The organism is Myxococcales bacterium (genome assembly GCA_016720545.1).
Lineage (GTDB): Bacteria > Myxococcota_A > Polyangia > Polyangiales > Polyangiaceae > JAAFHV01.
This window is the reverse complement of record JADKKK010000003.1, coordinates 57,672-173,014: the sequence shown is the minus strand read 5'-3', so window position 1 is coordinate 173,014 and position 115,343 is coordinate 57,672. Positions and strand designations below refer to the sequence as shown.

Below are 115,343 nucleotides of genomic sequence, written 5' to 3'. Positions count from 1 at the left end.
GGGCGCCTCGCCCGCGCCGACCTCGACGGCGAGCACCCCCTCGCGCGCGAGCAGCGGGGGCGCGTCGCGCGCGATGCGGCGGTAGAAGTCGAGCCCGTCGGGGCCGCCGTCGAGCGCCACGCGGGGCTCGAAGTCGCGCACGTCGGGCATGAGCCGATCGCACTCCCCGGTGGCGATGTAGGGCGGGTTCGAGACGATGAGCTCGAAGCGCAGAGGGCTCCACGGCAGCCGCGCGCCCTCGAGGGCCTGGGTCAAATCTCCCTGGAGAAACGAGATGTTATACGCGCCGAGGCGCACCGCGTTCTCGCGGGCCACGGCGAGCGCGTCGGCCGAGACGTCGGTCGCGACCACGTCGGTGGTGGGGCGCTGCCGCGCGAGCGTGATGGCGACGCAGCCGGAGCCGGTGCACAGGTCGAGGACGCGCCCGCCGAGGGCGAAGTCGGGCGTGCGCGCGAGGGCCACGTCGACGAGGGTCTCGGTGTCGGGGCGCGGGACGAGCACGCGGCGATCGACCTTGAAGACGCGCCCGTAGAACTCGCGCTCGCCGCGGAGGTAGGCCATGGGCTCGTGGGCGCGTCGCCGCTTCACGAGCTCGCGGAGCCTCGCGAGCTCGGGGGGGGTGAGGGTGCGATCGCCGCGCACGATCACGTCGACCCGGGTGATGCCGAGGGCGAACGCGACGATGAGCTCGGCCTCGAGCCGTGGGCTCTCGAGGCCGCGCGCGCGGAAGTCGTCGGTCGCCCACTTCGCGAGCTCCGCCACGGACCACTCGCGCGGGGCGTCAGCCTGCAAGTCGCCTGCGCTCCTCGGCCACCGTCGCCTCGACCTCGGCGCGGATCTCGGCGAGGCGCTCCTCCGAGCCGGCCTCGAAGCGGAGCACGAGGATCGGGCCGGTGTTCGACGCGCGGACGAGGCCCCAGGTGGGGGCGCCGCCCTTGTCGAAGGTGATGCGGGCGCCGTCGATGTCGAGCACGTCGCGACCTTGGTCTTTGTACTTCTTGGTGACCGCCTTCACGATGTCGAACTTGAGCGCGTCGGGGCACTCGACGCGTATCTCGGGCGTGGTGAAGGTGCGCGGCACGTCGGAGAGCAGCTCGGCGATGCTGCGCCCGTCGGCTGCGAGGATCTCGAGCAGCCGCAGCGCCGCGTACGTCGCGTCGTCGTAGCCGAAATAGCGATCGGCGAAGAACAGGTGGCCGCTCATCTCGCCGGCGAGCGCGGCGTGCTCTTCCTTCATCTTGGTCTTGATGAGCGAGTGGCCGGTCTTCCACACGATGGGCCTGCCGCCGTGCTTCGCGATGTCGTCGTAGAGCGTCTGCGAGCACTTCACCTCGCCGATGACCGCCGCGCCCGGCGTCTTGGCGAGCAGGCCGCGCGAGAAGAGGATCATGAGCTTGTCGCCCCACACGATGTCGCCGTTGGCGTCGACCGCCCCGAGCCGATCGGCGTCGCCGTCGAACGCGAGGCCCACGCGCGCGCCCGTCGCCTTGACGCGCGCGATGAGCGCCTCGAGGTTCTTCGGCACCGTGGGGTCGGGGTGGTGGTTGGGGAAGGTGCCGTCCATGTCGCAGAACAGCGGATCGGGCTCGAGGCCGAGCTCGCGCATCACGCGGAGCGCGAGCGGCCCGCCGGCGCCGTTGCCGGCGTCGAGCACGAAGCGCGGCGCCGACGCGCCGAACGAGAACCCCTTCTTCATGACGTCGACGTACGCCGGCTGGACGTCGACCTCTTCCACCGAGCCCTTCGCGGCCGCCGCGTAGCCCTCTTCTTCGAGGACGCGCCGCAGGCTCTGGATGTCCTCGCCGAAGAACGAGGCCTTCCCCTTCATGATCTTGAAGCCGTTCTCGTCGCCGGCGTTGTGGCTGCCCGTGATCATCACGCCGCCGTCGGTGCCGAGGTGGTGCACGCCGAAGTACAACATCGGCGTGGGGCCGACCCCGAGGTCGACGACGCGCACCCCACCCTCCGTGAGGCCCCGGAGGAGCCCCGCGTGGAGGCGAGGGCTGGAGACTCGGCAGTCACGCGCCACGCACAGTCGCGGCGAGGAGGTGCCCGCGGCCGCCCCGAGCTGCGTGGCGAGGCCTCGCCCGAGGCCGTAGGCGAGCTCGTCGGTCAGGTCGCGGTCGGCGACGCCACGGATGTCGTATTCACGGAAGATGTGCGAAGGGACACGCATGCGCGCAGCATCGCACGGGGCAAAAGCCGCGGGAAGCGGCGCGCCGCGCGGCAGGCCCGAAAGCAGGCGGCGAGCTGTCGCTCTTGAGGTAAGGTCCGCGCTCGGTGGACGCCCTGCCCCCCTCCGCTCCTGCCGCGGCGCCGCCGCTGCCCCCCTACGTGTACGCGGCCGCCGACGTGCGCCCGCGCCAGTCGCGGGAGATCGAGCTCTGCGAGCGCGCGAGCGGCACCGACTGGGTCTACCTGTCGGGGCTCGTGGCGGGCCTCGTGGGCACGGTCGCGCTCGACACCGCCGTGTTGCGTCAGGCCGGCACCCAGCGCGTGTCCGAGGGCGAGTCGTACGACGCGTGGCGCGCGCGCGTGGAGGGCGATCTCTCGTACCCCGCGGTGCGCACGTTCGGCGCGGGGCTCGTCGGTCTCAGCACGGGCGCCCTCATCGGCGGCATGTACCTGTCGCTCCCCAAGTGCGATCGCTCCTTCGCGTACGGGCCGCCGCCGGAGGGCACGAGCCGGTCGGTGTGGCCCACCGCGCTCACGCTGGCGCTGGCGTCGGCGGCGCTCGGGCCCATCGTCGTCGCGGTGGAGACCGGCGCGCCCTACGGCCGCACGCTCGAGTGGGAGGTCTCGGAGCGCTCGGTCCACTTCATCGTCCCGGCCTTCACCGGCTTCGCGGGGGCGCTGCTCCCGTACCTGTTGCCACCGAAGACCTGGCGCGCGGCCCGAGAGATCGAGCGCATCCGCGCGGGGGCCACCGCACAAGGCGGGGCCTATGTAGGATACACGCTTCGCTTCTGAGGCCTCGCGCCGACGCGGGGGTGCCCCACAGGCGCGCGGTCGCCCCTCTTCCCTTTTTTTTTCCGGATCGAGGTTCACATCGGCCGCGGCGCAGGCCTCTCCCCGTCGACGCGCCATCCGGCCACCCGGCAGGATGTGTGCGAGGCCTTACTTCGAGCGCTGGAGTGACCGACCGATGAATCATTCTTCTCTCTGTTCGTGTGTAGGCGTGCTCGCGGTGGCGCTCGCCGCCGGGTGCTCGGGGACGAGCACGACGACCGACGGTGGTACCGCCGACGGGGGGTCCCCGTCGCCCACCGACGGCGCGGTGGTCCCGACCGACGGCGCGGTCCCGCCCGCCGACGCCACCCCGCCCGGCGATGGCGGAGGCGGCGGGGCCTGCGCCGCGCTGCGAGACAGCGGCCAGCCCTACGTGTGCTTCACGATCTCGGGGGGCGGCCTGACGACCACCTACGACGTGGCCTATCCGCGGGTGTCGCCGGCGGCGTTTCAGGTGTATTTCGGGCTCACGGCGCAGCGCTCCTTCTTCCGTATGAACGGGCTCCCCAAGGTGAACGGCGCCAGCGAGCGGGTCACGGTCGACTTCACCGTGGCCGGCACCGCGGCGGTCGCCGAGGCCTGGCGCACGGACATCGGCGGCGGCGGAAGCGGGCCCAGGATCATCTTCTTCGGGCCGGACATCGGCAGCGGCGACACGCTCGAGCGCCGCGAGTTCGGCCCAATCGACGGCAGCACCGACCTCGGGACCACGACCATCACCCGCTTTGGCGCGGTCGGCGAAATGGTCGAGGGGACCTTCACCGGGGTCGGCAACCTGGACCAGCGCCTGCCCGCTCCGCAGATCTTCCAGCGCGTGAACCTCTCGGGAAGCTTCCGCGTGCTCCGCGCCCCCGACGCCTGAGCGCGCCCGACGCCGACTACCGACCCGCGTCCGGCGCCGCCTCCTCGAACCGGTAGAGCACCGCGCCGCGCTGCCCTCCCACGTAGAGGACGTCGCCTAGGACGCCGAGCGGCGCGGCGCAGAACACGTCGTCCACGGCGAACGGGGTCTTCTTCTCGACGACGCGGGTGAGCACGCGGGCGGGGCCGTCCCCGTTGGGGCCAAGGGTGGCGAGGCCGCGCTCGCCGAGGACCACGAGCTGACCTCGGAAGCGCTTCACGTCGGTGGGGCGGCCGAGCTCCGCCGGCAGCGGAAGCTCGGTCCACGTGGCGCCGTCGGTCGTGCGCCGGAGCTGCACGTCGCCGTCGCGCGTGCCGGCGATCCAGTAGAGCGCGCCGCCGTCGGCGTACCAGCGCAGCGTGAACGCGGCGCCGAGCTCGGTGATCCGCGCGCCGCGGGCGTCGCCCTCTTCGAGCAGGTCGCGGCCCGCGGGCGGGCGGAGCACCACGTAGTCGTAGGGGCTCTTGCCGTCGTAGTCCTGGAGGCCCGCGTACACCGCGTCGCGGAAGCGCACGAGGTAGGTGAGCCGCCACACGCCCCCGGGGTAGGGAGACGGGAAGCCGAGCGCGTACGTGAAGCGATCGAGCTCGGGGCTCGCGACGTGGAGCGCGCCGGGAGACGGCCCGGCCCACGCGCGCGCGGTCGGGGGCACCGAGCCGGTCGACGCGTACAGGAGCCCGCGGAACTTGATGACGTCGAGCACGTGGTACGCGCGCGGGAGCACGGCCGCCCCGGCCCGCCCGTCGGCGCCGGGCGCGGGCCGAACGGGCAGCGCCTTGTGGGGCCCGCGAGCGGGCGCGAAGGCGCCGCGCGCGTCGGAGACGAACACGTACCCCTCGGTGCCGTGGTCGAGCGCGCCGAGGCCGCCGTACGGAGGGTCGGCGTCTGGCACGAAGAGCCGCCCGTCGATGGCGTGCACGCGGAGGAAGCCCTGACCGCCGCCGCCGCCCTTCGTGGGCTCGCCGAAGCGGTTCCAGTCGAACGCGAGCCGGAACGGCCTCGCCGCGTCGCTCGGATCGTAGGTCGTGATCGTGGCCCCGTCGCTGCCGAGGGGTTGGTTCGCGTGCGCGAGATAGAGCCGCCCGCCGAACGGGCGAAGGTCGCAGATCCGCTGCCACCCGAGCGGAGGCTTGCCCACCTGCACGAGGGCGCCTTCGCCGAGGGGACGCGCGGCTCGGTCTGTCGCGCCCGTTGCGTCCGTCGCGTCCGCCGCTTCGGTCGGATCGTCGTTGCCGTCGGGGTCTCGCTGAGCGCGTGCGGCGTCGGGCGGGCTCGCGTCTCGGGCGGTGGCCTCGTGCGGGGTGACCGCCGCGTCGTCGACCCTGGCGTCCGCAGGGGCGGCCGCGGGCGTGGCGCCGCGTGGCTCATCCCCGCGGCGTGGGGTCGGGCACGCGACGAGCGCGCCCGCGAGCGCGGTCACCGACGCGCACGCGAACCAGAGGCGATAGGCGTGCATAGAGAGACCGTCGCGCGGGGGCGGAGAACTGTGACAGCGCGCCCGCGCGCCGGCGCGAGCCGCGCGCTTCAGAACGCGACGCCCGGGCTGGAGACGGTCGCGCGACCTCGTAAGTGCTTGTGAAAAAAGAGAAATCTCCCGTGCGCTTCGAACGAGATGTCGGACGGCGCTCGGCCGAGCGGCGTGTCGAGGCCGAACGAGAGCTGCACCTCGACGTGGTCGATGAAGGTCGGGTTGCGGCTCAACGAGAAGCCCAAGCTGGCGAGCCGGCCCGTCGCGGTGTCGACCCAGGCCGAGCCCTTCAGCGCGTCTTCGGCGGGCTCTCGGGGCGTGAAGGCCACGCGCACGCGCGTCGGGTACACGGCGTGCCGTTCGGTGATCGCGAACGTGTAGCGGGGCTGCTCGCTCGGGAGGAAAGGCAGCTTGAGATCGCGTCGCTTGCCGCGCTTGGGCGACGCGCTCGCGGCGCGCTCGCGGGCCTCGGCGGTCTTGTCGGCGCCGTTCTCCAGGTAGCGCAGGATCTCCGAGCGCGGCGTGGCCGGCGCGGGCCTCGCGGTGACGCGGAGCCGGAGCTCCTTCGTCTCGGAGACCTTTCCGTCGCCGTCGAGTTGCTCGAGCTTCCCGTCGAGCGTGAAGGCGCCTCGGCGCTTCATTTGCTCGAAGGCCTCGGCGTGCACCGCGAGGCCGGCCATCAGCGCCGCGGGCACCGGCGCGCCGGGCGCGGCTGTCGCGACGATCGCGAGCTGCGGCGCGGTCGCGGCTTCGGGCGTCGCGGCGCGGGCGGTCGGGCCACCGAGCGCGGAGAACGCGAGCGCCGCCGCCGCCGCCAGGGGGACCGCGCGGAGCGGGAGGCGGCGTGGGGGCGTGGGGCTCACCTCGAGAGTGTTGCCTGGAGCGGGCGTCGGCGCAAACGGGCGCGGCGCAGCCCACATGACCACGGTCATGCTCCGCCCTGCGGGCGTGCGACAATGAGCTCATGCGCGCGCTCCACCGCCCCACGCCCGCGATCGCCCTCGTGGCCCTCGTGGCCCTCGCCTTTGCCTGCGGCACGGCCGACCCTCCGAGCACGTTCGACGCGGGCGACCAGGGCCAAGCCCGTACGTTCGGCGACGGCGGAGCGACCCCTCCGTTCCCGGACGGCGGGCGCCCCCCGGAGGGCTGCGGCAGCGTGGTGACCGGCGTCGTGCGCGACTTCCGGGCCGGCGGCGACTTCCAGTGCACGAACAGCGGCTACACCGACGCCTCGGGCAAGGAGTGCGGTCCGTGGGATCCGGACATCGTTGGGCGCCTCGGCTCGCGCCTCGGGCCGGGCCGAAAGCCGGTGTTCGCGGCGAAGTCGCGCACGCTGAGCACGACCAACCCGGCGCGCTTCCCCGAGTGGTTCGCGGACACGCCGGGCGTGAACCTCGGGCGCCCCTTCAAGGTGACGCTGGTCGCAGGCGCCTCGGGCACATCGTCGTTCGACACGCCGCTGTTCTTCCCCATCGACGGCGAGCTCCTCGCGTCCTCCGCGTCGGATCCCGACCGCGGCCCTTACAAGAGCGACGACGGCAGGGTCCGCAACTTCCACTTCACGTACGAGCTCCACACAACGTTCCGATACGACCGCGGCAACGTGTTCGCGTTCCGCGGCGACGACGACGTCTTCGTGTACGTGAACGATCGCCTCGCGGTGAACCTGGGCGGCATCCATGTGCCCATGTCGGGGAAGATCGCCCTCGACACCGGGCGCGTCGAGCTCACCGTGGAGCCGCAGTGGGCGAGCCTGGTGAACATGAAGGCGCGCAGCGATCTCGGCCTCGACCAGGCCATTCCCAACGGGGTCGCGGGCACCGTGGATTTGGGAGGCCTCGCGCCGGGCGGCGTGTACGCGCTCGACTTCTTCTTCGCCGAGCGCAACTGCTGCGGCTCGAACTTCCGAGTCGAGACCAACCTGGCGTTCGTGGACTGCGGCTCGGGCACGGTGAAGTAGGTCGGGGTCGGGACAGCGCCGCTCTCACCCCACGTCGCGCAGCGCCACGCGCGACCATGGCGCCGCCCCGAGCCCGCGCGCCGCCTCGTACAGCGCCGAGCCGGGCGCGGGTAAGTCGACGACCTCGAGGTGCCGCGCGCCGGCCAGGTGCGCGAGCTGCCCCGCGAGGCGCACGAGCGGCCCGAGCGCCTCGACCGCCGGGAGGCAGGTGTCGTGCGAGACGCGCGCCAAGATGGCCCGCACGCCGGGCAAAAAAGGCGGCTCCAGGTTCGCGAACGTGAGGGTGCCCGAGGCGCGCGCCACCCCGCGCGCGTCGCCCACAGCGAGGTCGGCGGGGTCGAGGCGCAGGCGCGGCTCCGCGCCCTCGAGGTGCCTCGCGATGGCGTCTACCCCGGCCGCGTCGAGCGCGCGCGGCGGGTCGAAGCGGCAGTCGCCGGCCGCGCGTCGGCGCTCGGCGAGGTTCGCCTCGAGGAACGTGAGCGCCAGCGCGTCGCGTGGACGCGCGAGCCTCGCGCGCGTCGTGTGGAAAGGCAGCGCTCGGGCCGCCTCGGCCGCCAGCCGCACAGCGTAGCTCGGCGTGCGGAAGCCAAGCTTCCTATAGAACGCCATGGCTGGGTTGTCCTCGAGCACCTCGGCCGCGAGCACGGCCGGCGCGCCCGCGGTGAGCTCGCCCGCGACGCCCGCGAGCCGCGCAAGGAGCGCGCGCGCCGCGCCCAGGTGCCGCGCGTCCTCGGAGACGACGAGCGACCGGACCTCGCAGGTCCATCGGACCGCGCGCGTGACGCCGTGGCGATCGAGCCAGCCCTCGACCTGCCCGACCGCCTCGCCCCGCACGCTCGCCACGAGGTGGACGTGCCGCCCCGAGACGGCGCTCGCCCCCCGGGACCGGGCCTCCTCCGACAAGCGCGCCGCGAGCTCGTCGTACACTCGCTCCTCGCGGCTGCCTGGGTAGCTGCCCCAGCCCTCGTGCACGTCCCACAAGAGCCGCCAGAGCTCCGCGAGGCGCCGGCCGTCGCTCGGGGAGGGGGCGCGGATCTCGACGCGCCCGTCGCGCTCGCTCAGCTCGGCCACGGCGTGATGTCTCGCTCGGAGGTCGCCGCGGGCACGTCGTCCGGAAGAATGTAATCTACATGCTCAAGGCAGAGGCCGTGGGCGGGCGCGGTCTGGCCGAGGTCGCGGCGGTCTTTGGTGATCAGGGCGCGCGCGAGACCTCCGCGCGCGAGGTGCGCCCGGCCCACGTCGACGAGCGAGCCGGCCACGATGCGCACCATGTTGTAGAGGAACGCGCTGCCCTCCACCACGAGCTGCACGAGGCGCGGATCGCCGGTGCGCACGAGCTCGACCCGCGTGAGCGTGCGCACGGTGTTCTCTCGCAGATCCCCCGCGCCGCGAAAGGCGGCGAAGTCGTGGGTGCCGAGCACGCTCCCGCACTCCGCCTCGAGGGCGTCGAGCCGCACCTCGTACCCCACGCGCCAGGCCCGATCGGCCCACGCGGGATCGCGCACTTTATCTAGTAATATCGAATATCTGTACCGCTTGGAGCGGCTCGCGAACCGCGGATTGAAGCCCGGCGGCATCGCCCGGACGCGGCGCACGGCGATGTCGTCCGGCAGCTCGCGGTTCAGCGTCTGGAGCCAGCCTCGCGGCGGGAGCGCGAGCTCTGCGTCGAAGGACACGATGTTGCCGTCGGCGTGCACCCCCGCGTCGGTGCGGCTCGCGAAGCGAAGTGACGACGCGGTCGGGTCGATGACTCGCAGCGCGCGGGACAGCTCGCCCTCGATCGTGGGCACGTCGCGCTGCGCGGCGAAGCCCGAGTAGCGGGTCCCGCGATAGGCGACCTCGAGCAGCACGCCCCGGGCGCGGGGCGAGGTCGGCGCGGAGGCGGCAAGGGGATCGGAGGGCTCGCGCGGAGCCGTCGTCACGCGCTCAGCCACCGCCGGCGTCTCCGGGGAGCGCGGGCGAAGAGTCGGGGAGCTGCGCGCTGCGGTTGGGGGGGCCCAGCTGCTCGCTCGTCAGCGGCGGCGCCGCCGCGCACACGCGCCCCGCGCACACGCTCGAGAGGCAGTCGTCGTCCCGCAGGCACTCGTCGCCCAAGGGCCGGCGCGTCTCGCCGCACGCGAGCGCCAGCACGGACGCCGCGGCCGCGAGCCAGGCCGCCGCCGCCAGGCGAGCCGCACGCCTGCACGACCCGCTCACCTCGTCTTCAGCTGGATGGGAACCGCGACGTCGACGCAGCCTCCCTTCGGGGCAGGGTAGCCGCCCGCGCGCATCGACGCGGCGATGCACTGCGCCACGCCCGCGTTGCCGGTCGAGTTGGACGCGACGGCAGCCGAGCACGCGAGGCCGTTGGTGCCGAGTCGCAGGGCGATCGTGACGCCGCCCTTCAGGGTCGCGTCTTGCGACAGCGCCTGATCGTAGCACTTGTGTGCGGCCTTGGCGCGGAAGGCCAGCATCGTGGCCATGTCGGGGTGCTGGGTGCCCGCGCACTTCTTCACCTCGCAGCCGTTCGAGAGGTAAATGTAGTTTATCTTCTTGCCGGCGTCGGGGCCCGCGTCCTCTTCGGCGGCGGGCAGCGGGATGTCGTCGTCGGTGTTCCTCGGCGGCGGAACGAACGCCACAGCGGCGTCGGGAGGAGGCGGAGGCGTGGGGGCCGTCTGGCACTTCTTCCAGCCGATGACGGCGCCAACCGCCACGAGCATGAGCACCGCGCCTGCGATGTACTTGCCGTTTCCAGAAGGGAGTCCCGCCGGCGGCGGCGTGGAAGGCGTGCTCATGGTCCTCTAAGTCCTCGGGGTCCTCGGGTCTCGAAACGGGGCGAAACGCCAGGAGTATACAGGCCAGGCCGTCGACGCATTCAAGTTTGAGCACTCACGGCGAACAGCGAGAGCGCGGTGTCACCGTAAATGCGCGTATCTTCGAGAGATAAGCCAGGTACTTCGCCGGCCGCGTCCGACGAGGCGTGCTCCAGCACCACCAGGGCGTCGGGGGCCAGCCGCGCCGCCAGGGCGGGCAGCAGGGCCTGGGTCTCGGCGAGCGCGGCGTAGGGAGGATCGAGAAAGACCAGGTCGAACGGCCCGGCGGCCGCCAGGCGCGGCGCGTCGAAGAGGGGGCGGTCGACGGCGACCCGGAGCACGGTCGTGCGGTCGGCGACCCCGAGCGAGCGAATGTTCTCGTCGAGGGCGCGCAGGGCGTCGCGGGCCTTCTCCACGAAGACACAGTGGGCGGCGCCGCGCGAGAGGGCCTCCAGGCCGAGCGCGCCCGTCCCCGCGTAGAGATCGAGGGCCCGCGGCGGGGTGCTCTCGAACACCCCCCGCGACGTGAGGATCGAGAACAGAGCCTCCCGCACCCGGTCTTGCGTGGGGCGCGTCGCCGTGGAACGGGGCGCGATCAGCCGTCGCGAGCGGAGGTCGCCTCCTGTGATGCGCATGGGCCGCCGTGCCTATCGGAGTTGGGAAGCGTTGAGAAGAGTCGACGGCGCCCGGAGCCCCACGGTATTCTTCCGCCGGCATGCGAACTCGAACCCCCCTCTCCGCGCTGGCGCTCTCGATCCTCGCTCTCTCGCTGGGCGCGCTCCCGAGCCGGGCGCTCGCGGCCACGCCGGCCGCTCCGGCTCCGGCCGCGGCTGCGCCGGCAGCGGGCGCTCCAGCCGCGGGCCAACAGACCATCGCGGTGCTCGGCATCGACCCGGACGACGCCCAAGACGAGGCCGACGCCTTGGCCGACGCCTTGAAGGAGCGCGCCCGCCAGGCGCCAGGCTGGGTGCTGCTCGAGAACAGCCCGTCGCTCGGGGCGCTCACGGTGTCCCTCAAGTGCTCGGCGAAGCCCGACCTGGCGTGCCAGCAGAGGATCGCCGAGGCGGTGAAGAGCGACCGGTACGTGTGGGGTGTCATGGCGAAGGCCGGCGGTGGCGGCCAAGTGAACGTCGAGCTCCACCTCTTTCGTCGCGGAATGAAGGACTTCGTCATCCGTGAGACCTACTCCGACAAGCTCAAGAACAAGGACGACGCGCGCCTGACGGGCCTCGCGCGTCGCCTCTTCGAGGAGCTCACCGGCACGTCCGCGGCTCGCGTCGTCGTACGCGCGGGCACGGGCGGCGGCGAGGTCATCATCGACGGCGCGCGTCGCGTGCCGGTGCAGAACGGCACGGCCACCATCGACGTCACGAGCGGCGCGCACACCGTCGAGATCGTGGTGCCCGGGGCCGCGCGGCGCACGAAGCAGCTCACCCTGCAGAGCGGGCAAGAAGAGGTGATCGAGGTCGACGTCGATCTCGTGAAGACCGAGCCCAGCAAGCCGTTCCCAACGCGCACGGTGGTCGGTGGTGGGCTCGTCGCCGTCGGTGTCACCTTCGCGGTCGTCAGCGTCGTGTCCGGTGTGAGCTGGCTCGGCCTCAAGGGGGAGGAGTCCGACCTCGCCGCGCAGCTCAAATTGGGCCGCGACAACGCCCTCAGCGCGAACGACTACCAGAGCGGCGATCCGTGCGATTTCTCGGGTTCGCCGCGCACGGTCCAGAAGAGCGGCAACGACACGAACTTCTACTGCGAGAAGGACAAGTCGGCGAGGTCGGCGAGCGCCATGTTCATCGGCTTCGGGGTCGGCGCGCTGGCCGCGGGCGGCATCGGGGCGTATCTGCTGCTCACGAAGCCCGCGAGCGCGGAGGGGGGGGCGCAGCCGTCGCTGCCGAAGGCGACGACCCTCCGCGACCGCGTGAAGATGCAGCCGCTGTTCGGGACCACCAACGGCCTCATGCTGAGCGGCTCGTTCTAGCTATAGCTATCTTCCCATCGGCTCGAGACCCCATCCCCCAGTTGCATCTTGGTGAACGCGGTCTCCCAGAACTCCGTCACGGGTGCCTCCTCGAGTGACGCGCGCCGCCGCGAGTCGCGTGGCGACGGCGCACGTCGTCGCTCAGCGCCGCGAGCGTCACCTCGCCGAGGCGCGAAAGGAGCAGCGACTCGGCGTCCTCGAACGACTTGCGCAGCGTCGCGTTGACCGCCTCCTCGACGATACAGCCGGGCGTCTCCCTGCGGTGCCCGATGGCGAGCAGCGAGGGGGAGCCGAGCGCCGTGTAGACGTCGCGCAGGGTGACCTTCGCGAGATCGCAGTCCAGGGTCCACCCGCCGCCATGTCCCTTCTCCGACTGGACGTAGCCTCGGTCACGGAGCCCGGCCATCACGCGACGGAGCACCACCGGATTCGTGTCCATCGCCCCAGCGAGGACCTCGGACGTCACGGTGCCGCCCTTCTGCGCCATGTGCAGCAGCACGTGGAGCACACCCGACAGTCGGCCGTCCCGCTTCATGCAACTTATGATGTTACGTGAAGGCTAAGCCGTCAAGTGGCCCGCGTGATGACGCGCCCATGTCGGAGGGCGGCAGCGCCGGTCAGTCGAGCTGCACGACGCCGTCGAAGTCTTCCGCGCGGAACGGCAGGTCGAGGCGCGGCGCGCGGGGGCGCTCGCTCCGGTAGACCCTCGGCGCCGCGCTGAAGCGGAGCGGGTAGGTGACGTGCTGGAACACGAGCCGCGTGGCGAGCAGCCCCGGATCGCGGATCGCCGCGAGCTCCGCCCGGACGCGGCGGTCCTTGCATAGGGCGAGCGCGTCGGACATGCCCACGAGGTCGAGGTCGGTGTCCGGGAGGACCTCCGGCTCGCCGCCGTCCGCCGCTCGGTGCGGGGTCGGGGCGTTGTGGTCGCGCCAGAGCGAGACCTCCGAGTCGCTCGCGAACGGATCGACGGCGACGCCGTTCAGCCACACGTTGTAGTGGACGTGCGGGATGCCGAACGGGAAGGTGAGCAGCCCGTCGAGGCCGCTGTAGCCCGAGTGCGCCACCACCTGTCCGCGCTCGACGAGGTCGCCCACCCGCACCTCGGCCCGCGCGAGGTGGTTGCTCGAGGTGAGCAGGTGGCCCCCGTGGTCGATGACGACCTTGAGCCCGCCGCGGTTGTACTCGTTGATGACGTGGGTGATCCGCCCCGGCGCCGCCGCGCAGACCGGCGTGCCCGGAGGGATCGCGAAGTCGGTGCCGTTGTGGCTGTCGTAGGTGTTCGTGCCGCCGCGGAAGTCGCGCACCTGGGTGACCAGCGTGGACCATCCCTCCTCCACCGGGGTGGGCGTGTGGTTGAAGAGGTTCATGAGGGGGATCCGGCGACCGTGAAGCGCCTTGCCCCGCCAGAGCGAGAACCCGAGCCGCGGCCGCAGCTGCTTCGTGCTGGCGAGGCCCCACTTGGCGGGCAGCACGTTGTCGTCGCCGCGGAACACGAGGAGGGTGTCGCGGAGGCTGCGAGGGATGTCGTCGAGCGCGAAGGCTTCGCGGAGGGTGAGCTTCATGGGAGGGGGTCTCGCTGGCTAATAGGTAAGACCTATTGATAGCCTCTCCGAGCGCTCGCGCAAGGACAAAAGTGCGTCGCCACGCAGTGGGCCGCGCGGAGCCGGATGCCAGGCGTGACCTCCGCGGATCGATGCCAGCGGGATCGATGCCAGCGGCAGTGGTGGTCAGCGCGTGTAATAGGCCGACACGAACGGAGGGGGCGCGAGCGGGCTCTTCCCGAGATCGGCCTTCAGCGCGGCGTCGTGCAGCGCCTTCGACCGCGGCCAGACGACGTCGACGGCGGAGAGGCGCGGACCGATGACGTGGACGAGGCCGCCGGTGCGGGGATCGCGGAGCGCGACGTGGATCTCGGTGAGGCCGCCGATCCCCGCGACGCTGGCGCGGCCCGAGACCGGATCGGCGTGGACGTGCACGGCGAGCACTCCGCCCGTGCGCAGCCCTACGGCCTCTTCCAGCCACTCGAGGCGCCCCGCGACGCCGGCGAGGCGGGCGGCGAGCTCCACCGTGGGAGGCTGTTCGTTCGTAGCGCGCGTCGCGGTCTGGTAGGCGGCGTCCACGAGGTCCTCGAGCTCGGTGAGCGCGAGCTCCCCGCGCGAGCCCTTCGGGAGCCCGTGCGCCGCGAGCCCGCGGGCGGCCTGGCGGAGCAGCGCGAGGAGGTGACCGAGCGCCTCGGGGTGAGGCTCGACGTACACCGGCGCGTCGCGGACCTCGAGCTTCGGGCGTGCGCGCGGGGCGGCGGCGGCGGCGGCAGGCGCGCGCGCGAAGGGCCGAGCGTCGTGGCGCTCGTGCGCCCAAGCGCACACCGCGACCTCCACCTTGCGGCGCCCGTAAGCTGAGGTGAAGCTCGCCGGGAGCGAGAGCTCGCCCCGCGAGGGCTCGAGGTAGGTTGAGAGCACGTCGAGCAGGCTCATGTGGAGCGTCGCGTGCCGCGCGGGCGCCAGCGGCGCGGGCCGGAGCCGCTCGGTGCGCTCGCGCGCGGTGTCCCACCCCTCGAACGCGTCGTCGCCGGACTCGCGTCGCACACGGCGCGCCTCGGCCGAGCCCAGCCACGCGACGACGTCGGTCGCGGTGGCGAACGCCCGGTGCCCGGAGAGGGAAGTCGAGCCCGCTTCACGAAGCGCGTGCCCGACGAAGGGGAACACGAGGCCCTGGAGGGCCTGCGAGTCGACGGGCCCGCTCGCCCCCAGAAAGCGCACACCCAGCGCCGCGCGGCCGACGCCGGCGGACGTAGGCCCTTGCGCGGTCTCGGGCACCCTCACCGCCGCGACGCCGTCGTAAACTCCCGGCTCGAAGCGCGTGAGCGCGGCGCGCCGCACGCGATCGACCCGCGCCACGTCGGCCAGCGACGCTGTGCGGTCCATCGGCTCCCCGGCGGCCTTCGCGACGTCGAGCAGCGCGACCGGAGAAGGGTCGTCCGCGGGCCCCAGCACGAACGACAACACGCGCTGGAGCTTCGCGTAGTCGTCGCTGCGCTCGCGCGACGACTCCCTCGCGAGCAGACCGCCGAGCAGCAGCGCCGCCCGCGTGTGAACACGTGCAGTTTGCACGTTGATGCGGCTCCCCTCGGTCTCACCCCGCGACGAGAGCAGGAACGGGGCTCGCGCCAGCCAGGTGGCCGCTTGCGCGAAGCGCAGCCGCGCGCGCGCGTCGCCCTCCGGCGAGGGGCGCAGGGCGTGCGAGGGAGCGAAGCTGGCGTAGTCGAGCTCGACCCCGAACATCGGGCTCTGGGAGCGCCCCGCCGAGGCCTCGATGAGCCGGAGCTCGGCCTCGACGAGCGGCGCGGCGTCTGCGGGCGGCGGCGTGCCCGCCGCGAGCGCCGAGGCGACGGCCACGAAGCCCCGCGCGAGGTGGACGCCCTCCACGGCGTCGCGGCGCACCGCGCGGTCTTCCACCGCGAGCGCCGCGGTGAGGCTCGCGAGCACCCTCACGAGGGCGGGCCCGAGCACCGTCGCCTCGAGGTCCGCCACGGCGCGATCGATCGCGGCCTGCGCGAGAAAGAGCAGCGCGTCGGCGGTGAGGAGCGCCGGCACCTTGTCCCTCTCGAGGCTCGCGTAGAGGTCGGCCAGCGTGGGGCCGTCCCCGGTGTCGTCGAGCAGCGCGGGCGGCTCCACGGCGACGAAGCCGTTCTTGTGAAACGCGATCCGCGCGGACTCGGGCAGGGCGGCCCAGCGCGCCTGCGCGCCGAGCGCGTGGGTGACCTGGGGCGCGACCAGCGGGAGGCTCGGGACGCGCGGCACGTCCACGCGGAGCGCCGGCTCGACGGGGTCCCAGTACGTCCACTCCGCGGGCGGCGGACCGGGGAGCGTCTTCGCCTGGACGACGATCGGCGGGCGCGGCACGGAGCCAGGCGCTGGCATCGAGGTCTCTTCTACGCATCCCGCCAGCGCGCCGAGCGCGACCAGCGCGACCGTCGTCGCGGTCGCGGCGGCCGCAGAGAGCCTATGGGGGCGTCCAGGATTCACCGGTACTCCGCGATTACGCTACCGTCCTTGGGACAACACTCCGAATTTGTTGCGAAGAACGTGAGCGCGAGAAAGAGGCACGTCCCGAAGAAGCGGCGGGCGCCGGGCAAGACCCCGAGCAGCCTCGCGTTCCCCTTGCTCCGCACCTTCCTGCTGGCCTCGGTGGCCGTCGTCTCCGCCGCGTACGGTGTCTATCGCTACTACACCGCGCCGCGCCCCTCGATGTGGGCGCCCCGCCCCGCGCCCACCGAGATCCCCATCGAGCTCGAGTAGCGGCCCCGCGGCTTCGCCCCCGGTTCATGCCGCGCGCCCTTCGGTCGTTTGGCATAGGCACGCCGCTCGCCTGCGGCTCGCTTGCGTGTTCATGGCGCCCCCCTCGCCTGCGGCGCGCTTGCGCGGGGCCGCCATCGACCTTCGTTCGCCCCGTTGGGGCTCACTTTCAGGTTCTTGTGCTACTGGCCCGCCGTGGCCAAAGAAGACACCCTCGTCATCCACGAGATTTATGCGAGCGTGCAGGGCGAATCGACCTTCGCGGGGTTGCGGTGCACCTTCGTGCGCACGACGGGCTGCAACCTGCGCTGCTCGTGGTGCGACACCCCGCAGGCGTTCTACGGCGGAACGCGGATGGCACGCGCCGACGTGCTCGCGCGAGCCCTCGCGCTGGACACGCCGCTGGTCGAGCTCACCGGCGGCGAGCCGCTCCTTCAGCCGGGCGCGGTGCCCTTGCTGGCCGAGCTGTGCGACGCGGGCAAGACGGTGCTCATCGAGACGAGCGGCGAGGCCGACGTGTCGCGCGTCGACCCGCGGGTGCACAAGATCATGGACGTGAAGGCGCCCGGCTCGGGCGAGGCGCATCGCAACCGCTGGTCGAACCTCGACCACATCACGCCGCGCGACGAGCTCAAGTTCGTGCTGAAGAGCCGCGAAGACTACGAGTTCATGCGCGCCGTCGTGGCGGAGCGCCGCCTCGCCGACCGAACGCCGAACCTGCTCGCGAGCACCGTGTTCGGCGCGCTCGCCACCCGCGACCTCGTGGCCTGGGTGCTCGAGGACCGGCTGCCGGTGCGCGTGCAGCTGCAGATGCACAAGTTCGTCTGGCCTCCGGACGCGCAAGGGGTCTGACCGCCGAACGCGTGCGCGCGCGGCAAGGTAAGGCTACTTGACTATGGCGAACGTCTGCTGGCTCACCGCCACGAGGGCGCCGTCGGGCGTGAAGAGATCGCGCTGCTCCGCGACGAAGCCCCCGAAGCGCCCGAGCTCGCGCGCCTGGTGAAAGAGAGGCGCGCCCGGATCGAGGTCGGCCGGCGATGTCATGAGCTGGAGCGAGAAAGACACCGTCGCGAGCGCGCGCGGTGCGCTCTGTCTCACGAGGAACGTGGGCCAGTACACGTCGGAGAGCGCGATCACCTCGGCCGCGCTCCGCTCGCGCGAGCGGGCGCCGCGCTCGCGCACGAAGCCCTCGCACCGGGGCTCGTCCCCCGAGAACGGGACAGGTCCGGTCACGCGGAGCTCGAAGTGCTGGAGGAAGCGAGGCGCCAAGGGTGGGCCGACCTGCGTGACGGGGACCTCGCTCCACGGGGGGCTCGCGCGCTTCTGCAGGTCGGCGCTGGCCTCGTCGCCGCGAGAGCGACCCAGCACCGCCGTGGCGACCGCGAGGGTCTCGCCCGCGTGGTGGAGCCAGGCCTGCCAGGTCGACGCGCCGGTGCCCCGGCGGACGGCCGCCACCCGCAGGAGCGACTCGCCGACCGGCACGGGCCCCGGGAGCTGCCCCGTCAGCGCGCGAAGCCTGCGCGTGGGATCGGGCTCGGACGCCTCGATCGCCTGGGCGAGGGCGCCCAGCACCAGGCCCCCGAACGCGCCCCGGCCCTGCTGCCAGCCGTCCTCGACCACGAGGCGGAAGCGGCGGGCGCCGTCGTCGCCGTCGCCGTCGCCGTCGTCGCGCTGGAGTGGGGTGAGCGTGAGCGCGCCGCGGAGGCCGCGGACCACGCCCTCGTGGCCGTAGATGCCCGGTGTGTCGTCTTCAGGTACCACGTTTGACGGGTCGGCGGCGGGGGTCTCGAGGCTCGTCACGGCGAGAGCACCGCGTCGAGCGCGCCGTGCACCTTCACGCCGCCCAGATCGCCGTAGAAGCGGGCGCGGAGCTTCTTGTCGGTGGCCTCGACGACCTCGAGCTTGCCCCCGGTGAGCAGGCCCTCGGCGCGCTCGTCGCCGACCACGAGCACGTCGACCTTCGCTGGCCCTCCGGACGCGAGGTCGAGCGTCCCTGGGGTGCGGTTCGGCAGCGCGATGACGACCCGGTTCGCGCTGTCGTCGAAGTAGGCGTAGTACGCGACCGAGGGGGGCGTCGGCGCGTCCACCTTCGACGCGTCGGCGTCGACGCTCTTGGCCACAGCCTTGTAGCCGAAGAACTTCCCGCCGTTCGCGTAGAGCACCAGGCCGCCCTCGAACGCGGGGAACGACGTAGGGCCCGGCGGCGGCACCGCGGCGTCCGGGCGGGCGGCGTCCGGCGCCCCCGCGTCGGCCGGCGAGGTGGCGTCCGGCTCGGGCCCGGAGGCGTCGACCGCGGGCGCGGCGTCCGCGGGGGTCGCTGGGGTCGCGGGCGCCGCGGTGGAGGAACAACCGACGAGGGCCGCGACCGCGCCGCCTAGAGCGAAGCGAGCGAGGGCGGCGAGGGCAGGGACCATGGCGAGGTGGGCTCCGGGGTGGGCGGGGCGCGAGACGACGGAAGACGCGCGAAACAGTCGTGTAAGGTGGGCTCGAACAGATCGACTACTAGAGGAGAGTTAGTCGAATATTTCGACGCCCTGCGCCTCGAGTTCGAGCTTCGCGAGCGGCCGCCCGAGCTGCTTCTGGGCCTCGGCCTTGCACCCCGCGGCGCCGCCGTGCTCGCCTCCGCAGGCCGCCTCGGCGGCGTTGCCCGCGAGCCGCCCGAGGACTCGGGCGCGCTTTCCCGACGCCGTGCGCGGCACGAAGAACGCGTGGCCCGCCATCTTCACGTGCGCCTCGCCGCGCTCGTCTTTGAGCTCCATCCAGCACCCGCGGTGCTCGCACACCGCCGACACGGTGCCTTCCATCACGAGGGACTTGTTGGCAAACTTCATGGGGGCCGCCGCGACCTGCGCGAGCGAGGCCTTCTCGCCGCCCTCGATCGGCGCGCCGAGCGCGACCTTGCCTCGCGGAGCCTGCGCCGCGCCCACGGTGGGCGCGACGGGCTTCGGGGCTTCACCCTTGGCGGGCGCAGCGGCGGGGGCCGCCGCGGGCTCGGGCTCGGCCCGCGCGAGCTCGGCGGGGGGCTGCGACTGGCACGCGAGCGTCGCGGCGCTCGCGAGCGCGGCGATCGCGGCGAGCGTCGAGGTGCGGAGAGCGCGGGACGTGAACATGGACCGCAGGGTACCTCACGTCGGGGCGTTCGCCCAACGCGGCAGGCGCAGCGGCCTCGGGCGACGGCTCCGGCGAGCTCGAGCGGCGGCCGCCGCCGAGGCGCGGCTGGCGCACGAACGGCGTGCGCGGCCCGATCGTTGCGCTATCGTGCCGCACAGCGTCGTTCTGGCGCGCCGGAGGTGGGCATGGCGAAGGAAGAGAAGTCGGGCTCGGCGTGGGCCGTCTCGGGAATGGTGGCGCTCCTGGCCGGTCGCAAGGTCGCGGGCCTCGGGATGTTCGCGCGTGGCCTCGCCGTGCTCGAGCAGGGCTGGCGTGACCGTCACCCGAACTTCGAGGGCGGAATCAGCGAGCGGTGGGAGGCGGCGACCGAGTTCTACGAGAGCACGCACCGCAACAAGACCAACCGTTGGCTCCACATGGCGGGCATCCCCTTCATCGTCGGCGGCGCGGTGGGCCTCTTCGCCTTCAAGCCGTATCGCCCCGCGTGGGGCGTGTCGGCGGGCAGCTTCGCGTTCGGCTGGGGCCTCAACATCCTAGGTCACGCCGCGTTCGAGAAGAACGCGCCCGCGTTCAAGGACGACCCCTTGAGCTTCCTCGCGGGGCCCGTGTGGGACCTCCGGCAGTTCCAAGGCCGCCGCGCGCGCGCCAACGCCGAGCCGGCGCACGCGAACGGCGCGTCGGCGAACGGCGCCTCCCACGCCCCCGTCAACTGAGCGGAGCGGGGCGACCCCCCAATAGGCAAGGATAGCCATGCTGAGACGAGTGAGGAGGCGCAGTTGGCTCGTGGGGCTCGCGGCGCTCGCCTGCGCGGCGTCCATGGAGCCTCGCGCGGTCGCGTGCGGGGCGTCGCCCGGGGGGCCGCTCGGCCACACGATGTGCGGGCTCGACGACGGTCCGCTCACGCGCCGCTTCCGCGGCGCCATGAGCTACTCGTACTCGGCGACGCGCCTCTCGTTCGGCGAGGGCCTGAAGTTCGACCTCGAGCGCCAGTCGACCCTCGTCACCCTTGATTACCGCCTCGACAAGAAGACCTCCCTCACCTTTGGTGCCGGTGGGCTGCTCGCCGGTAGCCTGGAGGGCGCGGAGCGGTCGACGTTCTCGGGCGGCCCCGCGGCGCTCGTGGGCTACTCCGTGGGCCTCGCCCGTGAGGGCCGCTGGGCGCCGTTCACCGTGCTCACGATCGCCGGCTCGTTCGTGCACGCTGGCACCCGGGCGATCGCGGCGACCTCCCCCTTCGCGCAGTCGGTGGGTTACACGGCGCTCGACGCGCGGGCCGGACTCCTCGTGGGGAAGACCGTGTTCGACACGGTCTCGGTGTATGCCGCAGGGAGGCTCTTTGGCGGCCCCGTGTTCTGGCGAACCGAGGGAGCGTCCAAGCTGGGGACCGACATCTACCACTACCAAGTCGGCGGGGGCCTCCTCGTGCGCCTCCCCGCGGGGCTCGAGCTGTTCTTCGAGGGCGTGCCCCTCGGCGAGCGCGGGGCGGTCGCCGGGCTCGGACTCACCCCCGACTGAACCCGGCGCGCCGCGCGCGCCGCGCACCGCGGTCTGCGATGGGTCGCTCGTCATCCCCCTCCCCATCCCCATTTCGCATTTCGCATTTCGCATTTCGCATTTCGCATTTCGCATTTCGCATTCACCCTTTCGTAGTTGCCAGTCCGAACACGCCACGCGCTCGCTACCGAAGTCCATGCTCCTAAACGTCTATTGCACTCGCCGCGATCTGCCGCGGCTCTCGTTTCCCCACACGCTCCGTAGCCAGCGCGACCGCACCGATCCAGAGCTCGCGGCGCACCTGCACGGCTTCATGGGGTTCGTCATGGGCGGGGGCTCGCGGCCCATGACCGCCACGCGCTACCACGTCCTCCGGCACATCGAGCGAGTCCGTCACCAGGTGGCGCTCGAGATCGAGGCCGACGACGTCGCCGAGTTCGAGACGTGGGCGAAGGAGGCGAACGCGCTCGTCTTCCTCCGCGATGGGAGCGTGCGCTCGCCCGAGGGGCGCGTGCTCGTGGAGCCCGAGACCGGCGAGTCGCAGCCCGGCGCCGACGTCCCGTATCCACCCGACAGCGTCGAGCGGAGAGCCGCGACCCAGGCTGCCCTCGCCGCGCGCGGGCTCAGCACGCCCGCTGGCCTGCCCCCGGTGGTCTCCGAGCTCGAGGTGGAGCTGCGCGAGGGACCCGAGGTCGCCGCGCGCTGCCTCGCCCTCTTCGCGTGCGCCCTCCGCGCCGAGGGGCTCTCGGGCCCGGAGCAGCTCACCCCCGACGACATCGCGTCGCGTCTGCCCGGCGCCGAGGCCGCGATGAGCCCGAAGGAGCGGGTGTTTTTTCGCGAGGAGGCCCCGTCGAAGCGCGACGTCGTGGACCACGTGTGGCGCTACGAGGCTCTCTGCACGCTCCTCTGGGCCATCGGCCACACGCCGGAGCTCGCGTTTCCGGCGGCGACGTGCGATGTCGCGGCGGTCGCGAAGCTCCTCGTGGGCGCGTCGCACGAGGCCTTCGTGCGCGACGCGCGCCGACGACTCACGACCGAGCTCCTCGACGCGCTCGATCTGCACCTGCGGCTGCACTACCTCGTGAACGAGGCGTCGGCCCACGAGGGGACCGCGCCGGGGCTGGTGGCGGGGGTCGTGCAAGAGCGCCATCACGCGCTGAACTGGCTCACCTGCTTCGAGGACGCCGACTGGGACGACGTGACCACGCCGACGTGACGGACACGGCCGTGCCGGGCTTGCCTTCGCCGCCTTGGGGGGTCACGCTGGTGGGATGAGTCGCCCCGAGGTACCCCCCGCCGATGGTCCCCGCCGCGCGTTTTGGGTGCGCTCCCGGGAGCTCGCGCTCCTCGCCCTGGGGGCGGTCCTCGGCACCTCGCTCCATTCGGCGTTCGCGCCGCCAGCCGTCGTGCCCGGTCCGGAGCGCGTCCTGGTGCGCACCGTCGTGGCGCCCTGCCAGCGCGCGCGGCCGCGTGAGGTGGGCAGTTCGCTGCAGGTCGAGTGGCACGGCACCTACTACCCCGCGACGGTGCTCCGCATGACCCACGAGGGGCGCGTGCGCATTCGCTACGACGGCTACGGCCCGGAGTGGGACGAGGACGTCACCGACGAGCGAATCCGCGATCGCGGTGAGTCCGACGATCGCTAGTTCCCTGTCGAACGACCGGCGGGCGGTGGATGTAGAGTGCACGAATGGCGTGCGCCTGCGCCGAGCTCCGCTGACTACCACCACTGCGAGACTTCATTCTCGCAGTGGTGGTCGTTGGCCGCGGGAGCGGACAAGCCGGAGGGGTGAATCGGCCAGCTTTGTGGCCGAGAGGGGGCGCCGCGCCCCCTACGGGACAGGGCTAGCACACCTGCCGTTCGCGCAGCGAACTGCGTAGCGAGAGGGAACCTCTCGCAGTAGTGCTAGTGCGCGCCGAAATGGGCGCTCAGCCGGCTCATCACGCTGGGCCAGGCGCGCGCGAAATACGGCCCCACCGCCGACCAGTCGCCCTCCTCGCCGAGCCCGAGGTGGCGGAGGCGCACGCGCGTGCCAGTCGCGAGCGGCGCGAGGGTGAGGACACACCACGCGCGCCGCGAGCGAGCGAAGGGGATCTCCGGCGGCGCGTTCCACGAGAAGGCGAGCAGCTCATCGGGCACGTATGCCAGGACCTGGCATCCCTCCGAGCCCTGCGCGCCTGCGGGAGCGTCGGCGAGGAAGATCCACTCGTAGGCCCCGCCGATGCGGAGGTCGACGCGCGACTCGATGCCCAGCCAGGCGCGCAGCCCCTCCGAGGTCGTCCAGGCGTCGAACACCTCGCGCGGAGTGGCCGCGACGTCCACGGAGGCGTCGACCACCACCGGGACCCGCGCCGAGGCGTCGAAGAGCGTCGTGTCGATCATCCATGAGCCTTGCCACTGATCGAGCCCGAGTCGCAAGCCTGGACGCGCCATGTCTGCAGCCTGGTGAGCTGCGGGCCGGCGGGCGAGGGCTGCTCGCAGCGATGTCAAGGCTACTCCGTGATGGGAGCCGTGGTGGCCACTCGGGGCTGAGCGGCGCGCTCGGATCACTTGGCGACGAACCTGTCGACCAACACGTGACGCACGGGCTTCGAGGGCTTCGTGCGGCGGCCGCGCCCGTCGACGGCGACGAGCCAGTAGTAAAGGGGCACTCCCGCGCGGAGGCCTGGCACGAGCTGTCCGGGCACGAGGCCCTCCGGCGTGAGGTTCAGCGCCGCCTGGCCGTCGGCGTGGGCGCCCACCCAGAGCTCGTACCGTGTCTTTCCGCGCGCGCGCTGAAAGTCGATGTGCGCGCGGGTCCCGTCGTAATCGTTTGTGGCCGGCCGCACGGCCGTGATCGCCGGCGCCGCCCCCTGGCCGTCCCTCTCCAGCTCCGCGATGGGGTTCGGCAGCGGTCCACTGCGGACGGGCGCTGGGGCCCGGAGGCGGCTGACGCGTACCGCCTCTTCGGTCGCATCCGAGGCCGAGTCGTACTCGGCGAAGAGTCGCCCGAGGCTCACCTCGTTGGAGGCGGCGGGTGCGATGTCGTTCACGTAAAGCACGTGGGTACGCTGCTCCACGACGACCGCCTCCACCGAGAGCGGGAGATCGACCACGCCGTCGCCCTCGTCGGAGCGCCACCACGTGGTGCCGTTCTTCCGGTAGGTGTCCCACCCGGTGTGCCCGGGGAGCTCGACCGTGAGATATCGAGTGCCGTCGAACGCAAACTGGCTCCACGAGTGGGGATCGTCGGCGTTGTAGGCGTCCTTCGCGCCGATGCTCTCCCACCGCTCGCCCTTCGCGTCGCGCAGCACGTAGATCACGCGGCCCCAGTCGCTCGAAGCGTTGACCCAGAGGCCGAGCTTCGAGGGCGCTCCCGGGAGGACGATAGGTCTCTTCGGTCGCAGGACGCCGTACCAAGGCATGAGCTCGTGGGGAGTCGCCGGTCGCTCGAGCTTGCTCGTGAGCATCGCGCCCCGCTGGGCGTCCTGGGTCCTGCGCGCGGTGAAGCGGCCGGGATAGTGCATGATCGCGACGTGATTGCCCTCGAGCGTGAAGTCGCGCTCGCCAGTGAATGCCCACGAGGCGTCGCCCAGGTCGGCCACGAGCCTCGCCCCCTCGGCTGGACGGGCGTCCGAGTGATCGGGCGGTCCGACGGCGATCGACGCGACGCTGAGGCTGGGGCTCGCGGTGGTCACGTAAGTGACCGAAGGGCCCGTGGCCACCGTCACGCGCCTGTCCTCGCTCCGCGCCCCGCGGGTGTTGTTCATCGAATCGGTGACCTCGACCGCGCCGTCGGCGCTCATCGTGAGCGTGGCGGGCCGGGTGCCGCGGAGCGTCCATAGCGCGTAGACCCAGCCGCGGGAGTCGGCGCGCGCGAAGCGGAGGGCGAAGGTGGAGGTCGAGCCGGTGCTCACCCAGCCGTCGAAATTGGCCTCGTTCAGCCGGTCGGTCATCGTGGCGAATGCGGCGTACGCAGGCTTCGGCGCGGCGTACGGGATCTTCGTCCGGATGCCGCAGCCGCCGTAGTGCTCGGCGCCGTAGGAGTCCGAAGAGTCGATGTCGTACCACCCCGAATAGAACCTCTTTACCCCATAGGCCATCGAGAGGAGCGACCAGCGATGGTAGATGTCCATCTGCTCGCGCCAGGACACCGCCCCTGGCTCGGTGGGCACGAAGATCCCCTCCACGAAGCGGAGGTCGGGCTCCGGAATGCCCGCCTTCGCGTATTCCCTCCGCACCCAATAGAGCCTGTGGAGCGACTGCTCGTGGAGTTGGCGCTCGGGAATGCGCTCGAACCCCGGGACATCGAGCCCCGAGCCGTCGACGACGTCCTTCGAGAGGCCCGCGCGCAGGAGCGGCCACACGAACCCTGGATCGCCCCACGGGACGAGCACCTTGGCGCCTTGTCTCCCCACCCGCGCCGTCGCCGCGGCGAGCTTGGCGGTCTGCACCAAGGTGGATATCTGCTCTCGCTCCTCGGCCGTGGGCGTGAGCGGCTTCTCTCCCCAGTACTCGGGCGGGTGGGCGATGGTCATGCGCGCGCCCAAGCTCGGCTCCGGGAAGAGCGTGACGTGGTCGGGGCGATGTCTTGGCGGGATGGCTGCGTCCCACTCGCGCCACTCCTTGAGGGCTGCCTTCCCTAGCGCCGGTCGCCGCGCGGCCGGCCAGGGCTGCGCCGCGACGATGAAGGCGTTCGTGCCGACTCGGTCCCAGTGCGCCTCGGCGATGCGCGCGCCCTCCGGGGATAGGCCTGGAGGGTAGCTCATCGCTGTGCGCGCGCCCGCCATGGTCATGAGTCGGACGGAGTGCTCCGGCTTCGGGCTGCCGTGTCCGCTGCCGTAGCTCCAATAGCCGAAGAGCGCGCCGCGCCCGGGCGTCCAGCGCGGGCTGCGAGTGTCTGGCGCGAGCTTCACGAGCGAGCGACTCTCCGTCCACGTCCGGCCCGCGATGGCCAGGGTCGCCTTGACGTCGTGATACCCGAAGCGCTTGACGGGCAGCTCGAGCGGGATCTCCACGGGCGAGCTCGCGCCCGCGGGATCTAGCGAGCCGGGCGGGAGCGACACCGCGCGCTCGTGGGTCGTCGACTCGGTGCCGTCGTAGCTCGTCGTCGTGACGGTGAGCTTGCCTATCTGTGTGGTCGCGGTGCGATTCGCGACTCGGGCGACGTACGAGGGCTCCTCGGGAGATTGCCATACATGGCCGAAGCGTGAAGGGCGCCAATCGAAGGTGACCGGTGTCTCCTCGAGCGTGGCCGCGTACACATGCACGCTGGAGGGCAGCCCCGCCTGGTGCGCGCCGTAGGCGATGGGATCGGGGTAGTTGCGGTAGAGCCGCGTCTCCTTGGTGAGCTCGAGCTCCACGACGTCGAGATCCCCGAACGACGAGAGGAGCCCGGGATCGAGGGGAATCGTGAGGTGGTGGAGCGCGATGGCGCGCCCGTCGCGGAGGCGCACGGGCAGCGCGTCGACGCCCGCCGTCGTGGTCGCCAGCGGCGCCCGGCCCACGAACGAGCGGGTGAAGCCCGCCCCAGGTCGGTAGAACGCGGCGGTCACGATTGGCACCGAGTCGTCGCCCCCGTCGCTGGCTGCGACGAGGTGGAGCGCCGAGAACGACCCGTTCGCGACCCGCAGCTGGATGCGCGTGGGATCGCGCTCGCTCGCCCCGACCCAGCGCGACATCGGGCCACCCGAGGCGCTCGAGTAGCCTTCGTAGTTGCCTTGTCGGAGCGTGCTCTTGCCGACGTCGATGTGGTCGTTTCCGTCGAGATCCGGCCCGGGGAACACGAACGGGACGCCTCCCACGCAGGCCTCCTCGCCGGGCGGTGGCAGAGCGCCTGGGGCCACGTCGACGCCAGCGAGCAGGCCTCGCGCGTTGACGTGGCCGCCGAGCCCGAGCGCCCGATACCCGCGCTGCCTGGCGCATCGCCCCGTCGACAGCGCGCGCGTCGTGATCCCGGCGAGCTCGGCGCCCGGCCCGAGGGTCACGTGGACCGTGCCTGTAGGATCGAGGCCCGCGTCGCGTTTCTGCGCCACCAACCTGTCGTCGAGCCACACGCTCACCGCGCCGCGTCGCAGCTCCGCCCGCACGGCGAGCCACTTGTCATCGAGCGCCGGCAGGCTCGCCATGTCGGCCTCGAGCGCAGAGCGGAACGCCTCGGGCCAGCCCGGCTCGAACGCCTCGACCGCGCGGAGGCGATAGTCGAGCGTCGTCGAGGGGGTGAAGGGCCAGTCGAGCTTCTCGAAGACCTTCGGGTCGAAGAGGGGCCCGTCGTTCTCCGTGACGCTGGCGCTGACGAGCGACGGCGAGCGGCTCGCCCCGAGCGTGAGCTGCAGGCCTGCGTACGGCGGCGCCGCGTCTTCGCCCTCGGCCGCGCGCCGCGCGAAGGCGAAGGAGGCGGTGGTGGTGCTCCCCGCCTTGGGGCGAAAGCGCACGAGCGCGCGGACCTCGCGTGCCTCGGCGCGCCACGCAGGGCTCTCGAGCGTGACGGGCTGGTCCTTCGCGGCTCGCAGCACGACGCCGAGGCGCGGGTCACGGGCGGTCTCCACCCGACTGCCGCCCGTCGGCGCGAGCGCGACCGGATCGAGCGGCACGGGCGCGTCGGCGAGCGTCCACCAGGGGCCCGCGGGGCGCGCCGACGAGGCCGCGGGCTCGGGCGCGCCTGGGGCCGGCGCTGGCTCGCGCGAGGGGGCACACGCGCTCCCCCACGCGATGACCGTGACGCACGAGAGGCGCGAGAGGCGCGCTCTCGTCGCGCGTCGCCGCAGACGTTCGCCCGATCCCATGATCGTTTAGAGGTACCACGCGGAGCGAGCGCCGCGCTGGTGGCCATTGGGTCTGGAGCAAAGGCGTGTAGAGTGCACTTATCCGCCGCCGTGGCTTCCGTGGGCCCCGTGGCCATAGCCGCCGCGGCTCCGCGAGAAGCCGCCGGGGAAGAACAGCGGGCGCCCGTAGGCCACTCCGAAGCCTCCGCGCGCGCGCCGGTAGAACGCGGGATCGTCTTGCAGCACGGGGCGGGGATCGATGTGCAGCGCGGTGGGGGCGAGCGTTCGCTCCCAGTCGAGCCCGCGCTGCAGCTCGGACAGCCAGGGGAGGTCCACGAAGTGGGTTTGGATGCCGCTCGCCTGCCAGTCGCGCAGCACGGGGTAGAGATCGTCCTCCTCGCCCTCGGTGTCGTCGAGGCTCTCCACGAGGTACACGACGCGGGTGATCCCCAGCCGGCGCAGCTCCTCCACGCTCGGCAGGTCGTGGGCCTGGAGCATGTAGCGGTTGTCGTAGTCGTCGCCGGGGTCGTCGTCGCGGTAGGCGAGACGCCACGAGTCGAGCAGGAAGATCGCGTGCGAGGTGGGCGAGGGACGCGCGCCCTGAGACGCGAGGGCGGCCTCGCGCGGGGGCCGGGGCGGTCCCATGAGCACGAGGGCGGCGAGGGTCTCGTCGGCCGGCACGAGGCCGGTCTCGGAGGGCCAGTTGTTGAACGTGAGCACCGGCGAGATGGCCTCCGTCGTGTACCGGGGCAGGGCCGCGCCGAAGGCGACCGAGGCCGCGCCGCGCATGTCGCACAGCCACAAGGTGCGCGCGGGGAGGCCTACCTCGCCGAGGCGCCGCGCGGCGCGGGTTGCCTCGTACACCACGTCGAGCTGGGCTACGTCGGGCAGCTCGGCGCGCCCTCCCATCGCGTCGAGCGAGGCGATGAGGGTGCTCTTCTCGTAGCGCGCCCACGGATCCCCCGCCGCGAGCTCCCACCGCGCGAGGACCTCGCGGGCCGACGGCACGGCCATCGCCTTTGGGAAGGGCGTCTCCTGGGTCGCGAACGCCACCGACACGGACGGCGTGAACGGACGCAGCGAGCAGGCCGTCGCCAGGGTCACGAGCGAGAGCAGGCTCAGGCTCTGCACGCCGCGACGGCGGCTCACGCGCGCACCCCGAAGTCTGCGACGCGAGGTGGCCCGCGGCGGAGGTCGCCCTCGCGATCGCGTCGGAGCGCCGGCGTATCGAGGACGACGGGCACGACGAGGGCGTCGTGGGAGGTGTGGCTCTCCTCGGTCAACCTCGCGAAATAACCTTGAAATTCGCCATCGAGTACGTACGCGCCGAGGGTGACGAGGCGCGGGCCCCACGGGGTGGAGACCGGGCGCTGCCGCAGGAACCGCTGGGCGATCCAGACGTCGCGCTCGCCGTCGTCGCCGGTCTGCTCCGAGGCCCGACGCACGCCGCCGACGAGGCGTGCCCACTCGTCGTCCGGCTCGAGCGCGCCCACGAAGACCTCGTCGCCCACGCGCCCGAGCGCGCGCTTCAGCACCCACTGCGATCGCTCCTCGAGGAGCGGCGCTTCGCGGGGGAGCGTCGTGTACGGCAGACGCTGCGCGACGGCGTCGGCGAGGCGCGCGCGGAGCTCGGCATCGCCGGGCCGTCCGCCACCGTCACGCTCGCCCTCGCGCCACGCCGGCTCGAGAGCGCACGCGCGCGCGAACGCGAGCTTCGACTGCTCGAACATCGCGGCGAACGACGAGAGCGTGGTGAGGTTCCCCGCGGCGATCGCCGCCGCGAGCGGCGCTGCGATCGGGAGCTCCGCGAGGTGCTCGCTCGGGTAGAAGCGGTAGAGGACGCTCACGGGTTCGCCGTCGACGGTGCACCGCGCGTCGTCGACCGCGAGCGCCGTTGGGCCAACTCGCCGCGCGCGACCCCCGGCCTGCGTGACCGCGCGCTCCACCAGCGCGCAGATGGCGAGGTCCTCGGCGTATGCGGTCGCGAACACGAGGGCGACGAGGCCCTTCGGCGAGCCCGGCCCGCCCGACGCCGCGACGAGGCGCGCCGCGAGGGCTCCGAGCACCGGCGTGATGTCCGCGCGCCCCTTGAAGCCAGCGAGCCGGAGAAGATCGGGCAGGCCGTGCGCCTCGTTGAGCCCGCCCGGGCAGTCGGCGTTGATCTCGCAGGCGCGGAAGCGGTCGTCCTCGCCGAGGAGCAGGTCGACCCGCACGAGCCGCCCGTGGTCGCCGGCTCGGTGCGACGCGCGGGCCAAGGCCCGGAGCTGCGCCGAGAAGCCGTAGAGGGCCGCCTCGTCGTCGCTCGTGAGCGCGAGGCGCGCGACCTCGCCGATCACCGCGCACGCGGCGAGCGCCGCGGCCTTCGCGTCCTCATGGGCGGCCTCGGTGAGCACGAGCGGGTGGAGGTCGACGCGACGCTGGCCCGCGACGTACTCGTCCCACACGAGGTGCGTGAGCCGGAGGCGGCGCGAGAGCCCGGGGAGCGCGAGCGGATCGGCGATCGGCAGCCGCGCGACGTGCGCGAGGGCGGTCGGTGCGAGCGCGGGCGGCGGCGCTGCGGGCGCGGAGGCCCCGTCCGGTACGCGCGAGCTCACTGGGTGCGCTCCGCAAGTCGTTGAAACAGCGCGGGATCTTCGGCCCCGAGGCCGTAGTACAGCACGCCCACCTCCGGCGGCAGCGAGGTCGCGAAGGCGCCCAGCGCGAGGCCCGTGGACTCCGCGTCGTCGTACCAGACCTCGTGCGTGGCGCCCGCCTCGGCGTAGCTGAACGTGAGCGCGCCCGTGGGGCCACGACGCGGAACGGCGCCGTGGGTCGAGGCGAGCCCTCGAGCCTCGAGCACGCTCACTCCGCGCGGGCCGCGAGGCCCGAAGTCGGTGCCATAAAGAGGCACGGCCACGGCGGTCTCGCGCTGCTCTCGCAGCGCGAGGCGCACGGCGTCGGTCGCCCAGCCGGGATCGAGCGTGGGGCCGGGCGTGGTGTCCGAGTAGTCGAGGGTCATCACCCGGAAGCGGTCGACGCTCGCCGCGAGCGCCGCGCGATCGAAGGCCTCGCCGTTGGGCAGATCGCTCGGCGTGGCGACCGACGGCGGGAGCAGGAGCCCGAGCGGCTTCTTCGCCTGGCGGGTCTTCGCCGACACGGCGGCGACGAGCCTCGTGAGATCGGCGCGGGCGTCGACCGGCGCGCTCATGAGATCGAGATCGACCGCGTCGACCTTCGGGAGGAGCGGCTCGAGCGAGGCGACCAACGCGTCGCGAAACGCGGGATCGCGGAGGAGACCGCGAGTGCGCTCGGCGTCGTAGCGCGCGCCGGTCTCGTCGGTGAACGCGACGCCCAGCGAGACCTGGTAGCCCAGGCTGCGGAGGCTCGCGACGGTGCGCTCGAGCGCCGCGCGCGCTCCTTTGTCGGCCGGGCCGAGGGCGCCGGTGTCGCGGGGCACCATGCAGAGCAAGAGCACCTCGCCCGCGATCGCGCGGGTCGACGGCCGCGCGAGCGTCGCCTCGTGCCACGGGTCGAGGCCGCACGCGTCGAGAAGGAGCGTGCCCTTTCGGCGCGGCAGCGGCGTGTCTGCGCCGAGCCCCACCGCGTCGAGCGGCACGGGCCCCTCGCCGTTGCAGCCGATCGCCGTGGACAGCGCCAGCAGGGCGAGCCCGAGCGCCGCCAAGCGCCGAGATCGGGGCGGCCGAGGGTGAGACGTGCGCGGGGACATGTGTGCGGTGTGCATGTTAATTTCCCCAGACCCAGGAGAGGTTCAGGCTCGCGCCGGCGAGCGGGCGCACCTCGTAAAGGCGTGGCGCGAGGCTGAGGCACACGCGCTGCTCGGGATCGAGCCTACGGCACCCCGACAGCTCGGCCCTGGCGCTGAAGGCGATGCCGACCACGTCGGCGTCCACGGCGTCGCGGCCCGCCGCGAGGGCGGCCTTTCCGCCGTAGACCACCGCGCCGACGCGGGCCGCGACCTCGAAGAAATAGCGCCGGCGTGTGAGCCGCAAGCCGAGCCCCGGCCCGAGCAGGTCGATCGCGAACATTCGCCAGGGCTGCACGGTCGCGAGCGTGCCGTCCACGGCGCTCCGCACCGGCGCGTGGTCGCCCACCGCGCCATAGAAGCCCAAGCCTGCCAGCGGGATCGTGAGCCGCGGTCGCACCACGTACGCGAAGTCGGCGTAGCCGCCCAGGCCGCGAAAGCCGCCCGCGGTGGGCAGCGTCCCGCTCACGAGCTCGCGCGACGAGAGGCTCGTGTCCTCGCTCAGCCGAAGGGTGGGGATGCGGCTCGTGGCGGCGAAGCCGAGCCCCAGGCGGAGCTCGTAGCCCGAACCGCGCGCCGGTGAGGCCGCCTCGGCCGCGCGAGGGACCACCGCCGACAAGGCGAGCGCTCCGAGGGCCGTGGCCACCGCGCCGAGGCGCCCTCGCACGCGGCGCGCGGGTGACCGTCGGCGCGGGGCTCGCGCGCCGGAGCGTGGGCCGCGGGACATGGGGGAAATTTGTAGGGCAGTCTCTCGTGAATGCAAGGGCCCGGCGCGCCGGCGCCGCGCGCAGCTCACGCGGGCTGGGCCCTGCCCTCGAAGGTGAAGCTCAGCACGCGTGGGCCGTCGCCGTAGTGGGAACGCAGGTCTTCCACGCGGTAGCCCGCGTCGCGTAGCGCACGGGGCAGATCGCGATCGAGCCGGCATCCTCCGCCACAACGGCTCCACGCGGGCGTGAGCCGACGCTGCCAGCGGCGCACGCCGGCGTCGGGGGAAATGCCATGCTCGACGAACAAGAGCTCACCGCCCGGCGCGAGCACGCGGCGCACTTCGGCGAGCACACGCGCCGGATCGAGCACGCTGCACAGCGTGTAGGTTGCAAGGACCGTGTCGAACGCGCCCTGGGCGAAGTCGAGGCGCTCGGCGTGCCCGAGGAAGAGCTCCACGGGCACCTTCGCCTCGCGCGCTCGGGGCGCGCACTTCGCGAGCAGCTCGGGCGACGGATCGACCCCGGTCACGCTCTCCGCGCGCGCGGAGTCGTAGAACGCGAGGTTCAGCCCCGAGCCGACTCCGAGCTCGAGCACGCGCCCGCGGGCCTCGGGCACCCAGCGCTTGCGCTCCTCCAGGATCTCGCGGCTCTTGCAGGCTGACTCGACGAGGCGCGGGAGCACGTATTTGGACCAGAGGCTCACGTGGTCAGCGTAGCGCGGCCCCGCCGCCCTTGTCGTCGTCGCGCCGCGAGGAGCGAAGGAAGCTCGGGAGGGCGCGCCCGAGCGAGGTCCGCGCGTGGGTCCTCCGCGCCGCCTCGGTACGCCTGGGCGGTCCCGCTCTCGAGCTTGCACGCGCCGTCGGTCGGGTTGCCGCCCGCGCGCACGAGGTCGGCCCGAATCGTCCGCTATAATGCCTCAGTGCCACGAGGCTTGGTGTCCCGTTCCGGGCGGGTAGGTCGCACGCATGGCGCGCGTTGGCGCATGCGCGGCGCCCGAGCCTACCAGGGCCTGTGGAGCGTAAAGTATTGAAAGTAGAGTGGTTTTGGCTTCGGCATGCGCGGCGCGCGGTCCACGCCCGTGGCCACCTTCACGGCGAGGCGCGCGAGCTTGTCGTCCTCCACGAGCGGCTGCTCGGGCCGCTCCGAGGCGCGGCCGAGCGTCCGGATCGCGTCGTCGCCGACGTCGCGGAGGCGCGCGGCGGCCGTGGGCTCGCCGCGCGCTCGAAGGAGGCGGCCGAAGAAGCATCGCAGGTTGGCGGCGCGGAGGTCGCCGCAGGCGGCCGTGCCCTCAGGCGCGACGAGGTCGGCGCTCGGCGCCCACGTGGCGAGCGCACGGGCGAGCTCGGTGCCCTGGTCGGGCGTGACCCCCGGCTCGTCCTTGGTGCCCAGCGTCGCCGCGTGGAAGGCGGGCCACAGCTCGGGGCGCCCGGCGAGCAGGCGGGCCGCGTAGGTCTGGGCGGCCCCCGGCCCGAGCCGCGCCGCGAGGTACGGCACGACGCGCCGAGGCGCGAAGAATCCTGGCATGTACCGCCGCCCCACGTCGCGGGCGACCCGCTTCTCGTCGTCGAGCCACGCGAAGAAGCGGAGGCTCGCGGTGATGCGCGCGAGGAGCGCGTCCGCGCTCTCCCGATCGGCGATGTCCTCCGGGATCTCGAGATCGCCAAAGGCGCCGTAGGCGAGCGGGCCGCCGGCCGACCACGCGCGGTCGAGCCGCCTCACGTCGGCGTCGGTGTACGTGAGCGCCGCCCGGCACACCACGTAGCCTGGCGCGTTCCGGTGGCTCGACGAGAGCTCGACGCGGTGGGAGCGGGCGCCGTGCTGACCGCGCAGCGCCCGCACCGACCGGACGAGCGTCGCGCCGCTGGCCTTCGCGACGAAGCCATACGGGGTGAGGGCTCCGGCGAGCCTCTCGCGGAACGACGCGGTCACTTCGGCGGGTCGTCGCTGATCGATCATGGCGGCAGGGTACGCCACGCCTGGCGCCGCTGCGCCAGGGCGCCGCGCTCGAACCGCTCGTCGGCCGCCCGCGCCGGTCCACGCGTGACGGGCCCCTCGCTTCGCGGTACGCTCGCCGGCCTGCACACGCGAACGAGGGGAAGATGAAGAAACGCCTGACGATCAGCGCTGACGCCTGCACCGAGACTCTCGTGCTCCTCATCATCATGGCGTGGGCGGACGGAAAGCTCGAACCTCGCGAGCGCGAGGGGGTGAAGGCCGCGGCGGACGTGTTCAACCTCTCGAAGGAGCTCCGCGACCGGCTCGAGAGCCTCCTCGAGAACCCGCTCACGGTGGACGAGCTGCTCGTCGAGACCCTGTCCGAGCGCGATCGCGCGTTCGCGTTCGTGGCCGCGACCTGGGTGTCGGGGGTCGACGATGACGTGGACGCGAAGGAGAAGGAGCTGCTCGATCGCGTCGCCGCGCTCTTCGGGTTCTCAGCGGCTCGTAAGCAGGAGCTCACCGATCTCGCGCGCGATCTGGAGCTGCGCCGGGGCGACGACGTGAAGTGGGCCGACGAGATCGAGCGCCTCTTCCGGGCCATCCCGCCCCGCCTCGGCGGCGACGAGGCCGGCGTCGACGTCTCGGTCGACTGAACGCGCTTCCGCGCCGCCACCCGGCTGGGCGTCCCCAGCGTCGCCCCGGCTCGCCCACACGCCTCGAGCGGCGGGGAAGTTCGAGTTGCCTCCGCCGCGCGTTATGGTGGTGCCGCCTTGACCCCGCCCGCCCGCCCGCCCGCTCGCCCGCTCGATCGCGCCCGCGTTCGACGCCGCGTGCTCATCGGCGCGCTCGTGGCGCTGGCCTCGTGCGGAGTGGGGGCGCTCGTGGCGGCGGGGCCCGTCGTGCGGGCCAAGGTGGCCGCCGGCGCCGAGGCCGCGCACCTCGTGGTCGAGGTCGAGCGCGTCCGCGTCGGCTTCTTCGTCGTGCGGCTCGAGAACGTGCGGGTCACTCCCGAGGGCGAGCAGGGCGCCTCGGTGGCCATCCCGGAGGTGCGCGTCACGCTCTCGGCCGGGCTCACTCCGACCCGCATCGTGGCGAGCCGCCCCGTCGTGGCGCTCGAGGGCGAACCAGGCGACCTTCGGGCCTCGTGGCTGCGCTGGCGTGCGAAGCGGCCGCCCACGTCGGGCTCGTCGCGCACCCGTGACCGCGCGCTCGTCGTCGAGGACGCGACCCTCCACTGGCGCTCGACGGCGGGCGCGCTCGAGGTCTCGGGCGGGTACGTCAGCGTCGCGGACGGCGCGTTCGTGGCGCGGGCCGAGCTCGCCCGGGCGCAGCGCGATCGGATCGCCCTCGAGGTCCGGGGCGCGCACCTCGAGCTCGAGGGCGGGCGCACGTTCAGGTCGGCGCGCGCCGACTCGGTGCGGTTCGAGCTCGACCGACCGAGGAGCGCAGCCGCCCCGACCGCCGCCCCCGTCGCCCTCACGCCCCCCGCGCTCCCCGTCGCGCAAGGGGCAAAAAAAACAAACGATATCAAACAATTGGAGAGACACTCCGCCGAGCCGTTCTCGCCGCTCCCGCTCCCCGATCTCGCGGCCGCGCGCGCGCGCCTCTCGGTCGCGACGCTGGCCCTCGCCGAGCTCCTGCCCGACGGCGGCGACCTCCGGACCGCCGCGCTCGCCGTCGAGGTCCGCGGCGACAGCCCGGTCAGCGTAGGCCCTGGGCCCTTCGCGTTCGTCCGCCAGGGCCAGGCGCTGCACGTGTCGTTCAAGTCGGCCGCGGCCGCGACGAGCCCGCCCATGAGCCTCGAGCTGCACGCGCCCATCGGCGCCAGCGGAGAGACCTCGCTGACCGTCGACGGGGGCCCGCTGCCGCTGTCGCTCCTCGGCCTGCGCGAGGGCGCGCTCGGGTTCGTCGACGTGGGCCGCGCGACGGCGATGGCCAAGGGCCGCCTCGTGCTCGACGCGCCGGGCGCGAGCGTGACGTTCGACGGTGAGATTCAGCTCGCGAACGCGTCACTCAGCCAGCCGCGGCTCTCGCGGGAGACCCTCCGGGGGTTGAGCCTCGCGGTCGGCGGTCGCGGCCTGCTCACGAGCAGCTCGCTGCGGCTCGACGACGCCCGCGTAGTGGTCGGAGCGGCGCGCCTTGGACTCCGCGGCAGCATGGAGCAAGACGCCTCCCACCTCCAGGCCCACCTCGCCTTCGACCTGCCCAGCGTCGGCTGTCGGGAGCTCGCCGAGGGGGTCCCCTCGGGGCTCTTGCCCACCGTGCGCGACGTCCGCTTTGCCGGCACGTTGACCGCGAGCGGTCGGCTCGCGTTCGACACGAAGAACCTCGACGCCCTCGAGCTCGACTACGCGATCGACGACCGGTGCCGCGCGACCGAGGTCCCGAGGGCCCTCTCGCGCGAGCGCTTCAAGGGCGCCTTCTCGCACGCCATCGTCCACCCCGACGGCTCGCGCGGCGAGGCGACCACGGGTCCTGGCAGCGGCAACTGGACCGAGCTCGGTGGCATCAGCCCCTTCCTCGTCGCGGCCGTCACCACCACCGAGGACGGCAGCTTCTTCCGCCACCACGGCTTCAACCACGCCGCGATCAAGCAGAGCGTCGTGGCGAACGTGAAGGCGCGCCGCTTCGTCCGCGGCGCGAGCACCATCACCATGCAGCTCGCGAAGAACCTCTTCCTCGTGCGGGAGAAGACGCTCTCGCGAAAGCTCGAGGAGCTCGTGCTCGCCGACTACCTCGAGCAGGTCTTCCGAAAGGAGGAGCTCATGGAGCTTTACTTGAACGTGGTCGAGTTCGGGCCCGACATCTACGGCGTCACCCAGGCCGCCGCGCACTACTTCGGGCGCACTCCGCTGGAGCTCAACTTGTCGGAGTGCTTGTTCCTCGCGTCGGTGTTGCCTTCACCCGTCCGGTCCCACCGCCTGGCCGAGCACGGTGAGCTCCCCGAGCACTGGCAGCGGCACCTGCAGTTGCTCATGCGCATCGCCGAGCGCACCCACCGGATCACGCCCGCGGAGCTCGAGGTGGGTCTCCAGGAGCGTGTGGTCTTCCACAAGGCTGGGACGCCTCGCCCGCCCCCGCGCACCGGGCTGCGGCCCACCGGGGCTGGCGCCGACGATGGCGACACCGACTGGCGCCGACTCGACTGACCTGCGCGAAGACCGTTGACATACGCGTCGTTCAGACTACTATCGCGCCCGCTACTCGAGAGATTGCGCCCATAGCTCAGCTGGATAGAGCACTGGTCTACGGAACCAGTTGTCGGAAGTTCGAATCTTCCTGGGCGCGCAGCTGCTCCACACGCGGTGAAGAACGCGGCAACGCGCCCGCGCGCACGCCATGAGCGACGAGCCGATCCCGCCCCACGACCCCGCGCGGATCGACCTGCGCACGGACGACCTGCGCTGGATGGGCGTCGCGCTCGAGGAAGCCGACCGCGCCGCCGCCGAAGGCGAGGTGCCGGTGGGGTGCGTCCTCGTGAAGGGCGGCGTCGAGATCGCGCGCGCCCACAACCGGCGCGAGTCGTCGCAGGACCCCACGGCGCACGCGGAGGTGCTCGCCATCCGCGCCGCGGCGCGGGAGGTGGGCTCCTGGCGCCTGGAGGGGGTCACCGCGTACGTCACCCTCGAGCCGTGCGCCATGTGCGCGGGCGCGCTCGTGCTCGCGCGCGTGCCGCGGGTCGTCTGGGGGTGCCGCGATCCCAAAGGCGGGGCGGTCGCCACGCTGTTTGGCGTGGGCGTGGGGGACGCCCTGAACCACCGCTTCGAGTCGGTCGAGGGGGTCCTGGCCGCCGCCGCCGCCGACCGGCTCCGTCGCTTCTTCGGGGCGCTCCGGGCGCGCGGCAAGAAGTAGCCCGGAAGAACCGTGCCAACTTCGCAACTTTTGCGAGGTGGGAGCCAGGTCGGATCGCGATGTCGCCAGGTCCTGCGGCCGGGCCGAGCGCGATCCCAAAAACGTCGAAAAATGTGGCCTTCGCGCAATATGGCACGGCCCCTGCTAAGCAATCTGCGTCGCGCGTCCTTGCTTCCCTACTTTTCTCCTTTCTTCGCTGACTGCGCGCGCGACAGAGCTTAGCCCTTCGAATTGACTCGCATCTGCGATCGCGGCCTGGGGCGTCGGAAGTCGTGACAGGAGCGTCCTTTCTTTCTTTCTGAGCTGTCGCCCAAGCGGCACCGATGAACACCGAGCTTGGTACATGGCGCGCCCTCTTGGGTGCGCCATGTCGCTTTTTGTCGTGGGCGAACCCCGCCGCGCCTGCCTCGAACATCGCCCCGGCGACTGGTAGGATTGGCCCATGGTCGTCCCGCGGCGTCCGCTGCGCGTCTCTGTCGCACTCGTGGGGCTGACTGCCCTGCTCGCGCCCGCGCTCACGCAGGCCTCGGGCCCGGGTGGCGCGCGCCACGAGGCCGCCTCGCTGCGCCCGGCGTGGCTTGGCGTGGGCATGGACGACGCGGCCCGTTCGGGCGCACCTGCGTCGCGCGTCGTCGTCAGCCACGTGGTCCGTGGCTCCCCGGCCGAGGCTGCAGGGCTCCGCGAGGGCGATCGGCTGGTCCGGGTTGCGGGCGTCGAGGTCCGTGAAGCCACCCAGGTCATCCGCTTGGTCTCGGCCCGTGCCCCCGGGGACCTCCTGGCCCTCGAGGTGGAGCGCGCCGGGGCGCGGCGGGCGCTCCAGGCGACCCTCCGGGAGCACCCCGGTCCCGAGCGCGTCGTGCGCCTTGAACACGTGGGGAGCGCTGCACCCCCGTTCGACGGGGCGCTCCCCATCGGCCGCGCGCCGACGAGCCTCGCGGCGCTGCGCGGCCAGGTCGTGCTCCTCGACTTTTGGGCGACGTGGTGCGGTCCGTGTCGACGGGTCGCCCCGCAGCTGAGCGCGCTGCAGGCGCGGTTTGGCGCGCAGGGGCTCCGGGTCGTGGGCGTCACCACCGATCCGATCGAGCGCGCCGCCACGTTCATGGAGCTCGCCGGCACCAAGTACCCTTCGCTCGCGGATCCCGGCGGGCTCGTGTCGCGGGCCTACCACGTGTCGAGCCTGCCGACCCTGTTCGTCATCGATCGCCGCGGGGTCGTCCGCGACGTGTTCGTTGGCTTCGATCCGGCCCGCGACGCCGCGCTCGACACCTTGGTCCAGAGCCTGCTCGCGGAGCCCGACCTGCCCGCTCCTGCCTCGGCCCCGGGCGACGCCGGCGCCCCGGAGGCGGGCGCGCGCTGATGGCCGATCCACGTACGCTCGTGCGGCTCACGAGCGAGCTGCTCTGGTCGCTCCGGCGCGAGGGGTTCGCGATCGCACCGAGCCAGTCCCTCGACGTCGCGCGGGCCATGGTGCTGCTAGGTTTCGAGGATCGAGGACGCTTGGCCGACGCGGTCGCAGGCCTCGTCGACGTGCGATCCGCGCGCCGCGAGGCCTACGACGCCGCGTTCCACGCCTTCTTCGACGCCGACTCCCGCGTGGAGCTGGACGAGCGCCTGGCGCGCGCTGGCGTGACCGCGTCGGAGCGCGCGGCGGTTCGCGAGTATCTCGCGCTGCTCGTCGAAGCGGGGGCCGGGGACACCACGCTGGCGGCGCTCCTCGAGGGGCGCGGCGAGCTCACGAGGTTGCTCGCGGCGCGACCCACCGCGGCGCTCCTCGCCGGCGCAGACGCCCCGCTGCGCGCGGGGTTCGTGGCCCATCGCGTCCTCGAGCGCCTCGGCGCGACACGAGCGCACTCCGACCTCGACGCGCTCGCCCGAGACCTGCGGGGAGCCTTCGGCGAGGCGCGCGCCGCGGAGCTCATGCTCCTGCTGCGGGCGGAGCTCGCCCGTACGTTGGCCGAGGCGCGCCAGCACGTCCGGGCGCGGGCGCGCGAACGCGAACGCGAACGCGAACGCGAACGCGGGCGACCCGCGGGGCCGCTCGAGACCCCGTTCGACCAGCTCGCTCCCTCGGAGATCGCGGAGGTGCGCCTCGCGGTGCGCCGGCTGGTGGAGCGCCTGCGCGGCCGCGACGCGGTCCGGCGTCGCCGCGCGGCCCGGGGGAAGCCCGCGGCGGGCCCGACGATACGCAGGTCATTTCAAACACTTGGAATTCCGGTGGCGCCGGTCTTCCGCGCCCGAGTCCGGCGGCGACCCCGGCTCGTGGTCCTGTGCGACATCAGCGAGTCGGTGCGCCACGCGGCGCGGTTCCTCCTCGAGCTCACGTACCTCGCGCAGAGCCTCTTCGATGACACCCGCACGTTCGTGTTCGTCAGCGAGCTCGGCGAGACGACCCGGCTCTTCGCGGAGCGCCCGATCTCGGAGGCTCTCGCGGCCGCGTTTGGAGGCGCGGTCGTGCCCATCGCCTCGAACTCGAACTACGGCCGGGCCCTCCGCGCCTTCGCAGACGCCGAGCTCGAGGGGATCGACCGGCGCACCACCGTGATCGTGCTCGGCGACGGCCGCACGAACTATCTCGACGCGGGCGCCGACGCGCTCGCCCGCATCGCCGCGCGAGCCGGCGCGGTGCACTGGCTCTGCCCGGAGGCGCGCGCCGCTTGGGCCTCGGGTGACAGCGCCATGGAGACCTACGAGCGCCACTGCACGCGCGTGCTCGAGGTGCGCACGGCGCGCGACCTCGACCGCGCCGTGCGCGCCGCGCTCGGCTGAAGCGCTCGGCTGAAGGCGTGTGCGGAGCGAGGTGAGGCGAAGCGCGCGGCTGAAGAGGGCCGTGCCCCCGCTCAGTCGACCACGCCCGTGACGTAGCTCTCGTGCAACGTGATGCCCTTCTCAGGCAGGTTCATGCCCGAGATCGTGCACAGATAGTCTTTGAAATTGTACTTCACGATGGCGCCCGCGTAGGGCTCGCGGCCGAGCCGCGCGCGGTCGCCCTCGTCGGTCATGGGTGAGCCGAGCGACCCCCGCAGACCAGCGACCACCGAGTCGAGCTCGCGCGCCGCCGTGTCCTCCGGGAGGTGCCAGCGCCACGTCGAGAGGCCGAGGAGGGTCTTGTCGCCCACGCGAAACGACATCTCGAGCTCGTCGATGCGCGCCCGCGCGAACGTGGCGGGCAGCGCCTCGGCCGGGATGTCGACGCACGAGATCGTGGTGTCTTCGCGGGTCGCCTTGCAGGTCACCCCGCGGGCCTTCGCCCACGACTGAACGTCATTCAGCGTGGTTTTGTCGAGCTGGAACCCGAGCGCCATTCGCGCCGGAGCGGGCGTGTCTCCGCGGGTGAGGCGGATCGCTCGCTTCTGCGCGTCCTCCACGCCCTGAGGAGGCGCGTTGTTCGCAGGGCAGCCGCCCGCCTTCGCGAGCAGCGGCTTGCCGACGCTCGTGTGCAGCAGGCCAACGACCCCCGTGGCCGCCGCGATCGAAATCGCGACGCCGACGACGGCGCTCTTCACCTTGGAACGAGGCTGACGCTCGGGTTGGCTCATGGGACTACCTCAGCCGCCGCCGCCGGCGTCGGTCGGGGGCTTGAAGTCGCCCGAGGCCGCGGGGTCGACGACCGCGCCCTTCGTGGCGACGAGCGCGTCAGCCACGGCCTTGATGTCGGCCGGGGCGACCTTCGCCGCGGTCAGCACTCCGCCGGCGATCTCGATGAACTTGTCGAACGTGGCGCCCGGGATCCGGAGATCCGCGTGGACCGCCTTCATGTCGGAGCGGCACACGAAGCCGCCGGCGACCGTGAGCGGGTACTGCTCGGGCCCGCCCGCGATTTTCGCGAGCTGGTTGGAGAGGCACTCCTCGATCTGTGCAGGCGTGGGGCGCCCGGGCGTCGCGTTCAGCTGGAAGTAGAAGTAGGACCTGATGTTCGCGTCCTTGAGCTCCTCCACGACGATCGCCTTCACGGCCGTCTTGATGCCGTCGAGCTTGCCGAGGCGCTCGTACAGGGTGGTCGTGGGCGTGGAGCTCGTGGCCGTCGTCGTGGTCGTGGGCACAGTGCCCGCGTCGGCCTTCATCGGCGCGTCGTCGCTGCAGCCGGCGACGAGCGCCCCCGCCGAGACGAGCGACCCCAGGGCGATCGCGAGAATTCCGTTCTTCATGCGCATGCGCGTTCCTCCTAAAAAACAAAGCCAACCGGTGTCAGCGGAACACTACGCGCGTCGCGCGTCTTCGGATCCTGCCTGCTTCGGCGTTGCGGTCAACGCGTGGGCGGCGCGCCGCCACGCGCAGCTTTGCAGCAAGCACGCGGAAGCGTCATGAGCAATCCGTGCTAGCTAGGTTCCGTCCGTCGGGGCCGCGGTGAGGCGGACGAGCCCGCGGAGTCGTTGGCTGATCCACAGGTGGTTGTGGGCGTCGACGATGACCGCGCCCACGCCGTCGAGCTTCTCGACGAGCTCGAGCCCGCGCTCCGGGCCGAGGATGAACACCGCGTCGTCCATCTCGTCTGCGAGCAGCGCGGTCTTCGCCCACACCGTCACGGAGCGACACGCGGTCGCGGGGCGGCCGGTACGGGGATCGAGGATGTGGTGGTAGCGCCTGCCGTCGACGATGTAGGCGCGCTCGTAGTCGCCGGCCGTGCTGAAGGCGTGGTCGGTGAGCGGGATCAGCGCGAACGGCGCGGGGCCGCGCGGATCGCGGACGCCGGCCGACCACTCCGAGCCGTCGGGCTTCTTGCCGCGCGCGAAGAGGTCGCCTCCGGCCTGTACGAAGAAGCTCACGAGCCCCGCATCGTCGAGGACCTTCACGGCCCGATCGACCGCGTAGCCCTTCGCGATGCCCCCGAGGGAGACCTTCACGCCAGGCTTCGCGAAGGCGACCGTGCGCGCCCTCGCGTCGAGCCGAAGGTGGCGGTAGTCGACGACGGGCAGCAGCGCGCGGATCGCCGCCTCGTTCGGCGGGTGAGGGTCGAGGTCGTGGTCGAACTTCCACAGCCCGTGCAGGCCCTCGAAGGTGATGTCGAACGTGCCCGAGGAGAGCTCTCCCACGCGCACCGACTCGGCGACGAGGTCGAAGGTCTCCTGGCCCACGGCTACCGGAGCCGTGGCGGCGGACTGGTTCACGCGGAAGAGCTCGCTGTCTCTCCAGGTGGTCATCAGCCCCTCGACGCGCTGGATCTCGGCGAGCGCTGCGTCGAACGCGCGGTGCGCGCCCACGGCGTCGACCTTGGGGGTCGTGTACGCCACGAACGCGATGTGGGTGCCCATCGCCGCCCCCTCGCCCCACACGCGCTCGGCCGTGAACGGCGCGGCGGCGGCGCTCGGCGCCACCACGGGCGCGGGGGCTGGGGCCTCGGCTGCGGACGGCCCAGGAGCCGGCACGCACGCGAGGCTCGCGCCGCATGCGCCGCACGCGACGAGGAGAGCCACACGGAGCGCCGCGCATCGAGCCGCCACGGCTGGAGCCTACCCGACCGGCCCGGTTCTCCCAAGCCCGCGCGGCTTCGCGCTCGGCCGGCAGCGGGTGTTCGCGTGGCGACGGGCCTTGAGCCCAAGAGGGGTTCAGCTACCATGGAGGGTCGCATGCCCACACCTCCGCTCCGCATCGTCTCCCGCGCGTCGCGCGCCGGCCTCGTCCCGGTGGCCTTCGCCATCGCGCTCGCGGGCCTAGGCTGCTCTGCGGAGACCGACTCTGCCGTGGACGAGGAGCCCGCCACCGAAGAGGAGAACGCGGTGAAGGTGGACACGCGAACCCCGGAGGGCCGCGCGCAATACGACGCGAACGTCGCCTTCGCGAACGCCTATGTCGCGCGCTGCAAGCTGCCCGCGACCGGCAAGAAACGAGCGATCGTCACCGGCTTCGGCCGCTTCATGGGCATCGCCAACAACGCCACGGGGCGCATGGCGGCCGGGCTGCTGCCCGGCATGGAGTACCCCGAGACCTCCCAGCCGCCGCCTGGCGCGGTCGATCCCCCGGGGCCGCAGCTCTCGGTGGCGGCCGGCGCGGTCACGCTCCCGCGCTCCGGTGACGTCGAGCTCTGCGTGATGGTGCTGCCCGTGTATTGGGACCTCGCGGCGATCTTGCTCGCCAAAGAGATCGAGGCGTTCGGCCCTGACCTAGTGCTCATGAACGGCGTGGCGGGCGCGCGGCAAGACCTGTGGCTGGAGCTCGGGGCCGTCAACAAGGCCGCTGCGCTCGACGACGGGTCCGATCAGCTCCGGCCCGCGACCTCGGCGGGTGCGAGCTCCGCGCCCATCCTGGAGAGCGCGACGAGCGCCGATCAGGCTCGCGCGAATCTGTTGTCCTGGAGCGCCGTCGAGTCCGCAGCGCGCGCGGCGCGCGACGAGGCGGCGCAGCGCTCGGACGCGTCTGGCGCCTTCGGCGATGTGCTGCGCGGCGTGAAGCGCGCGGGTTTCCCCCGGGGCTCGAACACCTACCTCTGCAACAACATCACGTACATCACCGGCTACCTGATGGACTACCCCGGCCGCACGGTGCAGCTCCTCCGCTCGAACACGCGCGTCTCTGGCAAGCCGAGCTACGTCAAGACCCGCATCAGCCGCGACACCCGCAAGACTCCGCGCGTGTTCGCGCACTGGCCGTCGGAGCTCGCCACGCGGCACACCGGCGCCGGGCGCGACGTCATGCGCGCCCTCCTGGACGCGCAGCTCTCCACGAACGAGGCGCCCACCCGCGGCCGCAACACGGACGCCGCCCCGGATCTCGCGGGCGGAGGGACGTTCTAGAGCGCCGAACCGCTTGATGACCGAGGAGTTTCGCCAAGTTGCGAGCCGCGCGAGGCGGGCGAGTGAGGGGGACGACCATGTTGACCGACGATGAGGCCCGGGGCGGCCCGGGCGCGAGCCCCCGTGGAGGAAACTTCCAGAGGTGGTGCGACGTGCGATATGGTGCGTGCATGGGATACCCTCGTGCACGACGCGGAATGTGGGTCTTGGCGCTGGCGCTCTCACTGGCGGCCTGCAAGGAGATGTTCCCGACGCGCCCCGCCCCGACGGTGGACCGCTCGCTCGCGTGCGGAGCGGTGCGCCCCTCACCGCTTCCGCACCTGGAGGCGTGGGATTCGGCGTCGCGCGACCTCGTGGCGAAGCGTCGCGCCGCTGGCGCCGTCGTCGTGAGCTACCGCTCCATCGGGTGCAACGTGGAGCTCGAGGTGCTCCCGCAGTGCAGCGCGCCCGGCGAGTACACCTACGCCGCCCACGCGAGCCGCGACACGAAGCGCGCGGCCACGCCGAACGATCTGTTCCGCGAGTTCACCGTGGGCGCATCGAACCTCGCCGGTCACCTCCGCGGCGACGTCGCGCTGCGCTCCGACAGCACGACGGTCGGCATCGCCTCGCTCCCCATCCGCGATGTGGTCCGCACGAGCGAGCTGCGGGGCGACTGCCAACGCGCGACGCACGTCGTCAGCCAGATCTACCTCGGCGGCTACACGCTCGTGGAGGGCCACGCGGGCGATCTCGACGACATCACGAACCCCTACCTGCCCACGGGCAAGAGCACGCTCCCCAAGGGGGTGCGGCCGCTCGCGCAGGCGGGCGCGCCGGCCGCGTGCACCAGCGCGACCAATGAAGGCAAGGAGACCGCTGCGTGCGCCGTCCCCCTCCGCCTCGGGCTCCTGGCGATCGAGGGGCGCGCGGCGAGCGGCTGCCCCGACGGGACGACGCTGGAGGGCGAGTCGTGCGTCCCGCGGGCCGCGCTCACCGAGGCCGGATGCCCCCCGGGCACCAAGCTCACAGGGGCCGAGTGTACGGGTACGCTCGCCTCGGGCTGCCCCGCCGGCACGCGCTTCGTGGGCGGGTACTGCGTCACTCCGAACGCCGACGCCGGGGGGGTCTCCGAGACCACCGCCGACGCCGGGCCGCCCCCTCCGCCCGGCATGGTGCTCGTTCCGCAGGGCACGCTGAGCATGGGCTCGAGCGACGGCGAGCTCAACGAGAAGCCCGCGCACACCGTGCCGATGAAGGCCTTCTGGATGGACACGACCGAGGTGACCGTCGAGGCGTTCGCCGAGTGCGTACGTGCCGGCGCATGCTCGGGTTTCCCCATCGATCCGCTCTGCAACAGCGGGCGTCAGGCGGGCCGCCTGAAGCACCCCGTGAACTGCGTCACGGCGACCGAGGCGGAGGAATACTGCCGCTGGGCCCACAAGCGCCTCCCCACCGAGGAGGAGTGGGAATACGGCGCTCGCGGCGGCGACGCTCGCCGCTACCCCTGGGGCGACTCGGGCCCCGCCGGGCAGAGCTGCTGGAACGGGGAGGGCAACGACGTCGGGAAGGGCGCGCGCAAGTCCACCTGTCCCGTCGGGACGTTCCCCGCTGGGAAGAGCCCATTCGGCCTCCTCGACATGGCCGGTAACGTCATGGAGTGGACCTCTTCGGGCTATTCGGACGACTACGACCGCGAGCGGAGCGACGGCACTCGCGTCGTGCGCGGCGGGAGCTGGGAGCACAGCAACCCGAACAGCGTGCGCGCCGCCCTGCGCGTTCGGAGCGGTGTCGAGTCCCGCGTGAGGCACCTCGTCGGCTTCCGCTGCGCTCAGTCGCTGCCCTGACACTCACGAGCGCGCACGAGCGCGCTCGTGCCTCGCGTGAACCCGCGAGCGGCGGGGGTGTCACGCCTCGGCGAGCAGCTCCGCCGAGGTGAGCGTGTCGGCGGACTTGCCGTGCATGTACTGCGCGAGCCCCGCTTGCTCGTAGTGCGGGAGGATGCGCGGCGACAGGAGGCCAATCTCCCGCAGGTTGGGCACGATCCGCGAGAACATCATCCGACGAAAGTCGATCATGCCGGGGGAGGAGGAGACCACCTCCTTCCACTGCTCTCGCGTCATGCGCCCCTCGAACCACTCCTCGAACACCTCGAAGGCCATGAAGCGATTGCGCATCAGCAGGGACACCTCGAAGGCCCAGTCTTCGCGCTCACAGCGCTCGCGCTCGGTGATGTGGTGGTTGAAGTGCTCGCGGAGCGCGACCACCCCGTAGTGCACGTGGCGGGCCTCGTCCTGGATGACGTTCTTCAGCAGCTCCTTCAGCAGCGGCTCGCGGGTGCGCTTGTGGAGCACGCCGAACGCCCCGAGCGCGAGCCCCTCCACCATGATCTGCATTCCCAGGAACTTCATGTCCCAGCGGCTGTCGCGCATGAGCGCGTCGATGATCACGAACAGGTTGTCGTTGACCTGGTAGAGGCGATCGAGCTTCGTGTCGAGGTACCGGTGGAACACCTCCACGTGGCGGCCCTCGTCCATCACCTGAGTGGCGCCGTAGAGCTTGCCGTCGAAGAACTGCACGGACTCGGTGACCTGGGCCGCCGCGAACAGCGCACCTTGTTCACCGTGGAGGAACTGACTCAGCATCCACGCCGAGAGGCTGTGGAGGATCTTTCGCTTCTCGAGGGGGGTCGTGGTGATCCCGTAGCTAGCGATTCGATCGAGGTCGACGAAGTCCTCCGGAATGATAGGCAGCTCCGGGCTGAGCGGGTCGACGTCGGTGTGCCACGGGAGATCGTCGCCGTTCCACTGACCGAGCTTCGCGCGGTGGTAGAGCTCCGCCATCTCCTCGTTGTCGGCGGGGTAGCTCCAGTCGAAGTGGGCCTGGTGGCTCGCCGTCATTTTCGTGGGGGTGCCCTGCTTTCCACGCTGGAGGAGCAGTCCGCGGACCCCGGCCGGGCCGAGCGAGCGGGCCACCCGTGGATCTTTGATCTCCGAGAGCAGGTCGATCGCGTCGACGTACGCCTCGAGCTGGTTCTTCACCTTCGTGGGGAGGAGCTGCGAGATCCGGTAGAGGACGGTCATTTGGACTCTCCGAGAGTGGCAAAGATGGCGTGGGCTTTGCCCATGTGCCATCGCGTGATGAGCGTGTTCACGAGCGGCATCGCCCGCTCGACGAGGGTCGCGAGCGCCTTGGGCGGGAGGTGCGAGACGCGCTCGGCGAGTAGGCGCACCTCGGTGTGAAAGAGCCGCGTCACGATGTCTTCGTAGACGCTTAGATCTCGTGGGGTGAAGCCCAGATCCTTCGTGAGGCCGGCGGCTCGAAACTCGCCCCACAGGTCGATGAGCCAGGCGTCGCGCGCCGCGATCGTGCGTCCGCCCCGGGGCGCTTCCCGAGGACCACGTATCCGGCCTTCTCGAGGTCTTCGAGGTCCGCGGGCGCGAGGTTGCGGGCCTTTGCGAGGGCGTCGACGTCGACGAGCCCGTCGTCGGACACGAGGCCCGACGCGCTCGACAGGTGGGCCTTCACCTCGGCGAATAGGCGCTTCTGCGTGGGGCTGAAGGCCTCGTCGGTCTGGTCGAGCATGGCCTTGATGACCTTCAGCGGAAGGAAGCGCTCGTGCTGCAGCTTCCGCACGAGGGCTACGCGCTCGACGTGAGACTCGTCGTAGTAGGCCATGTTGCGGCCGGTCTTCGTGCCTTCGGGCACCAGGCCCTGCTGGATGTAGAAGTGGATGACCTGGCGGGGCACGCCGGTTCTCTGGACGAGGTGCTGCATCTTCAGGCGGCGCGGCGCGTCCTCCGTGGGCGCCTCCGCGCGGGGCGCTGCGGCCCTCGCGCTCGCGCGGCGCGGCTTCGCGGCCGCGATCGGCGCGTTCGGTCCAGTGGGGGGAGTCGCCTCCGTGGGCCGGCTCGACGTGCGACGGCGGGGCGTGCGCTCGGTCACCGCGGCCGCTCCAAGGTGCACGGGCCGAGGGCGCGGTCGGAGCACGCGAGGACCAGGCCCGCGCGTCGCTCGGCGGGCGTGAGCGCGAGCCCCTCACGAGTGGTCTCGCCGGAGACAAGGTGTAGTTTGCACGCACCGCAGCCGCCCATCGCGCACGAGTACGGCAGATCGAGGCCCGCCTCGAGGCCCGCCTCGAGCAGCGTCTTGCCCACCGCCTGCACGGCCCGCACGCTCTGGCCGTCGACCCGGAAGGTGAGCTCGACCGGGCCCTTCGGGGCGACGCCCGCGGAGGCGGGAGAGGTGAAGGCCTCCTCGCGGATCTGGTCGTCGGTCAGTCCCCGGCCCCGGAGCGCGGCGCGCGCGGCGCGCATCATGGGTTCTGGACCGCAGAGGAACGCGGCGGTGTCGTCGGCCGAGGCACCTCCCAGCGCGTCCGCGAGGCCGTCGAGCTCCCGGTCGAGCACATCGCGCGTGAGCATGCCGACCCCCTCGGTCCAGCGCTCCTCCGGCTCCGAGAGGACGTGACGCACGACCAGGCGCCCGGGGTGGGCGGCGACGAGGGCCAAGAGCTCGGCGCGGAACGGGATGTCCCGCTCGCGGCGGTTGCCGAAGACGATCGTGACGCGCTTCGCGGGCTCGCACGCCAACAGGTGCCGCGCGATCGAGAGGAGCGGAGTGATGCCGCTCCCGCCGCCGACCAGCAGCACGTGGGGAGGGAACGCGTAGGCGGCGGGGACGAAGCCGCCCGACGGCCCAAGCGCGGTGAGCGTATCGCCGGCCCGCGCGTGCGCCACGAGGTGGGTGCTCACGCGGCCCTCGGGCTGCCGTCGCACCGTGAGCCGCACGCGCCCGCCGAGCGCGCCTGGCTCGCTCGAGGCCGAATACGCGCGACGCAGGCGCTCACCGCCGACGGTCACGATGAGCGTGAAGAACTGCCCCGGGGTGAACTGCAGCGGCCCCGCCGGATCCGACAGGACGAGCGAGACCGTGTCCTCGGTCTCGCGAATGACCTCGTCCACCTGCAGGGGGCGCCCGAGCGACGGCGTGTGCGCCACCCGCGCGGCGCGGCGGGGCCGGCGCTGGACGAATGGCGATGGACCGCGGCCAAGCACCGATGAGACCACGGTCGTGACGTCGAGCCGAAGCTGCGAGAGGACCTGCGAGAGCATGACGTGAGCCTAGCGCACGAGTGAAGAGTGTCAAGTGACACCAGACACTTTACGCGCGCGCTGCACGGCGCCGGGCGAGCGTCGCCTCCGCCCTCGGAGCGCCGGGCCGAGCGCGTACGCGAGCGTGCGCGCTCGGCCGAGCCCGGTCTGGGAGCCGAGATCTCCCGGGCGCGCGCGCGTCGCGAGCGCGACGACGCGCGCGCGTCGCGACCACACGCAGCGCCGTGAAGCATCGAAATCCGAAATCCGGCGGCCGCTACCTGGCTACGCCGGGGGGCGACTCAGTTCGCGAACTCGACGGTCGGGATCGCGATGACCGGCGCCGAAGGATCGGCGGAGGGCGCCGCCGGCTCGGCGGAGGGAGCGGCCGCCGTCGCCGTGGCCGGCGGCGCGGGGGTCCCAGCGCGGCTCTTGCTAAGCGAGGTGCCGACCTTGAGCCCCGCGAACACCGCCACGCCGACGAGCACGACGAGGACGGCGCCTCCGACGAGCATGAAGTTCTTGTTCGGGGGCGGCGGCAGCGACGGCGCCATCGACGGCCGCGGCGGCGGTGCGGCCGACGGTCGGGGAGGCGCCTCCGACGGCGACGCGGCCACAGGCGGCAGCGGCGGAGGTCCACCCCGAGTGAGTGGGGCCGGCGGATCGCTCTCGCTCGTGTCTTCGACGGCCTCTGCGCCGTCGATCACGAGCTCGGGCGAGTCGGTCGGGCTCAACCCGCTCAAGCCGGCGCTTTCCGCGTCTGGGTTCTCCATCGGGCCCTCCATGTTGCCTCAACTGGCGCCTGGTCAACAGAGCCCGCGCGCCGTTTTTCTTCTTTTCTCTGCCGGCGCCCGTCCAACTCGCCGTCCGCAGCGGCGCGCGCGCCGGGCCGGTGGGCGAGCGTCGCGGTGGGCCTACTTCGTGCCCCGCGTGAGCAGCTTGTCGATGAGGCCCTTCGAGTACCCGGAGAGCTCGCGGAACACGACGCCCATGCCGTCCTTCTCGAGGCGCACGACCTCGCCTTCGCCTTCGACGGTCTCGATGTCGTCCATGATGACGGTGAAGTGCAGGTTGACCCGCGTGCCGATCGGCAACGGCTTCTGCGCGCGGATGAACACGCCCGTGCGCGAGATGTTGGTCACGTACTCCTGGATGAACGAGTCGAACGACTCGAACTCCTTGTTGATGGTGACGCGCTCGTCGACGCGCTTGTCGTCGGAGGCGTCGGTCTCTGCGGCGTCGGTCTGGGCGGCGTCGACGTCGTCGGGCGTTGGCTTGGTCACGTGTGCCTCACTTCCCCGCGATGTCGAACTGCTCGAGGTGGTACTCCTTGCGGGGGACCACGAGGATCTTGCGCATGTAACGGTTCTCGACCTCGGCGACGGCCTCCTTCTCGCTGCCGTTCAGCACGTCGGCCACCGCGGGGTGCGCGTTGACCACCACCGAGTAGCCGGGCAAGTCCGCGCGCTTCCTGCGGATTTCGCGGAGGATCTCGAACGCGATGGTCTCCTTGCTCATCAGCTGGCCGGTGCCGTCGCAGTAGAAACACGGCTCGTGGAGCATGCGCCCGAGCGACTCGCGCGTGCGCTTGCGGGTCATCTCGATGAGGCCAAGATCGCTGATGCGATTGAGCGTGGTCTTCGCCTTGTCTTTCTGGAGCAGGTCCTCGAGCGTGCGGCGGACCTTCTCGCGGTTCGACGAGCGCTCCATGTCGATGAGGTCGAGGATGATGAGCCCGCCGATGTTTCGGAAGCGGAGCTGGTAGGCGATCTCGTGGACGGCCTCGAGGTTGGTCTTGAGGACCGTCTCCTCCATGTCCTTGGAGCCCTTGCCCACGAACCGGCCGGTGTTCACGTCGATCGCGGTGAGGGCCTCTGCCTGGTCGATCACGAGGTGACCGCCGGAGGGCAGCGGCACCTTGCGGGAGAGCGCGCGGCCGATCTCGTCCTCGATGCCGTACGCGTCGAAGATGGGCTCCTCCTCGGAGTAGTAGACGACGTCCTTCACCCGGTCGGGGGCGAACATCTCCACGAACCGACAGAGGCGATCGTACTGGTTCTTGTCGTCGACGACGACCTGTGCGACCTCGTCGGTGAACAGATCGCGCGCGACCTTCAGCACGAGGTCGAGCTCGTTCATCAGGATCGCCGGCGCCTTGCCGACGGTCTCTTTCTTCTTGGCGATCTCGCCCCAGAGCCGCACGAGATAGCCCACGTCCTGCTTGAGCTGCTTCTTCGTGAGGCCCTCGGCCACGGTCCGCACGATGAGCCCGCCGCTCGGCGGCTTCATCCCGTCGATCGCCTCGCGCAGCCTCGCGCGCTCTTTCTCGGACCCAATGCGCTTCGAGATGCCCACGTGCTCGACCGTGGGGAGGTAGACGACATAGCGGCCTGGCAGCGAGATGTGGCTCGAGCAGCGCGCCCCCTTCGTGCTGATGGGGTCCTTCGTGACCTGAACGATGATCTCTTGGCCCTCGCGCACCACCTCGCGGATCGGCGTCGACTTGGAGATGCGGTTCGGAGCCGGCTGGGCCGAGGGGCCCGGCCTTCGGCCGTGCTTGCCGCGATCGCCGCGGTCGCTGGTACCGCCGCCACCGCCGCCGGAACGCCCACGGTCGCGGCCGCCGCCGCCGCCGCCATCCCCGCCTGGGCGGTCGCCGCTGCGCCCTCGCCCTCGGCGTCGCCCTCGGCCGCGGTCCGCGGTTCGCGCCGGGGCGGGCGCCCTCGGCACGGGCTCGCCGGGATCGCTGATGGTGAACCCCGGGAGATCCTCGGGGAATCCGTCGATGGGGGCGCTCGTGAGGGTCGGCCCCTCGGCCTCGTCCGCGGCGTCGTCTCCGTCGCCCCGGTCGAGGTCGTCGGCGACGTCGTCGGCGGGGTCGAGGTCGGCGTCGGAGCCCCGGTCGTCGCCGTCGTCGCCGTCGTCTCCGTCCGCCTGAAGCGGCTCGGGAGAGACCGCGGCCTCGTCGCTGTCCGGAGCCTCGTCGAGGTCGTCGTCGGCCTGCGCGGCGAGCGCGCCGACGTCCGCCGAGGAGTCGTCGGTGGCGCCCTCCAGCAGCGCCGCCTCGGAGCCGAGCTCGAGCTCCACGTTGGAGCTATGTGAGGCAGCGGCGCCGGGGGCCGCGGGGGCCCCTGCCTCCGCCGCGGCAGAGACCGCCGTGATCGGCGCCTCGTCGTCGTCCGCGCCGTCTTCGTCTTCCTCGACAGGCGGGACCTCGGCTTCGACGACGCGAGCCTCCCCACGCGCGTGCTTGCGGCCGCCCGCGAGGTAAGCGTCGAAGTCGTCGGGGCGGATGAGGTCTTCGACGTGCAGGAACGCCGCGCGCTCCTGACCAATGTCGATGAACGCCGCCTGGAGGCCAGGCAGGACGCGCGTGACCTTCCCGACGTAGACGTTGCCTACGGTGCTTGCGTCGGCTCCGCTGCGCTCGATGTGGAGCTCGGCGATGATGCCGTCTTCGATGAGCGCGGCGCGGGTCTCGCGCACGTCGCAGCTGACGACGAGGATGTTCTTGGCCATGGAATGCGTGCTCGTTTCTGTTCGAGCGCCGCGGCCAAGCGGCGAAGCTTCAGGGGGGACGGGGGTGGCGCGTGCCCTGCGCGTGCGCTGTCTTCTTGCGCAACGGCGTCGCCCGACGTGTGCGCATGGTCTGCGCGCAGCGGGTGTGCGGCTCGTCGGAGCCGCGGCGATCGGAGGGACAACGTGCTTCGGCCCATCTTCGGGAAGTCCGCAGCTTGGTGCGGCCGCTGTGGCCGCCCGGCGCTGTGGGATGCGAAAGGGTGGGTGGTGGAGAGGAGCCCGGTGGACCGGGCACGGAAACCTTCGATCCGCGCGAGAGCCGCAGCTCCGCTTGGACCTAGGTGGAGAGCCTAGTGGATGGGCGCACCCGTGGCCAGCGTGAAGGCGCGTGCGAGCAAATACGCACAGTCGCACAGTCGCACATTCGCACATTCGCACACATGTCTGCGCGCAGGCAGGCCGGACGCGACGCGAATCGCGCCCGGCGAGGTTTGCGGCCGCGGAGCGTCAGTTCGACGCGGTGACCCGGAACGTGGTGGTCCCGGCGCCCGAGTCGTACTTGCCCACGTAGACGGTGATGGCCCCGGCCGCCGGGATCGACACCCCGGTGAGGCTCGGGTTCGTCCCGGTGACGTCGTCTGAGAACTGCCCCGTGCACGCGATGCGGGCGGCCGGCGTCGGCGCCGGCGCCGCGCCGAGGTAGTAGGCCATCATGGTGTCGGTCGAGCCGGTCGTCTCGATGGTGACCGTGCGCGCCGCCGCGCCCGGGTTCTCCACGCGCACGTAGCGGTAGGGCCGCGCGGTGCTCGAGAGCGCCAGCGGGCAGGGCGCCGGATCGTCGCCGAAGAACGGCAGCTCGGGCTGGGTGAGCGTCTTGGCGGCGTCGAACGTGATGGCCTGAGTGACCCCGACGCCCATGGCGCCCACGGTCACCGTGTGATCGGGAGCGGGCGCCGGCCGGGGCGCGCAGGCCTCGGGCGTGCCCTTTACGCACATTGGTGAGCAGACCTGCCGGCGCACGTCGCCGGGGTTGGGGCACACGCCCTCGATGAAGGTCTCCTCGTTCGCCGTGCAGCCGCCGGGCACCTGGCCGGTGCACGCGCCCTCCACGTAGGCGCAGCTGAGGTCGCAGTCTCTGGTCTGCTTGCCGCAGACGCCGCAGTCGGCGAGCACGCGCTCGCGAGGCAAGCACGCATCCGCGGCGGTCTTCTCGCCCGTGCACGCGCCGTAGGCGTCGACCACCTTCGTGCCGCCGGCACCCGCGATGCAGAGCGCCTTCTGGTTGCCGCACTTGCCGCAGCGTCGATCGATGATGTCGTTGAGGTTCACGCCGGCGGGGCACGGATCGCCAGGCTTCGGGGCCAGCGGATCGACCGTCTCGCCCGGCCGCGGCGCGAGCGTGGCCGTGTCCGGGGCGGCGTCGACGGGCGGCGCGGTGTCGGGCGGCGCGGTGTCGGGCGGGGCGCTGTCTTTCGCCGGAGGAGCGGTGTCGGGCGTCGTGCTGCTGTCGACCGTCGGCTTGTTCGTGTCCGGCACAGACGAGTCGACGACGGTGGTGGCCGTCCCCGCGTCTTCGTCCTCGACCACCGTGGCGTCGCGCAGCCGCCTGCCGCGCCTACCACGACCGCGAGCAGCCCCAGCACCCCGAACCCCAAGCCAAGCTTCGTCTTCATTGCTACCTCGCGCGCGGCGCCCTTCGGCCGACGGACTAGTCTAGCCCAACTTCGTTGTCGCGCTCCCAAAACGACGAGACCCGTCCTCCCCCAACAGGCGCGGTTCGCGTTCGCCGCCGCGGCGCGTGGGTCAGTTCTTCGTGGTGACCCGCAGCGTGGTCGCAGCGTCGAGCCCGCTGTAGTACTGCTGCAAGCCCACCACGATGCTGCCGCCGGCCGGGACGTTGACGCCTGTGATGCAGGAGTCGGCCGTGGGGATGCCGGCCGCCACCGGGCAGCTGGAGTTCGCTCTGCCGACGCAGTTCATCCGCTGCGTGCTGATCGGGACGTCGGGGCCAGGGTACGCGGCCACGACCGTGTACTGCGGCTGGTCCCCCGAAATGTCGACCAAACGCGCGGTCGCGCCGGCGTTCGTCAGTCGAATGTATTTGTAGAACACCAGCGGGCCGGGCGCGGTCGGGCATACGCCCTGGTTGAGGCGCGCCGTGCGCTTCCCCGAGTCGAACGTGACGGCCTGGGTGACGGTGTCGTTCATCACAAGGCTGATGGGCACAATGTAATCGGGCGCCGGCGGCGTCTCGGGGCTGAGAGAGTCGGTCGTTACGTCGGCCTTCACGCGCGGAAGGGTGACGACGGACGGGGCCACCATCTGGACGAACACCACCGCGCTGCGCGGGGGATGACTGTGGTGATGGACTGGGGCGAATCGCTCACGGACCCAACGCACCAATTGCGGCTGATCGGGGCGTCTGGACCGGAGTACACCGCGACGACGGCGTCGGGCCTGGTGGTGCCCGCGGGCGTGCCGTTCGCGAGGGTGACGGTCGCCTCCATCAGCCCGGTGTTGTTTACACGCACGTAGTGGTAACTCGCGGAGCCGGTCACGGTGCTCGGGCAGGGGCCCGGGGTGAGCCTGCCGACCGTGTTGGCGTACGCGGTGTACTCGCCGGACACCGTCGTGCCTGGGGTCTGCGAGATGAAGAGATCGTTGAGAAATTGATCCGCGCACGCCTCAGTGGGGCCCTTGACGCAAGTAGGCGAGCAGACCTGACGGCGAGTTTGCCCAGGATTGGTGCAGGTGCCCTCCAGGTAGGTGATTCCATTCGGGGCGCAGCCGAAAGGGGCCTCGGCGCAGACGCTCTCGACGTACGCGCAGTTGAGATCGCAGTCTTTGTTCTTGGTGCCGCAGAAGCCGCAGCCCGACACGATGCGTTCGCGCGGGAGGCACGCGGCAGGATCGGTCTTCTCCCCCGTGCACGCGCCGTAGGTGTCGACCACCTTCGCGCCGCCCGGCCCCGCGATGCACCGGCCCTGCTGGATTCCGCACTTCCCGCAGCGGCGCTCGACGATTTCGTTGAGGTTCACGCCGCCGGGGCAAGGATCGCCGGGCTTCGGCGCGAACGGATCCACGGTTTCGCCCGGGCGAGCGCCGAGGCCACTGTCAACGCCGGCGTCGGCCGCGTCGGGGGCCGCGGCGTCGGGGCCGCTCGCGTCAGGGCCGCTCGTGTCGGGCTGTGGGGGTGGCGTGTCGGGCTGCAGCGGGTTGGTGTCGGGCACCGACGAGTCCGGGAGGGCGGCTGTACTTGCGTCTCCCTCCTCGACCACTGTGGTCGTGCCGCAGCCGGCGGCCGCGCCAAAGAGAAGGACAAACACCCCGAACCCCAAGCCAAATTTCGTCTTCATTGCTGTCTCGCGGGAGCTTAGTCCATCCCGCGGGCCTCGCCCGCCAGAACGAGCCGACCCCGCGCTCCTTGCGAAGCGCGGGCTCGATCGGTGTCGGAATGGGGGTCAGTTCTTGGTGGTGACCCGCAGGCGCGTGGGCGACGTGTAGCTCGCGCCGGTGAAGAAGTGCTGGACCAGCACCCAGATGTGGCCGGCCGCCGGGATGCTGACCCCGGTGAGGCAGGAGTCAGCCGTCGGGATGGCGGCGCCGCACGTGTCGTTCGCCGAGCCGACGCAGGCCGCGCGCTCTGCGGCGGTCGCGGGCGGGTTCGTACCGGTGTAGACGGCGAGGACCGAGTCGACCGGATCGTCACCCGACAGGTCGACCGTACGGGCGGTGGCGCCCGCGTTGGTCACCTGCACGTACTTGTAGACCACCATGCTGGAGCTGAGCGTGACGGGGCAAGCGCCGCTCGGGAGGCGCTCGGTGAGCTGGGCGGGATCGAACTGAACGAGCTGGGTCACCGTGTCGTTCAGGTTCGGCCCGATCGCCAGAGAGGTCGGCGGCGTCGCGCCGAGGTACTCGGTCGTGACGTCGGTCTTGAAGCGCGGATTGGAGGAAGAGGCCGACGACAGGCTCTGGTGGAAGATCACCGAGCCGCCCGCGGGGATGACGGTCGTGATGGACTCCGGCGAGTCGGTCACGGAGCCGACGCACGTGGTGCGGTCGCCGGGGGCGTTCGGCCCCGGGTACAGCGCGACGACCGTGTTGGGCTTGGTAGCGCCGGCCGGCGTGCCGTTCTCGATCGTGACGGTCGCAGGCATCGCGCCGTCGTTCTTCACGCGCACGTATTGGTAGCTCGTGAGCGTCGACGAGACCGTGCTCGGGCAGGCGCCCGTGTTGAGCTTGCCGATCTTCGTGGAGTACACCGCCGACTCGCCGGACACGGTCCGCCCCGGGGTCTGCGAGATCACGATTTCGTCGAGGGGCCGCGGAGCGCACGCCTCGGGAGTGCCCTTCACGCAGGCCGCGGAGCACACTTGCCGGCGCACGTGGGCGGGGTCGGCGCACACGCCCTCGATGTAGGTCACCTCGTTCGCGGTGCAGCCACCGGCCACCTGGCCGGTGCACGCGCCCTCGACGTAGGCGCAGCTGAGGTCGCAGTCTTTGGTCTGCGTGCCGCAGAAGCCACACTCGGAGACGATGCGCTCGCGCGGCAGGCACGCGCCGGCGCCGGTCTTCTCGCCGGTGCACGCGCCGTAGGTGTCGACGACCTTCGCGCCACCTGCGCCCGCGATGCACAGGGCCTTCTGGTTGCCGCACTTGCCGCAGCGCCGATCGATGACGTCGTTGAGGTTCACGCCCGCCGGGCACGGATCGCCGGGCTTCGGTGCGAGCGGATCGAAAGCCTCGCCGGGGCGCGGGCCGGGGCCGCTGTCGACGCCCGCCTCCGCCGCGTCGGGCACGGAGGTGTCAGGGACGCTCGTGTCGGGAGTGCCCGTGTCGGTGGTGCCCGTGTCCGGCTTCGGCGTGTTGGTGTCCGGCTTGGACGCGTCGGTGGTGGGGGTCACCGGGCCGGTGCCCGTGTCTTCCTCGTCCGGGACGGTCACTTCGCTGGCGCAACCCTGCATGCCGGCGATGAAGAGGCCGACGGCTGTGATGGCGAAAATGCTGGTGCGAATCCTCATTGTTACTCCTCGTTTACGTTAACGCGGCCCGAACGAGGTCGCCCACGCGAGGCCAAAGGCTCTTGAGTGTACCCGATTTTCGGGCGCCCGCACGGACCATCGCCCGCCACGGGCGGCGGAACGACCAAACGAAGCGGTGGGGACTGGGAGCCACCCGCGAGTCGCTCGACGCGCGGGTGGTTCGTGGTCGGTCGGCTCAGTTGGTGGTCGTGATCCGGAGGTTGTTCGTGGGGTAGCGGCCACCTTCAGTGTAGTGCCCCACGTAGACCACGATATTACCGTTGCCCGGGACCGTGACGCCGTTCAGGCAAGCGTTGTAGTCAATGTCGGTGCAGTCGTCGTTGTAGCTCCCGACGCACGCCGCGCGCGCGGTGCTGAGCGGCACGGTCGCCCCGTACACGGCGAGGTACGAGTCCTCGTCGGGGCCGGTGGTGATGAGGTTCACGGTGCGCGGGGTCGCGCCCGCGTTCGTGAGGCGAACGTAGCGGGCGCCGTACTCGTCGCCGAACTTGGTGACCGGGCAGGCGTTGGCGCCCGTGTACACCGGCGGGGTGCCGAACGCGCCCGGCGCGCCCGAGACGGGGAGGAACTTGGTCTCCGAGAAGGTGAGCGCCTGGTTGACGATGCCGCCGTTCGTGGCGCTGATGGCGACCGTGTGATCGACCGTCGTGGCGGGCTCGGCGCCGACGAAGTTGGTCTTCGCTTCGACGGGGAAGTTGCCGTTCGCCGCCGAGGTGAGCGCGCCCACGTAGACGAGCTGCGAGCCGTTCGCCGCGATCGTGAAGTGAAGCGATCGACGCCGATGTGGTCTAGGCAGGCGAGCCGCCCGGCCGCGTCGGGGAGAGTGGTGCCGGAGGGCGGCCCCTGCGCGGGCTTTGTTGAAGAGCGTGACGTTGACGGCATCCCGGTGTTGCGCACGAGCACGTAGCCTAGACGCGCGCTCGCGTGTTGCAGTACGTCGACGTGAGCGCGGAGCTTCGCCGCCGCGTCGACCGTGATGCGTCTGCGAGACCACGCCGCCGGCGGTCTGCGAGACCACGAGGGTGGCGTCGGCCCCGCGCGGAGCGCAGGCCTCGGGCGCGCCGGGCATGCACGTCGCCGAGCAGGTGGTCTTGCGGAACTCGTTCGGGTTCACGCAGGTGGCGAGGTACTTCACGCTGCCGGCCACGCAGCCGCCGGCGACCTCGCCCATGCAGGCCGTCTCCACGTAGGTGCAGCTCGTGTCACACGTACGGGTCTGGGTGCCGCACAGGCCACACGACTGCGCGTTCCGTGCTCCCGGCAGGCAGGCGCCGGGGGTGGTCTTCTCGCCCGTACACGGGCCGTAAGCGCCCACGACGCGGCCGGCCTCGCAGAGCGCGCGCTGGTTGCCGCAGAGCCCACAGCGACGGTCGATCGTGTCGTTCACGTTCACGCCGGCCGGGCAGGGATCGCCGGCCTTCGGCTTCGTGGGGTCGAAGGGCTCGCCGGGGACGACGCCGCTGTCGGCCGCGTCCACCATGGTGGCGTCCGCGGCGTCCGCGGCGTCGCCCGTGGAGGTGTCGGGGACCTGGGTGTCGGGGACGTTCACGTCCTTCGGGGGAGTGCTCGTGTCGGGCACCCTCGCGTCGACGGGCGGCTTCGCGGCGTCTTTCGGCGGCGCCGCGGAGTCGACGACGACCGGATCGGCCGCGTCTGGATCGTCGACCGCCACGGGCGTGTCGGAGCACGCCGCGAACCCGGCGAGCGAGCCCACCACCAGACCAAACCCAACCACCCCTCGTACGATGCGCATGCAGACCTCCAAAGGCGGGCTTCCGCCAACGGCGTGGTATAGCCGCGCCTCGCCCGCGTTCAAGGAAGAACGACCGGCGCCGCGCCGGTTTCGCGCGCGCGTTTCCGTCGCCACGCGTGGCCGGGGCGCGGCAAAAGCGCGGCAAAAAGAAAGCCCCCGCGCGACCTTTGGGTCGGCGGGGGCGTCTTCACGACGAGCTACGCGTGGGCGTGGCTCAGAAGTGACCGTGACCCTCGTGGCCGCCGCCGGCCGCCGGCTTCTCGTCCTTCGGGCGCTCGGCGATGAGGCACTCGGTGGTGAGCATGAGGCTCGCGACCGAGGCCGCGTTCTGCAGGGCGGTGCGGACGACCTTGACCGGGTCGATGACGCCCATGCCGAGGAGGTTGCCCCAGGTGTCGGTGGCGGCGTTGTAGCCGAAGTCGTCTTTGCCTTCCTTCACCTTGTTCACGACGATCGAGCCCTCGAGCCCGGCGTTCGCGGCGATCTGGCGGAGGGGCTCCTCGATGGCGCGGCGGAGGATCGTGACGCCGAACTTCTGCTCGTCGGTCACCACGAGGCCGTCGAGCGAGGACTGCGCGCGGATGAGCGCGACGCCGCCGCCGGGGACGATGCCCTCTTCGACGGCCGCGCGGGTCGCGTGGAGCGCGTCCTCGACGCGGGCCTTCTTCTCCTTCATCTCGGTCTCGGTGGCCGCGCCGACCTTGACCACCGCCACGCCGCCGACGAGCTTCGCGAGGCGCTCCTGGAGCTTCTCGCGGTCGTAGTCGGAGGTGGTGTTCTCGACCTGCGCGCGGATCTCCGCGATGCGGCCCTGGATCTTGTCCTTGTCGCCCGCGCCGTCGACGATGGTCGTGTTGTCCTTGTCGAGCGAGACGCGCTTGGCGCGGCCGAGATCGCTGATGGTGACGTTCTCGAGCTTGAGGCCGAGCTCCTCCGAGATGACCTGGCCGCCGGTGAGGGTGGCGATGTCCTTCAGCATCTCCTTGCGGCGATCGCCGAAGCCCGGGGCCTTGACGGCGGCGCAGTGCAGCGTGCCGCGGAGCTTGTTCACGACGAGCGTCGCGAGCGCCTCGCCCTCGATGTCCTCGGCGATGATGAGGAGGGGCTTCTGGCTGACGGGCGATCGCCTCGAGGACCGGGAGCAGGTCCTTCATGTTGGAGATCTTCTTCTCGCTGATGAGGATGAACGCGTCCTCGAGGACCGCCTCCATGCGCTCCGGGTCGGTGACGAAGTACGGCGAGAGGTAGCCGCGGTCGAACTGCATGCCCTCGACGACCTCGAGCGTGGTCTCGGCGGTCTTGGACTCCTCCACCGTGATGACGCCCTCCTTGCCGACCTTCTCCATCGCCTCGGCGAGCTTCTTGCCGATCTCGGCGTCGCCGTTCGCGCTGATGGTGCCGACCTGCTCGATCTCCTTCGGATCCTTCGTGAGCTTCGCCATGCTCTTCAGCGACGCGGTGAGGGTGGCCACCGCCGCGTCGATGCCGCGCTTGATCTCCATCGGGTTGTGCCCGGCGGCGACGAGCTTGGAGCCCTCGCGGTAGATCGCCTGGGCGAGCACGGTCGCGGTGGTCGTGCCGTCGCCGGCGACGTCGCTGGTCTTGGAGGCCACCTCGCGCACCATCTGCGCGCCCATGTTCTCGAAGCGGTTCTCGAGCTCGATCTCCTTGGCGACGGTGACGCCGTCCTTGGTGACCGTGGGGGAGCCGAAGCTCTTCTCGATGACGACGTTCCGGCCCTTGGGCCCGAGGGTCACCTTGACCGCGTCGGCGAGCGCGTTGACGCCGGCAAGAATGAGGTTACGCGCGGTCTCGGTGTAGACGATCTCTTTGGCTGACATGGTTCTTCACTCTCCAACTAACTAAAAAATCTCTGGGTTTCGCGCCCGTAGCGCAGCCCAACCCACGTCTCTCTACGAAGCGTCTCGAAGGACGTGGCGGGTCATCGCGCAGGAGCGCAGCGAATTCGGCGTCAGGCGGAGGTTCGTCGCGCGGAAGCGTACTCCCGTACGCTGAGCACGCGAACCTTCGCCTGGCGTCGAAGGCGCAAGCTACTGCGTGATGACCCCGAGGATGTCGTCCTCGCGGACGATGAGGCGCTCCTCGCCGTCGATCTTCACCTCGGTGCCCGAGTACTTGCCGAAGAGCACGCGATCGCCCACCTGGACGTCGAGCTTGCGCACGGTGCCGTCGTCGAGGACCTTGCCGCTGCCCACCGCCACGACCTCGCCCTCGATGGGCTTCTCTTTGGCCGAGTCGGGGATGATGATCCCGCCCTTGGTCTTCTCTTCTTCCTTGACGCGCTTGAGGAGGACTCGGTCCTGAAGGGGACGAATGGCCATGGTCTCTGTGACTCCTGCTGAACGGTGGAGCGCGGGAACGGAGGACAGGGGCCGCCCGCGCGGTGCATTGAGGCCGGTCCCGCGCCCCGTGAGGGAACGCGCCCGGCGCCGGAGGTGGATTGTTAGCACTCGTGCGAGCCGAGTGCTGACAGGGCGGGAAGGTAATCTCTCGCCCGCGGGCGTCAAGGGACGCCTTCGGCGAAGGGGCGCATTTCGGAAAAGCGCGAATATTGAGGCGTATTTGAGGCTTCGCCGCCCCTGAACGCGTGTCTACGGGTCGCTGGCAGACGCGCCACGCGAGCGCCAGCCGGGCGCCTGGGCACCGCGGGGCAACCGCCCGAGAACGTTGGCAGAAAGTGGCGTCGGCGCCCCCGCTCCGTACTCTGAAAGGAGGCCCGGCGGTCGCGGTGGCGACGAGATCGGGCGAGGAGGTGCCCATGACGATTCTCGCAACCGGTTCGCTGGATGGGTTCTTTCAAGCGGCGCTCGAGGACGTGATGAAGGTCCGCCGCGTCGACGCCTCCGTCGGGGCGCAGACGTACCTCGTCGGCGTCCTGTCGGAGTTCGCGCGGCCCGATGCGGCCCGCGAGGCGACCCTCGAGCGACCCCTCGCGTTCCTGCTCGACGAGGCCCTGCAGACCCCCGATCTCGCCCAGCGGTTCGACAAGCTCCGCGCCCTCGGAGACGGCGTCCTCTATTCCTCCGGGTTCTTCCTCGATCACTTCGAGCGGCGCGGCGTCGACCAGAGCTACCTCGTCGGCATCGGCGCGCGCGCCTACGGCTCGGCGGGCGGCCTGCTCGTGCGAGGGGGCGACCCCACCCCTCGCGGCTCGGACATCTTCGACGAGCTCGCGAGAAACTTTCGCGAGCTCGTGGGCGTCGTGGCCGAGGTCGCGAACCTCACGCTCGCGAAGAGCGTCGACGGCTCGAAGGCCCTGCTGAAGCTCTACGAGCGCTGGCTCAAGACCCGCAGCGAGACCCTCGCTGGCGCGCTCTCGGCGCACGGCTTCCTCACCCCGCGAGGCAAGCAGGCGCTTCAGTGAGCGCCGACCCTCGTCGGCTCGAGGGCAACGGCGCGGGCCTCGTCCGCGAGATCGCGCTGGCCGAGCGCGTGAAGCAGGGCCTTGGGCGACTCTACCGCCTCGGCGCGCTCCCTCACGTGGGCGAGTTCGCCACCGCCGCGGGGGCGGAGGAGCGCGAGGCGGTCTTCGTGCGCGGCGACGAGGACGACCTCGAGATTGAGCTGCGCGTGCCCCGCTTGCCGGGCGCCTCGGTCGATCTCGAGAGCGCGGCGCTCGATCCGCTCTGCCAAATCATCGAAGGCGTGAGCCACTTCGTGTACCTCGCGGCCCGCGTCGAGCGGCGCCGCGCGACGACCCAGCTCGAGCTCGAACTGCAGGCGGAGGTCGACAAGTACGTCGTGCTCGCGCACTCGCTGCCCTCGTATACGACGCGCGCCAGCGCCAGGCTCCGGGAGCGCCTGTTTCACGGCGTGACCTTCTGCCACGGGCCGGCGACCGTGGAGGGCGAGCGGTACCGCGTCGCCAACGACGCTGCGCACCGCTTCGCCGAGCGCCTCGAGCGCACCTACGCCGACGAGCGCTACGACCCCGGGGACCCTGGCGACCGGAACGCGTTCGGTGCCGGCGGCCGGCTCGTCGCGATGCGACGCGAGCTGCTCGCGTTCTTCGAGATGGGCCAAGAGGAGAAGCTCCGCGCGTCGCGGCCGTAGGCCTCGCCGCTCGCGCCTGAGCGCGTTTCGTGGTTCGTTCAGCGCACGGCGCGCTTCGCTCAGCGATAAGGCGCGTCGACGCGCCGCTCGCCACGGAGCTCGAGCGCCCACTGCGCGATGACCTCACCCGCGGCGAACAGCGGGCGCGGGTCCCCCGGGAAGGGGGCGTGCGCGCGCACGAGCCTCGCGCCGTCGACCGTGATGTCGTCGAGCACCCCGCGGAGCGACGTGAGCAGCGGGTGGGTCAGGCGCTCGTCACCGCGGCCTGCGACGTGGGGTGGCAGGGTGAGCTCGCCAAGGTCGACGTCGAGGCGGACGCGAGGCGTCGCGTCCAGCTGCCACTCGGTGGTCACGCTCAGCCGAAAGTGGCGCTCTTCGCCCGCGAGCGTGCGTACACCAACCGACACGCCCACGATGGCCGGGTTGCTCGGGACAAGCACGCCGCCGCGCTCGCGCGCCGCGCCCTCCCACGAGAACCTCGCCGCTTCCAGAACCGTCGGGAAGGGCATCGCCGCGATGGCCGCCGAGAGGCGCTTCGCCTTGTTGGCGACGAACGCGGCGACGCTCGCGATGCGCTCGGCGTCGTCCTCCACGATGAAGTGAAACGCCAGGTGGTGGTCGGACATGCGGAGGGACGAGGCGGCGCCGAGGTCCGAGAGCAGGTCGTGGAACGTCGCCTCGCCCAGCGGTTCGGTGGCATACCGCCCGCGCGGCGCGTCGCAACGAAGCAGGTAGCCCGTGCGCAGCTCCGGCGGCAGCAGCGGCGAGTCGCGGAAGCCCTCGAGGATGCCGAGCGCGCGCAGGCGCAGGTCCACTCCCAGCGCGGGGAAGGTGAGGATGGCCTCGACGCCGAGGTCGCCCCCGCGCGGCGCGTCCTCGATGGCGAAGGTCACCGGGCCCTCGACCCCGCTGGCGATGACGGGCGCTCGGCCCGGCGTGAGGCCGGTGCGAGCCGCGACGAACGCCGCGACGCGACGCAGCCGCTCGCCGCCGAGGACGACGGCGCTCTCCTCGCCTTCGAGCACCGAGCCGCTCGGGAGCACACGAACGGGGACGGAGAACTCGGGGTCGAAGCCCCAGGGGATGTCGGCTCGCACGTACACCGCGTAGCCGAGGTCGATGTACCCGGAGCTGAACGAGCTCGCCGCCTCCCCGGAGGGCGGGAAACGAAACGCGATCGGCTCGCCGGCCCGCACCTGGTCTGCACGGAGGACCACCTCGGTGACGTCTTGCCGGCGCAGATCACCGCGCGCCATGGTGATCCGCGAGACCTTGGCGAGCGTCAGCACGATCGCGTCGAATTTCGCCTCCATGCCAGCGCGGAGCGCGAGTTGGCCGTCGATGGGCTCGTCGACCGTCACCACCGACGGCAGCGTGAGCTCGAGGACCAGCGCGTCGTGAAAGGCACGCGGGGACCGGACCACGGTCGTCGCGCGCGCGCCACGCTCGGGCGGGCGATGCACGACGGGCCGTACCGTGGTGTGGGGGTCGAGCGCCCAGTCGACGTCCAGCCTCGCGCGGAGCTCGTGCTCGACCGCGCAGTCGTTCCCCGCGAACCCCGGCGGGAGCCACGCCGGCACGTCGAGCGCGAACGGGTAGCTGTGCCGGCCCGCCGGCATGCCGGTGGCCGGGAGGTCGACGCGCATGGGGAGGTTCAGCAGCTCGCGGCGGTGCACCGAGCGGTTCTTCCCGGAGCCGTAGCCAGCCCACGCCGCGGTGTGCAGGTTCATGAACAGGTGCTCGGCGCGGGGGATGGCCTCGGGCACGTGCAGCACGAGGGTGCCTTCGTTGCGCTCGCCCGCCACGAAGCCTCCGCCAGAGCTCAAGAAGAACTCGAAAGTGCACTTCGGGAACAGCGCCATGCTCCGAGGGTACACGCGCCGCCGCGCGGCCGAGCCCCGGCCCGGTTCGTTTTTCCAGTCGACGGCCAGCGCGGGCGAGCGACAGCGCTTACACTGGGGCTGTGGCCCCGTTCCGACCTCACCCGCCGCCGCCCCCACCCTTCATGAAATCCCGCGCTGAAGAGCACCTCGGCCACCTGGCCATCGGGTACTACGTGCTCGGCGGGCTGATGATCCCGGGCTCGCTCGTGTTCCTCGTTCACGTCGTGCTCGGCACGGTGATGCTGGCCGGCGGCATGGACGACGCCCACGGCTCGGGACCGCCCCAGGCCGTCGGCTTGGTGTTCGTGATCCTGGGGCTCTTCGGCGTCTTCGTGGGCGTCACGATGGGCGCGCTCATCATCTACGCCGGCCGGTGCCTCGCGAAGCAGCGGCGCCTGCTCTTCATCTACATCCTGGCCGGGCTCCTCTGCGCGAGCTTCCCCCTCGGCACGATCCTCGGCGTGCTCACGTTCGTCGTGCTCTCGAGGGAAGACGCGAAGGACCTGTTCCGCCGCAACGCCTGAGCGCGAGCGCAGCGGGAACGCGGGGGAGTCACTCGGGGCGCGACCGCGGCGCGGGCGGCCCGAACGTGCGCCCCTGGTCGGTCAGGTAGATCATCAGAAAGAGCGCGGCCTGGGTGAGGGTCACGTTCCACGCCTGCGCCATCGCGACGGGGTGGGCCACCGGCTCGAGCAGCTCGCGCGCCGCCCAACCCGGGTGCGCCGCCAGGTCCCACGAGTTGAGGCGCGCGAAGCGGCCGAGGTAGATGCCGTATCCGGAGAGCCCCGCCACCGTCACCACGAACACGCGCGCGAGGCCAAGGCCCCAGCGTGACGCGACCACGCCGGCGAGCCTGCGCAGGCTGGCCACCCCGAGGGTGAGGCCCGTCCACGCGAAGGCCATGAGCATCACCGCGTCGAACCAGAGCGGCGCCTCCTGGCGGAAGCGGATGTGGATGAGGTCGGTCACGATGTACGGAGCGTTGGGGAGGAAGAGCAGCCACGCGAGCGCCGCCGCCGCGACCAGCGCGGAGTGGGCGCGCGCCGCGACGAAGCGCTCGACGGCGAGCCCAAGGGCGAACGGGATCCACGCGAGGAACAGGTTCCAGGCGAGGAACTTGTAGGCGGTGCTGTGGGTGCACACCACGCGCGCGGCGAGCAGCGCGATCGCGAAGAGCGACATCAGCGCGAGGCGAGGCAGCGGGCTCTCCTTCGCCTCCTCGGCGGAGAGCGCGCCCAGCGAGGCGAGGTAGCGAGCGACGTGCGAGGCGAGCGTCCGCGGCTGGGGAGGGGTCATCGCTGGATCGTAGCTCGCGCCGCCTCGAGGGCGAACGCGGGCCTACGCGAGCGGTCGCCGATCGGGGTGGAGCGGTCGCGGCCTGCGTGGTTCGTGGCTGCGTGGAGCTCGCGACCGTCGAGGTGTCGTGCGAGGCGCCTCGTGCGAGGCGCCTCGGCCGAAGCGAGCCGACCGGCGGCTAGAGACCGAGGAGCTTGGCCACGTAGTAGCGCATGGTCTCGGTGGTGCCGCCGCCGATGCGGAGGAGCCGCTGATCGCGGAAGGCGCGCGCGATGGGGTACTCCTCGATGTAGCCGGCGCCGCCGTGGAACTGCATGCACTGGTCGATGATCTCGCTCGAGATCTCGCCGACGAAGATCTTCGCCATGCTGATGAGCTTCACGGTCTCCATGCTCACGTGGCCGCCCTTGACGTGCTTGTCGTCGTTGTAGGCCTCGGCCGCCTTGTACGAGAGCGCGCGGCCGGCCTCGAGCTTGGTGAGCAGGTCGACGAACTTGTGCTGCCAGTACTCGCGCTTGATGATCGGCTTGCCGAACGCCTTGCGATCGCGGCCGTACGCGATGGCCTGATCGATGGCGATTTGCATGCCGCCGCAGCAGCTCGTCGCGGCGATGAGGCGCTCCGTCTGGAAGTTCTGCATGAGGTACATGAACCCCATGTTCTCCTCGCCGAGCAGGTAGCGCTTCGGCACGCGCACGTCCTCGAGGGCGAGCTCCGCCGTGTCGCTCGCGTAGTTGCCGACCTTCTTCAGCTTGCGCGAGACCGAGTAGCCCTTCGTGCTGGTGGGCACGAGGAAGAAGCTGCACCCGTGCGTGCCCGCGTCTGGCGTGGTCTTCACGAGCAGCGTGATGAAGTCGGCGCGCGTGCCGTTCGTGATGTAGGTCTTCGCGCCGTTGATGATGTAGTCGTCGCCGTCGCGCTTGGCCCAGGTCTGGATGCCCGCCACGTCGCTGCCGGCGTTCGGCTCGCTGACCCCGAGCGCGGCGATCTTCTCGCCCCGCAGCGCGGGCCGCAAAAACTCGTCGATCTGGTCTTTCCGTGCCGAGGTCGGAGATGACCGGCGTGGCCATGTCGCCCTGCACGAGCAGGCCCATGGAGACGCCCGCCGAGTTGCCGTGCGGCAGCTCCTCGCCCTTCGCGACGCTAAACCAGTAGTCACCGCCGAGGCCGCCGTGCTCTTCCTTGTAGTGCGCGGAGAAGAGGCCGAGCTCGCCCGCGCGCTTGAAGACCTCGTTCGGGAAGCACTCGCTCTTTTCCCACTCGTCGGCGAAGGGCGCGAGCTCCTTCTGGGCGAACGTGCGGACGGTCTTACGAAACTGCTCGTGCTCTTCGCTGAACGGGGAGGGCATGGAAGGACTCCTTCCCGGCCAGAACATGGCGCCGGGCCACTCTTTCGTACACGAAAGTTTTCCTTTCGCAAGAGTTGCCGGCAGCGACCGTCTCAGCGCTTCTTCGGGGCAGCCTTCTTCGGCGCGGCCTTCTTCGGCGCGGCCTTCTTCGCGGCGGCCTTCTTCGGCGCGGCCTTCTTCGCGGCGGCCTTCTTCGGCGCGGCCTTCTTCGCGGCGGCCTTCTTCGGCGCGGCCTTCTTCGCGGCGGCCTTCTTCGGCGCGGCCTTCTTCGCCGCGGCCTTCTTCGGCGCGGCCTTCTTCGGCGCGGCCTTCTTCGGCGCGGCCTTCTTCGCGGCGGCCTTCTTCGCGGCGGCCTCCTTCGGCGCGGCCTTCTTCGGCGCGGCCTTCTTCGGCGCGGCCTTCTTCTTCGGGAGGAGCACCTCGCCCACATCGGACGTGGAGGCTGAGCCGTTCATCGACGGCCGGGAGACGCCCTCGCGCTGCGAGGCGCGCGACGCGAGCGTGTCGCGGACCTTCTCGTCGAACTCGTCGAACTCGAACGGCTTGTCGATGTACGCGTCGGCGCCGTAGAGCGGGCTCGTGAGCTGGTTCAGGTTCTCGCCGATGCCGGTGAGCATGACCACGCCCGTGTGCGCGAGCGCGATGTCCTCGCGGATCTTCCGGCACACCTCCCACCCGCTCATGCCGGGCATCATCACGTCGAGCACGACGAGATCGGGGAGGTGCTCGCGCGCCATCTTCCAGGCCTCGTCGCCGTCGCGCGCTTGGATGACCTCGAGCTGAGGCCCGCGCATGGTCGTGAGGTGGCGGGCGACCAGCTCCAGCATGGACGGCTCGTCATCGGCGACCAGCACGAGAGGGTTCGAGGTGGGCATGGCGCCATCTTCCTTTTTCCCGGCGGCCAAGGTCAAGGACGCAAGCGCCCCTCGGAAGATCTCGGCGACTCCGCCCGCCCGCGCCCGGTTTTTCTTCTGCGCGCTTTACTCGTCGCGGAACTTGGTGGGTACGCGCGCGGTCGACTCGACGAGCTGCCGCGAGGCGTTCACGTAGCGCACGATGGTCGGCATGTTGCCCTTCGTGAGCTTCACCTTGTTCTGCATCATCGCCTTGATGGGGTCGACCTCACGCTTGATGATGGTCTTCCACATCGCGTAGGGCGCGACGATCACGAACGGGGCGGCCTGCGCCTCGGTCGCGGGGATGAGGCGGATCCCGCGGCACTCGCCGCCGTGGACGTCGAGCCACAGCGCGGTGTCCTCGGGGAGGTTCAGCGCGGGGTCCGCCTTGACGACGAAGGCGACCACGCCGTGGGTCCAGTCCTTACCGTGGAGCCGATAGTCCGCGTTGGCGTTGATGGCGTCCTTGTACGCTTCGGCCCACTCCGTCGACGGAAAGTCAAACATGGCCGCGGGTATACCGGGGAAGCGAGGCGAAGGCGAGGCGAAGGCGAGGCGAAGGCGAGGAAACGGGGAGCGCGCGCGACGGGCCGTGACGCCACGGTGGACGGCCCGGAGAGCATCGGCCACCATACTTCCCCGGAGACGATGGCGAAGAGGGAGAAGGTCCACGCGAAGGGTGACGCTCGGCTCGACGGCGTGCTGGAGCTCGTCGCCTTCGCCGCGCGGCCCATGCCGCTCGCCACCCTCCTCGACGCCGGTCCGCGGCGCATCGCGGCCATCTTCAGCGCCGACGTGTGCTCCCTGTACATCCTCGAGGGCGAGGGCAACGAGCTCGTGATGCGGGGCAACGTGGGGTTCGACGGCCGCGCCGTGGGCACCGTGCGGCTCACCGTGGGCGAGGGCATCACGGGGCGCGCGGTCGAGTACATGCGCCCCGTCTCCACCGACGAGGCGCGTGTACATGCATCCTACAAGCATGTCGACGGGCTGGGAGAAGAGCGCTTCCCCGTGTTCCTCGCGGTCCCCGTGTGCGGGCGGCGCGGCCCTCTGGGGGCGCTCGTGCTGCAGCGAACGGCGGGCGCGTTCACCTCGGAGGACATCGCGCTGGTGGCGCTCATGGGAGGCCTCCTGGCGGCCGGCATCTCGCAGGCCGAGCTCCTCGATGCCCGCCGCGAGCGGAAGGAGCGGCGCGCGGGCGGGGGCACGCGGAAGGTGACCCTCCCTGGGCGTCCCTTCGTGCCTGGCCGCGCGCTCGGCGCCGTGGCGGCGCTCCGGCGTCCTTCTGCGCACCCCGTCGAGCGGACGGGCGAGCCCGAGGATCCGAAGCAAGAGCTCCGGCGCCTCCGCGGCGCGTTCGACGTCGCGGAGAAGGCCATCACCGCGCTCGCCGAGAAGGCGCGCCACCTGCGGCTCGGCGAGGGCGCGCGGTTTCTCGGCACCTACCTGGAGATCCTCGGCGACCAGCGCTTTCGCGAGCGGGCGCTCGAGCTCGTCGAGAGCGGCGGCGGGGTCGCGCACGCGCTGTCGCGCGTCGCTCGCGAGGTGACGCGCACCGCCGCGAGCGTCACCCGCGATCCGTTCCTCGAGGAGCGCGCGCGCGACGTCGAGGACCTGTGCGACGCCCTCAGCATGCTCGCGGTCACCGACAAGCGCGCGGAGCTGCCCTCCCGCGCCATCCTGGTGGGCGACGCGCTCACCGTGTTCGACCTGCTCGTGTCGGCGCGCGCACAACCCGAGGGGGTCGCGCTCTCGGAGCGGGCGTTCGGCCCGCGCACGAGCACGCTGCTGACGCTGCTCGACGTCCCGGCCATCGTGGGCGTCCAGGGGCTCTTTCGGTGGGCCTCCGACGGCGACATCGCGGTGCTCGACGCCGACCACGGGCTGCTCGTCATCAACCCCACGAAGGGCGAGATCGCGAGCGTGCGCGAGCTGCGGCGCGCCGACGTGGGCCGGCGCGCGGCGGAGTCCTCCCGCGACGTCGGCGGCGGGGAGACGTGAGCGCCGTGGCGGAAATTTTCGCCCCCGCGCGACTTCTGAAAAATACCCAAGTCGCCGCGCGGCCTCGTGTTTTGCTCGGGTGCACCTCGTGACCACCGACGACCAGGCCAAGTCCCCGACCCCCGGCTCCGGCGCTCCCGATCGAGCCGAGCTGCCCGAGCTGCTGGACGCGGACGACGAGCGACCGTCGATCACCGAGGTGAACGGCACGGTCGCGCGCTTCGACATGAGCTTCGCGCCCGACAAGCCGATGCGCGAGGTCTTCATCGCGCCGTTCAAGGCGCGGGCGCCGTCGCTCGTGTACCTCGCGTTCGCGCTGGTCGTCGCCGCCGTCGTCGTGACGGCCTACAACGGCAGCTCGAACACGAGGCTCTGGGTGTGGATCGTGGAGGGCGATCGCGGGCGCCCGATCGGCGCCCAGCCGCTCTCCATCCTCCTCACCGTGTCGGCACTAGGCACGGCGATTCGCTCGTGGATGCGCGGGGTGGTCGTCACCTCGGAGGGCATCCAGACCCGCGAGGTGCTTCTGCTCGGCCTGCCGCGCATCAAGTCGTGGGCGTGGGCTCAGGTCGACCGCCTCATCGTCGACGACCGTGGCGTGATGCTCGAGCTGTGGGACGGCCGGTACGAGCGCCTCCCCGAGGTGGCCGAGCCCGCGCGGCTCTCGTCGCTGCTCGAGCAGGTGGCGCTGGCCCGCGGCAAGCAGGTCACGCGACTGCGCTGAATCCGCGGTCACATGGCCTTCGATCGAACGACCTCCGACCTACGCTCGACCGAGACTCGCCCGCTACCTCTGTGCGTCGAACTCGGCGCGCACCGCCCGACGCAGCTCCGCGTCGACGAGCAGCTCGAGCGCCGTCTTGGCGAGCGCTCGCGCGCCGTCGAGCGCCGTCGCGAAGCCGCGCTCACTGCCGGCGCACTCCGCGAAGCGGTGCTCGTGGCACAGGCTCTCTCCGACGTCGCAGATCGCGAGGTACGGGTGGATGGCGGGCACGGCCTGCGACACGTCGCCCATGTCGGTGCTGCCCGCGCCCACTTGGTCCGTGACCTCGTCGGCCGTGCGCCCGCCGGAGGCGAGGTGATCGCCGAAGCGCCTCGCCAGCGTCAGGTTGTTCCGCATGGCGCTGTACCCCGTGCGCGAGGAGACCTCCACCTCGACCCCGCTCGCCATCGCCGCGCCACGCGCGCAGCGCTCGACGATCGCGCGCACGCGCTCGAGCTCGCGCCCGTCCTTCGCGCGGACGCCGAACTCGCACGCCGCGAGCTCGGGGGATGATGTTCACGGCCTGGCCGCCGTTGGTGATGAAGCCGTGCACGCGGACCCCGTCGCGAAAGTGCACACGCTGGCCGTCGACGAGGCGGAACGTGTCCATGCACGCGGTCAGCGCGCTGTTGCCGTCGTGCGGCGCGGCCGCGGCGTGCGCGGGCTTGCCGTGGAACGTGAACGTGACCCAGAGCGAAGCCAGCGCGGGGTGCGCGAGGATGTCGCGATCGAACGGGTGGAACATGATCGCGGCGTCGAGCCCCGCGAAGCACCCGGCCTCGAGCATCTTGATCTTGCCGCCGCCGCCCTCCTCGGCCGGAGTGCCGAGCAGCACCACCTCGCCCCCGGCGGCCTCGGCGCCCTTGGCCGCGGCGAGGAACGCGCCGACCGCGCCCGTGGCGATGAGGTTGTGCCCGCACGCGTGGCCGATGTGGGGCAGGGCGTCGTACTCCGCGAGGATGGCCACGCTCGGCCCGCCGGGCTTGCCCGCGCGCGCGGCGAACGAGGTGGGCATGCCCGCCATCCCACGCTCGACGGCGAAGCCACGCGCCGCGAGCAGCTCGCAGACCCACGCGGACGCCTTCACCTCTTCGAACCGCAGCTCGGGGTTCGCGTGGATGTCACGACACAGACGGCGCAACGCCTCGGCGTCGGCAGCGACGGCGTCGTCGACGACGAGGGCCAGAGACGCGACAGACGGTGAGAGAGTCGGGGCGACGGACCGTGCGGGCTCGGCGGGCGGCATCTCTCCACGCTACACGGCCGCGCGCGGGGCCGCGACCGCTCAGCGCCGCTTGCGCTCCAGGCCGGGGTACACGAACAGCAGGCCAAGCATGTAGAGTACACACAAGGCGATCGTCGCGCCCACGCTTCGCTGGATGGCCGCCTTGGTCGTGGGCGCGTTGGCCGCGAAGAGCGGGATGAGGAGCGTGACGACCAGCAGCGAGAAGAGGAGCAGCTTCTGCATCGTTCAGCCCTCGGCGTCGCCGAACGGGCGGCCGTCCCGGCGTGCGCTGGCGTACTGGCGCGCGACGATCGCGAGGTACTGCGGATCGCGCACGAAATAGCGGTGGAAGAGGCGGCGCGGCTCTTGCGCGAGGCGGAAGGCCCACTCGAGGCCGCGATCGGCCATCCACGCGGGCGCGCGCTTCACGGTGCCGGCGACGAAATCGAGGGAGGCGCCGATGCCGAGCAGCACGGCCGGCGCGACGGCTTCTGCGATCTCGTGGCAGAAGAGCTCCTGCTTCGGGGCGCCGAACGCCACGAGCACGATGTCGGGCGACGCGGCGCGGAGCTTCTCCACGATGGGCGCGCGGGTCGACGGGGGCTTCGACAGATCGACCATCGGCGCGTCGGTGCCCACGATGCGCAGCGTAGGGTGCCGCGCGCGGAGCTTCGCCGCGGCCAGCTCCGCCACCCCGGGGCCGGCGCCGAGCAAGTAGACGCGCTTGTCGCGCTCCGCGCAGGCCGCCACGAGCGGACCGACGAGGTCGGAGCCCGAGATCTTCGCCGGCAGACGGGTGGGCATCAAGCGGGAGGTCAACACCACCGGGAACCCGTCGGCGAGGCTCAGGCTCGCGGCCTGGTAGGCGGCCGCGAACGCGGGGTCCTCGTCGGCGATGACCACATGATCGACGTTGGGCGTGACCACGAAGCCCCCGGCGCCCGCGTCGGACAGGGCGAGGACGGCCGCCACCGCTTGCTCGAACGTGAGCACGTCGATGGGCACGCGACCGACGCGGACCCGCTTCGGCGTGTCGCTCATCGCTGCTGGAGCACGATGGAGCCGAGGAACTTCGAGCGCCCGGCCTCGTCGACCGTGCGCGAGGCGGCCACCACGGTCGTCTCCCCGATGAACACGCCGATGAGCGCCGCGTCGAGGCTCTGCACCATGGGCACGGTGGTGGCGTTCTCCGAGACCAAGTTGAGCACCACGAGGCAGCGCTTGCCCTTCTGCGTGAGCGCCTTCACCTGCTGGAGGGTGCCGTCCATGTCCACGAGGCCGATCTTGCGCGCGTCGAACACGGCCAGCTCCTGGCCGAGCTCCTTGCCGATGCGCGCGAGCCCCTGGGCGATCTCGAGCATCGCCTCGGGGTCACGGGCGCTCGACCCGACGAGCGCGAGCGACTGCCAATCGGACTGGTGGCACCGCAGCCAGAGACGCTGCCAAATGGGGTTTCCGAGCGTTGCCGCGGCGCCTTGTCCGCCCGAGACCGGGGTCGTCATACTCCGCGCACTCTAGCGGAAATCGTGGCCCAACGGGCAAGTTGCGGCACGAGACGCGGCACGAACCTTACGGCTTCCTGTAGTTCGACGAGAGGGTCGCGGAGCCGCCCGCGACCTGCTGCGCGAGAATTTGCGCCTCGATCGCCTCCGGCGTGTCCGACATCGCCACACCCGCGAGCGTCGCGTTGGAGATCGCGTGCACGGTGAAGACGTAGGTGTGGTCGCCGGACGGCGGGCAGGGGCCCAGGTAGCCCAGGGTGCCTGGCGAGAACGTGACGCCCGCCTGCTTCGACCCCGCCGGCGCGGGCGCGCCCGGGGTGTAGCCGACCGGGACCGACGCGCCGACCGACAGCGTGCTCGCGGGGATGTCGTACAGGGTCCAGTGGATGTTGGGGACCGTGAGGTCCTTCATGACGATGGCGTAGCTGAGGGTGCCCGCGGGACCCGCGGTCCACGTGAGCGCGGGCGACCGGTTGACCCCACTGCAGGTGTGCGCGGCGGGGAAGCGTCCGCCGTCGGTCAGCGTGGCGCTCGTGAGCGTCATCGGGGGGAGCGCCGCGTCCGGGACGGCGGTGTCGGGGACCGACGTGTCGGGGACGGCGGTGTCGGGGACCGACGTGTCGGGGAGCGCCGCGTCCGGGACGGCGGTGTCGGGGAGCGCCGCGTCCGGGACGGCGGTGTCGGGGACCGACGTGTCGGGGACCGACGTCTCCGGGTTCCCGGTGTCGGGCCGGGTCGCGTCGAGGGTGGTGCCGTCGGCGGTCGTGGCATCGGGCGAGCCCCCGTCCGCGGCTCCCGGGTCGGTCGAGCTGCACGCGCCTAGCCCGCCGAGCCCCTGCACCGTCAAGGCGGTCACCGCGACCAAGCCCATCCACCTGCGGGCGCGCGTGCCCGCCTTCAGCGCGTTTCGCATGGCTCAAGACCTCTTCCAGAGAACTGCTCGCTTTTCGGCGCGTCGGCAAGTCGAAAATCCTGCTACCCTTTGCCCTGCCTTGGTCCGCGCGCGTGCCCTCCCTCCGCTCCTCCTCCTCGCGTTCGTCACGAGCGCGTGCGTATGGAACATCTCCGACCGGGAGGAGCCCGGCCCCGACGGCGACGTCACGGGCGAGCGCGCCGACTGCTCCGCCGGCCCCAAGGAGCCGCTGAGCTCGCCCCAGGGCGCGGCGGGCCCCCGGCTGGTGGGTCGCTTCTCCCCCACCGGGCAGTTCGCGTGGTCCGGCTCGGAGATCACCGCCCGCTTCAAGGGCAGCGGTCTCGCGGTCACTCTCGAGCTCCTGCCCCCGCCCGACGCCGAGTACGACCCCGCAAAGGACGACCGCGTCTTCACCTCCTGGGTCGACGGAAAGGCCAGCCTCGTCGCCAGCAAGGCCGGCAAGAACCGGTACCAGCTCGCCAGCGGGCTCGACCCCAACGCCGTCCACGAGGTCGTCCTACACCGCGAGTTCGAGGCCGCGGGGGGCCTCTCGGTGTTCCACGGCTTCGAGCCCGCGCCCGGCGGCGAGCTGCTTCCGCCACGCGTGCGCACTCGCCGCATCGAGATCATCGGCGACTCCATCTCTTGCGGCTACGGCGTGCTCGGGGCCGACGGCGCGTGCCCCTTCACCTACGGAACGCAGCGCCACTCGCTCAGCTACGGTGCGCTCGCCGCGCGCACGCTGGACGCCGACCTCACCAGCGTGTGCGTGTCGGGCAAGGGCCTCACGCGCAACGAGAACGGGGACGACGGCGGGCAGCCCACCCGGGATCCGGCCTATCCCCCGGGCACCATCGCCAACGCGATCCCGCAGCTCTACGGCCGGCTTGACGCGACCAACCCCGCCAACCCCACCTACAGCGCCGTCTACGTCGCCCACCCCGACGTCCCGGGCATCCCGGATCCTGGGGGCATTTTCGTCGCTCCCCGACCCGACACGGCCCCTCAGGTGGTGGTCGTGAACCTCGGCACCAACGACTTCAACTTCGACGTCGCCGACGACGTCTTCGTCGCCAGCGGCATCGACCTGCTGAAGCGCGTCCGGTCGATCTACCCGGAAGCACACCTCTTTTTTGCCCTAAGCCCCATGTTGAGCGACTCTCTCGGCGCCGACATCCGCACACGCGCGGCCGCGGCGCTCCGAACCATCGTCGACTCCGCCGTGAAGCGCGGCGACAAGCGGGCCTACTACATGCAGTTCATCGAGCAGCGCCAGGCGCGGGACGGACTCGGGTGCTCGGGTCACCCTAGCCCCCGCACGCACGAGCTCGCGGCGAGCCAGCTCGTGCAGGCGATCCAATCGAAGCTTTGTTGGTGAGGCGGTGAGTAACCAGAGCTACCGCCCGGGGCCGCAGCGGCCGAGGACCGCCTCGCAGATCCAGTACGAGGCGATGCAGCGCCGCATCAGCCAGCGGTTCGGCGAGTTCGGTGAGCGCGACGCCGCCGCCGTGTCGCACGATCCGCTCGAGGACAACCACGTCCGGCCGATGCTCAAGGTGATGGCCGGCTTGCTCGCGGCGTCGGCCATCATGACCTACACGGTGGGCACGGCCTCGCGCATCGCGAACGGCTTCGTGGCGGTGATCGTCGCCGGCCTCGTGTACCACATGGTCACGCGGTTCCCGGTCCACGAGAGCGCGCGGTACTTCTTCGGCGTCTCGATCTTCCTCGAGGCCGCGACCGACATTCCGACCTATTGGCACCCGCCCCTCGCCTTCGCGGACATGGCGTACTACGCGTCGTTGAAGGACTTCGCGGGCGTGCCGGGGCTGTCGCTGCCCATCTTCTTCTTCGGCGCCATCGGGCTGCTGCACCGCGCGCGCAAGAACCTCCGCAAGCGCGAGGAGCTCACGCCGCCGCCGCGTCACGCCGTGCAGGCGATGACCTTCTTCCTCGTCGCGGTCCTCTCGGTCGAGGCCTGGGGGCTCGCTCGCGGCGGCAACCTACAGCCGTCGTTCTTCCAGATCCTGCACCTCGTGACGATGCCGCTCGTGGGCCTCACGTTCCTCTACGCGTTTCGCGGCCCGGAGGACCTGCCCGCCATCGGCTCGATCATCGTCACCGCGGCGGTCGCGCGCAGCGCGCTCTGCACCTTCACCTACTTCACCCTCGCGGCCAGGTTCCACAACGAGGAGGGGTTCTTCGTCACGACGCACGCCGACACAGTGCTCTTCACCGCGGCGATCTTCATCCTCATCGCCTACGCGATCGAGACCCGTGACCGCCGCACGGTGCTCCGCTGTATCGGGCTCACCGCGGCGATCTTCGCGGGCGTCGCGCTGAACAATCGCCGGCTCGCGTTCGTGTCGCTCGGCGCCGCCCCCGTGATGATGTACCTGTCGCTGAAGCCAAGCCCGACCAAGCGCAAGGTCACCCGCGCGGCCTTCGTCGTCGTGGGCCTCGTGCTCGTCTACCTCATCGTCGGTGGACAGATGGAGGGCGACTCGCCGCTCTGGAAGCCCGCGAAGCTCGCGATGAGCGTGCTCGACCAGAAAGACTCCTCGAGCGAGTCGCGCGACATCGAGAACTACAACCTGATCTACACCATGTCGCAGAGCCCCGCCGTCGGACAGGGCTTCGGGTGGGAGTACAAAGAGAAACTCCAACTGTACGATATTTCGGAACTATTTTCGCTCTATCGCTACATCGCCCATAACGGCGTGTTGTGGATCTGGTCGGTCGGTGGCGTGGTGGGCTTCACGGCCCTCTGGTTCATCTACCCGCTCACCATCACCCTCGGGATGCGCGCCTACCGCACCGCCCAGAACCCCGTCGAGCGCGCGGCGTCGCTCGCCGGGATCGGGGTCGTCGTGGCCGTCATCGCCCAAATCTGGGGTGATCAGGGCTGGAACAGCTACCTCACGCTCATCCTGTTCGCGGTCGCGTTCGCTTCTCTCGCCCGCCTGGAGGCCGCGGGCGAGGTCGCGTGACGAATAGACTTGCCAGGCGCCTTGAGCTACGGTCTCGGCCCGTGTGGTCCGGGGGGGACATCCTTCCACTAGCGGCGCCGTAGCGGGCTACGCTCCATGATTACCTGACGTGGGTTCCCCTCCATGGGCTTCGAACAGCGACGCATCGGCACGGTCATCGGGAAGTGGCGGGTGGACTCTCTCTTGGGGTCCGGCTCGATGGCGGCGGTCTACGCCGTCACCCACCGAAACGGCTCGCGCGCGGCGCTGAAGATCCTCCACGCCCAGCTCTGCAACGACGAGCTCGTGGTCGAGCGGTTCCTGAGCGAGGGGTACCTCGCCAACGTCGTCAAGCACCCCGGTATCGTTCGGGTATTTGACGACGGTATGACCGAGGAGGGGTGCCCGTTCCTCGCCATGGAGATGCTCGAGGGCGAGACCCTCGACGACTACTGCGAGGCGAAGGGGCCGAAGATCCCCCTCGGCACCGCGCTCGGCATCGCCGACTCGATCATGGACGTGCTCGCCGCCGTCCACGCGGGCAACGTCATCCACCGCGACCTGAAGCCCTCGAACGTGTTTCTCACGTCCGAGCTCCAGATCAAGCTCCTCGATTTCGGCGTCGCGAAGCTCTCCGACAAGAAGTCGGTCAGCAAGCTCAGCCTCGTGGGGATGGTGCTCGGCACGCCCTCGTTCATGGCACCCGAGCAGGCGCGCGGGGCACGCGACGAGGTGGACGCCCGCTCCGACATCTTCGCGCTCGGCGCCATCCTGTTCACCCTGCTCACGGGCGAGTACGTCCACCCGGTCGAGGGCGTGCAGCAGAAGCTGGTCGCGGCGGCGACCCAGCGCGCCCGCTCGATCGGCCTCGTGTTGCCCACGCTCCCCGGCCCCATCGCTGCGGTGATCGATCAGGCGCTCCAGTTTCGCAAAGACGACCGCTGGCAGACCGTGACGCAAATGCGGCGCGCGCTGAAGGAGGCCGGCGAGGGGCTCGTGGGTGAGACGCTGCGCCCTCCGCCTCCCTCGAGCGCGCGAATCAGCGTGCCTGGCGATGGCGCCAGCCTCGGTGACGACGAGGCGACCGAGGCGATGGCGCCGATCGCGTCTTACGACGACGCCGCCCCGACATCGATCTCGTTCGTCGGCGCGGGCTCCCAGAACCACGTGGACGCGGCCGCTCATCAGGCCATGGCGAACGCCATGAGCGCGAGCCTCGGCAGCCTCGGCGAGGGGGGCTCGGGCGGCACGGGCGGCACGGGCGGCTCGGCCGCCGGTCCGCTGCAGGGCGCGCAAGCGCAGGCGAACGCGGCCAGCGAAGACGACCAGGCGCCATCCGACTCCACCATGGTGGCCATGTCGAACCCTTACGGGCGAATGCCGCTCCCGCCTACGGCGAGCGGTCGACGATTGGCCGCGCCCCCTGTCACGGACAGCGGTCGGGTGGGGTTCTTCTACGACGAGCACAAGTCGAGCACCTCGCTCGAGGGGGCGCCGTCCTCCAGTCCTCAGCTCTTCGCCGACCCTCTGCTGGCCAACGGTGCGCCCAACGGCGGTCTGCCTGCGCTCGCGCCGGCACCGACGCGCTCGCTCGCGCCCCTGGTGCTCGCGGTTCTCGCCGCGCTGGCCCTCGCCGCCGCCGTGGGCGTCTATCTCAGGGCCAACCGGCGCGTGTCCACCCCTCCGGATCCCGCGCCCCTCACGGTGCCCGTGCCCGAGCCGTCGGCGCTCGCCCCGTCGAGCCCGCCACCGCCGTCGCTCGCCCCGTCGAGCCCGCCCCCCGTGTTGGTCGTTCCCGGCGCCGCTCCCTCTGCGAGCGGCTTCATCCCCACCGTCTCGCCGGACGCCCTGAAGCCTTCGCCGAAGCCGCCGCCGCTCGTGCCTGCTCCGGCCGTGAAGCCCACCGCCGCGCCGGTGAGCCCGCCCGCCGCTTCGCCCTCGGGGCCGACGCCGACGCCGACCCCTGCGCCAACGCCAACGCCCGCGCCAACGCCTGCGGGGGGCGCCGACTTCGAGCTCCTCCAGTGAGCTAGTCCCCTGGAAGCGTGATCCCTTCCAGAAGTCGCGCGGGTTCGGCCTTTCGCCACAAGGGAGCGAGGGGGTGTCCCGTTTTCGGCGGCGGTGGGAGGATACTCATGTTCGAGGGTCGGCGTTCTCGCGCGGTCACACCCGAAACCACTGTCCCCTGAGCCCAAAGCGCCGCCTCCACCGCGCGGAACGACGTCCGAGTTGAGGACGGGCCCGCCGCCGCCGAAAACGGGGCACCCCCTCGCTCCTCGGAATGACACCGAAGACCGGACTTCTGATACGAACCACGACTCCAGGGGACTAGCGCGCCGAACCGCTTGATGACCGAGGAAGTTCGCCGAGTCGCGAGCCGTGCGAGGCGCGACGACCCACGAGTGACCCCCAAGAGGGCGAACGAACGTCGATGGCGAGGCCGAGCGGAGGGCGTCGCGATGAAACTGCCTGGGAGAGTTGCAGGTCTCCGAGGGCGCTGTGATACCGTGGTGACGGAGGTTTCTTTCAGAGATGGCGAGAGCAGCAGACGGCACGCTATTTCAACGCGCGGACCAGCTCACTGCACCCGGCCGGGGCGGCGGTGGAGGGGGCCGCCGGGGCCGCCAAGACGACGAGGAGCCCGAGGGCTCGCTCTCCGACCGCGTCCGCGACGCGGCCAAGGCGGCCGGGCGCCGAAAGGGCCTCACCGCGTTCGTCGGCGTGATCTGCCTGGCGATGACGGTCGTCGCGTCGATCTTCGCCCCCAAGTCGTACGAGGTCGACGCGAAGGTGCTCGTCACGCGCGCGCGGCTGATCGGCGCCGCCAACGAATATGGCCCCACGCCCGAGGAGCAGAAGGCTCAAGCGCGTCAGTTCGAGGAGCAGGTCAAGGCGCGCGACAACATCCTCTCGCTCATCAAGCAGACCCAGCTCGTGGAGCGGTGGGACTCGATGCGCCAGCCGCACCGCCGGTTGATCGATCAGCTCACCCAGAAGCTCGGCAGCCAGCCGCCGACCGACGAGCAAAAGTTCGACACAATCATGAAGACCCTGGACGCCAAGCTCCGGGTCGTGGTCGACGACGCCACCGTGACCATCCTCATCGAGTGGTCCGATCCGGTCGCGGCGCGCGACATCGTGGCCGCGGCCATGAAGAATTTCCAGGACGCGCGGTATGGCGTGGAGATCGGCGGCATCAACGAACAGCTCAAGATCCTCGAGTCGAACGTCGCGCGTGCCCAAGGCGAGGTCGCGGCGGCCGCCACCGAGCTCGCGATTCGCCAGCGCGATCTGAACGGCAAGCCCGCGAGCGAGACCGTGCTGCGCTACGTGCAGCGCGCGGGGGGCGCTCCGGCTCCGGTCGGCGCCGATCCGGCGCTCGCCAAGAAGCTCGAGCAAATTCGCGGCGAGAAGGCCGCCATCCTCGAGCAGCGTCAGCAGCGCGTCGCGCAGCTGCAGACCCAGCTCCAAGAGCTGCAGCAGCAGTACGCCGACGGTCACCCCGCCGTCCGCGCGGTCAAAGACAACATCCGCGCTGCCCAGACCGACACGCCCGCGCTGGCAGCGCTGAAGCAGCAAGAGACCGACGTGCTCGCCCAGATCGAGGCCGCCAAGAAGGCCGCCCCGAAGGAGGAGCCGAAGGGCGCGATGGTCGCGACGCCGGTCGTGGTGCCCGTCGACGCCGGTGCGCCGGCTCGTCCGAAGTCGATCAGCGACGTGCAGGCCGAGTTCGATACCGCGCGCAACAAGTACGACCAGCTCACCACCAAGCTCGAGGGAGCCCGCATCGAGGCGCAGACCGCCGAGGCTGGCTTCAAGCGACGCTATTCGGTAACCCACCCCGCGGAGCTGCCGGCAGGCCCCAAACGCCCGTCGGGCCTCATCGCGGCCGTGATCGGGCTCATGCTGACCATCGTCGCGGGCCTGGCGACGGCGGCGATCGCCGACCGCTTCTCCGGCATCTTCTTCGAACCGCGTCACGTCCGCGACCGGCTGGGTATCCCCGTCTTCGGCACCATGAAGTGGTAGGCGGGGCGCGGGGCGGGGCCCTTCCCCGCGCCTGCGCCGCCTCCCCGGCCCCCCCCCCGCGGTCGACGCTGAACGGAGCCCACTCGCCCGCCGTTCATGGTATCGCTGGAGCAGTTCGAGCTCTCGCGCGGTCCCGTCCCGACAGCCCGCCAGTCCCGCGCGCCAGCGCGCCAGCGCCTGCACTCCCACGATGCTGCCCTTCGCGAACCTCCCGCCCCTCGACACCACGAGCCTCGTGGCCGCTCAGGTGCGCGTCGAGGGCCGCGGCCGCTTCACGGCAGAGACCACGAGCGCGGCCGTCACGCCGCAGACTCGCCCCGTCCTCGAGAGCGAGCTCGCCCCCCAGCTCCGGTATGACCTCCTCTGGCGGCACGGGTTCTCGCACTTCGTGGCGATCTACGCGCCGCGCTTCATCATCCCCGACACCACGAACATCGACACCCTGCGCTTCTCAGCGCCCACGCAGCAGGAGCGCGACGACTCGCAGGCCAACAACACGCCGCTGCCGCCTCAGTTCGGCGCGTTCCACAACTTCGCGCTCGGCCTCGAGATCGACCAGAAGCGCACGCACTGGGGCCTCTACGGCTTCGGCGGGTACGGGCCCATCTCCAACACGGCCCTCCTCGTGCAGAAGCCGTGGAGCGGCGAGGGCATGCCCGCCTCGCCCTACCCCATCATCCCCACGCTCGGCGCGGCGAGCTTCAACCTGCTCTTCCTCCAGGCGCAAGGCTTCGTAAACATTCGACTTACTCGGCGTGTCACCCTCACGCCCCAGGCGAGCTTTGGCGCGTTCGGCGGCGCCGAGAGCCTGTCGCGCCGCACGATCCCGCTCACGTACGGTCCTGCCTACCGGCTCACGCTCGACCTCAAGAGCACGCCGCTCGACACGTGGAAGACCTCGCTCGGCGGCGGCTACCAGCTCCCGGCGCTCTTCAACGACGACCGCGTCGGCTCGCCCACCGTGCTCTTCGAGGCTGAAGAGCGCCTCGTGCACCAGTGGCGCCCCCTCATCACGAGCGAGATCGCCGCCGGCGCCCGCACCGCGCAGAACCCCACCTTCGGCGCGCGCATGTACCCGACGGTGGAGGCCAACACCGTGTTCGGCTGGGACCACCGCGCGAGCGAGACGCGACTCGCGACCATCGCCAAGGTGGGCCCGTGGATCAACCTTCTGTCCGGCGACGTCGAGCAGAAGGTGGAGAGCATCGTCGCCATCAACCACCGCATCGACCGGACCACCCTGCGCGGTCAGGCGTCGGTGGGGGTCATCGCTGGCAACACCGACGTCATCTCGAAGTACGTGCTCGCGACCGCCCAGAGCTCGGTGGCCTACCAGTTCACGCGCATCTTTTCGGCCGACGTGGGCGTGCGCACGACCACCCAGCTGTTTAGCAACGCCCAGCGCAGGTTCGACACCCAGCAGCTCATGTTCTTCGGCGGTCTGACCGTCCACACCGATCCCTCGCTCCGCCTCTGAGCGCGGGCGAGATCTCGGAGCGAAACGTGCCCTCGGAAGCCGAAGACCCCGCCGCAGCGGCCAAGGACCCCGCCGCGCCGGCCGACGCCTCCGCGGACGGCGATCGCCCCTCCGAGGCGCACGCCCACCGCGACGTCGCGACCGCGATGCGCAACGCGCTGAAGCTCGGCTTGTCGCTCATGGCGACCTGGGCCGTCGCGCTCGGCGTTCGGTTCATCCTGCCCCGCTTCCTCGGTCCCGAGGGCTTCGGGCAGTACGCGTGGGCAGAGAGCACCGCGGCGCTCGCCTTCATCTTCGCGGGCCTCGGCCTCAACACGTACATCCAGCGCGAGGTGTCGGTCCGCCCCGCGCACGCCTCCGACTTTTTCGGGGGTGTGCTCGTCGCGCGCCTCCTCGTGATGCTCGCGCTCTTCGTTGGGCTCTACGGGTACGCGTCCCACGCCGACCGCGATCCCGAGCTGCACATCACCGTGTTGGTGTTCGGTCTCACCCAGGCGCTGGTCGTCACGAACGAGTCCCTCGCGGCGCTCCTGCAAGCGAGCACCCGCGTCGGTCGGCTCGCGGTCGCCAACGTGGCCGCGAAGCTCGTGTGGGGCGTGGGCGTCGTCGCGATGGTGCAGATCACGCACCGCTTCCCGCTGCTCGCGCTGCCCATGTTCCTGTCGGAGCTGCTCAAGGCTCTGGTGCTCTGGCCTTCGGTCCGGCGCGAGGTCGGGCTCCAGCTGCGCTTCGATCGGCAGGTGACACGCACCGTGCTCATCGCGTGCATCCCGTTCTTCGTGAACACCATCTCCTACACGATGGGCAACAAGCTCGACATCGCGCTCCTGAAGTCGCTCGCGACCGACGCGACGCGAGAGGCCGCCGAGGCCGCGCAGGCCGCGAAGGTGGAGGTGGGCCTCTACGGCGCCGCGCAGAACCTCGCCTCGCTCGCCATGCTGCTCGCGCCGCTCGAGGCCTGGGTCATCACGCCGCTGCTCACGCGGGCGCTCCGCCGCAGCGAGGCCGAGTTCTTCGCGATCCTCCGCCGCGCGGTCGAGGGCATCCTCGTCGTGGCGATCCCGGCGACCATGATGATAAGCCTCGGCGCGACGTTCTGGATCCGCATCACCACGGGGAGCAAGTTCCTCGCCGCCGCGCCCGCCCTCCAGCAGCTCGCGCCCTCGTTCGTCTTCACGTACGCGGCGGTGTTGTTCGCCACCGCGCTCATCATCATGAAGCGCTCGTGGAGCGTCACCCTCATCTCCATCTCGCGGCTGCTGCTCCAGCCGCTCCTCATGTGGCTCGTGATCCCCTGGGCACACCGCAAGCTCGGGCCCGGCGGGGCCGGGGTAGGCGACGCGTTCTGCTTCACGTTCCTCGAGCTCTACGTGTCGGTCGTGTTCCTCATCACGCTGGGGCGTCGCGCGCTCGACAAGCGGCTCGTGGCCGCGCTCGCCAAGTCGCTGCTCGCGTACGCCGCGTCGTGGACCGTCGACCACTTCGCCAAGCCGCTGGGGGACGCGCGCCTCGTGCTCGTCGGCCTGACCTACGCGGTCGTCGTGCTCGGGACGGGCGGCGTGCGCCTCGGGGACGTCAAGTCCGTCGTCCAGATGGTGCGCAACCGGCGCAACCTCGCCAGCGAAGGCACCGCTCAGGCCTAGCGCTCGTCGTGGCGCCGCGGCCGCGCGGGTCCTCGGCGGCGAAAATTGCGCTTCGGGCGCATTTTCGCCGCGTCTCCGGCGCGCTCGCGTTACATATGGACGGCTTGCACATCGTCGCGGGAAACAAGCTCGGTCCGTACGTATTCGAACGCCCGCTCGGTGTCGGCGCGTACGGCGTGGTGTGGCTGGCGCGCCGCGAGGACAACGCCTCGAAGGTCGCCATCAAGGTGCTGCACCCGCAGGCGGTGTCCCACGAGAGCGTGGAGCGCTTCCGGCGCGAGGCGCGCGCGCTGGAGCAGCTCTCGAGCCCGTACATCGCGAAGATGTACGAGTTCGTGGTTGGCCCCCCGTTCGGCTTCGCGCTCGTCATGGAGTACATCCAGGGCGAGCTGCTCGCGAGCGTGTTCAAGCGCACCAAGCTCGGCGTCGAAGACACCATCCACCTGGGCGCCGATCTCCTCCGGGGCGTGGTGGAGATGCACAGCCGCGGCATCATCCACCGCGACCTGAAGCCCGCCAACGTCATGCTCCGTCCCATCGAAGGCGGCTGGATCGCGGTGGTGCTCGACTTCAACCTGAGCCGCTTCAAAGGTGGCACCGACGAGAACGGTCGGCCCCAGGGCAACCTCACCGCCATGGGCTCGGCGATCGGCACGATCCCCTTCATGGCGCCGGAACAAATCGTCGACGCGCGCCGCGCCAACGAGTCCGCCGACGTCTACTCCGTGGGCGCCATCCTCTACAACGCGGTGGTCGGCGCCCCGGCGTTCGACATCAGCACGTTCCGCGTGAAGCTCTCCGAGGAGGCACCGGCGGTCGTCACCGGGCGCTCCGATCCGACCGCGCTCGCCTTCGCGGGGCTCGTGCAGCGCGCCATGCGACGCAGGCCCGCCGAGCGCTTCGCCAGCGCCCAGGAGATGCTCGTGGCGCTGGAGGCCATCCCGCTCCCGCCGGCGAGCCCACGCTGACCGACCGCCCGCGCGGGAGCATCCGGGCTAGCTGCACCATGCACGTTCTCTACCTCACGACCGAGCTCCCGTTCCCGCCCGTGAGCGGCGGGCAGGTCCGCACCGCCGCCGATCTGCGGCTGCTGCAGTCGCTCGAGGAGGTGCGCTCGATCGATCTCGTGTGCGTCGAGGAGGAGTCGTCTCCGCGCGGCGAGGAGGGGGCGCGCGCTCTCTCGGCGCTGCCGAAGGTCACGCTCCACGGCCCGGTGTTCCACCCGATCCACCTGAAGCGTTTCCCTCACTACTTCGCGCTGGTCGCCGCGCTCGAGCTCGTGCCGGGCTTCCCGTACTTGGCCGGCAAGTGGGCGAGCCCGCGCGTCGCCGCAGCCCTCGTCAAGGCCGTGCGCGCCCGCGCTCCCGACGTCGTCACCATCGATCACCTCGGCATGATGGTGTACGCGAGCCTCCTCGCCCGGCTCGCCCCGCGCGCCCGCCTCGTGCTCGGTCAGCACAACGTCGAGAGCGACTTTTTCGCCCAGTTCGCCGCGCGAAAGACCGGCGTCGTGCGCCTCGCCGCGGCGCTCGAGACCCGCCGCGCTCGGGGCTTCGAGCGCGCCGCCCTCCGCCGGGCCGACGCGGTCGTGGCCATCTCGGCGAGCGACGCCGCGGCGTTCCTCGAGCTCGCGGGCGTGACGGCCCATCTGGTCCCGCAGGTCGTCACCTTCGAGCGCACCCCGTGGAGCCCGCGCGCGGCGCGGCGCCTCGTCTACGTGGGCAACCTCTCCTGGCACCCCAACGTGGCTGGGCTCGACTGGTTCCTGAGCGAGGTGTGGCCGGTCCTCCGGCGCGACGTGCCCGACGTCACCCTCGACGTCGTCGGCTCTGGCCTCCCGCGCGACCCGTCGGGCACCGAGATCGTGCCCGAGCGCTGGCGTCTGCCCGGCATCACGGTGCACGGCTTCGCGAAGGAGCTCGCGCCGCACTACGCCACCGCGAGCGCGTTCATCGCGCCGATCCTCGGCGGCTCGGGCGTGCGCATCAAGCTCCTCGAGGGCTTCCGCGCCGGCCTGCCGCTCGTCACCACCTCCGCCGGGGCGCTGGGTCTGCCGCTCACCAGCGGTCGCGAGCTGCTCGTGGCCGACGACCCACGCGCGTACGCCGCGCACGTGGCCGACGTCCTCCGGAGCCCGGAGCTCCAAGCCCGCCTGCGCGAGGGCGCTTACGACTTCCTCGAGCGTGAGCACGGCCTCGCGCGCGCCCAGGCGGTCATGCGAGCGGTGCTCGGCCTCGCGCCGGCCCCCTGACGCCCGGATTCAGTTAAGTCCGACTTAACGATCGGCTACGCGGCTCTAGCGCCCGGGCGGCGCTTCGTCGCGCGGCGAGTGCTGCAGATCGTTTAGCATCGGCTCACCTTGGACAATCGTAAGAGTCGCCTCGGCGTCGCGCTCGCAGCCCTCGCCTTCTACGCGGTCTTCATCTACCGCACGAGCTTCGTCCTCGGGGGGACGCGCACCTTCGTCCTCTTCGAGGACGCGATGATTTCCATGCGCTACGCGAGGAACCTCGCGGAGGGCCACGGCCTCGTGTGGAACCCGGGCGAGGCGCACATCGAGGGCTTCACGAACCTGCTCTGGGTGCTCTGGATGAGCGTGGCGCACATGCTGCACCTCTCCGAGGCGAAGATCTCCCTCTTCATCATGCTCACCGGCGTGGGCATCTTGTTCGCCAACGCGTGGGTCGTGGCGAAGATCGCCCGGCGCCTCTCCGACGCCAAGTGGCTCCCGCTCGCGGTGCTCGCGGCGACGCTCTTCGACTATCCGCTCGTGTTCTGGACGCTGCGCGGCATGGAGGTGGGCGCCCTCACCCTCCTGGTCGACGTGCTGCTCTACCTCGTGCTCGAGAACGAGGTGAAGTTCACCCTGCGCCGGACGGTGCTCATGTCGGTCGTGACCGCGGCGGCGCTGCTGCTCCGCTCCGACTCGGTGGTCCCGATCGCGCTCATCGGCGTCTACGGGCTCTACACGGCCGAGAAGCGGGTGCTGTTCGCGGTCACCATGGCCGCCGGCGCGGGAGGCGCGGTGGGGGCGCAGACCGCGTTCCGCATCGCGTATTTCCACGATCGACTGCCCAACACCGCCTACCTCAAGCTCATCGGCATTCCGCTGTCGGCGCGCCTCAAGCGCGGCGTGTTCGTCGCCCTCGAGATGCTCGCGATGCACCTCGCGGTGCCGCTGGCGGTCATCGCCGCGCGCCTCGGCAAGCCCGAGAAGACCTTCTACCAAGACCCGCCCACGCGGCGGCGCGTCCTCCTCGGCGCGCTCTTCGCCGCGCAGATCGCCTACGCCACGTACGTCGGCGGCGACGCGTGGGAGTGGATGCTCTACGCGAACCGCTACACGTGCGTCGGAATGCCCGCGCTCATCCTCCTCGTGGCGCTGTGCATCGACGATCTGATCCGCGAAGGCGAGGCCGCGCGCGAGCTCGCCGCGCGCAAGTTCGCGGGCGCCCTCATGACCATGGGGCTCGTGCTCGTGCTGCTCAACGTGTACGGCAAGCTGCGCCCCGAGCAGGGCGTCGCCCGCACCATCTATTTCAGCAAGACGCCGTTCGCGTTCGGCGGCCTGTATTTCGGCCTCGGCGCCGCGTTCCTCTTCTTGAAGGACCTGCGCGAAGGCGTGCGCGACGGGCTCGACTGGCTCCGCTCGCGCTTCGCCTCGCGCGCGACGGTCACCTCCGCAGCGCTGGTCGCCATGGGGCTCGTGTGGTTCCCCTCGCACGCCGTCGCGCTCGGTCGGTGGGCCACGCAGAACGCTGCACAATACATCGATGAGGCCCGGTACACGCGGCTCGGCTTCCTGCTCCGCGCCACCACGCCCGACGACCACCGCATCGCGGTCGCGGCCGCCGGGGCCACACCCTACTTCTCCCGCAGGCCCACCGAGGACCTCCTCGGCAAGAACGACGCGCACATCGCGCACTTGCCCCCGAAGGGCGTCTTCTCGCCGGGCCACGACAAGTGGGACTACACGTGGAGCCTCGGCGAGCGAAAGACCCAGCTCATCGTCGAGCCGGTCGACCTCAACCCGGCCGACGAGAAGTACATCGACGAGCTCGGCTTCGAGAAGCTCCCGAACGAGATGCTCCTGCGACGCGGCGCGCCCGGCGTGAAGCCCGAGCTCGTGGGCGCCAAGGTGGACACGGCGGCCGAGCTCGAGGCGGTGCTGGACAAGGTGGGCTTCAAGGCCCCCGAGCCCGCCCGCGGCGTCGACCTCGGGGTGTGCTTCGCGCTGGCGCTCGTCGGGCTCGGGCTCTTCCTCGGCCTCTCTCGGGACGCCGACGATCTCTCCGCGCTCGACGAGGCCGCGCCCGCGCCCACGCCCGGGCCGGAAGCCACGAGCGGGCACGACCACATCCAAACCCTCGACGGCATGCGCGGCATCGCCGTGCTGCTCGTGCTCGCGTTCCATTTCTCGTGGGAGTTCCCCGAGGTGGGCGCGGTCGCGACGCACGTCAAGCGCGTGCTCTGGACCGGCTGGATAGGCGTCGACCTCTTCTTCGTGCTCTCGGGGTTCCTCATCACCCGCGGCCTCGTGGCGCCCAGCAACAAGCCGCTGCTCACGCGCATGAAGATGTTCTGGATGCGCCGCGTGCTCCGCATCTTCCCGCTGTATTACGCCTTCATCATCGTCGGCAGCGTCATCGGGCTCGCGCTCGGCCACTGGATCCCCGGCCCCGCGTACTGGCTCTACATGCAGAACTACGTGCTCGCGTTCGACCCCGAGGAGCTCCGCTGGACGGCGCACTTCTGGTCGCTCGCGATCGAGGAGCAGTTCTACTTCGTCTGGCCGGTGGTGGCGCTCGTCACGCCTCGAAGGCGCCTCGTGCCGCTCACCCTCGCGCTCATCGCCGCGTGCCTGGTCCTGCGCGCGGGCTTCACGCTGAAGGCCCACTTCTGGGAGCCTCTCACGGTCGTCAAGTTCGTTTACCGAGCGACGTTCACCCGGGCCGACGGGCTCCTGCTCGGGGCGCTGGTCGCCACGCTCCAGCGCGAGTCGTCCCACACGATCTCGCACCTCTGGCGGCGCCTGCGCTTCCCGCTCTTCGTGCTCACGGGGGTGGGCGTGGTCGGGCTCTATGTCGTCGCCAAGGGGCTCAACGGCTACGATCGCCGCGTGGTGGTCGCCGGGTATTTCCTCCTCGCGCTCTTCTTCGCCAGCGCCGTGTCCCTCTGCGCCGACGGCCAGATCGGCCCGCGCGTGCGCGCCTTCCTCACCTCCCGGGTGCTCGTGTCGTGCGGCAAGGTGAGCTACGGCATGTACATCTTCCACTGGCCGGTGCTCATCCTCGCCATCCCTACGCTCAAGCGCCTGCAGGTGGGCCTGTCGGAGCTCGGTCAGCTCGGCGTGAACACCGCGTTCCTCCTCGGCGCGATCGGCCTGGTCTGGGGCGCCTCTCAGCTCAGCTTCAAGTACTTCGAGTCACCGTTCCTCAAGCTGAAGGGGCGCTTCCTGGGGTAGGTCCCGCGCGTCGCTCGCCGCGGCGTATGAGTGCAGTATGCACGCTGCTTGCGGTTGAGTCGCCGCGCGACTTCGCGGCATGATGCGGCATGCAGGTGCTCCTCCTCGGCGCGGACTACTACGGCACGCTGGCGGCCGTGCGTTGCCTCGGGGCGCGAGGCGTGCGGGTGTTCGTCGCCGACGAGACCCGTGACGCGCGCGCGCTCTTCTCTCGGTACGCCGCCGAGCGGCTCCAGCACCCGCCGCTCGGCGAGGTGGACGCGCTGCTCGACTGGCTCGTCGCGTTTGGCCGCGCGCACCCCGGCACCGTCATCTACCCCACGAACGACCACCTCGCGTGGCTCCTCGCCGCGCACGAAGAGCGCATCCGCGACGTGTTCCTCACGATGCACCCCGGCGAGGGCACCACGCTCGACCTGCTCGACAAGGGGCGCCTCTCCGCGGTCTGCGCCGAGCTCGGCATCGACGTGCCGCTCACCCTCTACGCCGACACCGACGCCGAGCTGCTCGCGCTCGCCGAGCGCGCCACGTTCCCCCTGCTCATCAAGCCGCGCACGCAGATCTACCTGGAGAGCGGCATCAAAGGCTCGCTCGTGGAGCGGCTCTCCGAGCTGCCCGCCACACTGGCCCGCTACCACGATCTCGTGCGCTTCAACCCCGCGCTCACCTCGCGCCACCCGGACATCGCGCGGCCGATGCTCCAGGCCTACCACCCCGCCGCGGAGACCAGCATCTTCAGCGTGTCCGGCTACGCCGACGACGCCCACCTCGTGTCGCGCTCGGCCATGAAGGTGCTCCAGCGCCCCCGGAAGGTCGGCATCGGCCTCTGCTTCGAGGGGCGCGAGCCCGAGCCCGCCGTCACAGCGCAGCTGCGCGCGCTCTTCACGCGCGTCGGCTACCGCGGGGCGTTCGAGGCCGAGTTCATCGCCGACGGCGACCGCCGCCTCCTCATCGACGTCAACCCTCGATTTTACAGCCAAATGGCCTTCGACGTGGCCCGCGGTCTGCCGCTGCCCTACGTCGTCGCCCTTCGCGCCGCCGGCCAGGACGCCGACGCCGATCGCGTCCTCGAAGAGGCGACCCGTTGGCAGCCCGCCGGCAAGCACGTCTACTGCCACGAGCTCATGCTCGATCTCGTGCTCGGGCTCCAGGGGCTCAGCGGGCAGATGTCGCGCGACGAGGTCAAGCGCTGGCGCTCGTGGCTCCGCGACAACCGCGCGCGCGCCACCGACGCCGTGCGCGATCCCGACGACCGCAAGCCGGCGCTCGTCGACGCGGCCTCCTGGGTGCGCCACTTCGCCAAGCACCCGCGGAGCTTCCTCCGTTCGTACGTCCTGAACCGCTGATCCGAGGAGCCGCACTTGCTCGCACCCGCCGCACAAGCCCACCTCGGCCCTGGCCTCTGGGTCAGCGTGGTCGTCGCCAACTACAACCGCCCCGAGCTCGTCCGCCGGCTCCTCAGTGAGCTCGCCGCGCAGTCGCCAGCTGTGCCGCCGTCTCGGTTCGAGGCGATCGTGGTCGACGACGGCTCCGAGGTCGACGTGCGCGAGGTCGTGTTGGCCGACTACCCCTTCTCGCTCACCGTGCACCGTCAGGCGAACGCCGGCGCGGCGCGCGCGCGACAGGCGGGCGCCGAGCTCGCCCGCGGGAAGGTCGTGCTCTTCCTCGACGACGACATGCGCGTCGGCCCCGAGTTCCTCGAGGGGCACCTCGCGCTGCACGACGCGCCCGACACCGTGGTGCTCGGCCAGCTCCGCCCCGACACCGACATCGCGAAGATGCCGCTCTTCGAGAAGTTCTTCGCGCGCATGCTCTCCGACAAGGCCGACTCGCTCCTCGCGGGCCAGCCCCTCCGCGGTCACGGCGTGTACACGGGCAACGTCTCGATGGACCGCGAGCTGTTCCTCCGCGTGGGCGGCTTCGATCCGCAGTTTCGCGCGCTCGAGGACGAGGAGCTCGGAATTCGCCTCGAGAAGGCCGGCGCGAGGCTCTTGTTCTCCGACCGCGGCTCGAGCCTCCACGGCTCCGACAAGACCTCGCTCGAGAAGTGGCTCGCCAGGAGCTACAACGACGGCGCCTACGCGGTGCGCGTCGGCCGCAAGCACCGGGATCTTCCTTCGGCGAGCCCGTTCCGCCACTTCGAGCATATCTCTCCGATATCTTTGCCGTTTCTAGGTCTTGGCCTTGGCCTGCCGGCGGCCGCGGAGCCCCTCGCGAAGCTCGCCGTGCAGGTCGCGATCTCGGCCGACAAGCTCGGGCTGGAGCGGCTCGGCGTGGCCGGCGCCACCCTGGTCTATGGCATCCAGTTCTATCGCGGCGTGAGGCACGAGGCGGGCAGCCTCCCGGGCCTGTGGAGCGAGTATCGCGCGTTCCGCTCGGCGCTCCGCGACCTCGGCCCCGGCAGCGACCCTTCGACCGACCGCGGCGGCGCGCTCGCCGACTTCACGGCCGCGGTGCGCGAGGACCACGCCGTGATGCTCGCGTACCAAGGCAAGTACAGCCAAGGGGAGGGGGGCGGCAGCCTGCCCTCCGACGGCGTGAAGAAGATCGGCTTCCAGATCCTCGTGGCCTACCGCCTCATGCGACTCTTTCGCGCGCGCGGCGACAGGCTCGCCGCGCAGTTCACGAGCCGCCTGATGCGGCACCTGTACGCCTCCGACATCCACTGGGACGCGGAGCTCGCGCCGGGGGTGATGATCGTCCACGGCTTCGGCCTGGCCATCAGCCACTCGGCCAAGGTCGCGCGCGGCTGCATCCTCTTCCAGGGGGTCACGCTCGGCTTCGGCAACGACACCGAGGGGCGCGCCGGCGCGCCGACCCTTCAAGAGAACGTGCACGTCGGCGTGGGCGCGACGCTCTACGGGCCCATCACCGTGGGGGAGAGCAGCAAGATCATGGCGGGCTGCGTGCTCGGCGAGTCGGTCCCCGCGCGCTCCCTGGTCGAGGCGCCCCGTCCGGCGGTCAGCGCGCGCCGCGGTCGCGCCCCCGCCTGACGCGCCCTGTCGCCGCCTGATCTCCCGTGGCCCCGCGCGCGCCCGACCTCGGGTCGCGTTTCCGGCGCATCCGTTTTTGAAGAACCCGTGTATGCTGTTCGCGATGTCCACCCTGAGGATTGCGCTTGGGTTCTCTGCCGCGGTCGCGCTCGCGGCGTGTGGGTCCACCGGCCCGTTCGTCTGGGCCACCAGCTTGCCTCCGCAGCCCGCGGCCCGCGACACGGTCATCACGTCGGCCGACATCGTGAACGTCCGCGTGTTCCGCGAAGACACCTTCTCCACCCGGGAGCACGTTCGGCCCGACGGGAAGATCTCGGTGCCCGTCGTCGGCGAGGTGATGGTGCGCGGGCGCAAGCCCGACGAGGTCGCGAAGGAGATCGAGGGCCGCCTCAAGACCATGCTGAAGGAGCCGAGCGTGTCGCTCGTGCTCGAGCAGCCCGTTCAGATCCCCGTCTCGGTCACGGGCGAGGTCCGGCAGAGCGGCACCTTCCAGCTCGAGCCGGGCGCGAACGTCCTCCACGCCATCGCGTCGGCGGGCGGACTCAACGACTACGCGGACGGCGACAAAATCTTTCTCGTGCGCAAGACGCTCACCGACCGCGTCCGCTTTCGCTTCTCCGATCTCCGCTCTGGCGTGACCACCAACATCACGCTCATGCCTGGCGACCTCATCGTCGTCGAATGAGCGCGGCGCTCCCGGCGCGGCGTCGTCTGGCCTCCTCGCCGCGGTCGCGGTGGCGATCGCCGCGTGCGCGGCCAGCTCGCCGTCTCCGTCGGTTCCGGGCGAGGCGGGCACCTCTCCCGACGGATCCACACCCGTGCCAGGCCCCACCGGCTCGGTGCCGCCCGGACCCGTGGCCGGCTCGGCGGGCTGCGCCAAGCCGTCCGCCGCGCCGGGAGGCCAGGGACGCACGCTCACGGTCGGCGGCGGCTCCAGGAGCTACTCGCTGTTCGTGCCGGACGACTACGCGCCCACGAAGGCGTACTCCCTCGTCTTCGCGTTCCACGGCGACGGGGGCACGGGCGCCGCGCTACAGCGCTCCATGAAGCTCGACGCTGTCTCGGCGGGTGGTGCGCTCGTGGTCTATCCCGACGGCGTCGGCAAGACCTGGAACCTCGACACGGCGCCCGAGCAGAACCCCGACGTCGCGCTCTTCGACGGCCTCGTCGCCGAGCTCGAGGCGTCGTATTGCGTCGACACGAAGCGCGTGTTCGCGACCGGTTACAGCCGCGGCGGCTACTTCGCCAACCAGCTCGGCTGTTGGCGCGGCGCCGCGCTCCGCGCGATCGCGTCGAGCGGGTCCGGCGGGCCCTTCGGCAAGCAGTACGACGCCACGGGGCACCTCGTCTGCCCGCAGCGCGGAGTGCCCACGATCATCTTCCACGGCACGAACGACAGCCCCTCGGAGGGACAAAAGTCCCTCGACCACTGGGCCTGGGCGAACGAGTGCCCGGACAAAAACAAGCAGACCGACACGGCCCCGTCGCCGTGCAAGAGCGTCTCCGGCTGCGCCGCGAGCAAGCCGGTGGTCTGGTGCCTCATCCCGGGCATGGGCCACCAGATCTGGTCCGAGAGCGACGCCGCGACCTGGGCGTTCTTCGCGAAGCTCTGAGGCGCTGCGCGGTCACGCGGCCTCGGTCCGTTTCTCAACAAGCTCTCAGAGCACGCCGGGCGTGCGCATGGCGAGCGCGTAGATCGCCGGGCTGGAGACGCCGCGGCCCAGGGTGGACCCGACGAAGAGCGTCTTGCCCTGGGGATCGCCGAACGCGAGCGACGTGGGCTGCTGGTTGGCGGGCAGGGGGAGCACGCCCCACTTCTTGCCCGCCGACGAGAACGCCTCCACCCCCGCAGAGGTTGCGACATACACGTTTCCGGCCGTGTCGGTCGCGACGCCGTCGGGCGCCGGGCCCGTCGCCGCGAAGAGCGCGGGCGGTCCCGCGGCGGTGCCGTCGGCCGCGAGCGCGAAGCGAACGAGCTGCGCCTCGCCCGTGAGCGAAACGAAGAGAGACGCGCCGTCGGCCGAGAGCGCGATGCCGTTCGGGAACTTGCCCTTCGCGTACTCGGCGAGCAGCGTCACCGTCGGCGGAGTGCCCGCGACCCGGTACACCCCCTCCATCGCCTGGGCCCCGCCCTGGTAGCTCGGATCGGTGAAGTATACACCTTTCCCCGCGGCGACGACGCAGTCGTTTGGCGAGTTGAGCGCCACGCCGTTGGCCGTGGTCGCGAGCTCCGCGCGCGAGGTGCCGTCCACCTTGCGGCGCGCGACCGCGGAGGGCTTGGTCTCGGTGAGCACGAGCGAGCCCCCGTTTTCGGGGTCGAAGCACAGGCCGATGGCCGACCCCGACGGCCGGATGAAGGCGGGCGCGAGCCCCACCCGCGGCAGCCGCCACACGTGGCCGGAGCTGCCCTCGGCGAACGGATCGGTGAACATGAGCGCGCCGTCGGCCCACAGCAGGCCGTCCATGTAGCCGAGGCCCATCGCCTGGCCGTCGGCGACCGAGAGGTGCTCGCGCGGCGTGACACCCGCGAGCGGGTTGGGGTCCACCGCGCCGTCCGGCAGGGGGGCGCCGTCGCCCACGGGGGGCGTCGCGCCGTCCTTCGGGGCGCCGCTGTCGTCGACCGGGGCCACCGCGCCGTCGGGCAGAACGGTCGCCGCGTCCCCCTCCGTGGGCAGCGTCGCGCCTGGCCCGCCTGGGTCGGGCGTGCTGGAGCACGCGTACGCGGCCGTCGCCAGGCAAGACAAGAGGGGCAAATAGGCGCGGAGCTTCATCCCCTTAGAATTAGCAGGCCTTTCCGCGCTCGTCACCGGCGGGCGCGGCGCGCTCAGCTCAGTCTGCGCGTTCGGCGCGCTTCTTGTGCGGGCGCGCGGGGATGCCGCTCACCACCGTGTCGGGCTCGACGTCGCTCAGCACCACGGCGTTCGCGCCGATCACCGCGCGCGCGCCCACGCGCACGGGGCCGAGGATTCGCGCGCCGCACCCGACGATGACGTCGTCCTCGATGATCGGATAGCCGTTGTCTTTCGCGGTGCCCACCGTGTTGTTGCCCATGAACTTCACGCGGTCGCCGATGCGGGCGTCGCCGCCGATGACGATGCCGAGCGTGTGGGTGAAATTGACGCCCCGGCCGAGGGTCACGTCCTTGCCAATCTCGATGCCGAACAGCGCGGTCTGCACCATGCGGAGCGCGTGGTTCACCCCGGGCACCCGCCCGCGCGCCGCCTCGCGCACGCGGTTGAGCAGCAGCACCCGGTAGCTGTCCTGGCTGGCGGCGACGCTGAGGATCGCCTTCGGCCCCGGCGAGGCCTCGCCGCCGTTCGCGCGCGTGAGCTCCACGGCGTCGGTGAGGAGCCGAGAGAAGAGCCCGCCCTCGGGCTTGGGTGTCGCAGGTCCCGTCATTTTCAAACCCCCGAGCCTCGCACCACCACGCCCACGGTCTTGGCCAAAATGTAGATGTCGAGCCACGGCGACCAGTTGCGGACGTAGTGCACGTCGACCTGCACGCGCCAGGCGAACGAGGAGGCGTTCCGATCGCTCACCTGCCACATGCCGGTCATGCCCGGCGTGGCCCGCAGGATGAGCTTCTCGTTGCCGCCCATTTCAGGCAGCTCGCGCTCGATGTACGGGCGCGGGCCGACGAGGCTCATGTCGCCGCGGATCACGTTCCAGAGCTGCGGGAACTCGTCGAGGCTGAACTTGCGCAGGACGCGGCCGATGCGGGTCACCCGCGGATCTTTGCGCAGCTTGTGGAAGACCTCGTACTCCTTGCGAAGCTCCGGATCGGCCTCGAGCACCTGCTTGAGGCGGGCCTCGCCGTCGCCGTGCATCGTGCGGAACTTCGCCGCCATGAAGTGGCGGTTGTCGCGGCCGAGCCGCTTCTGCATGTAGAATACAGGCCCCTTCGAGTCGAGCTTGATGAGCAGCGCGATCAGCAAGAGGAAGGGGAAGATGAACACGCTGCCGACGAGCGTGAACGACACGTCGAGCACCCTCTTCGCGAGCCGCGGCGCGGGCAGGAGGAGCTGCTGCCGCACCTCGACCCCGAGGACGCTGCCGACGCTCTTGGCCGGCACGCCGAGCGTCGCGAACCCGAACAGATCGGGGATCAGGAGCAGGTGCGAGAACTGCCCGCCGACCCGCTCGACGATCGACAGCAGCGTGGACGAGGGCTGCCCGGGCATCGCGACGATCGCGTAGGGGATCTTGAGCTTCTTCGCGAGCAGCGGCGCGAGCGAGAGATCGCCTACGAGCGGCACTCCCTCGACCTCGGCGAACTTACCGCGCGGGAAGTTCGAGCTGCGCACGGGGAAGGCCGAGCTCGGCGTGGTGATGTCGATGGGCGCGTTGGGCGGGTGAGAGCTCAGGCCCTCGTCCTCGCGCGCCGCCTCGATCTCGCTGTTCGACTTGGGCTCGTCGCCGAAGAAGTCGTCCGCGAGGGCGGCCCGGGTGGACTCCGACAGGAAGGTCGCTGCCCGGACGTTGATCGAGTGGATGTCGACGTCCATGCCGTTGACCTGGCTGGCGAGCAGCGTGCCGTGCTTTGCGCGGTCGTCGTCGAGCAGCACGACGGGCTTCAGGCCGCTGCGGGGCTGGGCCTGGAGGGTGCGCACCACGAGGCGCCCGGTTTTGGCTGCACCCAGCACGATGACCGGGATCCCCCACCACGGGCGGCGCGAGAACTTGCCCCGCGCCACCGCGCGCACGAGCGGCACGAGGGCGATGGTCGAGGTCCACCACACGAGCTTCGACGTGAGGTGCCAGCGCGCGCTGAGGTTGCCGCTCACCGACAGGATGAACATGGCGGCGTGCACGATCGAGGTGCTGAGCACGACCTCCCGGAGCTCGTCGGGCGCGGACTTGGCGAGCGGCGAGTAGAGGTCGAGGAACGCGTACACGAGGATGCAGAGCAGCAGCGTGGGGCCGACCACGTACGCCTCGCTCACCAGCACGAAGCCGTCGGCGAGGTACCAGTCGACGAGCGTGCCGATCAGCGCCGTGAAAATGAGGGTGGTGGCGTCGACCGCGAGCAGCACGAACGAGGTCAGCGCCGGCCGTGACAGCACACCGAGGCCGGCCACCGCCGGGTTGGCGCGCGCGGCGCTGGAGAGGTCGGTGTACCCCTCTTTCGCGCGGACCCGGATCTGCTCGGTGACGGCGTCGGCGATGTGGTCTTCGGTGCACGCGCCGAGCCCGACGAGGATGCGCCCGAGCTGGCCTCCGCGCTCCTCTTGCTCGGTCAGCGCGCGCTCGATGTCGGCCTCGGTGACGGCGCCGGACGCGAGGAGGAGCTGTCCGAGGAAGGTGCCGTCTGCCCGGGAGGTGCGCTTGAAGAGCGAGCCTTCGACCTTGAACTCGCCGCCGGTCGGGATCTTGAGCTCGGTCATCGACGGCGGCAGCGCGCCCGTGAGCGTGTCGCTCATGCGCTCTTGCGAGAGCTGCAGCGCGAGCGGCTCGGGCAGGCGCTCGGCGAGCAGGCCCGCGGGGATCTCCACCTTGATGGAGGCCTCGTCGTCGTACTCGGGCTCGAGCACGAGCCCCTGCTCTCTGGCCTTCGTCTTCTCCGGCACCTGTAGAGTATCTCACAAGAAACCGTTGGCTACACGGCGCGAAGGCCTCGCGCGAGCTCGCGACGCGCTCGCGGCGCGCAGGTCGCGCGGTCGCGACGGTCGGGGCGTGTGAGAAAATAATGCAGTGTTTACATGGGCTTGCGTCGCCCTCGGCGCGCCGCGACCGCCGCGAGACCGAGCGCCGCCAGGCCGAAGACGGAGCCCGCGTCCGCGCCGCGGCCGACCACGTCACAGCCGCACGCGGACTTCTTGGGCGGCTCGGCGCTCGGCGCGCTCGGCGCGCTCGCCGGCTTCGGCGCCTCGAGCAGCCCGAGCTTCTGCGCCGCGAGCTTGGGGAGGCAGCGGTCCTTGATCGAGCAGGTCTGTGTGGACGGGCACGCGCCGCCCGGACCGCAGCGCTGGGTGGCGGCGAGGCGCTGCTCGCCTGCTGCGCCTGCGTCGGCCAGGGTCCCCACCTCGACGCAGAGCGGGACGGGGCGGCACACCTCGCCCGGGGTGCAGTTGGCGTCGTGGAGGCACACCGAGGGCTCGCACCACGCGAAGCTGCTCGAGGCCTTGCCCGTCGAGCCGGGCGGGCAGTCGGTCGGAGGCTCGACGCCCGCGGCGGCCACCGGCACGCGCCCGAGCAGGAGCGCGATCGAGAACAGAAACGCGAGCGCGCGGACGGCGGTGGTCTTCGAGGCTCTCACGCAGGCCACCATACGGTGTCCCCGCGCGCCGGCACAGCGGCGACGACGGGTCGCGCGCCGCAATTTTCCTCGCTCCTGTGGCGAGAATGAGGGCTACGCTCCCCCCCGTTCGCAGCGCCCGCGTCGGCGGGCTTCCCCGAGGAGAAGAGTCATGTGCGGAATCGTCGCGTACACGGGTTCGAAGGACAGCGCGCCCATCCTCGTGGAGGGACTTCGTCGGCTCGAGTACCGAGGCTACGACTCGGCCGGGCTCGCCGTGCAGACCCCGAAGGGGGTCGAGATTCGGCGCGCGGTCGGCAAGCTCGCGAACCTCGATACGGCGCTCCGTAACACGCCGCTCGTCGGCACGACGGGCGTGGGCCACACGCGCTGGGCGACCCACGGGCGGCCCAACGAGGCGAACGCGCACCCGCACGTGTCGGGCAAGATCGCGGTGGTTCACAACGGCATCATCGAGAACCACGTCGAGCTGCGGCGCGAGCTCGAGGGGCGCGGGGTGCGGTTCGCCAGCGACACCGACACCGAGATCGTCGCCCACCTCGTGAACGAGGGGCGCGCGGCGGGCGCCGAGAGCCTGACCGCCGCGGTGCGCGGCGCGCTCAAGCGGGTGCGAGGCGCCTACGCGATCGCCGTGGTCGCGGGCGACTGCCCGGGCGAGATCGTGGTGGCCAAGCAAGACTCACCGCTCGTCCTCGGCATCGGCCAAGACGAGAACTTCGCGGCGAGCGACATCCCCGCGCTGCTCGCTTACACGCGCGACGTCATCCTGCTCGACGACGGCGAGATGGCTCGCCTCACGAGCACCGGGATCGAAATCACCGTCATCGCCGACGGCGCGCCCGTCACCCGCAAGTCGAAGCGCATCGACTGGTCGCCCACCCAGGCGGAGAAGGGTGGCTACAAGCACTTCATGCTCAAGGAGATCCACGAGCAGCCCCGCGCGATCGAAGACACGCTCCGCGGCCGCATCGATCTCCAGGCGGCCGACGTCATCGCCGCCGAGATCGGCGTCACCGAGGAGCTCGCCAAGAAAATAGGTCGGGTCTATTTCGTCGCGTGCGGCACGAGCGCACACGCCGCCATGGCGGGGCGCTACTGGATCGAGCAGCTCGCCCGTGTGCCGGCCACGGTGGAGATCGGCAGCGAGGTCCGGTACCGCGAGCCGGTCTTCTTGCCGACCGACCTCGTCGTGGCGGTCAGCCAGAGCGGCGAGACCCTGGACACCATGGCGGCGGTGAAGGCCGCGAAGGCGCAGGGCGCGCACGTGCTCGCGGTCGCCAACGTCGTCGACAGCGCGATCCCGCGCGCCTCGGACGGCTCGCTGTACACCCACGCGGGCCCCGAGATCGGCGTCGCGTCCACCAAGTGCTTCACGACCCAGCTCGCGGCGCTGCTCATGCTCGCCGTCTACCTCGGGCGCCGGCGCGGCACCCTGCCCGAGGGCGAGGCGAGGCGGGTCTTGAACGCGCTCTGGCACGTGCCCGCGAAGATGCGCGAGGCGCTCACGGAGGCCGACCGCATCAAGGCGATCGCGAAGCACCACCTGCGCGCGCGCGACATGCTCTTCCTGGGGCGCGGCACGGGCTTCCCCATGGCGCTCGAGGGCGCGCTGAAGCTCAAAGAGATTTCCTACATCCACGCGGAGGGCTACGCCGCAGGCGAGATGAAGCACGGCCCCATCGCCCTCATCGACGAGGAGATGCCGGTCGTCGTGGTGTGCCCGCGCGACGTGCACTACGAGAAGACCATCTCGAACCTCCAGGAGGTGCGGGCGCGCGAGGGCCAGGTCATCGCGATCTGCACGAAGGGCGACGCCGACGTGGCGAAGCTCTGCCTCGACGGCGCGCCGCAGAGCCTGCGGGGCGGAGGGGCCGCGCGCGAGGCCGACGTCATCGAGGTGCCCGAGGCGGAGGGCGAGGTCCTGCCGCTGCTCACGGTGCTCCCGATGCAGCTGCTCGCCTACTACATGGCCGACCTCAAGGGGACCGACGTCGATCAGCCGCGAAACCTCGCGAAGACCGTCACAGTCGAGTGAGGTGACGGGTTGCAGCGGGTCAGCGGAGCGCGAGCGCGCTCATGTGGGGGGAGCCTCCCACCGAGCGCACCCCGCCCCGCGTAGCTCAGAAATGGGTCATCGCGCGCGGGCGTGAGATCGATCCACCGTTCCCGGCAGAGACGCGGTGCCCCACGTAGTGGGTCAGGGGCAGGTCGGGTACGACTTCAGCGCAGTGGCGCACAGCTCGACGTCGGTGCCGTAGGTCGACAGCTGCAGCTCGCAGGTCGTCTTCTCGGTCCCGTTCAGCGTGTTGCAGCAGTCTCCGAGCTTGGTGCACGCGGCCGGGTCGAGGTCGCAAAACCGGCTCTTGCTGTTCCCGCAATGCACGTCGTCGCGGCCGTCCACGATCTCGCCGCACGTCGACTTGGCCGGGTCGGGCAGCCTCTTGCAGCAGAAGTCGAGCACCCCGCAGTTCACACTCCCACCGCCGCCGCTGTCGTTGCCGCCGCCGCCGCTGTCGTTGCCGCCACCGCCGCTGTCACTGCCGCCATCGTCGTCGGAGCATGCAGGGGCCGTGCAGTTAGCCGCGGTCAGGCACGGCGCGAGCACTTCGAAAGCACACTTCACGCACTCTCCGCTCACCGCGCACTTCTCTCGGCATTTCGTGTCGTTGCAGGCGCACTTCTGGTCGCAGGCTTGGACGTCGGAGCAGGGGGCGCCCGCGAAAGTGCCAGTCTTGTAGCCTGGGCCGTAGCACTGGGCGTATTGCGCATCGCACTTGGCGACCATACACGCGGAGTGGGTGTCCGATTGGGCCTGACTGCAGGTGCCGCCTAGGCAAAACCTGAATTTGGCCTCACCCCCGCCGCCGCCCGCGTCCGATGCGGCCGGGGTGGTCGCGCTCGAACACGCGAGGAAGGGCGCTACAAAGAGGGCTGCGGCGAGCGCGATGTGCTTGAGCTTGGTCATTTTGCGCCAGCTTTACGCGGGTTCGCCGAGGTACGTAATCCTCACAGTTGAGGAGGGCACGGGGCCGTGGAGTCGCGCCCGCCATGCACTCCTTGCATCTCAGGGCTCGCTGTGGTGACTCGCCCGCGTGCCCCCACCCTCCATAGGTCCGTCGTCGCCGCTCGAGGTCCTCCGGGCGCGCTTCGGGTTCTCCGAGCTGCGCCCCGGGCAGGCCGCGGTGGTCGACGCGGTGCTGGGGCACGGCGCAGCGCTCGCGGTGTTCCCGACCGGCGCCGGCAAGTCGCTCTGTTACCAGCTCCCGGCGCTGCTGCTCGACGGCGTCACCCTCGTGGTCTCGCCGCTCATCGCGCTGATGAAAGACCAGATCGATTTCCTTCGCGGTCTGGGGATCCACGCTGGACGGCTCGACTCGTCGCTCTCCGCGAGCGAGGCCCGCGCCGTCGCCGACGACCTGAGAAGTGGCACGCTGAAGCTGCTCTACGTGGCGCCCGAGCGCTTCAACAACGAGCGCTTCCTCGAGACTCTCGCGCGCGCCAAGATCGCGCTGTTCGCCGTCGACGAGGCGCACTGCATCTCCGAGTGGGGACACAACTTTCGCCCGGACTACCTGAAGCTCGCGGGCTTCCGCGCGCGCCTCGGCAACCCGCGCGTGCTCGCCCTCACCGCCACCGCGACTCCGGAGGTCGTGAAGGACATCTGCCGCGCCTTCGCGATCCCCGACGAGGCGGCCATCGTCACAGGCTTCTACCGACCGAACCTGCGCCTCGTGACGACGCCGGTGAGCGCTGCGGAGCGAGATGGGCTGCTCCTCGAGCGGCTCGCGGGCGGGGCGCACGGGCCGACCATCGTCTACGTGACGTTGCAGCGCACGGCCGAGCGCCTGGCCGAGACGCTCACACGCGCCGGGAGCCCCGCCGCCGCCTACCACGCGGGCATGGATCCTGAGGCTCGCGCACGCGTGCAAGACGCCTGGATGGCCTCGGAACAGGGCATCGTGGTCGCCACGATCGCCTTCGGCATGGGCATCGACAAGGCCAACGTTCGCACGGTGATCCACTACAACCTGCCGAAGAGCCTCGAGAGCTACAGCCAGGAGATTGGGCGCGCCGGTCGCGACGGCGCGCCCTCGCTCGTGGAGCTCTTCGCGTGCCCCGACGACGTCGCCGGGCTGCAGAACTTCGCCTACGGCGACACGCCCACCGAAGGGAGCCTGCGCGGTCTGCTCACGCAGGTCCTTGGGATGGGAGCGGCGTTCGACGTGAGCTATCCCGAGCTGTCGGGCCAGCACGACCTGCGCGTGCTCGTGCTGCGCACCGCGCTCACGTACCTCGAGCTCGACGGGGTGCTCGCGCAGGGGACGCCATTCTACGCCGCCTACACCTTGCGGCCGGTGGTGCCACTGGACGAGATCCCCGGGCGCTTCGCCGCCGAGCGCCGCGAGCTCGTGACCCGGCTGCTCTCTCAGGCGACCAAGCGCCGAACGCTCTACTCGCTGGACCCGACCGCGGCCGCCGCCGCGATCGGCGAGCCTCGCGAGCGCGTGCTCACCGCGCTCACGTACTTCGAGGAGCAGGGGTGGCTCGCCCTCGAGCCGGCCGACGTGCGGCAGCCCTACCGCCGACTCCGCGAGCGCGAGGACGTGGACGCGCTCGTCGCGGACCTGGTCCGACGATTCGAACGGCGCGAGCGAAGCGAAATCGAGCGGATCGAGGCCGTGCTCCGCATCGTCACGCACGCGGGCTGCCAGACCAACGCGCTCGTAGGTCACTTCGGTCAGGTGCGCGCCGGGCCGTGTGGGCACTGCTCGGGCTGCTCGGGCACGCCGCGGACCCTCCCGGAGGAGCGGGCGCTGCCCCCGGTGCCGAGAGACCTCCGCGCGGGGCTCGGGGCGCTGCGCGCGAAGCACCCACGCGCGCTCGCCGAGCCGCGTCAGGTCGCGCGCTTTCTCTGCGGGCTCACGAGCCCGGCGCTCACCCGCGAGAAGCTCTCGCGGCACCCCTGGTTCGGGGTGCTCGCCGAGCGTCGGTTCGCGGACGTCCTGGCGTTCGTTGGCGCGCCAGCGATGGCGTGGGAGGCTGGTGCATGACCTGGGTGCCTACGGGCCTCCGTGTTCGGCGAACCTCTTCGGCGCGAGTCGGCGCGGTGGCGCTGTTCGCCGCCGGACTGCAGGGAGCGCTCGTGATCGCCGCGTGCGGGGCCGCCACCGAGCCCCCGGCCGGCCTCTCGACCGACGCCGCCGCGACGCTCGACGCGCGCGCCGGCGAGGGGGGCGACGCACGGCAGGACGCTCCACACGACGCACACGACGCGTACCTGGACGCGGGCCTGGACGCCGGTCACGTCATCGACGCGAGCGACGCGAGCGACGCGACGCTCGCCGACGCAGCAGACGCCGGGCCTCGACCCCAGGCACCGTGCCAGCGCCCGACGGCCGACCTGGGCGTGCGCTCGGACGCGTGTCTCGCGCGCCTCGCGCTCGCGGGGAGAGATCTGCCCTACTACCGCTCTCATGGGCTCGAGAGCACCGACGCCGCGGTCGAGAACCTCGTGCTCATCCAACACGGCAACTCGCGCAACGCGTGGGACTACTACGACACCGTCGCGGCGGCTGCGACCCTGCGCGATTCGGGACGCACCGCGGTGCTCGCGCCGCTCTTTCAGGCCTCCAACAGCACGTGTGGCTTCGACGCCAAAGCCCCGAACGATCTCTATTGGGGGTGCAGCGATTGGAAAGAAGGCGGCGTCTCGCGCAACGCCACGATCGACTCCTATGCCGCCCTCGACGCGCTGCTCGCGGCGGCGAAAGTGGCATTCCCACGTCTCCGCCGCGTGACCATCGCGGGCTACTCGGCGGGCGGGCAGACGATCCAGCGATACCTCGCGGGCAACACCGAGCACGACCGCACGCCGGGCATCACCACTCGCTACGTAGTCGCCAGTCCTGGCTCCTACATGTACCTCGACGGACGTCGCGTGCGTCCCGACGCGGTCTGCACCAGCGCGAGCAACTGCGCGCTGACGGCCGCGTCGTTCGTGCTGCCACCCTACGCAGGATCCGCGTGCCAGACCGACGAGCCCGCGGTCGAGCCGGGCGGGGACGCTTACGACGACTACCGCTACGGCCTCGCGAACCGCACGGGTTACCTGGCCGCGATCCCCGACGCGACCCTGCGCGCGAACACCGTCGCGCGGCCCGTGGTCTACGTGCTCAGCGAGGGCGACGCGGCGGCGGCCGGTGCCCGCCCGGTCGCCTACGGGGCGCTCGACAAGAGCTGCGCGGCGATGGCACAGGCGCCGCTCGGGGCCTCGTACCGCCTCCAGCGCGGGCTCGTCTATCACCAGTACGTGACGAGCCTGTTCGGGGCGGCGCATCGGCGCCGGATCGTGCCCGTCTGCGGGCACGAGGAGGGCTGCGTGCTCAACGATCCGGGGACGCGGGACGAGCTCTTCGGGCCCTGAGCGGTCCGAGGTGCTCGGGCTCGCGGGGCGCTACTTGCCGTGCCAGAGCTTCCCGCCGGTGGTGTACACGTCGCCCCACGGGGTCGCCCACGCGGCGATCATGCCGGAGGGCGTGGGAATGGACTCCGGCGCCCAGCCCGTGGCGCTCCTCCGCAGCACGATGCCCTTCGAGCCGACGACCCACATGCGGTTGAGGCCCGTGCCGTCGATTCCCCGCCAGTAGCCGTCCGTCGTCCCCGACTCGGTGTAGAGGTTCACCTCGCCGCCGACCCGCCCGCCGCTCGCGTTGAAGATGTTGATCTTCGAGCCCACCGACATGAGCGCGGTCGCGTCCGGCACCGCGAGGACCGCGTGCGCCGGCCAGCCCGCGAACGACTTGAGCTCGAAGCCGTCGTAGAAAAAGGCGCCTTGCCCGCCGGCGCTCGCGACCATCACGTCGTTGGCTTTGAAGCCCGAGAGGGCGTTCGTGTAGTGGTGGCCGGCCGGGAAGCCGTAGAGGTACCCGAGCCGGTTCACGGCCGTGGGGGTGGCGAGGTACACGCCGTCGGATCCTTGGTGCACGAGGAACCGGTTGTTGCCGAGCGCGAAGAGGCCGCCGCCCCACACGCCGCCGTTGTTCAGCTGCGCGACCGGCCGCCACACGCCGGTCGCGTCGCGTCGGCGGAGAAACATGGGACCCGTCGTGTGGTTGCCCACGAGGATCGTGACGTCCTCCCGGGTGAGCCCCGCGACCGCGAACGCCTGGGTGAAGTTGTCGAACGTGACCCCGATGTCGACCGGCGCCCACGTGCTGCCGTTGAAGAAGAACACGCCGTCGCCTACGGCCCAGATCGCGTCGGGCGCGGCCCCCCACACCGCGTAAATGGTGCCGGGCGTGGCCTTCGGCGACTCGGCGACCCAGTCGAGCTCTTGGCAGTAGCCGTCGGCGCAGCTCCCGTTCTTGCAACTGCGTGTAACTTTGGAGAAAAAGCACGACACGCCCGGTACGCAGGCCGGCTCGGGCACCCAGCTCTCGGAGTTGGGGCCGACGCACGTGGGCTTCGGCACCGCGCCGCCGTCGAACTGGGTGATCCACGCGTCGCTCTTGGCAGAGGCGTCGGGTTCGGCGTCCGGCTCGGCGTCGGGTGGAGGCGTCGCGCCGTCGGGCAGCGCCCCGTCGGGCAGCAGCTCGGTGCCGGTGCCTGTGCCCGTGGGCGCGGTGGGGGAGTCGGTCGCGCCGTCGGCGGCGCCCTCCTCGCCCGCCTTCAACGTGGAGCATGCCCCGAGCGCGGCCGCGGACAACGAGAAGGCGAGACCGAGCGCGAGGAGAGGTCTCGCGCCGCCCGAGGCGCGGGGTGAGCGGCGTGATGGCGGGGGGATGCGGGAGATACGGGAGGAGCTCACGGTCTCAGGATACGTTGTACGCGCGCTTGGCGCTCACCTTCCCAGTAGCTCCTGCGGACCACCTCGTGGGGCGCCAGCTCCGGCTTCACCGGCCGATGAGGAACGGGATGGTCTCGCCGCCCTCTTTCGTGCCGTCGGGCAGCACGAGCAGGTAGTCCGAGACCTCGCTGAGCTTGCCGGTCACGTCGGCCCCGGCCGCGAGGCCCTTGATGAGCTCGGGTCGGCTCGCGAGCGTGCCCTTGCAGACGCCGTCGGCGCTGCACTCCGTGGCCTTCATCCACATGACCTCGGCCTTGCCCGGCTGCCCCGGGAGCGGGAAGGGGACGCGCAGCGTGAGCGAGCCGCCGCCGCTCTTCTTCCACCGCGCCGCGACCTCGGGCGCCGCCTTGCGCGCGCGCGCCTCGGCCGCGAGCAGGTCGGGAGCGCTCGTGTTTCGGCGGGACACGCGCGTCTCCTCGGCGAAGAGCTGCGCGAGGAGCGCCCCGTGCGCGTCCTCGTCGCTGGCCTCGGCGCTCGCCTCGGGGTCGGCCGGCGGGCGCGGTGGGCGCACGGTCAGCACCTCGTTGTCGGGATCTCCGGCGCGGCGGCCCGCGGGCGAGAGCCGAACGGTCACGGCGCGGGACTTGTCGGGCGCGCGCGAGAGCTCCGCGGGCGACTTCTTCATCACCTGCGCGACGTCGGCCAGCGCGATCGTGACCGCGGGCCCGCGCTCGCCCTTCGCGAGCTTCGCGGCCACGGCGTCCAGCACGCTCGCGAGGCGCGGCCCGTCGGTCTCGGGGAAGCCGTGCATCTCGAGGTCGGGGCAGCCGTAGCGCGAGAGCCCCAAGGTGAGCAGCCGGTAGGGGCCCGCGACGTCGTCTTCGTCCTGCGGGTGGAGCTGCACGAGCAGCGACTCGGGCACGAAGAACGGCGCGCCGAGCGGCCCGCGCGGCACCCGCTCGGCGAACGCGCTCGCGGTGTCGATGCGGTGGGTCTCCTCGTCGTGGACGTAGCCGCGGAGCTCACGCGCGAACGCCGCGGTCAGCGCGAACGCGCCGCGGAGGGGCAGGTGGTCGGCGGTGTCCTCGCCCTGCACCTTCACCACCAGGAGCTCCTTCGTGTCGTACAGGGCGGCGCGCTCGCCCTCGGGCACCGTGCGCGCCACCGTGGAGAGCGTGTCCTTTGGCGGGAGGATCCAGTCGGCCGCGAGCGTGACCTCCAGCGTCGGGTGGCTGTCGGCGAGGAACTTGCGCACGCCGGCGCAGTCGGGCCCGCAGTCGGCGGCGGTGAGCGGCCACGCGCTCGCTGGCATCGCCGCGAGCTCGCCGAGGCGCTTCGACGTGGCCTTGGGCGCGATGATCGCGAGCTCGATGCTGACCTCGGCCTCGTGGGCGATGGGCTCGTTGTCCGAGTCGGGCTCGCGCGCCTCGGCGGCGCCGTCGGTGGCCCGGGCCGAGGTGTCGGCGTGGGCGGCGAGCGGGGCGGGCGCGGCCGCGTCGGGCACGGGCGCGGCCGGTGGCGACTCGCGCGACAGCGCCCACGCGACGCCGAGCGCCAACACCGCGCCGCCCGCGAGGACCACGCCCTTCTCTTTGAGGACGGACATCGGCCCGAGCGTAGCCGAGCGACGCGGTGGCACAGCGCGTTAAATTGAGCTATATCTCGGCCGCAAATGCGCGAAACTGCTCGCTCCGGCCTCTACGATCCGCGGGACGAGCACGACGCCTGCGGCCTCGGCTTCGTGGCCGATCTCGGGCGCGGCAAGAGCCACGACGTCGTGCAGCGCGCGCTGCTGGTGCTCGGGCGGCTCGCCCACCGCGGGGCGTCGGGCGCCGACCCCATGACCGGCGACGGCGCGGGCGTGCTGCTCGACGTGCCGCACGCGTACCTCGACCGGCTCCTCGGACGCGAGGGCAAGGAGCTCCCGCCGCCTGGGGACTACGGCGTCGCGCAGGTGTTCCTCTCCCGGGACGCGGACCGCCGTCGCTCGCAGATGCGCACGCTCGAGGCCGTCGCGCGGTACCACAGCCAGAAGGTCATCGGCTGGCGCGACGTGCCCATCGACGAGTCCAAGATTGGCCACGTGGGGCTCGCGACGATGCCGGTCATGCGCCAGTTCTTCGTCGCCCGCATGTGCGAGGCTTCCCGGTTCGAGCAGGTGCTCTTCCTCGTGCGCAAGCGCGCCGGATCGCTATGCTCGAAGGGCGGCTTCGGCGAAGACTTCTACGTCGCGAGCTTCTCGTCGCGGACCATCGTCTACAAGGGGCTCATGCTCCCCGAGCTGCTCGGCGAGTTCTACGAGGACCTCTCGGAGCCCGAGGTGCAGAGCCGCTTCGCGCTCGTGCACTCGCGCTTCAGCACCAACACGTTCCCCACGTGGGAGCGCGCGCACCCGTACCGGCGCATCGCCCACAACGGCGAGATCAACACCCTCCGCGGCAACCAGGGGTGGATGCGCTCGCGGTCCGCGCTGCTCGCCTCCGACGCGTTCGGCGAGCACCTCGGCGACTTCAAGCCCATCATCCGCGAGGGCGGCAGCGACTCGGCCTCGCTCGACAACCTGGTCGACTTCCTCGTGGCGAGCGGGCGCTCGATCCCCCACGTGATGATGATGCTCGTGCCCGAGGCGTACGGAAAAGACGCCCGCATGTCGCAGGAGAAGCGCGATTTCTACGAGTACCACGCGTCGCTGGTCGAGCCCTGGGACGGCCCCGCCGCCTTCGTGTTCACCGACGGCGTGCGCCTCGGGGCGATGCTCGACCGCAACGGCCTCCGCCCCGCGAAATACGTCATCACGCGGCAGGGGCTCGTGGTGCTCGCGAGCGAGCTCGGCGTCGCCGACATCCGCGCGCAAGACGTCGTCGAGAAGGGGCGCCTGCGGCCGGGGCAGATGTTCCTCGTCGACCTCCAAGCGCGGCGCGTCGTCCCCGACGAAGAGGTAAAGCGTGAGGTCTGCACGCTTCACCCGTACGGAGAGTGGCTGGCCGCGAACAAGCTCGACCTCCGCCGCCTCCCCGACGTGGAGCCGCCGCCGCCCCTCGAGCCCGCGCGGAGGGCCGAGCTCGAGCGCGTGTTCGGCTACACACGGGAGGACCTGCGTCTCTTGCTCGCGCCGATGGCGGAGCACGGGGAGGAGCCCATCGGCAGCATGGGCAACGACGCGGCGCTCGCGGTGCTGAGCGCCCGGGCCGTGTCGTTCTTCCGCTATTTCAAGCAGCAGTTCGCGCAGGTCACGAACCCGCCCATCGACCCCATCCGCGAGAACCTGGTGATGTCGCTCGCGACCACGCTGGGCGGTGAGGGCAACCTCCTCTCCCAGACGCCCAACCAGTGCCGACTGGTGGAGCTCTCTCACCCGCTGCTCACGCCGACCGAGCTGCGCAAGCTCGGTCGGAGCCCGTACACCGACTTCCGCGCGAAGAAGCTCGCGGCGGTCTTCTCCACCGACGGCGAGCCCGGCGCCGCCCTCGAGGAGGCGCTCTGGCGCCTCGAGGCCGACTCGGTGAAGGCGGTCGACGAGGGCTTCGCGCTGCTCGTGCTGAGCGACGTCACCTGCGACGCCACGATGGCGCCCGTGCCCGCGCTGCTCGCCACCGCGGCCGTGCACAACCACCTCGTGCGAGAGGGGCGCCGCGCGAAGGTGAGCCTCATCGTCGAGACCGGCGACGTGCGCGAGGTCGCCGACGTGGCGCTCCTCGTCGGCTTCGGGGCGGGCGCCGTGTGCCCGTACCTCGCCCTCGACCTCGTCGCCGAGCTCGCGTCGCGGGGCGAGGCGAGCGTGACCCCCGAGAAGGCCCAGGCGAACCTCTTCAAGGCCTTTGACAAAGGATTGGAGAAAATTCTCTCCAAGATGGGCATCAGCACCCTCGCCTCGTACCAAGGCGCGCAGATCTTCGAGGCCATCGGCGTCTCGGACGAGGTGTGCGAGCGCTGGCTCGGCGGCGTGAAGAGCCCCGTCTCGGGGGTGGGCCTCGACGAGATCGGCGAGGAGGTGCGCGCGCGCCACGCGGCCGCGCACGGGCCCGAGGCGGCCTCTGCCCGGGCGGCGCTCTCTGCCCTCGCGGGCGAACGCGACGACCTCGCGGCGCTCGACGTGGGCGGCGTGTACGCGTGGCGCGCCGCCGGCGAGAAGCACCTGTGGACCCCGCGCAGCGTCGCGAGTCTTCAGCGGGCGGTGCGCCTCGACGAGGCGGCGTCGTACGAGGAGTACGCGTCGCTCGTGAACTCGCCCGAGGCGCCCGTCACGCTGCGGCACCTGTGGGAGCTGCGACCCGACCGCGCGCCCGTGCCACTGGACGAAGTGGAGCCCGCGACCGAGCTCGTGAAGCGCTTCGCGACCGGCGCGATGTCGTTCGGGAGCATCTCGAAGGAGGCCCACGAGAACCTCGCCATCGCGATGAACCGCGTGGGCGGGAAGAGCAACACGGGCGAGGGCGGCGAGGACGAGGCCCGCTTCGCGCGCGATCCGAACGGCGATCTTCGCCGGAGCGCCATCAAGCAGGTGGCCTCGGGGCGCTTCGGCGTGACCAGCCACTACCTGGTGAACGCCGACGAGATCCAGATCAAGATGGCCCAGGGCGCGAAGCCGGGCGAAGGCGGGCAGCTCCCCGGCCACAAGGTGGACGCCGTGATCGCGCGGGTGCGGCACTCGACCCCGGGCGTCACGCTCATCTCGCCGCCGCCGCACCACGACATCTACTCCATCGAAGATCTGGCCCAGCTCATCTTCGATTTGAAGAACGTGAACCCGCGGGCGCGGATCAGCGTCAAGCTCGTGAGCGAGTCCGGGGTGGGCACCGTGGCGGCCGGCGTGGCCAAGGCGCACGCCGACGCGATCCTCATCGCGGGGCACGACGGCGGCACCGGCGCGAGCCCGCTCTCTTCACTCCAGCACGCGGGCACGCCTTGGGAGATCGGCCTGTCCGAGGCGCAGCAGGTCCTCGTGATGAACGGCCTCCGCTCGCGCGTGGTGCTCCAGGCCGACGGCCAGCTGAAGACCGGCCGCGACGTCGTGTTCGCCGCGCTGCTCGGCGCCGAGGAGTTCGGGTTCGCCACCGCGCCGCTCGTCGCCTCGGGCTGCGTGATGATGCGCAAGTGCCACCTCAACACGTGCCCGGTGGGGATCGCCACCCAAGACCCCACGCTCCGCGCGCGCTTCGTGGGCACGCCCGAGCACGTCGTTCGCTACTTCTTCTTCGTGGCGGAGGAGGTGCGCGGCCTCCTCGCGGGGCTCGGGTTTCGCTCCCTCCGCGAGGCCGTCGGGCAGCGACAGGCCATCGGCGTGCGCGCGGCGATCTCGAGCCGTAAGGCGCGCACCCTCGACTTCTCGCGGGTGCTCGCGCCCGCGGCGCCCGCGGTTAAAGGCGGCCTCCGGCACGAGACCGAGCAGGATCACGGCCTGTCGCGGGTCCTCGATCGCTACCTCCTCGACCGCTGCGAGCGGGCCCTCGCGCGCGGCGAGCCCGTGCGCGTCGAGGTGGGCGTGAAGAACTCCGACCGCACCGTCGGCGCCATGCTGGGCGGCGAGCTGTCGACGCGCCACGGCGCGAAGGGGCTGCCCACGGACACCGTGGTCGTCGCGTGCGAGGGCACGGCCGGGCAGAGCTTCGGCGCGTTCGCGCCGCGTGGCCTCACGCTCACCCTCTCGGGGGACGCGAACGACTACGTGGGCAAGGGCCTCTCGGGCGGCGTGATCGCCGTGTACCCGCACAAAAAGAGCACGTTCGTGGCCAGCGAGAACGTCGTGGTCGGCAACACGGTGCTCTACGGGGCGACGGCCGGCGAGGCCTACTTCGCGGGCCGCGCGGGCGAGCGCTTCTGCGTGCGCAACAGCGGCGCGGTCGCGGTGGTCGAGGGCGTGGGCGACCACGGGTGCGAGTACATGACCGGCGGCGTCGCGCTCGTGCTGGGCACCGTGGGGCGCAACTTCGGCGCGGGCATGAGCGGCGGCGTGGCCTACGTGCTCGACGAGGAAGGCTCTCTGCGAGATATGTGCAATCTGCAAATGATTGAGCTCGAGCCGCTCGACGACGACGACCGCGCGCGGGTCCTCGCCCTGCTCGAGGCGCACGTCGCGCGCACCGACAGCGTGAAGGGGCGCGCGCTGCTCCAGGGCATGCGCGACGCCGGGGCGCCCCTCGCCCCCTTCGTGAAGGTCGTGCCGACCGAGTACAAGCGGGTGCTCGAGGCGAAGCGCGCCGCGGCCGCCCGCGCGGAGGTGGCTCATGGCTGATCCCCGAGGCTTCCTCGACGTGCCCCGGCAGAAGCCGGCGCGGCGCGAGCCGACCGAGCGCGTGCACGACTTCCGCGAGATCGTCGTCGAGCCCGCGCCGGAGCAGCTCGCGAGGCAGGCCTCCCGCTGCATGGACTGCGGCGTCCCGTTCTGCCACGACGGCTGCCCGCTGGGGAACGTCGTGCCCGAGTGGAACGATCTCGTGCACCGCGGCAAGGTCGACGAGGCGGCGGCCTCGCTCCTCGCCACCAACAACTTCCCCGAGATCACCGGCCGCGTGTGCCCCGCGCCCTGCGAGGCGGCGTGTGTGCTGAACCTGCGCGGCGAGCCGGTCACCATCAAAGACGTCGAGCGCACCATCGCGAACGCCGCCCTCGCGGCGGGCCTCGCGCCCGTCGTCGCGCCCCGCCGCAGCGGCAAGCGCGTCGCGATCGTGGGCTCGGGGCCGGCCGGGCTCGCGTGCGCGCAACAGCTCGCGCGCGCCGGG

General features: G+C 71.4%; 94 protein-coding genes, 1 tRNA gene and 3 pseudogenes (2 of these 98 cut by a window edge). 41 read left to right on the top strand and 57 right to left on the bottom strand.

Features of this window, described 5'->3' with window-relative positions:
• Both prmC and IPQ09_07805 read right to left on the bottom strand, forming a co-directional pair.
• Positions 1-792, bottom strand: partial view of a peptide chain release factor N(5)-glutamine methyltransferase gene (gene prmC / locus IPQ09_07810; protein MBL0194116.1) — the 5' portion only. Its footprint begins 102 nt before the window's first position; 792 of the gene's 894 nt are visible here — the first part of the coding sequence; the start codon lies at positions 790-792; its stop codon lies off the left edge, out of view.
• Positions 782-2,176: a phosphomannomutase/phosphoglucomutase gene (locus IPQ09_07805; GenBank protein MBL0194115.1), complete on the bottom strand. Its 1,395-nt coding sequence runs from the start codon at positions 2,174-2,176 to the stop codon at positions 782-784. The genes prmC and IPQ09_07805 overlap by 11 nt, the downstream gene beginning before the upstream one ends.
• Before the next feature lie 104 nt (positions 2,177-2,280).
• On the opposite strand from IPQ09_07805, the gene IPQ09_07800 reads away from it, so the two are divergent.
• Together IPQ09_07800 and IPQ09_07795 are read left to right on the top strand one after the other, a co-directional pair.
• Positions 2,281-2,970, top strand: a complete 690-nt coding sequence (locus tag IPQ09_07800) for a hypothetical protein (protein MBL0194114.1) — start codon at positions 2,281-2,283, stop codon at positions 2,968-2,970.
• 175 nt (positions 2,971-3,145) lie between these two features.
• Positions 3,146-3,871, top strand: coding sequence for a hypothetical protein (locus tag IPQ09_07795; protein MBL0194113.1), 726 nt, complete (start codon positions 3,146-3,148; stop codon positions 3,869-3,871).
• Between the two features lie 16 nt (positions 3,872-3,887).
• Here IPQ09_07795 and IPQ09_07790 read toward each other — a convergent pair whose 3' ends face one another.
• A complete protein-coding gene (locus IPQ09_07790; GenBank protein MBL0194112.1) occupies positions 3,888-5,366 on the bottom strand; it encodes a hypothetical protein in 1,479 nt (492 codons plus the stop codon).
• 68 nt (positions 5,367-5,434) lie between these two features.
• A complete protein-coding gene (locus IPQ09_07785) occupies positions 5,435-6,310 on the bottom strand; it encodes a hypothetical protein (protein ID MBL0194111.1) in 876 nt (291 codons plus the stop codon).
• A 32-nt stretch (positions 6,311-6,342) separates the two neighbouring features.
• Here IPQ09_07785 and IPQ09_07780 point away from each other — a divergent pair, with 32 nt between their 5' ends.
• Positions 6,343-7,338, top strand: coding sequence for a fibro-slime domain-containing protein (locus IPQ09_07780; protein ID MBL0194110.1), 996 nt, complete (start codon positions 6,343-6,345; stop codon positions 7,336-7,338).
• A 24-nt stretch (positions 7,339-7,362) separates the two neighbouring features.
• On the opposite strand, the gene IPQ09_07775 is transcribed toward IPQ09_07780, so the two are convergent.
• The 5 genes from IPQ09_07775 to rsmD all read right to left on the bottom strand — a co-directional run bounded on the left by IPQ09_07775 (position 7,363) and on the right by rsmD (position 10,765).
• A complete protein-coding gene (locus IPQ09_07775) occupies positions 7,363-8,409 on the bottom strand; it encodes a GNAT family N-acetyltransferase (GenBank protein ID MBL0194109.1) in 1,047 nt (348 codons plus the stop codon).
• Positions 8,397-9,260 (bottom strand): tRNA pseudouridine(38-40) synthase TruA, encoded by an 864-nt coding sequence (gene truA / locus IPQ09_07770; GenBank protein MBL0194108.1) that lies wholly within the window; start codon positions 9,258-9,260, stop codon positions 8,397-8,399. The genes IPQ09_07775 and truA overlap by 13 nt, the downstream gene beginning before the upstream one ends.
• Before the next feature lie 4 nt (positions 9,261-9,264).
• Entirely contained in the window at positions 9,265-9,534 is a 270-nt protein-coding gene (locus IPQ09_07765) for a hypothetical protein (protein MBL0194107.1), read from the bottom strand.
• Entirely contained in the window at positions 9,531-10,112 is a 582-nt protein-coding gene (locus IPQ09_07760) for an AgmX/PglI C-terminal domain-containing protein (GenBank protein MBL0194106.1), read from the bottom strand. The genes IPQ09_07765 and IPQ09_07760 overlap by 4 nt, the downstream gene beginning before the upstream one ends.
• 80 nt (positions 10,113-10,192) lie before the next feature.
• On the bottom strand, positions 10,193-10,765 hold the full coding sequence (gene rsmD, locus IPQ09_07755; protein MBL0194105.1) for a 16S rRNA (guanine(966)-N(2))-methyltransferase RsmD: 573 nt from the start codon (positions 10,763-10,765) through the stop codon (positions 10,193-10,195).
• Positions 10,766-10,845: 80 nt separating this feature from the next.
• On the opposite strand from rsmD, the gene IPQ09_07750 reads away from it, so the two are divergent.
• Positions 10,846-12,105 (top strand): hypothetical protein, encoded by a 1,260-nt coding sequence (locus IPQ09_07750; protein ID MBL0194104.1) that lies wholly within the window; start codon positions 10,846-10,848, stop codon positions 12,103-12,105.
• Between the two features lie 76 nt (positions 12,106-12,181).
• On the opposite strand, the gene IPQ09_07745 is transcribed toward IPQ09_07750, so the two are convergent.
• From IPQ09_07745 to IPQ09_07735, 3 genes are all read right to left on the bottom strand, one after another.
• On the bottom strand, positions 12,182-12,640 hold the full coding sequence (locus IPQ09_07745; protein ID MBL0194103.1) for an Rrf2 family transcriptional regulator: 459 nt from the start codon (positions 12,638-12,640) through the stop codon (positions 12,182-12,184).
• Positions 12,641-12,722: 82 nt separating this feature from the next.
• Entirely contained in the window at positions 12,723-13,667 is a 945-nt protein-coding gene (locus IPQ09_07740; GenBank protein MBL0194102.1) for a M23 family metallopeptidase, read from the bottom strand.
• Positions 13,668-13,832: 165 nt separating this feature from the next.
• Positions 13,833-16,130 carry a DUF3160 domain-containing protein gene (locus IPQ09_07735; protein MBL0194101.1) on the bottom strand — a complete coding sequence of 766 codons (2,298 nt, stop codon included), beginning with the start codon at positions 16,128-16,130 and terminating at the stop codon, positions 13,833-13,835.
• A gap of 60 nt (positions 16,131-16,190) precedes the next feature.
• Here IPQ09_07735 and IPQ09_07730 point away from each other — a divergent pair, with 60 nt between their 5' ends.
• Entirely contained in the window at positions 16,191-16,403 is a 213-nt protein-coding gene (locus IPQ09_07730) for a hypothetical protein (protein MBL0194100.1), read from the top strand.
• A 192-nt stretch (positions 16,404-16,595) separates the two neighbouring features.
• Positions 16,596-17,252 carry a radical SAM protein gene (locus tag IPQ09_07725; GenBank protein MBL0194099.1) on the top strand — a complete coding sequence of 219 codons (657 nt, stop codon included), beginning with the start codon at positions 16,596-16,598 and terminating at the stop codon, positions 17,250-17,252.
• 33 nt (positions 17,253-17,285) lie between these two features.
• Here the strand turns inward: IPQ09_07725 and IPQ09_07720 are convergent, their stop codons facing one another.
• The 3 genes from IPQ09_07720 to IPQ09_07710 all read right to left on the bottom strand — a co-directional run bounded on the left by IPQ09_07720 (position 17,286) and on the right by IPQ09_07710 (position 19,510).
• Complete coding sequence (locus IPQ09_07720; protein MBL0194098.1) at positions 17,286-18,200, bottom strand: thioesterase family protein; 915 nt, start codon at positions 18,198-18,200, stop codon at positions 17,286-17,288.
• The gene (locus IPQ09_07715; protein ID MBL0194097.1) at positions 18,197-18,814 is read right to left on the bottom strand and encodes a hypothetical protein; all 618 of its coding nucleotides are present in this window, start codon (positions 18,812-18,814) and stop codon (positions 18,197-18,199) included. Before IPQ09_07715 ends, IPQ09_07720 begins: the two co-directional genes overlap by 4 nt.
• 99 nt (positions 18,815-18,913) lie before the next feature.
• Positions 18,914-19,510, bottom strand: coding sequence for a DUF4920 domain-containing protein (locus tag IPQ09_07710; protein ID MBL0194096.1), 597 nt, complete (start codon positions 19,508-19,510; stop codon positions 18,914-18,916).
• A gap of 186 nt (positions 19,511-19,696) precedes the next feature.
• On the opposite strand from IPQ09_07710, the gene IPQ09_07705 reads away from it, so the two are divergent.
• From IPQ09_07705 to IPQ09_07690, 4 genes are all read left to right on the top strand, one after another.
• The gene (locus tag IPQ09_07705; protein MBL0194095.1) at positions 19,697-20,224 is read left to right on the top strand and encodes a DUF962 domain-containing protein; all 528 of its coding nucleotides are present in this window, start codon (positions 19,697-19,699) and stop codon (positions 20,222-20,224) included.
• A gap of 49 nt (positions 20,225-20,273) precedes the next feature.
• Complete coding sequence (locus IPQ09_07700; GenBank protein MBL0194094.1) at positions 20,274-21,026, top strand: hypothetical protein; 753 nt, start codon at positions 20,274-20,276, stop codon at positions 21,024-21,026.
• A gap of 175 nt (positions 21,027-21,201) precedes the next feature.
• A complete protein-coding gene (locus IPQ09_07695) occupies positions 21,202-22,221 on the top strand; it encodes a DUF4272 domain-containing protein (GenBank protein ID MBL0194093.1) in 1,020 nt (339 codons plus the stop codon).
• Between the two features lie 55 nt (positions 22,222-22,276).
• On the top strand, positions 22,277-22,651 hold the full coding sequence (locus tag IPQ09_07690) for a hypothetical protein (protein ID MBL0194092.1): 375 nt from the start codon (positions 22,277-22,279) through the stop codon (positions 22,649-22,651).
• A 260-nt stretch (positions 22,652-22,911) separates the two neighbouring features.
• Here the strand turns inward: IPQ09_07690 and IPQ09_07685 are convergent, their stop codons facing one another.
• The 8 genes from IPQ09_07685 to IPQ09_07650 all read right to left on the bottom strand — a co-directional run bounded on the left by IPQ09_07685 (position 22,912) and on the right by IPQ09_07650 (position 34,154).
• Entirely contained in the window at positions 22,912-23,388 is a 477-nt protein-coding gene (locus IPQ09_07685) for an SRPBCC domain-containing protein (GenBank protein ID MBL0194091.1), read from the bottom strand.
• Positions 23,389-23,552: 164 nt separating this feature from the next.
• On the bottom strand, positions 23,553-27,770 hold the full coding sequence (locus IPQ09_07680) for a hypothetical protein (GenBank protein ID MBL0194090.1): 4,218 nt from the start codon (positions 27,768-27,770) through the stop codon (positions 23,553-23,555).
• A 78-nt stretch (positions 27,771-27,848) separates the two neighbouring features.
• Positions 27,849-28,898 (bottom strand): hypothetical protein, encoded by a 1,050-nt coding sequence (locus IPQ09_07675; GenBank protein MBL0194089.1) that lies wholly within the window; start codon positions 28,896-28,898, stop codon positions 27,849-27,851.
• Positions 28,895-30,343 carry a glutathionylspermidine synthase family protein gene (locus IPQ09_07670; GenBank protein ID MBL0194088.1) on the bottom strand — a complete coding sequence of 483 codons (1,449 nt, stop codon included), beginning with the start codon at positions 30,341-30,343 and terminating at the stop codon, positions 28,895-28,897. The genes IPQ09_07675 and IPQ09_07670 overlap by 4 nt, the downstream gene beginning before the upstream one ends.
• Positions 30,340-31,455, bottom strand: a complete 1,116-nt coding sequence (locus IPQ09_07665) for a hypothetical protein (protein MBL0194087.1) — start codon at positions 31,453-31,455, stop codon at positions 30,340-30,342. The genes IPQ09_07670 and IPQ09_07665 overlap by 4 nt, the downstream gene beginning before the upstream one ends.
• Before the next feature lie 16 nt (positions 31,456-31,471).
• The gene (locus IPQ09_07660) at positions 31,472-32,218 is read right to left on the bottom strand and encodes a hypothetical protein (protein ID MBL0194086.1); all 747 of its coding nucleotides are present in this window, start codon (positions 32,216-32,218) and stop codon (positions 31,472-31,474) included.
• A gap of 65 nt (positions 32,219-32,283) precedes the next feature.
• Positions 32,284-32,901, bottom strand: a complete 618-nt coding sequence (locus IPQ09_07655; protein ID MBL0194085.1) for a class I SAM-dependent methyltransferase — start codon at positions 32,899-32,901, stop codon at positions 32,284-32,286.
• A gap of 296 nt (positions 32,902-33,197) precedes the next feature.
• Positions 33,198-34,154: a hypothetical protein gene (locus tag IPQ09_07650; GenBank protein ID MBL0194084.1), complete on the bottom strand. Its 957-nt coding sequence runs from the start codon at positions 34,152-34,154 to the stop codon at positions 33,198-33,200.
• A gap of 143 nt (positions 34,155-34,297) precedes the next feature.
• On the opposite strand from IPQ09_07650, the gene IPQ09_07645 reads away from it, so the two are divergent.
• From IPQ09_07645 to IPQ09_07620, 6 genes are all read left to right on the top strand, one after another.
• A complete protein-coding gene (locus IPQ09_07645) occupies positions 34,298-34,789 on the top strand; it encodes a TerB family tellurite resistance protein (GenBank protein MBL0194083.1) in 492 nt (163 codons plus the stop codon).
• Between the two features lie 117 nt (positions 34,790-34,906).
• Positions 34,907-37,285 (top strand): transglycosylase domain-containing protein, encoded by a 2,379-nt coding sequence (locus IPQ09_07640; GenBank protein MBL0194082.1) that lies wholly within the window; start codon positions 34,907-34,909, stop codon positions 37,283-37,285.
• Between the two features lie 65 nt (positions 37,286-37,350).
• Positions 37,351-37,424, top strand: a tRNA-Arg gene (locus tag IPQ09_07635).
• 51 nt (positions 37,425-37,475) lie between these two features.
• Complete coding sequence (locus IPQ09_07630) at positions 37,476-37,988, top strand: nucleoside deaminase (GenBank protein ID MBL0194081.1); 513 nt, start codon at positions 37,476-37,478, stop codon at positions 37,986-37,988.
• A 442-nt stretch (positions 37,989-38,430) separates the two neighbouring features.
• Positions 38,431-39,345, top strand: coding sequence for a redoxin domain-containing protein (locus IPQ09_07625; GenBank protein ID MBL0194080.1), 915 nt, complete (start codon positions 38,431-38,433; stop codon positions 39,343-39,345).
• Complete coding sequence (locus IPQ09_07620) at positions 39,345-40,754, top strand: VWA domain-containing protein (GenBank protein ID MBL0194079.1); 1,410 nt, start codon at positions 39,345-39,347, stop codon at positions 40,752-40,754. The genes IPQ09_07625 and IPQ09_07620 overlap by 1 nt, the downstream gene beginning before the upstream one ends.
• A 71-nt stretch (positions 40,755-40,825) precedes the next feature.
• Here the strand turns inward: IPQ09_07620 and IPQ09_07615 are convergent, their stop codons facing one another.
• From IPQ09_07615 to IPQ09_07605, 3 genes are all read right to left on the bottom strand, one after another.
• A complete protein-coding gene (locus tag IPQ09_07615) occupies positions 40,826-41,524 on the bottom strand; it encodes a hypothetical protein (protein MBL0194078.1) in 699 nt (232 codons plus the stop codon).
• Between the two features lie 9 nt (positions 41,525-41,533).
• Positions 41,534-42,133, bottom strand: a complete 600-nt coding sequence (locus IPQ09_07610) for a hypothetical protein (GenBank protein ID MBL0194077.1) — start codon at positions 42,131-42,133, stop codon at positions 41,534-41,536.
• Between the two features lie 174 nt (positions 42,134-42,307).
• Positions 42,308-43,426 carry an FAD:protein FMN transferase gene (locus tag IPQ09_07605; GenBank protein MBL0194076.1) on the bottom strand — a complete coding sequence of 373 codons (1,119 nt, stop codon included), beginning with the start codon at positions 43,424-43,426 and terminating at the stop codon, positions 42,308-42,310.
• 126 nt (positions 43,427-43,552) lie between these two features.
• On the opposite strand from IPQ09_07605, the gene IPQ09_07600 reads away from it, so the two are divergent.
• Together IPQ09_07600 and IPQ09_07595 are read left to right on the top strand one after the other, a co-directional pair.
• Complete coding sequence (locus tag IPQ09_07600; GenBank protein MBL0194075.1) at positions 43,553-44,716, top strand: hypothetical protein; 1,164 nt, start codon at positions 43,553-43,555, stop codon at positions 44,714-44,716.
• A gap of 170 nt (positions 44,717-44,886) precedes the next feature.
• Positions 44,887-46,542, top strand: a complete 1,656-nt coding sequence (locus tag IPQ09_07595) for a formylglycine-generating enzyme family protein (GenBank protein ID MBL0194074.1) — start codon at positions 44,887-44,889, stop codon at positions 46,540-46,542.
• 60 nt (positions 46,543-46,602) lie between these two features.
• Here IPQ09_07595 and IPQ09_07590 read toward each other — a convergent pair whose 3' ends face one another.
• The 14 genes and pseudogenes from IPQ09_07590 to groES form a co-directional block, all read right to left on the bottom strand.
• Positions 46,603-47,778: a ferritin-like domain-containing protein gene (locus tag IPQ09_07590; GenBank protein ID MBL0194073.1), complete on the bottom strand. Its 1,176-nt coding sequence runs from the start codon at positions 47,776-47,778 to the stop codon at positions 46,603-46,605.
• Positions 47,775-47,951 carry a hypothetical protein gene (locus IPQ09_07585; protein ID MBL0194072.1) on the bottom strand — a complete coding sequence of 59 codons (177 nt, stop codon included), beginning with the start codon at positions 47,949-47,951 and terminating at the stop codon, positions 47,775-47,777. Before IPQ09_07585 ends, IPQ09_07590 begins: the two co-directional genes overlap by 4 nt.
• Before the next feature lie 17 nt (positions 47,952-47,968).
• On the bottom strand, positions 47,969-48,640 hold the full coding sequence (locus IPQ09_07580; protein ID MBL0194071.1) for a MerR family transcriptional regulator: 672 nt from the start codon (positions 48,638-48,640) through the stop codon (positions 47,969-47,971).
• Positions 48,637-49,809: a ferredoxin--NADP reductase gene (locus IPQ09_07575; GenBank protein MBL0194070.1), complete on the bottom strand. Its 1,173-nt coding sequence runs from the start codon at positions 49,807-49,809 to the stop codon at positions 48,637-48,639. The genes IPQ09_07580 and IPQ09_07575 overlap by 4 nt, the downstream gene beginning before the upstream one ends.
• A 281-nt stretch (positions 49,810-50,090) precedes the next feature.
• Positions 50,091-50,531: a hypothetical protein gene (locus tag IPQ09_07570; protein MBL0194069.1), complete on the bottom strand. Its 441-nt coding sequence runs from the start codon at positions 50,529-50,531 to the stop codon at positions 50,091-50,093.
• A gap of 171 nt (positions 50,532-50,702) precedes the next feature.
• Positions 50,703-51,071: a PilZ domain-containing protein gene (locus tag IPQ09_07565; GenBank protein ID MBL0194068.1), complete on the bottom strand. Its 369-nt coding sequence runs from the start codon at positions 51,069-51,071 to the stop codon at positions 50,703-50,705.
• Between the two features lie 7 nt (positions 51,072-51,078).
• The gene (locus IPQ09_07560) at positions 51,079-53,307 is read right to left on the bottom strand and encodes an Rne/Rng family ribonuclease (protein MBL0194067.1); all 2,229 of its coding nucleotides are present in this window, start codon (positions 53,305-53,307) and stop codon (positions 51,079-51,081) included.
• Positions 53,308-53,814: 507 nt separating this feature from the next.
• Positions 53,815-54,894 (bottom strand): hypothetical protein, encoded by a 1,080-nt coding sequence (locus IPQ09_07555; protein ID MBL0194066.1) that lies wholly within the window; start codon positions 54,892-54,894, stop codon positions 53,815-53,817.
• A 216-nt stretch (positions 54,895-55,110) separates the two neighbouring features.
• Positions 55,111-55,596, bottom strand: coding sequence for a hypothetical protein (locus IPQ09_07550; GenBank protein ID MBL0194065.1), 486 nt, complete (start codon positions 55,594-55,596; stop codon positions 55,111-55,113).
• Complete coding sequence (locus tag IPQ09_07545; protein MBL0194064.1) at positions 55,593-56,663, bottom strand: hypothetical protein; 1,071 nt, start codon at positions 56,661-56,663, stop codon at positions 55,593-55,595. The genes IPQ09_07550 and IPQ09_07545 overlap by 4 nt, the downstream gene beginning before the upstream one ends.
• Positions 56,664-56,768: 105 nt before the next feature.
• Positions 56,769-58,331, bottom strand: a complete 1,563-nt coding sequence (locus IPQ09_07540) for a hypothetical protein (protein ID MBL0194063.1) — start codon at positions 58,329-58,331, stop codon at positions 56,769-56,771.
• A gap of 196 nt (positions 58,332-58,527) precedes the next feature.
• Complete coding sequence (locus IPQ09_07535) at positions 58,528-60,105, bottom strand: hypothetical protein (protein MBL0194062.1); 1,578 nt, start codon at positions 60,103-60,105, stop codon at positions 58,528-58,530.
• A gap of 214 nt (positions 60,106-60,319) precedes the next feature.
• Positions 60,320-61,946 (bottom strand): annotated as a pseudogene (gene groL / locus IPQ09_07530) (chaperonin GroEL).
• A 210-nt stretch (positions 61,947-62,156) separates the two neighbouring features.
• On the bottom strand, positions 62,157-62,447 hold the full coding sequence (gene groES / locus IPQ09_07525) for a co-chaperone GroES (GenBank protein MBL0194061.1): 291 nt from the start codon (positions 62,445-62,447) through the stop codon (positions 62,157-62,159).
• Between the two features lie 437 nt (positions 62,448-62,884).
• Here groES and IPQ09_07520 point away from each other — a divergent pair, with 437 nt between their 5' ends.
• Together IPQ09_07520 and IPQ09_07515 are read left to right on the top strand one after the other, a co-directional pair.
• Positions 62,885-63,490 carry a hypothetical protein gene (locus IPQ09_07520; GenBank protein MBL0194060.1) on the top strand — a complete coding sequence of 202 codons (606 nt, stop codon included), beginning with the start codon at positions 62,885-62,887 and terminating at the stop codon, positions 63,488-63,490.
• On the top strand, positions 63,487-64,179 hold the full coding sequence (locus IPQ09_07515) for a hypothetical protein (protein MBL0194059.1): 693 nt from the start codon (positions 63,487-63,489) through the stop codon (positions 64,177-64,179). The genes IPQ09_07520 and IPQ09_07515 overlap by 4 nt, the downstream gene beginning before the upstream one ends.
• A 59-nt stretch (positions 64,180-64,238) precedes the next feature.
• Here the strand turns inward: IPQ09_07515 and IPQ09_07510 are convergent, their stop codons facing one another.
• The gene (locus IPQ09_07510; protein ID MBL0194058.1) at positions 64,239-66,041 is read right to left on the bottom strand and encodes a hypothetical protein; all 1,803 of its coding nucleotides are present in this window, start codon (positions 66,039-66,041) and stop codon (positions 64,239-64,241) included.
• A 143-nt stretch (positions 66,042-66,184) separates the two neighbouring features.
• Here IPQ09_07510 and IPQ09_07505 point away from each other — a divergent pair, with 143 nt between their 5' ends.
• Positions 66,185-66,586: a hypothetical protein gene (locus IPQ09_07505; protein ID MBL0194057.1), complete on the top strand. Its 402-nt coding sequence runs from the start codon at positions 66,185-66,187 to the stop codon at positions 66,584-66,586.
• 28 nt (positions 66,587-66,614) lie between these two features.
• Here IPQ09_07505 and IPQ09_07500 read toward each other — a convergent pair whose 3' ends face one another.
• The 4 genes and pseudogenes from IPQ09_07500 to IPQ09_07485 form a co-directional block, all read right to left on the bottom strand.
• Entirely contained in the window at positions 66,615-67,358 is a 744-nt protein-coding gene (locus IPQ09_07500; GenBank protein ID MBL0194056.1) for a DUF1361 domain-containing protein, read from the bottom strand.
• A gap of 178 nt (positions 67,359-67,536) precedes the next feature.
• Positions 67,537-68,707, bottom strand: a pseudogene (locus IPQ09_07495) (acyl-CoA dehydrogenase family protein).
• 92 nt (positions 68,708-68,799) lie between these two features.
• Positions 68,800-69,561 (bottom strand): response regulator, encoded by a 762-nt coding sequence (locus tag IPQ09_07490; protein ID MBL0194055.1) that lies wholly within the window; start codon positions 69,559-69,561, stop codon positions 68,800-68,802.
• A gap of 126 nt (positions 69,562-69,687) precedes the next feature.
• A complete protein-coding gene (locus IPQ09_07485; GenBank protein ID MBL0194054.1) occupies positions 69,688-70,110 on the bottom strand; it encodes an SCP2 sterol-binding domain-containing protein in 423 nt (140 codons plus the stop codon).
• Positions 70,111-70,251: 141 nt separating this feature from the next.
• Here IPQ09_07485 and IPQ09_07480 point away from each other — a divergent pair, with 141 nt between their 5' ends.
• Together IPQ09_07480 and IPQ09_07475 are read left to right on the top strand one after the other, a co-directional pair.
• Entirely contained in the window at positions 70,252-71,604 is a 1,353-nt protein-coding gene (locus tag IPQ09_07480; protein ID MBL0194053.1) for a GAF domain-containing protein, read from the top strand.
• A gap of 88 nt (positions 71,605-71,692) precedes the next feature.
• Entirely contained in the window at positions 71,693-72,328 is a 636-nt protein-coding gene (locus tag IPQ09_07475) for a hypothetical protein (protein ID MBL0194052.1), read from the top strand.
• A 63-nt stretch (positions 72,329-72,391) separates the two neighbouring features.
• On the opposite strand, the pseudogene IPQ09_07470 reads toward IPQ09_07475, so the two are convergent.
• From IPQ09_07470 to IPQ09_07450, 5 genes and pseudogenes are all read right to left on the bottom strand, one after another.
• Positions 72,392-73,613, bottom strand: a pseudogene (locus IPQ09_07470) (amidohydrolase).
• A 39-nt stretch (positions 73,614-73,652) separates the two neighbouring features.
• Positions 73,653-73,835, bottom strand: coding sequence for a hypothetical protein (locus IPQ09_07465; GenBank protein MBL0194051.1), 183 nt, complete (start codon positions 73,833-73,835; stop codon positions 73,653-73,655).
• 3 nt (positions 73,836-73,838) lie between these two features.
• A complete protein-coding gene (locus IPQ09_07460) occupies positions 73,839-74,633 on the bottom strand; it encodes a WecB/TagA/CpsF family glycosyltransferase (protein MBL0194050.1) in 795 nt (264 codons plus the stop codon).
• Positions 74,630-75,094 (bottom strand): hypothetical protein, encoded by a 465-nt coding sequence (locus tag IPQ09_07455; GenBank protein ID MBL0194049.1) that lies wholly within the window; start codon positions 75,092-75,094, stop codon positions 74,630-74,632. Before IPQ09_07455 ends, IPQ09_07460 begins: the two co-directional genes overlap by 4 nt.
• 67 nt (positions 75,095-75,161) lie before the next feature.
• A complete protein-coding gene (locus IPQ09_07450; GenBank protein MBL0194048.1) occupies positions 75,162-76,007 on the bottom strand; it encodes a YbhB/YbcL family Raf kinase inhibitor-like protein in 846 nt (281 codons plus the stop codon).
• Positions 76,008-76,086: 79 nt separating this feature from the next.
• On the opposite strand from IPQ09_07450, the gene IPQ09_07445 reads away from it, so the two are divergent.
• The 13 genes from IPQ09_07445 to IPQ09_07385 all read left to right on the top strand — a co-directional run bounded on the left by IPQ09_07445 (position 76,087) and on the right by IPQ09_07385 (position 96,195).
• Positions 76,087-77,385: a hypothetical protein gene (locus tag IPQ09_07445; GenBank protein ID MBL0194047.1), complete on the top strand. Its 1,299-nt coding sequence runs from the start codon at positions 76,087-76,089 to the stop codon at positions 77,383-77,385.
• Between the two features lie 4 nt (positions 77,386-77,389).
• Entirely contained in the window at positions 77,390-78,997 is a 1,608-nt protein-coding gene (locus IPQ09_07440) for an O-antigen ligase family protein (protein MBL0194046.1), read from the top strand.
• 123 nt (positions 78,998-79,120) lie between these two features.
• Positions 79,121-81,004: a serine/threonine protein kinase gene (locus tag IPQ09_07435; protein MBL0194045.1), complete on the top strand. Its 1,884-nt coding sequence runs from the start codon at positions 79,121-79,123 to the stop codon at positions 81,002-81,004.
• A gap of 504 nt (positions 81,005-81,508) precedes the next feature.
• Positions 81,509-83,005, top strand: coding sequence for a hypothetical protein (locus IPQ09_07430; GenBank protein ID MBL0194044.1), 1,497 nt, complete (start codon positions 81,509-81,511; stop codon positions 83,003-83,005).
• A 190-nt stretch (positions 83,006-83,195) separates the two neighbouring features.
• Positions 83,196-84,482: a hypothetical protein gene (locus tag IPQ09_07425; GenBank protein ID MBL0194043.1), complete on the top strand. Its 1,287-nt coding sequence runs from the start codon at positions 83,196-83,198 to the stop codon at positions 84,480-84,482.
• Positions 84,483-84,508: 26 nt separating this feature from the next.
• Positions 84,509-86,125, top strand: a complete 1,617-nt coding sequence (locus IPQ09_07420; GenBank protein ID MBL0194042.1) for an oligosaccharide flippase family protein — start codon at positions 84,509-84,511, stop codon at positions 86,123-86,125.
• 104 nt (positions 86,126-86,229) lie between these two features.
• The gene (locus IPQ09_07415) at positions 86,230-87,093 is read left to right on the top strand and encodes a serine/threonine protein kinase (protein MBL0194041.1); all 864 of its coding nucleotides are present in this window, start codon (positions 86,230-86,232) and stop codon (positions 87,091-87,093) included.
• Positions 87,094-87,131: 38 nt separating this feature from the next.
• Positions 87,132-88,376, top strand: a complete 1,245-nt coding sequence (locus IPQ09_07410; protein ID MBL0194040.1) for a glycosyltransferase — start codon at positions 87,132-87,134, stop codon at positions 88,374-88,376.
• Positions 88,377-88,484: 108 nt separating this feature from the next.
• On the top strand, positions 88,485-91,589 hold the full coding sequence (locus tag IPQ09_07405; protein MBL0194039.1) for an acyltransferase: 3,105 nt from the start codon (positions 88,485-88,487) through the stop codon (positions 91,587-91,589).
• 89 nt (positions 91,590-91,678) lie between these two features.
• Complete coding sequence (locus IPQ09_07400; GenBank protein ID MBL0194038.1) at positions 91,679-92,935, top strand: carbamoyl-phosphate synthase; 1,257 nt, start codon at positions 91,679-91,681, stop codon at positions 92,933-92,935.
• 15 nt (positions 92,936-92,950) lie between these two features.
• Entirely contained in the window at positions 92,951-94,582 is a 1,632-nt protein-coding gene (locus IPQ09_07395; GenBank protein ID MBL0194037.1) for a glycosyltransferase, read from the top strand.
• A 103-nt stretch (positions 94,583-94,685) separates the two neighbouring features.
• Positions 94,686-95,267 carry a polysaccharide biosynthesis/export family protein gene (locus IPQ09_07390; protein ID MBL0194036.1) on the top strand — a complete coding sequence of 194 codons (582 nt, stop codon included), beginning with the start codon at positions 94,686-94,688 and terminating at the stop codon, positions 95,265-95,267.
• A 133-nt stretch (positions 95,268-95,400) separates the two neighbouring features.
• Positions 95,401-96,195, top strand: a complete 795-nt coding sequence (locus IPQ09_07385) for a hypothetical protein (GenBank protein MBL0194035.1) — start codon at positions 95,401-95,403, stop codon at positions 96,193-96,195.
• 45 nt (positions 96,196-96,240) lie between these two features.
• Here the strand turns inward: IPQ09_07385 and IPQ09_07380 are convergent, their stop codons facing one another.
• From IPQ09_07380 to IPQ09_07365, 4 genes are all read right to left on the bottom strand, one after another.
• Complete coding sequence (locus IPQ09_07380) at positions 96,241-97,353, bottom strand: SMP-30/gluconolactonase/LRE family protein (GenBank protein MBL0194034.1); 1,113 nt, start codon at positions 97,351-97,353, stop codon at positions 96,241-96,243.
• 58 nt (positions 97,354-97,411) lie between these two features.
• Entirely contained in the window at positions 97,412-97,981 is a 570-nt protein-coding gene (locus tag IPQ09_07375; protein MBL0194033.1) for a serine acetyltransferase, read from the bottom strand.
• A 2-nt stretch (positions 97,982-97,983) separates the two neighbouring features.
• A complete protein-coding gene (locus IPQ09_07370; GenBank protein ID MBL0194032.1) occupies positions 97,984-99,381 on the bottom strand; it encodes a sugar transferase in 1,398 nt (465 codons plus the stop codon).
• 896 nt (positions 99,382-100,277) lie between these two features.
• Positions 100,278-100,838 carry a hypothetical protein gene (locus IPQ09_07365; GenBank protein MBL0194031.1) on the bottom strand — a complete coding sequence of 187 codons (561 nt, stop codon included), beginning with the start codon at positions 100,836-100,838 and terminating at the stop codon, positions 100,278-100,280.
• A 151-nt stretch (positions 100,839-100,989) separates the two neighbouring features.
• Between IPQ09_07365 and glmS the strand changes: the two genes are divergently transcribed.
• Positions 100,990-102,873, top strand: coding sequence for a glutamine--fructose-6-phosphate transaminase (isomerizing) (gene glmS / locus IPQ09_07360; protein ID MBL0194030.1), 1,884 nt, complete (start codon positions 100,990-100,992; stop codon positions 102,871-102,873).
• A 162-nt stretch (positions 102,874-103,035) separates the two neighbouring features.
• Here the strand turns inward: glmS and IPQ09_07355 are convergent, their stop codons facing one another.
• Positions 103,036-103,803: a hypothetical protein gene (locus IPQ09_07355; protein MBL0194029.1), complete on the bottom strand. Its 768-nt coding sequence runs from the start codon at positions 103,801-103,803 to the stop codon at positions 103,036-103,038.
• A 142-nt stretch (positions 103,804-103,945) separates the two neighbouring features.
• Here IPQ09_07355 and IPQ09_07350 point away from each other — a divergent pair, with 142 nt between their 5' ends.
• On the top strand, positions 103,946-105,889 hold the full coding sequence (locus IPQ09_07350) for an ATP-dependent DNA helicase RecQ (GenBank protein ID MBL0194028.1): 1,944 nt from the start codon (positions 103,946-103,948) through the stop codon (positions 105,887-105,889).
• Complete coding sequence (locus IPQ09_07345; GenBank protein MBL0194027.1) at positions 105,886-107,262, top strand: hypothetical protein; 1,377 nt, start codon at positions 105,886-105,888, stop codon at positions 107,260-107,262. Before IPQ09_07350 ends, IPQ09_07345 begins: the two co-directional genes overlap by 4 nt.
• 30 nt (positions 107,263-107,292) lie before the next feature.
• On the opposite strand, the gene IPQ09_07340 is transcribed toward IPQ09_07345, so the two are convergent.
• Both IPQ09_07340 and IPQ09_07335 read right to left on the bottom strand, forming a co-directional pair.
• Complete coding sequence (locus IPQ09_07340) at positions 107,293-108,645, bottom strand: hypothetical protein (protein ID MBL0194026.1); 1,353 nt, start codon at positions 108,643-108,645, stop codon at positions 107,293-107,295.
• An 85-nt stretch (positions 108,646-108,730) separates the two neighbouring features.
• Positions 108,731-110,230 (bottom strand): DUF2314 domain-containing protein, encoded by a 1,500-nt coding sequence (locus IPQ09_07335; GenBank protein MBL0194025.1) that lies wholly within the window; start codon positions 110,228-110,230, stop codon positions 108,731-108,733.
• A gap of 66 nt (positions 110,231-110,296) precedes the next feature.
• On the opposite strand from IPQ09_07335, the gene gltB reads away from it, so the two are divergent.
• Together gltB and IPQ09_07325 are read left to right on the top strand one after the other, a co-directional pair.
• Entirely contained in the window at positions 110,297-114,856 is a 4,560-nt protein-coding gene (gene gltB, locus IPQ09_07330) for a glutamate synthase large subunit (protein MBL0194024.1), read from the top strand.
• Positions 114,849-115,343 carry the beginning of a glutamate synthase subunit beta gene (locus IPQ09_07325; GenBank protein MBL0194023.1) on the top strand. It continues 894 nt past the right edge of the window, so 495 of the gene's 1,389 nt are visible here — the first part of the coding sequence; it begins with the start codon at positions 114,849-114,851; its stop codon lies beyond the right edge, outside the window. The genes gltB and IPQ09_07325 overlap by 8 nt, the downstream gene beginning before the upstream one ends.

What these genes read in the sequence shown, in the direction of transcription:
- IPQ09_07520 (MBL0194060.1), top strand. Translation starts at nt 62,885, where the DNA reads ATGACGATTCTCGCAACCGGTTCGCTGGATGGGTTCTTTCAAGCGGCG.
- IPQ09_07505 (MBL0194057.1), top strand. Translation starts at nt 66,185, where the DNA reads ATGAAATCCCGCGCTGAAGAGCACCTCGGCCACCTGGCCATCGGGTAC.
- glmS (MBL0194030.1), top strand. Translation starts at nt 100,990, where the DNA reads ATGTGCGGAATCGTCGCGTACACGGGTTCGAAGGACAGCGCGCCCATC.
- IPQ09_07575 (MBL0194070.1), bottom strand. Translation starts at nt 49,809, where the DNA reads ATGCTCTCGCAGGTCCTCTCGCAGCTTCGGCTCGACGTCACGACCGTG.
- IPQ09_07460 (MBL0194050.1), bottom strand. Translation starts at nt 74,633, where the DNA reads ATGAGCGACACGCCGAAGCGGGTCCGCGTCGGTCGCGTGCCCATCGAC.
- IPQ09_07665 (MBL0194087.1), bottom strand. Translation starts at nt 31,455, where the DNA reads ATGTCCCCGCGCACGTCTCACCCTCGGCCGCCCCGATCTCGGCGCTTG.
- IPQ09_07540 (MBL0194063.1), bottom strand. Translation starts at nt 58,331, where the DNA reads ATGAGGATTCGCACCAGCATTTTCGCCATCACAGCCGTCGGCCTCTTC.
- IPQ09_07750 (MBL0194104.1), top strand. Translation starts at nt 10,846, where the DNA reads ATGCGAACTCGAACCCCCCTCTCCGCGCTGGCGCTCTCGATCCTCGCT.
- IPQ09_07690 (MBL0194092.1), top strand. Translation starts at nt 22,277, where the DNA reads ATGAGTCGCCCCGAGGTACCCCCCGCCGATGGTCCCCGCCGCGCGTTT.
- IPQ09_07710 (MBL0194096.1), bottom strand. Translation starts at nt 19,510, where the DNA reads ATGTTCACGTCCCGCGCTCTCCGCACCTCGACGCTCGCCGCGATCGCC.
- IPQ09_07650 (MBL0194084.1), bottom strand. Translation starts at nt 34,154, where the DNA reads ATGATCGATCAGCGACGACCCGCCGAAGTGACCGCGTCGTTCCGCGAG.
- IPQ09_07425 (MBL0194043.1), top strand. Translation starts at nt 83,196, where the DNA reads ATGCTGCCCTTCGCGAACCTCCCGCCCCTCGACACCACGAGCCTCGTG.
- gltB (MBL0194024.1), top strand. Translation starts at nt 110,297, where the DNA reads ATGCGCGAAACTGCTCGCTCCGGCCTCTACGATCCGCGGGACGAGCAC.
- IPQ09_07785 (MBL0194111.1), bottom strand. Translation starts at nt 6,310, where the DNA reads ATGACCGTGGTCATGTGGGCTGCGCCGCGCCCGTTTGCGCCGACGCCC.
- IPQ09_07615 (MBL0194078.1), bottom strand. Translation starts at nt 41,524, where the DNA reads ATGAGCCAACCCGAGCGTCAGCCTCGTTCCAAGGTGAAGAGCGCCGTC.
- rsmD (MBL0194105.1), bottom strand. Translation starts at nt 10,765, where the DNA reads ATGCGCATCACAGGAGGCGACCTCCGCTCGCGACGGCTGATCGCGCCC.
- IPQ09_07745 (MBL0194103.1), bottom strand. Translation starts at nt 12,640, where the DNA reads ATGAAGCGGGACGGCCGACTGTCGGGTGTGCTCCACGTGCTGCTGCAC.
- IPQ09_07480 (MBL0194053.1), top strand. Translation starts at nt 70,252, where the DNA reads ATGGCGAAGAGGGAGAAGGTCCACGCGAAGGGTGACGCTCGGCTCGAC.
- IPQ09_07685 (MBL0194091.1), bottom strand. Translation starts at nt 23,388, where the DNA reads ATGATCGACACGACGCTCTTCGACGCCTCGGCGCGGGTCCCGGTGGTG.
- IPQ09_07545 (MBL0194064.1), bottom strand. Translation starts at nt 56,663, where the DNA reads ATGAAGACGAAATTTGGCTTGGGGTTCGGGGTGTTTGTCCTTCTCTTT.
- IPQ09_07705 (MBL0194095.1), top strand. Translation starts at nt 19,697, where the DNA reads ATGGCGAAGGAAGAGAAGTCGGGCTCGGCGTGGGCCGTCTCGGGAATG.
- IPQ09_07450 (MBL0194048.1), bottom strand. Translation starts at nt 76,007, where the DNA reads ATGCGAAACGCGCTGAAGGCGGGCACGCGCGCCCGCAGGTGGATGGGC.
- IPQ09_07375 (MBL0194033.1), bottom strand. Translation starts at nt 97,981, where the DNA reads ATGACGGGACCTGCGACACCCAAGCCCGAGGGCGGGCTCTTCTCTCGG.
- IPQ09_07485 (MBL0194054.1), bottom strand. Translation starts at nt 70,110, where the DNA reads ATGTTTGACTTTCCGTCGACGGAGTGGGCCGAAGCGTACAAGGACGCC.
- IPQ09_07345 (MBL0194027.1), top strand. Translation starts at nt 105,886, where the DNA reads ATGACCTGGGTGCCTACGGGCCTCCGTGTTCGGCGAACCTCTTCGGCG.
- IPQ09_07620 (MBL0194079.1), top strand. Translation starts at nt 39,345, where the DNA reads ATGGCCGATCCACGTACGCTCGTGCGGCTCACGAGCGAGCTGCTCTGG.
- IPQ09_07370 (MBL0194032.1), bottom strand. Translation starts at nt 99,381, where the DNA reads ATGTTCATCCTGTCGGTGAGCGGCAACCTCAGCGCGCGCTGGCACCTC.
- IPQ09_07695 (MBL0194093.1), top strand. Translation starts at nt 21,202, where the DNA reads ATGCTCCTAAACGTCTATTGCACTCGCCGCGATCTGCCGCGGCTCTCG.
- IPQ09_07660 (MBL0194086.1), bottom strand. Translation starts at nt 32,218, where the DNA reads ATGTCCCGCGGCCCACGCTCCGGCGCGCGAGCCCCGCGCCGACGGTCA.
- IPQ09_07760 (MBL0194106.1), bottom strand. Translation starts at nt 10,112, where the DNA reads ATGAGCACGCCTTCCACGCCGCCGCCGGCGGGACTCCCTTCTGGAAAC.
- IPQ09_07805 (MBL0194115.1), bottom strand. Translation starts at nt 2,176, where the DNA reads ATGCGTGTCCCTTCGCACATCTTCCGTGAATACGACATCCGTGGCGTC.
- groES (MBL0194061.1), bottom strand. Translation starts at nt 62,447, where the DNA reads ATGGCCATTCGTCCCCTTCAGGACCGAGTCCTCCTCAAGCGCGTCAAG.
- IPQ09_07380 (MBL0194034.1), bottom strand. Translation starts at nt 97,353, where the DNA reads ATGAAGCTCCGCGCCTATTTGCCCCTCTTGTCTTGCCTGGCGACGGCC.
- IPQ09_07455 (MBL0194049.1), bottom strand. Translation starts at nt 75,094, where the DNA reads ATGACGACCCCGGTCTCGGGCGGACAAGGCGCCGCGGCAACGCTCGGA.
- IPQ09_07430 (MBL0194044.1), top strand. Translation starts at nt 81,509, where the DNA reads ATGGCGAGAGCAGCAGACGGCACGCTATTTCAACGCGCGGACCAGCTC.
- IPQ09_07780 (MBL0194110.1), top strand. Translation starts at nt 6,343, where the DNA reads ATGCGCGCGCTCCACCGCCCCACGCCCGCGATCGCCCTCGTGGCCCTC.
- IPQ09_07610 (MBL0194077.1), bottom strand. Translation starts at nt 42,133, where the DNA reads ATGAAGAACGGAATTCTCGCGATCGCCCTGGGGTCGCTCGTCTCGGCG.
- IPQ09_07625 (MBL0194080.1), top strand. Translation starts at nt 38,431, where the DNA reads ATGGTCGTCCCGCGGCGTCCGCTGCGCGTCTCTGTCGCACTCGTGGGG.
- IPQ09_07680 (MBL0194090.1), bottom strand. Translation starts at nt 27,770, where the DNA reads ATGGGATCGGGCGAACGTCTGCGGCGACGCGCGACGAGAGCGCGCCTC.
- IPQ09_07435 (MBL0194045.1), top strand. Translation starts at nt 79,121, where the DNA reads ATGGGCTTCGAACAGCGACGCATCGGCACGGTCATCGGGAAGTGGCGG.
- IPQ09_07600 (MBL0194075.1), top strand. Translation starts at nt 43,553, where the DNA reads ATGCCCACACCTCCGCTCCGCATCGTCTCCCGCGCGTCGCGCGCCGGC.
- IPQ09_07595 (MBL0194074.1), top strand. Translation starts at nt 44,887, where the DNA reads ATGGGATACCCTCGTGCACGACGCGGAATGTGGGTCTTGGCGCTGGCG.
- IPQ09_07355 (MBL0194029.1), bottom strand. Translation starts at nt 103,803, where the DNA reads ATGACCAAGCTCAAGCACATCGCGCTCGCCGCAGCCCTCTTTGTAGCG.
- IPQ09_07400 (MBL0194038.1), top strand. Translation starts at nt 91,679, where the DNA reads ATGCAGGTGCTCCTCCTCGGCGCGGACTACTACGGCACGCTGGCGGCC.
- IPQ09_07390 (MBL0194036.1), top strand. Translation starts at nt 94,686, where the DNA reads ATGTCCACCCTGAGGATTGCGCTTGGGTTCTCTGCCGCGGTCGCGCTC.
- IPQ09_07795 (MBL0194113.1), top strand. Translation starts at nt 3,146, where the DNA reads ATGAATCATTCTTCTCTCTGTTCGTGTGTAGGCGTGCTCGCGGTGGCG.
- IPQ09_07335 (MBL0194025.1), bottom strand. Translation starts at nt 110,230, where the DNA reads ATGTCCGTCCTCAAAGAGAAGGGCGTGGTCCTCGCGGGCGGCGCGGTG.
- IPQ09_07790 (MBL0194112.1), bottom strand. Translation starts at nt 5,366, where the DNA reads ATGCACGCCTATCGCCTCTGGTTCGCGTGCGCGTCGGTGACCGCGCTC.
- IPQ09_07410 (MBL0194040.1), top strand. Translation starts at nt 87,132, where the DNA reads ATGCACGTTCTCTACCTCACGACCGAGCTCCCGTTCCCGCCCGTGAGC.
- IPQ09_07630 (MBL0194081.1), top strand. Translation starts at nt 37,476, where the DNA reads ATGAGCGACGAGCCGATCCCGCCCCACGACCCCGCGCGGATCGACCTG.
- IPQ09_07535 (MBL0194062.1), bottom strand. Translation starts at nt 60,105, where the DNA reads ATGCGCATCGTACGAGGGGTGGTTGGGTTTGGTCTGGTGGTGGGCTCG.
- IPQ09_07645 (MBL0194083.1), top strand. Translation starts at nt 34,298, where the DNA reads ATGAAGAAACGCCTGACGATCAGCGCTGACGCCTGCACCGAGACTCTC.
- IPQ09_07465 (MBL0194051.1), bottom strand. Translation starts at nt 73,835, where the DNA reads ATGCAGAAGCTGCTCCTCTTCTCGCTGCTGGTCGTCACGCTCCTCATC.
- IPQ09_07590 (MBL0194073.1), bottom strand. Translation starts at nt 47,778, where the DNA reads ATGACCGTCCTCTACCGGATCTCGCAGCTCCTCCCCACGAAGGTGAAG.
- IPQ09_07560 (MBL0194067.1), bottom strand. Translation starts at nt 53,307, where the DNA reads ATGGCCAAGAACATCCTCGTCGTCAGCTGCGACGTGCGCGAGACCCGC.
- IPQ09_07740 (MBL0194102.1), bottom strand. Translation starts at nt 13,667, where the DNA reads ATGAAGCTCACCCTCCGCGAAGCCTTCGCGCTCGACGACATCCCTCGC.
- IPQ09_07500 (MBL0194056.1), bottom strand. Translation starts at nt 67,358, where the DNA reads ATGACCCCTCCCCAGCCGCGGACGCTCGCCTCGCACGTCGCTCGCTAC.
- IPQ09_07510 (MBL0194058.1), bottom strand. Translation starts at nt 66,041, where the DNA reads ATGGCGCTGTTCCCGAAGTGCACTTTCGAGTTCTTCTTGAGCTCTGGC.
- IPQ09_07715 (MBL0194097.1), bottom strand. Translation starts at nt 18,814, where the DNA reads ATGGTCCCTGCCCTCGCCGCCCTCGCTCGCTTCGCTCTAGGCGGCGCG.